The sequence below is a fragment of the Streptomyces sp. NPDC004266 genome (genome assembly GCF_042874095.1).
GTDB lineage: Bacteria > Actinomycetota > Actinomycetes > Streptomycetales > Streptomycetaceae > Streptomyces.
Genome location: NZ_JBIAMM010000010.1, coordinates 19150 through 133838 on the forward strand (window position 1 = coordinate 19150; position 114689 = coordinate 133838).

At 72.6% G+C, this 114689-nt stretch carries 97 protein-coding genes and 1 riboswitch (1 of these 98 running past the window's edge); of the genes, 60 read left to right on the forward strand and 37 right to left on the reverse strand.

Annotated elements, in window-relative coordinates; genetic code table 11:
* Window positions 1-3189, reverse strand: a 3189-nt coding sequence (gene scy, locus ACFYUZ_RS23430) for a polarized growth protein Scy (RefSeq protein ID WP_389312233.1), incomplete at its 3' end; no start/stop codon positions are given.
* A 214-nt stretch (window positions 3190-3403) separates the two neighbouring features.
* Window positions 3404-3856 (reverse strand): methylmalonyl-CoA epimerase, encoded by a 453-nt coding sequence (gene mce / locus ACFYUZ_RS23435; protein ID WP_389312235.1) that lies wholly within the window; start codon window positions 3854-3856, stop codon window positions 3404-3406.
* Window positions 3857-3993: 137 nt separating this feature from the next.
* Here mce and ACFYUZ_RS23440 point away from each other — a divergent pair, with 137 nt between their 5' ends.
* Together ACFYUZ_RS23440 and meaB are read left to right on the forward strand one after the other, a co-directional pair.
* Window positions 3994-5196 carry an acetyl-CoA C-acetyltransferase gene (locus ACFYUZ_RS23440; RefSeq protein WP_389312237.1) on the forward strand — a complete coding sequence of 401 codons (1203 nt, stop codon included), beginning with the start codon at window positions 3994-3996 and terminating at the stop codon, window positions 5194-5196.
* 27 nt (window positions 5197-5223) lie between these two features.
* The gene (meaB, locus tag ACFYUZ_RS23445; protein ID WP_389312239.1) at window positions 5224-6180 is read left to right on the forward strand and encodes a methylmalonyl Co-A mutase-associated GTPase MeaB; all 957 of its coding nucleotides are present in this window, start codon (window positions 5224-5226) and stop codon (window positions 6178-6180) included.
* Between the two features lie 75 nt (window positions 6181-6255).
* Here the strand turns inward: meaB and ACFYUZ_RS23450 are convergent, their stop codons facing one another.
* The 4 genes from ACFYUZ_RS23450 to ACFYUZ_RS23465 all read right to left on the reverse strand — a co-directional run bounded on the left by ACFYUZ_RS23450 (window position 6256) and on the right by ACFYUZ_RS23465 (window position 8933).
* A complete protein-coding gene (locus tag ACFYUZ_RS23450; protein WP_389312241.1) occupies window positions 6256-6732 on the reverse strand; it encodes a MarR family winged helix-turn-helix transcriptional regulator in 477 nt (158 codons plus the stop codon).
* A gap of 130 nt (window positions 6733-6862) precedes the next feature.
* On the reverse strand, window positions 6863-7648 hold the full coding sequence (locus ACFYUZ_RS23455) for an AIM24 family protein (protein WP_389312243.1): 786 nt from the start codon (window positions 7646-7648) through the stop codon (window positions 6863-6865).
* The gene (locus ACFYUZ_RS23460; protein WP_389312245.1) at window positions 7645-8295 is read right to left on the reverse strand and encodes an AIM24 family protein; all 651 of its coding nucleotides are present in this window, start codon (window positions 8293-8295) and stop codon (window positions 7645-7647) included. The genes ACFYUZ_RS23455 and ACFYUZ_RS23460 overlap by 4 nt, the downstream gene beginning before the upstream one ends.
* Window positions 8295-8933 (reverse strand): AIM24 family protein, encoded by a 639-nt coding sequence (locus tag ACFYUZ_RS23465; RefSeq protein ID WP_041662875.1) that lies wholly within the window; start codon window positions 8931-8933, stop codon window positions 8295-8297. Before ACFYUZ_RS23465 ends, ACFYUZ_RS23460 begins: the two co-directional genes overlap by 1 nt.
* A 107-nt stretch (window positions 8934-9040) precedes the next feature.
* Here ACFYUZ_RS23465 and ACFYUZ_RS23470 point away from each other — a divergent pair, with 107 nt between their 5' ends.
* From ACFYUZ_RS23470 to ACFYUZ_RS23490, 5 genes are all read left to right on the forward strand, one after another.
* Window positions 9041-9385, forward strand: a complete 345-nt coding sequence (locus ACFYUZ_RS23470) for a DUF3817 domain-containing protein (RefSeq protein WP_123455442.1) — start codon at window positions 9041-9043, stop codon at window positions 9383-9385.
* Window positions 9382-9678 carry an MTH1187 family thiamine-binding protein gene (locus ACFYUZ_RS23475; RefSeq protein WP_030693300.1) on the forward strand — a complete coding sequence of 99 codons (297 nt, stop codon included), beginning with the start codon at window positions 9382-9384 and terminating at the stop codon, window positions 9676-9678. Before ACFYUZ_RS23470 ends, ACFYUZ_RS23475 begins: the two co-directional genes overlap by 4 nt.
* A gap of 160 nt (window positions 9679-9838) precedes the next feature.
* Window positions 9839-10561, forward strand: a complete 723-nt coding sequence (locus ACFYUZ_RS23480; protein ID WP_389312247.1) for a hypothetical protein — start codon at window positions 9839-9841, stop codon at window positions 10559-10561.
* Complete coding sequence (locus ACFYUZ_RS23485; protein ID WP_389312249.1) at window positions 10558-11241, forward strand: DUF4166 domain-containing protein; 684 nt, start codon at window positions 10558-10560, stop codon at window positions 11239-11241. Before ACFYUZ_RS23480 ends, ACFYUZ_RS23485 begins: the two co-directional genes overlap by 4 nt.
* Window positions 11238-11915, forward strand: coding sequence for a TetR/AcrR family transcriptional regulator (locus ACFYUZ_RS23490; protein ID WP_389312251.1), 678 nt, complete (start codon window positions 11238-11240; stop codon window positions 11913-11915). The genes ACFYUZ_RS23485 and ACFYUZ_RS23490 overlap by 4 nt, the downstream gene beginning before the upstream one ends.
* On the opposite strand, the gene ACFYUZ_RS23495 is transcribed toward ACFYUZ_RS23490, so the two are convergent.
* Complete coding sequence (locus ACFYUZ_RS23495; protein ID WP_389312253.1) at window positions 11912-12907, reverse strand: DUF5937 family protein; 996 nt, start codon at window positions 12905-12907, stop codon at window positions 11912-11914. The two genes, ACFYUZ_RS23490 and ACFYUZ_RS23495, sit on opposite strands and share 4 nt — an antisense overlap.
* Window positions 12908-12989: 82 nt before the next feature.
* Between ACFYUZ_RS23495 and ACFYUZ_RS23500 the strand changes: the two genes are divergently transcribed.
* The 4 genes from ACFYUZ_RS23500 (at window position 12990) to ACFYUZ_RS23515 (ending at window position 17002) form a co-directional block, all read left to right on the forward strand.
* Window positions 12990-14324: an MFS transporter gene (locus ACFYUZ_RS23500; RefSeq protein ID WP_389312255.1), complete on the forward strand. Its 1335-nt coding sequence runs from the start codon at window positions 12990-12992 to the stop codon at window positions 14322-14324.
* A gap of 9 nt (window positions 14325-14333) precedes the next feature.
* On the forward strand, window positions 14334-14843 hold the full coding sequence (locus ACFYUZ_RS23505) for a MarR family winged helix-turn-helix transcriptional regulator (RefSeq protein WP_123455446.1): 510 nt from the start codon (window positions 14334-14336) through the stop codon (window positions 14841-14843).
* A gap of 54 nt (window positions 14844-14897) precedes the next feature.
* Complete coding sequence (locus ACFYUZ_RS23510) at window positions 14898-15230, forward strand: DUF3817 domain-containing protein (protein ID WP_030693306.1); 333 nt, start codon at window positions 14898-14900, stop codon at window positions 15228-15230.
* A gap of 71 nt (window positions 15231-15301) precedes the next feature.
* Entirely contained in the window at window positions 15302-17002 is a 1701-nt protein-coding gene (locus ACFYUZ_RS23515) for a methylmalonyl-CoA mutase (RefSeq protein WP_389312257.1), read from the forward strand.
* A gap of 22 nt (window positions 17003-17024) precedes the next feature.
* Here ACFYUZ_RS23515 and ACFYUZ_RS23520 read toward each other — a convergent pair whose 3' ends face one another.
* Window positions 17025-17657 carry a TetR/AcrR family transcriptional regulator gene (locus ACFYUZ_RS23520; RefSeq protein ID WP_389312259.1) on the reverse strand — a complete coding sequence of 211 codons (633 nt, stop codon included), beginning with the start codon at window positions 17655-17657 and terminating at the stop codon, window positions 17025-17027.
* 328 nt (window positions 17658-17985) lie between these two features.
* On the opposite strand from ACFYUZ_RS23520, the gene ACFYUZ_RS23525 reads away from it, so the two are divergent.
* The 4 genes from ACFYUZ_RS23525 (at window position 17986) to ACFYUZ_RS23540 (ending at window position 22212) form a co-directional block, all read left to right on the forward strand.
* Entirely contained in the window at window positions 17986-18951 is a 966-nt protein-coding gene (locus ACFYUZ_RS23525) for a tetratricopeptide repeat protein (RefSeq protein WP_389312261.1), read from the forward strand.
* A gap of 593 nt (window positions 18952-19544) precedes the next feature.
* Window positions 19545-20225: a DUF6230 family protein gene (locus tag ACFYUZ_RS23530; RefSeq protein ID WP_389312263.1), complete on the forward strand. Its 681-nt coding sequence runs from the start codon at window positions 19545-19547 to the stop codon at window positions 20223-20225.
* Window positions 20226-20342: 117 nt separating this feature from the next.
* The gene (locus ACFYUZ_RS23535) at window positions 20343-20912 is read left to right on the forward strand and encodes a DUF6114 domain-containing protein (RefSeq protein ID WP_389312265.1); all 570 of its coding nucleotides are present in this window, start codon (window positions 20343-20345) and stop codon (window positions 20910-20912) included.
* A complete protein-coding gene (locus ACFYUZ_RS23540; RefSeq protein ID WP_389312267.1) occupies window positions 20902-22212 on the forward strand; it encodes a hypothetical protein in 1311 nt (436 codons plus the stop codon). The genes ACFYUZ_RS23535 and ACFYUZ_RS23540 overlap by 11 nt, the downstream gene beginning before the upstream one ends.
* 78 nt (window positions 22213-22290) lie before the next feature.
* On the opposite strand, the gene pyk is transcribed toward ACFYUZ_RS23540, so the two are convergent.
* The 3 genes from pyk to pta all read right to left on the reverse strand — a co-directional run bounded on the left by pyk (window position 22291) and on the right by pta (window position 27105).
* Window positions 22291-23721 (reverse strand): pyruvate kinase, encoded by a 1431-nt coding sequence (gene pyk, locus ACFYUZ_RS23545; RefSeq protein WP_389312269.1) that lies wholly within the window; start codon window positions 23719-23721, stop codon window positions 22291-22293.
* An 82-nt stretch (window positions 23722-23803) separates the two neighbouring features.
* Window positions 23804-25027 (reverse strand): acetate kinase, encoded by a 1224-nt coding sequence (locus ACFYUZ_RS23550; RefSeq protein WP_389312271.1) that lies wholly within the window; start codon window positions 25025-25027, stop codon window positions 23804-23806.
* Window positions 25024-27105 carry a phosphate acetyltransferase gene (gene pta, locus ACFYUZ_RS23555; RefSeq protein ID WP_389312272.1) on the reverse strand — a complete coding sequence of 694 codons (2082 nt, stop codon included), beginning with the start codon at window positions 27103-27105 and terminating at the stop codon, window positions 25024-25026. The genes ACFYUZ_RS23550 and pta overlap by 4 nt, the downstream gene beginning before the upstream one ends.
* Before the next feature lie 304 nt (window positions 27106-27409).
* Between pta and ACFYUZ_RS23560 the strand changes: the two genes are divergently transcribed.
* Together ACFYUZ_RS23560 and ACFYUZ_RS23565 are read left to right on the forward strand one after the other, a co-directional pair.
* Entirely contained in the window at window positions 27410-28435 is a 1026-nt protein-coding gene (locus ACFYUZ_RS23560; RefSeq protein WP_389312274.1) for an ATP-dependent 6-phosphofructokinase, read from the forward strand.
* Between the two features lie 231 nt (window positions 28436-28666).
* Window positions 28667-29782 (forward strand): RICIN domain-containing protein, encoded by a 1116-nt coding sequence (locus ACFYUZ_RS23565; protein ID WP_389312276.1) that lies wholly within the window; start codon window positions 28667-28669, stop codon window positions 29780-29782.
* Between the two features lie 76 nt (window positions 29783-29858).
* On the opposite strand, the gene ACFYUZ_RS23570 is transcribed toward ACFYUZ_RS23565, so the two are convergent.
* From ACFYUZ_RS23570 to ACFYUZ_RS23585, 4 genes are all read right to left on the reverse strand, one after another.
* Window positions 29859-30599 (reverse strand): tyrosine-protein phosphatase, encoded by a 741-nt coding sequence (locus ACFYUZ_RS23570; protein WP_389312278.1) that lies wholly within the window; start codon window positions 30597-30599, stop codon window positions 29859-29861.
* Window positions 30600-30633: 34 nt separating this feature from the next.
* Window positions 30634-31242 carry a helix-turn-helix domain-containing protein gene (locus ACFYUZ_RS23575; RefSeq protein WP_389312642.1) on the reverse strand — a complete coding sequence of 203 codons (609 nt, stop codon included), beginning with the start codon at window positions 31240-31242 and terminating at the stop codon, window positions 30634-30636.
* Between the two features lie 164 nt (window positions 31243-31406).
* Window positions 31407-32102, reverse strand: coding sequence for a response regulator (locus ACFYUZ_RS23580; protein WP_389312280.1), 696 nt, complete (start codon window positions 32100-32102; stop codon window positions 31407-31409).
* Window positions 32099-34075 (reverse strand): ATP-binding protein, encoded by a 1977-nt coding sequence (locus ACFYUZ_RS23585; RefSeq protein ID WP_389312643.1) that lies wholly within the window; start codon window positions 34073-34075, stop codon window positions 32099-32101. The genes ACFYUZ_RS23580 and ACFYUZ_RS23585 overlap by 4 nt, the downstream gene beginning before the upstream one ends.
* A 174-nt stretch (window positions 34076-34249) precedes the next feature.
* Between ACFYUZ_RS23585 and ACFYUZ_RS23590 the strand changes: the two genes are divergently transcribed.
* A complete protein-coding gene (locus ACFYUZ_RS23590; protein WP_389312282.1) occupies window positions 34250-35602 on the forward strand; it encodes a cation:dicarboxylate symporter family transporter in 1353 nt (450 codons plus the stop codon).
* Window positions 35603-35970: 368 nt separating this feature from the next.
* Here ACFYUZ_RS23590 and ACFYUZ_RS23595 read toward each other — a convergent pair whose 3' ends face one another.
* The gene (locus ACFYUZ_RS23595) at window positions 35971-36852 is read right to left on the reverse strand and encodes an aldo/keto reductase (RefSeq protein WP_389312284.1); all 882 of its coding nucleotides are present in this window, start codon (window positions 36850-36852) and stop codon (window positions 35971-35973) included.
* Window positions 36852-37766, reverse strand: a complete 915-nt coding sequence (locus ACFYUZ_RS23600; protein WP_389312285.1) for an NAD-dependent epimerase/dehydratase family protein — start codon at window positions 37764-37766, stop codon at window positions 36852-36854. The genes ACFYUZ_RS23595 and ACFYUZ_RS23600 overlap by 1 nt, the downstream gene beginning before the upstream one ends.
* A gap of 84 nt (window positions 37767-37850) precedes the next feature.
* Here ACFYUZ_RS23600 and ACFYUZ_RS23605 point away from each other — a divergent pair, with 84 nt between their 5' ends.
* From ACFYUZ_RS23605 to ACFYUZ_RS23620, 4 genes are all read left to right on the forward strand, one after another.
* Complete coding sequence (locus ACFYUZ_RS23605) at window positions 37851-38375, forward strand: Lrp/AsnC family transcriptional regulator (RefSeq protein ID WP_389312287.1); 525 nt, start codon at window positions 37851-37853, stop codon at window positions 38373-38375.
* A 42-nt stretch (window positions 38376-38417) separates the two neighbouring features.
* Window positions 38418-38828, forward strand: coding sequence for a MerR family transcriptional regulator (locus tag ACFYUZ_RS23610; RefSeq protein ID WP_389312289.1), 411 nt, complete (start codon window positions 38418-38420; stop codon window positions 38826-38828).
* Between the two features lie 5 nt (window positions 38829-38833).
* Window positions 38834-39172 carry a thioredoxin family protein gene (locus ACFYUZ_RS23615; protein ID WP_389312291.1) on the forward strand — a complete coding sequence of 113 codons (339 nt, stop codon included), beginning with the start codon at window positions 38834-38836 and terminating at the stop codon, window positions 39170-39172.
* Between the two features lie 170 nt (window positions 39173-39342).
* Window positions 39343-41589: a HelD family protein gene (locus tag ACFYUZ_RS23620; protein ID WP_389312292.1), complete on the forward strand. Its 2247-nt coding sequence runs from the start codon at window positions 39343-39345 to the stop codon at window positions 41587-41589.
* On the opposite strand, the gene glgB is transcribed toward ACFYUZ_RS23620, so the two are convergent.
* The 5 genes from glgB to ACFYUZ_RS23645 all read right to left on the reverse strand — a co-directional run bounded on the left by glgB (window position 41576) and on the right by ACFYUZ_RS23645 (window position 50818).
* A complete protein-coding gene (gene glgB, locus ACFYUZ_RS23625) occupies window positions 41576-43828 on the reverse strand; it encodes a 1,4-alpha-glucan branching enzyme (RefSeq protein ID WP_389312645.1) in 2253 nt (750 codons plus the stop codon). The two genes, ACFYUZ_RS23620 and glgB, sit on opposite strands and share 14 nt — an antisense overlap.
* Window positions 43829-44286: 458 nt before the next feature.
* Window positions 44287-45633, reverse strand: coding sequence for a maltokinase (locus tag ACFYUZ_RS23630; RefSeq protein WP_389312294.1), 1347 nt, complete (start codon window positions 45631-45633; stop codon window positions 44287-44289).
* A gap of 233 nt (window positions 45634-45866) precedes the next feature.
* Window positions 45867-47564, reverse strand: a complete 1698-nt coding sequence (gene treS / locus ACFYUZ_RS23635) for a maltose alpha-D-glucosyltransferase (protein ID WP_389312295.1) — start codon at window positions 47562-47564, stop codon at window positions 45867-45869.
* Window positions 47561-49546 carry an alpha-1,4-glucan--maltose-1-phosphate maltosyltransferase gene (locus tag ACFYUZ_RS23640; protein ID WP_389312297.1) on the reverse strand — a complete coding sequence of 662 codons (1986 nt, stop codon included), beginning with the start codon at window positions 49544-49546 and terminating at the stop codon, window positions 47561-47563. The genes treS and ACFYUZ_RS23640 overlap by 4 nt, the downstream gene beginning before the upstream one ends.
* Window positions 49547-49876: 330 nt before the next feature.
* On the reverse strand, window positions 49877-50818 hold the full coding sequence (locus ACFYUZ_RS23645) for an SDR family oxidoreductase (RefSeq protein ID WP_389312298.1): 942 nt from the start codon (window positions 50816-50818) through the stop codon (window positions 49877-49879).
* A gap of 118 nt (window positions 50819-50936) precedes the next feature.
* On the opposite strand from ACFYUZ_RS23645, the gene ACFYUZ_RS23650 reads away from it, so the two are divergent.
* The 5 genes from ACFYUZ_RS23650 to glgP all read left to right on the forward strand — a co-directional run bounded on the left by ACFYUZ_RS23650 (window position 50937) and on the right by glgP (window position 57753).
* Complete coding sequence (locus tag ACFYUZ_RS23650) at window positions 50937-51935, forward strand: AraC family transcriptional regulator (RefSeq protein ID WP_389312300.1); 999 nt, start codon at window positions 50937-50939, stop codon at window positions 51933-51935.
* A gap of 172 nt (window positions 51936-52107) precedes the next feature.
* On the forward strand, window positions 52108-52539 hold the full coding sequence (locus ACFYUZ_RS23655) for a 4-hydroxyphenylacetate 3-hydroxylase N-terminal domain-containing protein (protein ID WP_389312302.1): 432 nt from the start codon (window positions 52108-52110) through the stop codon (window positions 52537-52539).
* 91 nt (window positions 52540-52630) lie between these two features.
* Complete coding sequence (locus ACFYUZ_RS23660) at window positions 52631-53737, forward strand: monodechloroaminopyrrolnitrin synthase PrnB family protein (protein WP_389312647.1); 1107 nt, start codon at window positions 52631-52633, stop codon at window positions 53735-53737.
* A gap of 21 nt (window positions 53738-53758) precedes the next feature.
* Window positions 53759-55090, forward strand: a complete 1332-nt coding sequence (locus ACFYUZ_RS23665; RefSeq protein WP_389312304.1) for an FAD-dependent monooxygenase — start codon at window positions 53759-53761, stop codon at window positions 55088-55090.
* Window positions 55091-55188: 98 nt separating this feature from the next.
* Window positions 55189-57753 carry an alpha-glucan family phosphorylase gene (glgP, locus tag ACFYUZ_RS23670; RefSeq protein ID WP_389312306.1) on the forward strand — a complete coding sequence of 855 codons (2565 nt, stop codon included), beginning with the start codon at window positions 55189-55191 and terminating at the stop codon, window positions 57751-57753.
* 9 nt (window positions 57754-57762) lie between these two features.
* Here the strand turns inward: glgP and ACFYUZ_RS23675 are convergent, their stop codons facing one another.
* The 4 genes from ACFYUZ_RS23675 to ACFYUZ_RS23690 form a co-directional block, all read right to left on the reverse strand.
* Window positions 57763-59268 (reverse strand): sensor histidine kinase, encoded by a 1506-nt coding sequence (locus tag ACFYUZ_RS23675; protein ID WP_389312308.1) that lies wholly within the window; start codon window positions 59266-59268, stop codon window positions 57763-57765.
* Complete coding sequence (locus ACFYUZ_RS23680; RefSeq protein ID WP_389312310.1) at window positions 59261-59917, reverse strand: response regulator; 657 nt, start codon at window positions 59915-59917, stop codon at window positions 59261-59263. Before ACFYUZ_RS23680 ends, ACFYUZ_RS23675 begins: the two co-directional genes overlap by 8 nt.
* Before the next feature lie 86 nt (window positions 59918-60003).
* Window positions 60004-62022 carry a M4 family metallopeptidase gene (locus ACFYUZ_RS23685; RefSeq protein ID WP_389312312.1) on the reverse strand — a complete coding sequence of 673 codons (2019 nt, stop codon included), beginning with the start codon at window positions 62020-62022 and terminating at the stop codon, window positions 60004-60006.
* A gap of 254 nt (window positions 62023-62276) precedes the next feature.
* Entirely contained in the window at window positions 62277-63182 is a 906-nt protein-coding gene (locus tag ACFYUZ_RS23690; protein ID WP_389312314.1) for a TetR/AcrR family transcriptional regulator C-terminal domain-containing protein, read from the reverse strand.
* Window positions 63183-63308: 126 nt separating this feature from the next.
* Between ACFYUZ_RS23690 and ACFYUZ_RS23695 the strand changes: the two genes are divergently transcribed.
* Entirely contained in the window at window positions 63309-64793 is a 1485-nt protein-coding gene (locus ACFYUZ_RS23695; RefSeq protein WP_389312316.1) for an MFS transporter, read from the forward strand.
* A 27-nt stretch (window positions 64794-64820) separates the two neighbouring features.
* Here ACFYUZ_RS23695 and ACFYUZ_RS23700 read toward each other — a convergent pair whose 3' ends face one another.
* The 3 genes from ACFYUZ_RS23700 to glgX all read right to left on the reverse strand — a co-directional run bounded on the left by ACFYUZ_RS23700 (window position 64821) and on the right by glgX (window position 70747).
* Entirely contained in the window at window positions 64821-66662 is a 1842-nt protein-coding gene (locus tag ACFYUZ_RS23700) for an ABC transporter ATP-binding protein (RefSeq protein ID WP_389312318.1), read from the reverse strand.
* Window positions 66659-68437, reverse strand: coding sequence for an ABC transporter ATP-binding protein (locus tag ACFYUZ_RS23705; protein WP_389312319.1), 1779 nt, complete (start codon window positions 68435-68437; stop codon window positions 66659-66661). Before ACFYUZ_RS23705 ends, ACFYUZ_RS23700 begins: the two co-directional genes overlap by 4 nt.
* 105 nt (window positions 68438-68542) lie before the next feature.
* Complete coding sequence (gene glgX / locus ACFYUZ_RS23710; RefSeq protein ID WP_389312320.1) at window positions 68543-70747, reverse strand: glycogen debranching protein GlgX; 2205 nt, start codon at window positions 70745-70747, stop codon at window positions 68543-68545.
* A 164-nt stretch (window positions 70748-70911) separates the two neighbouring features.
* Here glgX and ACFYUZ_RS23715 point away from each other — a divergent pair, with 164 nt between their 5' ends.
* The 6 genes from ACFYUZ_RS23715 to ACFYUZ_RS23740 all read left to right on the forward strand — a co-directional run bounded on the left by ACFYUZ_RS23715 (window position 70912) and on the right by ACFYUZ_RS23740 (window position 77361).
* Window positions 70912-72141, forward strand: coding sequence for an Ig-like domain-containing protein (locus tag ACFYUZ_RS23715; RefSeq protein ID WP_389312322.1), 1230 nt, complete (start codon window positions 70912-70914; stop codon window positions 72139-72141).
* A 162-nt stretch (window positions 72142-72303) separates the two neighbouring features.
* On the forward strand, window positions 72304-73569 hold the full coding sequence (locus ACFYUZ_RS23720) for an Ig-like domain-containing protein (protein WP_389312324.1): 1266 nt from the start codon (window positions 72304-72306) through the stop codon (window positions 73567-73569).
* Window positions 73570-73656: 87 nt separating this feature from the next.
* On the forward strand, window positions 73657-74424 hold the full coding sequence (locus ACFYUZ_RS23725) for an enoyl-CoA hydratase/isomerase family protein (RefSeq protein ID WP_389312326.1): 768 nt from the start codon (window positions 73657-73659) through the stop codon (window positions 74422-74424).
* A gap of 74 nt (window positions 74425-74498) precedes the next feature.
* Window positions 74499-75002: an ATP-binding protein gene (locus ACFYUZ_RS23730; protein WP_389312328.1), complete on the forward strand. Its 504-nt coding sequence runs from the start codon at window positions 74499-74501 to the stop codon at window positions 75000-75002.
* 383 nt (window positions 75003-75385) lie between these two features.
* On the forward strand, window positions 75386-76183 hold the full coding sequence (locus ACFYUZ_RS23735) for a polysaccharide deacetylase family protein (RefSeq protein WP_389312329.1): 798 nt from the start codon (window positions 75386-75388) through the stop codon (window positions 76181-76183).
* Window positions 76183-77361, forward strand: a complete 1179-nt coding sequence (locus tag ACFYUZ_RS23740; RefSeq protein WP_389312331.1) for a YncE family protein — start codon at window positions 76183-76185, stop codon at window positions 77359-77361. The genes ACFYUZ_RS23735 and ACFYUZ_RS23740 overlap by 1 nt, the downstream gene beginning before the upstream one ends.
* A gap of 4 nt (window positions 77362-77365) precedes the next feature.
* Here the strand turns inward: ACFYUZ_RS23740 and ACFYUZ_RS23745 are convergent, their stop codons facing one another.
* Window positions 77366-78004 (reverse strand): GNAT family N-acetyltransferase, encoded by a 639-nt coding sequence (locus ACFYUZ_RS23745; RefSeq protein ID WP_389312333.1) that lies wholly within the window; start codon window positions 78002-78004, stop codon window positions 77366-77368.
* 74 nt (window positions 78005-78078) lie between these two features.
* Between ACFYUZ_RS23745 and ACFYUZ_RS23750 the strand changes: the two genes are divergently transcribed.
* Entirely contained in the window at window positions 78079-78294 is a 216-nt protein-coding gene (locus ACFYUZ_RS23750; protein ID WP_389312334.1) for an EF-hand domain-containing protein, read from the forward strand.
* Between the two features lie 217 nt (window positions 78295-78511).
* Window positions 78512-78763 carry a hypothetical protein gene (locus ACFYUZ_RS23755; protein ID WP_389312336.1) on the forward strand — a complete coding sequence of 84 codons (252 nt, stop codon included), beginning with the start codon at window positions 78512-78514 and terminating at the stop codon, window positions 78761-78763.
* A 61-nt stretch (window positions 78764-78824) separates the two neighbouring features.
* On the opposite strand, the gene ACFYUZ_RS23760 is transcribed toward ACFYUZ_RS23755, so the two are convergent.
* The 4 genes from ACFYUZ_RS23760 to gcvT all read right to left on the reverse strand — a co-directional run bounded on the left by ACFYUZ_RS23760 (window position 78825) and on the right by gcvT (window position 83224).
* A complete protein-coding gene (locus ACFYUZ_RS23760; RefSeq protein ID WP_389312338.1) occupies window positions 78825-80195 on the reverse strand; it encodes an L-serine ammonia-lyase in 1371 nt (456 codons plus the stop codon).
* A 149-nt stretch (window positions 80196-80344) separates the two neighbouring features.
* Window positions 80345-81613: a serine hydroxymethyltransferase gene (gene glyA, locus ACFYUZ_RS23765; RefSeq protein ID WP_389312340.1), complete on the reverse strand. Its 1269-nt coding sequence runs from the start codon at window positions 81611-81613 to the stop codon at window positions 80345-80347.
* Between the two features lie 31 nt (window positions 81614-81644).
* Window positions 81645-82022, reverse strand: coding sequence for a glycine cleavage system protein GcvH (gene gcvH / locus ACFYUZ_RS23770; RefSeq protein WP_389312342.1), 378 nt, complete (start codon window positions 82020-82022; stop codon window positions 81645-81647).
* Between the two features lie 77 nt (window positions 82023-82099).
* Window positions 82100-83224, reverse strand: a complete 1125-nt coding sequence (gene gcvT / locus ACFYUZ_RS23775) for a glycine cleavage system aminomethyltransferase GcvT (RefSeq protein ID WP_389312344.1) — start codon at window positions 83222-83224, stop codon at window positions 82100-82102.
* 174 nt (window positions 83225-83398) lie between these two features.
* Window positions 83399-83498, reverse strand: a riboswitch (glycine riboswitch).
* A 160-nt stretch (window positions 83499-83658) separates the two neighbouring features.
* Between gcvT and ACFYUZ_RS23780 the strand changes: the two genes are divergently transcribed.
* From ACFYUZ_RS23780 to ACFYUZ_RS23830, 11 genes are all read left to right on the forward strand, one after another.
* Window positions 83659-84315, forward strand: a complete 657-nt coding sequence (locus ACFYUZ_RS23780) for an AAA family ATPase (RefSeq protein WP_389312346.1) — start codon at window positions 83659-83661, stop codon at window positions 84313-84315.
* A gap of 124 nt (window positions 84316-84439) precedes the next feature.
* Complete coding sequence (locus tag ACFYUZ_RS23785) at window positions 84440-85180, forward strand: enhanced serine sensitivity protein SseB (RefSeq protein ID WP_389312347.1); 741 nt, start codon at window positions 84440-84442, stop codon at window positions 85178-85180.
* 78 nt (window positions 85181-85258) lie between these two features.
* A complete protein-coding gene (locus ACFYUZ_RS23790) occupies window positions 85259-86053 on the forward strand; it encodes an enhanced serine sensitivity protein SseB C-terminal domain-containing protein (protein WP_389312349.1) in 795 nt (264 codons plus the stop codon).
* Between the two features lie 362 nt (window positions 86054-86415).
* The gene (locus tag ACFYUZ_RS23795) at window positions 86416-87444 is read left to right on the forward strand and encodes an ABC transporter permease (protein WP_389312350.1); all 1029 of its coding nucleotides are present in this window, start codon (window positions 86416-86418) and stop codon (window positions 87442-87444) included.
* Window positions 87445-87553: 109 nt separating this feature from the next.
* Window positions 87554-89317, forward strand: a complete 1764-nt coding sequence (locus ACFYUZ_RS23800; RefSeq protein ID WP_389312351.1) for an ABC transporter substrate-binding protein — start codon at window positions 87554-87556, stop codon at window positions 89315-89317.
* 114 nt (window positions 89318-89431) lie between these two features.
* Window positions 89432-90430, forward strand: coding sequence for an ABC transporter permease (locus ACFYUZ_RS23805; RefSeq protein ID WP_389312352.1), 999 nt, complete (start codon window positions 89432-89434; stop codon window positions 90428-90430).
* On the forward strand, window positions 90427-91533 hold the full coding sequence (locus tag ACFYUZ_RS23810) for an ABC transporter ATP-binding protein (protein ID WP_389312354.1): 1107 nt from the start codon (window positions 90427-90429) through the stop codon (window positions 91531-91533). The genes ACFYUZ_RS23805 and ACFYUZ_RS23810 overlap by 4 nt, the downstream gene beginning before the upstream one ends.
* Window positions 91534-91541: 8 nt before the next feature.
* Complete coding sequence (locus tag ACFYUZ_RS23815) at window positions 91542-92735, forward strand: ABC transporter ATP-binding protein (protein ID WP_389312649.1); 1194 nt, start codon at window positions 91542-91544, stop codon at window positions 92733-92735.
* A gap of 108 nt (window positions 92736-92843) precedes the next feature.
* Window positions 92844-93530, forward strand: coding sequence for a trimeric intracellular cation channel family protein (locus ACFYUZ_RS23820; protein WP_389312356.1), 687 nt, complete (start codon window positions 92844-92846; stop codon window positions 93528-93530).
* Between the two features lie 23 nt (window positions 93531-93553).
* Entirely contained in the window at window positions 93554-94405 is an 852-nt protein-coding gene (locus ACFYUZ_RS23825) for a thioesterase family protein (protein ID WP_389312358.1), read from the forward strand.
* Between the two features lie 547 nt (window positions 94406-94952).
* Window positions 94953-96116 (forward strand): cysteine desulfurase family protein, encoded by a 1164-nt coding sequence (locus ACFYUZ_RS23830; protein WP_389312360.1) that lies wholly within the window; start codon window positions 94953-94955, stop codon window positions 96114-96116.
* A gap of 67 nt (window positions 96117-96183) precedes the next feature.
* Here the strand turns inward: ACFYUZ_RS23830 and ACFYUZ_RS23835 are convergent, their stop codons facing one another.
* Entirely contained in the window at window positions 96184-96858 is a 675-nt protein-coding gene (locus ACFYUZ_RS23835) for an N-acetylmuramoyl-L-alanine amidase (protein ID WP_389312650.1), read from the reverse strand.
* 61 nt (window positions 96859-96919) lie between these two features.
* On the opposite strand from ACFYUZ_RS23835, the gene mnmA reads away from it, so the two are divergent.
* Entirely contained in the window at window positions 96920-98065 is a 1146-nt protein-coding gene (gene mnmA, locus ACFYUZ_RS23840) for a tRNA 2-thiouridine(34) synthase MnmA (RefSeq protein WP_389312362.1), read from the forward strand.
* On the opposite strand, the gene ACFYUZ_RS23845 is transcribed toward mnmA, so the two are convergent.
* Window positions 98062-98625, reverse strand: a complete 564-nt coding sequence (locus tag ACFYUZ_RS23845; RefSeq protein ID WP_389312364.1) for an alpha/beta fold hydrolase — start codon at window positions 98623-98625, stop codon at window positions 98062-98064. The genes mnmA and ACFYUZ_RS23845 overlap by 4 nt on opposite strands.
* Before the next feature lie 78 nt (window positions 98626-98703).
* Between ACFYUZ_RS23845 and ACFYUZ_RS23850 the strand changes: the two genes are divergently transcribed.
* The 12 genes from ACFYUZ_RS23850 (at window position 98704) to gatB (ending at window position 112231) form a co-directional block, all read left to right on the forward strand.
* A complete protein-coding gene (locus tag ACFYUZ_RS23850) occupies window positions 98704-99237 on the forward strand; it encodes a TIGR00730 family Rossman fold protein (RefSeq protein WP_389312366.1) in 534 nt (177 codons plus the stop codon).
* 184 nt (window positions 99238-99421) lie between these two features.
* Window positions 99422-99856 carry a hypothetical protein gene (locus tag ACFYUZ_RS23855; RefSeq protein WP_389312368.1) on the forward strand — a complete coding sequence of 145 codons (435 nt, stop codon included), beginning with the start codon at window positions 99422-99424 and terminating at the stop codon, window positions 99854-99856.
* Window positions 99853-101661: an alpha/beta hydrolase gene (locus tag ACFYUZ_RS23860; protein WP_389312370.1), complete on the forward strand. Its 1809-nt coding sequence runs from the start codon at window positions 99853-99855 to the stop codon at window positions 101659-101661. The genes ACFYUZ_RS23855 and ACFYUZ_RS23860 overlap by 4 nt, the downstream gene beginning before the upstream one ends.
* 101 nt (window positions 101662-101762) lie before the next feature.
* Window positions 101763-102233 (forward strand): hypothetical protein, encoded by a 471-nt coding sequence (locus tag ACFYUZ_RS23865; protein ID WP_389312372.1) that lies wholly within the window; start codon window positions 101763-101765, stop codon window positions 102231-102233.
* Between the two features lie 14 nt (window positions 102234-102247).
* Window positions 102248-102946: an SDR family oxidoreductase gene (locus ACFYUZ_RS23870; protein ID WP_389312374.1), complete on the forward strand. Its 699-nt coding sequence runs from the start codon at window positions 102248-102250 to the stop codon at window positions 102944-102946.
* 2 nt (window positions 102947-102948) lie between these two features.
* Window positions 102949-103947: a methionine synthase gene (locus ACFYUZ_RS23875; RefSeq protein ID WP_389312375.1), complete on the forward strand. Its 999-nt coding sequence runs from the start codon at window positions 102949-102951 to the stop codon at window positions 103945-103947.
* Between the two features lie 15 nt (window positions 103948-103962).
* A complete protein-coding gene (ligA, locus tag ACFYUZ_RS23880) occupies window positions 103963-106143 on the forward strand; it encodes an NAD-dependent DNA ligase LigA (protein WP_389312377.1) in 2181 nt (726 codons plus the stop codon).
* Window positions 106144-106451: 308 nt separating this feature from the next.
* The gene (locus ACFYUZ_RS23885) at window positions 106452-108566 is read left to right on the forward strand and encodes a putative bifunctional diguanylate cyclase/phosphodiesterase (RefSeq protein WP_389312379.1); all 2115 of its coding nucleotides are present in this window, start codon (window positions 106452-106454) and stop codon (window positions 108564-108566) included.
* Window positions 108567-108661: 95 nt separating this feature from the next.
* Window positions 108662-108958 carry an Asp-tRNA(Asn)/Glu-tRNA(Gln) amidotransferase subunit GatC gene (gatC, locus tag ACFYUZ_RS23890; protein WP_003966094.1) on the forward strand — a complete coding sequence of 99 codons (297 nt, stop codon included), beginning with the start codon at window positions 108662-108664 and terminating at the stop codon, window positions 108956-108958.
* Between the two features lie 6 nt (window positions 108959-108964).
* Window positions 108965-110464, forward strand: coding sequence for an Asp-tRNA(Asn)/Glu-tRNA(Gln) amidotransferase subunit GatA (gene gatA, locus ACFYUZ_RS23895; RefSeq protein ID WP_225799255.1), 1500 nt, complete (start codon window positions 108965-108967; stop codon window positions 110462-110464).
* A 5-nt stretch (window positions 110465-110469) separates the two neighbouring features.
* Window positions 110470-110703, forward strand: coding sequence for a hypothetical protein (locus ACFYUZ_RS23900; protein WP_086827418.1), 234 nt, complete (start codon window positions 110470-110472; stop codon window positions 110701-110703).
* Window positions 110704-110719: 16 nt separating this feature from the next.
* Window positions 110720-112231: an Asp-tRNA(Asn)/Glu-tRNA(Gln) amidotransferase subunit GatB gene (gatB, locus tag ACFYUZ_RS23905; RefSeq protein WP_389312381.1), complete on the forward strand. Its 1512-nt coding sequence runs from the start codon at window positions 110720-110722 to the stop codon at window positions 112229-112231.
* A 42-nt stretch (window positions 112232-112273) separates the two neighbouring features.
* Here the strand turns inward: gatB and ACFYUZ_RS23910 are convergent, their stop codons facing one another.
* A protein-coding gene (locus ACFYUZ_RS23910) for a tetratricopeptide repeat protein (RefSeq protein ID WP_389312383.1) crosses the window boundary here: on the reverse strand, window positions 112274-114689 show its 3' portion. The gene runs 395 nt beyond the window's last position; the window shows 2416 of its 2811 coding nt (coding positions 396-2811); the start codon falls outside the window, past its right edge; it ends in the stop codon at window positions 112274-112276.

Here is a 114689-nt window from a genome sequence, read left to right on the forward strand (position 1 = left end):
GTCGCGCTCGGTCGTCTCCCGCAGCTCGGCGGCCTCGGCCGCGATCCGCTCGGCCTCGGCGGTGGCCTCGCCGATGAGGGTGTCGGCCTGCTCGGCGGCGTCGGTGCGGCGCTTGTCGGCGGCCTTGCGGGCCTCGTCGAGGATCTGCTCGGCCTCGGCGCGGGCCTCCGCGCGCAGCGCCTCGGCCTGGGCCTCGCCGTCGGCCTTGACCTGTTCGGCCTCCGTGCGCAGCCGTTCGGCGTCGCGCTCGGTCGTCTCCCGCAGCTCGGCGGCCTCGGCCGCGATCCGCTCGGCCTCGGCGGTGGCCTCGCCGATGAGGGTGTCGGCCTGCTCGGCCGCGTCCGAACGCCGCTTGTCGGCGGCCTTCCGGGCCTCGTCCAGGACCTGCTCGGCCTCGGCGGCGATCCGCTCCGCCTCCGCGCGCGCCTCACCGACCGTCGTCTCGGCGCGCTCGGCGGCCTCCGAACGGATCCGGTTCGCGTCGTCCCGGGCGTCCGCGCGCGTCCGGGCCGCGTCCTGCTCGGCCGAGGCGAGCGAGTCCGTCGCCTCGGTCCGCACCCGCTGCGCGTACTCGGCGGTGTCCGCCCGCAGCTTCTCCGCCTCGGCGAGCGCGTCCGTGACCGTCCGCTCCGCCAGCGCCTTCGCGGCCTCCGACTCCTCCTGGGCACGCGCCCGCACGCGGGCGGCGTCCTCGGACGCCCGCTCCCGCTCCTCGTACGCGTCGGCGCGGACCCGGTCCGCCTCCTCCTGCGCCTCGGTGCGCGTCCGCTCCGCCGCGTGCTCGGCGGCGCTGCGCAGCCCGGCGATCTCCTCCTCGGCCTGCTCGCGCAGACCGGCCACCGAGTCCCGCACCTCCTGGGCGGCTCGCGAGGCGGCGGTGACCATCTCGGTCGCCCGCGCGTCCGCCTCCTCGACCAGGCGCTGCGCCTCGGCCTGCGCCTCCTCCACCCGCTTGCGGGCGGCGGCCAGGAGCTCCTCGGACTGCTCGCGGGCGTGCTCGCGCTCCCGGCCGGCCTCGGAACGGGCCGACTCCAGGGTCTCCTCGGCCTCCCGGCGGCGCCGGTTGGCCTCGTCCCGCGCGGCGGCCAGGGCCTCGGCGGCCTCGGCGGCCACCCTCTCGGCGGCGGCGGCGGCCTCGGCCCGCACCCGGTCGGCGGTCTCCTGGGCCTCCGAGCGCAGTCGCTCGGCCTCCTCGGAAGCCTCCGTGCGCAGCCGTACGGCGACGGACTCGGCCTCCGTACGGGTGGTGGACGCGTCCGACGCGGCCTCGGCGCGCAGCCGCTCGGCCTCCTGCTCGGCCTGCTCCCGGAGGGACCGGATCCGCTCGGCGGCCTCGGTGCGCAGTCGCTCCGTCTCCTCGGCGGCCTCGCGCCGGATCCGCTCGCCCTCGGCCCGCGCGTCGGTGAGCTCCTCACCGGCGGCGGCGACCTTCGCCTCGGCGTCGGCGTGCAGCCGGGCCAGCTCCTCGGCGGCCTCGGCGCGGCGGGCCTCGGCGGCCCGCTCGGCGTCCGCGCGCAGCCCGGCGGCGGCCTGCTCGGCCGCGTCCTTCACCGATTCGGCCTGCTCCTCGGCCTCGGCGCGCAGCCGCTCGGCCTCGGCGCGGGTGCGCTCCAGGGTCTCCTCGGCCTGGGCGCGGAGCGTCTGGGCGCGCTCCATCGCCTCCGACTTGACCCGCTCGCTCTCGGCGCCGGCCTTGGCGCGCAGCTCGTCGGCGTCCGTACGGGCCTTGGTGAGGAGCTCCTCGGCGGTCTTGGCCGCCTCCTCGATCTGCTGGAGGGCCTCGCGGCGGGCCTCGCCGCGGATCCGCTCGCCCTCGTCGACGGCCTCGGAGCGCAGCTGCTCGGCCTCGCCGCGCAGCCGGCGGGCCTCCTCCTGGAGCTCGACCGTCTTGGCGCGGTACTCCTTGGTGTCGTCCTTCGCCGAGCCGAGCAGTTCGTCGGCCTGCTCCCCGGCCTCGGCGCGCAGCCGGTCCGCCTCGGTCTCGGCCTCGCGGCGGACCCGCTCGGCCTCCTCGGCGGCCTTGCGGGTGGTCTCCCGGGCGTCCTCGGACGCCTTGGTGAGGATCTCCTCGGCGCTGCGGGCCGCCTTGGCGAGCGCGGCGGCGGAGTCCTCGGCGGCGGCCGTGAGGGCCTTCTCGGAGGCCTCCGTGACGAGCTTCTCCGCCTCGGCGGTGGCCTCGCGGAGCTTCTCCTCGGCCTCCGCCTTGAGCGCCTCGGCCTCCTTGGTGGCCTCGCCGACGAGCCGGGCGATCTCCGTCTTGGCGGTGCGGGTGCGCTGCTCGTTGACCGACTCGGCGGAGGCGAGCTGCCTGGCGGCGGCCTCCTTGGCCTCGGTGAGGGCCTTCTCGGCCTCGACGCGGGCGAGCCGCAGCTTCTCCTCGGCCTCCTGCATGCGCTGTTCGGCGGCGCGGGAGAGCTCGGTGGCCTGCCGGCGGGCCTGGTCGGTCTCGGCGGCGGTGGTCGAACGGAGCTGCTCGGCGTGGCTGGTGGCCTCCTGCGCCTGGCTGGAGGCGGCGCTCAGGAGCCGCTCGGCGTCCTTGCGGGCGCGCAGCAGAATCGCTTCGGCCTCGGCCCGGGCGGACTCCGCCTCGGCGCCGACGCGGCGGCTGGTCTCCTCGGCGAGGCGGGTGGCCTCGGCTCGGGCGGCGGCGAGCGACTGCTCGGCCTCCGCGCGGGACTCGTCGAGGAGGCGGCGGGCCTGGGACTCCGTGCGGGCGCGCAGCTGTTCGGCCCAGGCGACGTTCTCGTTGACGTGCGCCTCGACGGTCTGGCGGCGTTCGTTGAGCTCCTGGTCGAGCTGCTGGCGGCGCTGGACGGCCTCGTTGTGCAGCTCGGCCTGGAGCCGGGCCTGGTGCTCGGCGTGCTCCTGGAGGATCCGCTGGGTCTGGGCGCGGGCCTCGCGCAGCTCGCGCTCGGCGTCCTGACGGAGCTGTTCGGCCTGCGCCTGAGCGTTCCGCAGCAGCTGCTCGGCCTGGTAGCCGATGTCGGCGCTGTCGTACGCGGGCCGGGACGCGATGGTGCGGCGCGCCTCGTGGAGCTTGGCGCGCAAGACCTCGACCTGGTAGCCCAGGTCCTCGGCATGCTGGACGGCCTTCTCGCGTTCGGTCTTCAGCCGGTCCATCTCGGCTTCGAACCTGGCGAGATGGTCGTCTTCAGCTCGGTGGCTCTCCTGGCGTTCGTAGCCCCGCACTGCGCGGTCCCATCCTTCCCCGAGCTCTTCGAGCAGGGGATACCCCAACCCTGATCGGCAACTCCTACGAGCACGCCCTCACGGTCGAGGACGGACCCCCGGGGAATCGTGGCAGATCGGACGACCCCGACATCCCGACTTCGGTGCCGCACGGAGCGGCCCCGACCGGCCCCGGCCCGGAGTCGCCCACTCTACCGGGCCAGGAATCCGGTGGTCAGTGCTCCGCTGAGGAGTGGTCAGCGGACGGCTTCGCCGAGGTGACCAGTTCCGTGAGCACGCCGTGGCAGTCCTTGGGGTGGAGGAAGGTGATCCGGGAGCCCATGGAGCCGATCCGCGGCTCGTCGTAGAGGACCCGGACGCCCTTGGAGCGGATGTCCTCGGCGTCCCCGTCGACGTCGGCCGTGCCGAAGGCGATGTGGTGCACGCCCTCGCCGTTCTTGGCGAGCCACTTGCCCACCGCGGAGTCCTCCCGGGTGGGCTCCAGGAGCTGGAGGTAGGAGGCCCCGCCGTCGGAGGTCTCGTTGATCTTGAGCATGGCCTCGCGGACGCCCTGCTCCTCGTTGACCTCGGAGTGGAAGACCTCGAAACCGTACGTGGCACGGTAGAACTCGACGGTCTTGTCCAGGTCGAAGCAGGCGATCCCGATGTGGTCGATACGCGTCAGCATGGCTCCAGTGCACCCCCGACGGGGTGGTTACGCAACGTGCGCGCCGTCACACCGGCAGGCCGGTGACCGGGCGCCGCACCGCTCAGTACATTGGCGGTAAACCCTCGTTCACTCCTCATCCCAAGGGGCCGTGCCTCATGTCTGGAACGACCGGTACCACCTCAGTGATCGTCGCGGGCGCCCGCACGCCCATGGGTCGCCTGCTCGGCTCGCTCAAGTCCTTCTCGGGCGCCGACCTCGGCGGCTTCGCCATCAAGGCGGCCCTCGACCGGGCCGGCATCGGCGGCGACCAGGTGCAGTACGTGATCATGGGCCAGGTGCTCCAGGCGGGCGCCGGCCAGATCCCCGCCCGTCAGGCCGCCGTCAAGGCCGGCATCCCGATGAACGTCCCCGCGCTCACCATCAACAAGGTGTGTCTGTCGGGTCTCGACGCCATCGCGCTGGCGGACCAGCTCATCCGCGCGGGCGAGTTCGACGTCGTCGTGGCCGGCGGCCAGGAGTCGATGACGAACGCCCCGCACCTGCTGCCGAAGTCCCGCGAGGGCTTCAAGTACGGCGCGATCGAGATGCTCGACGCCATGGCGTACGACGGCCTCACCGACTCCTTCGAGGGCATCGCCATGGGCGAGTCCACGGAGAAGCACAACACCCGCCTGGGCATCCCGCGCGACGTCCAGGACGAGATCGCCGCGCTGTCGCACCAGCGCGCCGCCGCCGCCCAGAAGAACGGCATCTTCGAGGCCGAGATCACCCCGGTCGAGATCCCGCAGCGCAAGGGCGAGCCGGTCGTCTTCTCCCAGGACGAGGGCATCCGCGCCGAGACCACCGTCGAGTCCCTCGGCAAGCTGCGTCCGGCCTTCGCCAAGGACGGCACCATCACCGCCGGCACCTCCTCGCAGATCTCCGACGGCGCCGCCGCGGTGGTCGTGATGAGCAAGGCCAAGGCCGAGGAGCTGGGCCTGGAGTGGATCGCCGAGATCGGCGCCCACGGCAACGTGGCCGGCCCGGACAACTCGCTCCAGTCGCAGCCGTCCAACGCGATCCTGCACGCCCTCGAGAAGGAGGGCCTGACCGTCGAGGACCTCGACCTGATCGAGATCAACGAGGCCTTCGCCGCCGTCGCCCACCAGTCAATGAAGGACCTCGGCGTTACCCCCGAGAAGGTGAACGTCAACGGTGGCGCGATCGCCCTCGGCCACCCCATCGGCATGTCCGGCGCCCGCGTCGTGCTGCACCTCGCCCTGGAGCTCAAGCGGCGCGGCGGCGGCATCGGCGCGGCGGCCCTCTGCGGCGGCGGCGGCCAGGGCGACGCGCTGATCGTCCGCGTGTCCGGCAAGTAAGCGGCATCCGACCGAGGAGCAGCGCAGATGGTGGACGTCCCCGAACTCGTCGCCCGGGCACGGGAGGGCCGGCCGCGGGCCGTGGCCCGGCTGATCTCCCTGGTGGAGGGGGCGTCCCCGCAGCTGCGCGAGGTGATGGCGGCGCTCGCGCCGCTCACCGGCGGCGCGTACGTGGTGGGCCTGACCGGCTCGCCGGGCGTGGGCAAGTCCACGTCGACGTCCGCGCTGGTCTCCGCGTACCGCCGGGTCGGCAAGCGGGTCGGCGTGCTCGCCGTCGACCCGTCCTCGCCCTTCAGCGGGGGAGCGCTCCTCGGCGACCGGGTCCGGATGTCGGAGCACGCCTCCGACCCGGGCGTCTACATCCGCTCCATGGCGACCCGCGGCCACCTGGGCGGGCTCGCCTGGTCCGCCCCGCAGGCCATTCGCGTCCTGGACGCGGCCGGCTGCGAGGTGATCCTGGTGGAGACCGTGGGCGTCGGCCAGTCGGAGGTGGAGATCGCCTCCCAGGCCGACACCTCGGTGGTCCTGCTCGCGCCGGGCATGGGCGACGGGATCCAGGCCGCGAAGGCGGGCATCCTGGAGATCGGCGACGTGTACGTGGTGAACAAGGCCGACCGGGACGGCGCGGACGCCACCGCCCGCGAGCTCAACCACATGCTGGGGCTCGGCGAGGCGCGGGCGGCGGGCGACTGGCGGCCGCCGATCGTGAAGACGGTCGCGGCGCGCGGCGAGGGCGTCGACGAGGTCGTGGAGGCCCTGGAGAAGCACCGTGCCTGGATGGAGGAGGGCGGGGTCCTGGCGGAGCGCCGCCGGTCCCGTGCCGCCCGCGAGGTGGAGACCATCGCGGTCACGGCCCTGCGCGAGCGGATCGGCGACCTGCGCGGCGACCGGCGCCTGGACGCGCTGGCCGAGCGGATCGTGGCGGGCGGCCTGGACCCGTACGCCGCCGCCGACGAGCTGGTCGCGAGCCTGACCGGAAACTGAGCTCCGAGGCGTACGGAAAGGGCCTCTCCGGTCGTCCGGGGAGGCCCTTCCACATATGTCAGGTCATGTGCCGGGTCACGGCTTGCCGCGGCGGCCGCGGAGCTGCTCGGCGATCGGCTTCAGGGACTCGTGGAGGTCGCCGAGGGCCTCGGCGCTGAGCTGGTCGATGAAGTGCTTGCGCACCGACTCGACGTGGTGCGGGGCGACCTTGCGCATGGTCTCCATGCCGTCGTCGGTCAGGACGGCGTAGAGTCCACGGCGGTCGGACTCGCAGTTCTCGCGCCGTACGAGACCGGCGTTCTCCATGCGGGTGATCTGGTGGGAGAGCCGGCTCTTCGACTGGAGGGTGGCGGCGGCGAGGTCGCTCATGCGCAGCCGCCGTTCCGCCGACTCCGAGAGGTTCACCAGGATCTCGTAGTCGTTCATCGTCAGGCCGAAGGGCTGGAGGTCCCGCTCCAGCTGGTACGTCAGCATTCTCTGGACGTCCAGGAACGTGCGCCAGGCGCACTGCTCGCCGTCGGTGAGCCAGGGGGTGGCCGTCTCGGTCTCCATATATGGATTCTACCTAAGAAGTTGAATACTTGACGAAGTCTGGGAGTGTGACGCCGCGCACCACGCACCGGGCGCCCCTGGCCCGGCGCGGCGCAGACGTTCGAGGACGTCACACTCCGCAGACTACCGGCTACAGGCCGAAGCGACGCTGGAGGTCGCCGAGCTGGCCGGGAAGGCGCGGTACCGAACCCAGCGGCCCCTGGCCGGAACCGGGCGCCCCGTGCCCGCCCGGAACGCCCGCCTGCGCCGGCGGCGCGCCGGTCGCCCGCTCCGGCATCAGCAGCTCCGTCGACTGGAGCAGCACCGTGCCCGCGCCGACGAACTCGAACTGGTGCTCCTCGCCCGAGGTGCCGCCGATGCCCGTCAGCGCGCGGACGCCGCCCATCACGCCCGTCATGTAGCCGTGGTCGTAGTGGTGACAGGGCGAGGGGCAGTCCGCCCAGCCGACGAGCGCCTGCGGGTCCACCCGCATCGGCGGCTCCATGAAGACCACCGGGCCGTTCGACGCGGCCACGAACTTGCCCGTGCCGATCAGCGTCACGAAGCCCGGCACGATCGACTGCTTCAGCGCCAGCGTCGGCTGGTAGGCCAGCAGGTTCCCCGAGCGGATCGTCAGGTTGCCGTCGTCCAGGTCGTACGAGTTCACGTCGAAGGCCCGGTCCGCGAGCAGCATCTTCCCGCTGCCCTCCGCCACCACCCAGTCGCTCGCGTGCAGCGGCGAGTGGAAGGACGTCCGCACCAGCCGGTCGAGACGGCCGTGCCCGATGCCGTTGAACTCGATCCGCCCGTAGTAGGCGATCATCTTGCCCTTCTGCAGGAACCACTGGGAGCCCTTGAGCTCCACGCAGAAGGTGTACGGATTGACGTTGTCGTCCGACGGCAGGGAGTGCGGGTCGTGGATGACAGGGGTGCTCACAGCTTCTCCTCCGAGGCCTGGACGTACACCACGCCGTTGCCGCTCAGCTCCAGCTGGAACGCCTCGCCGGAGCCGCGCCCCACCATGTCGCGCCAGCCCAGCGCCGTGGAGAGCTTGTTCCGCACGTCGCCGCGGTGCGCCACGTACGCCTGCGGGTCGACGTGGACCGGGCGGGCCGGGGAGATCGGCAGCTCGATGACGCCGCCGTGCGCCATGACCGCCACCGAGCCGTGGCCCTTCAGGGTCGTGGTGAAGAGGCCCTGACCGGTCACCTGGCCGCGGACCATGCCCATGACCCCGCCCTGCGAGCCCATGAACATCGTGCCCTGCTCCAGGGTCCCGTCGAAGGCGAGGAGCCGGTCGGCCTCGACGTACAGGGTGTCGCCCGTCAGTGCGATCACCTGGATGTGGTGGCCGCCGTGCCCGAACATCACCGTGCCGCTGCCCTCGACGGTCATCAGCGGGGTCGCCTCGCCGGCCACCCGGCGGCCGATCATCGACATCAGGCCGCCCTGGCCGCCCGCCATGTTCGGCGTGAAAGTGACGTCGCCGCGGTAGGCGAGCATCGCGCCGCGCTGACTGAACATCCGCTGCCCGGGGACGACGGTCGCCTCGACCATCTTCGAGTTGATCTCGCGGAACGGCATCAGACGTCACCCCCGATCGTGTTCCGCTCGCTCGGCTGGACGTACACGAGCCCGTCGCCCTCGAAGCGGATCTGGAACGCCTCGCCGCCGCCCTCGCCCATCAGGGTGCGGAAGGTCACACCGGACTGGAAGTGCTGCTGGAGGTTGCCCTGGTGGGCGATGTACGCGCCGGGGTCCACCTGGAGCGGGTACTGCGGGGTCACCCGCAGCACCACCGCCGGGCCGTCCGACATGATCGCCGCCTGGCCCGTGCCCTCGACGGTCGTGGTGAAGAGGCCGTTGCCGGTGGCGCCGCCGCGCAGGCCCGTGAAGGTGGTGCCGGTGCGCAGCCCCGCGTCGGTGCAGAGCAGATTGCTCGCCTCCACCCACAGCTTGTCGCCGTGCAGGGAGACGAGGTTGATCTCGGACGCCCGGTCGGCGAACCAGCAGGTCCCCTGGCCGCGTACCTCCATCACCTCCATCTGCTCACCGGTGAGCCGGCGGGTCACCATGCCGCGCAGGCCCTCACCGCCACCGCTCATCTTCTTGAACGCCATCTGGCCGTCGTAGGCGACCATCGAGCCGTTCTTCGCCTTGACGGCGTCGCCGGTCATGGAGACGGCGAGCACTTTGCTGCCTTGGAGTCGGAACGTTGCCACCCCAGGAAGGTACTGGGCCCCCGGACAAAGGGACAGCAAAGTCGCCGTGCACAATGGACGGGCCCTTGTGCATCCGTTCACAAGACCGAACGAAGGTGACCCCCTCCGTGGACATCAAGACCGCTTCCTCCCTCCACCGGCTCCGGCTCGTCTCCGCGCCGGAGGCCGTCTCGTTCCTGCTCCTGCTGGTCTGCTCGGTGCTCAAGCGGACGACGGACTTCAACGCGGTGCCGGTCATGGGCGCGATCCACGGCATCCTGTTCGTCCTGTACGTCCTCTTCTGGCTGGACGCCTGGAACCGCACCAAGTGGAGCTTCAAGGTCGCCGCCCTCTACTTCGTCCTCTCGGTGCTGCCCCTGGGCGGCTTCTACGCCGAGCGGAAGCTGAAGCGCGAGGCCGAGGACGCGGTCATCGCCTCCCGCGCGCGTCGCGAAGGCGTGGTCAACGCATGATCGTCGCGTTCTCGGTCACCCCGCTGGGCGTGGGGGAAGAGGTCGGCGAGTACGTCGCCGACGCCGTCCGGGTCGTCCGGGAGTCCGGGCTGCCGAACCGCACCGACGCCATGTTCACCTCGATCGAGGGCGAGAGCTGGGACGAGGTCATGGACGTCGTCAAGCGGGCCGTCGCCGCCGTCGAGGCCCGCGCCCCGCGCGTCTCCGTGGTGATGAAGGTCGACATCCGTCCGGGCGTGACGGACGGCCTGACCGCCAAGGTGGAGACGGTGGAGCGCCACCTCGGCGCCTGACGTCCCCGCAGTCCCGGCACCTGTAGCCCCTGGCCCTTCCCGTAGGGCCGGGGGCTTCTTCGTGCCCTGCGGTTGAGCGAGTGCTCAAAATCGGCTACCTTCCCTCCCGAGGCAGTCTTGAGCAGTCGCTCAAAATGCCGGATGGGCTGGGGGAACAGCCATGGGTCTCTACATCGAGACACACGTGCGCGCCGATCTGGAGACGCTCTGGGAACGCACGCAGGAACCCGACCGCCACCAGCGGTGGGACCTGCGGTTCACGGAGATCTCCTACCTCCCGCGCGCCGAGGGCGAGCCCCAGCACTTCCGCTACGCGACCCGCGTCCTGCCCTTCCTGGCCGTCGCCGGCACCGGTGTCTCCGCGGGGGAGCGCCACCGGGCCGGCGGCGACCGGGTCTCCGCCCTCCGGTTCGCCTCGCCGCACCCGCTCTCGCTCCTCGCCGAGGGCAGCGGGTACTGGCGGTACGTGCCCACCCAGGACGGCATCCGCTTCCTGACCGGCTACGACTACCGGCCCCGCTGGGGCCTCGCCGGGAAGCTCGCCGACCGGTTTCTCTTCCGGCCCCTCATGGGCTGGGCCACCGCCTGGTCCTTCGACCGGCTGCGGCTCTGGTGCGAGGACGGGATCGCCCCGGAACGCTCACGGAACCGCTGGCTCCTCGAACTCGTCGCCCGGATCCTGCTCGTGGCCGTGCCGTGGGCGGCGGCCTCGCTGCCGCCGGGGCCGCTGTGGCTCGCCCCTGTGCCCCTCACCGTCCTCGGGCTCGCTCTCGCCGTCCTCGTCCCGCCCTCGTCGCGCACCCCCGCCGCCCGGCGCTGTCTGCGCACCCCGCCCGCCCGCCACCGGGAGCCCCGGCTCCTCGCCGCCCTGGAGCAGCCATGACCTCGATCTTCCGCACCGCCATGGGGGACGCCGAGTTCGAGCGGCTCCACCCCGAGCTCCAGCGGCGCTTCTCCGTCGGGCTCGCGAGCGGCGAGCTGTGCGTCGGCCGGGGCGTCATGGACCGCGTCTGGCACGGCCGGGCCTTCGTGAAGCCCTTCCTCGCGCTCGGCGGGCTGCGGAACATCCTGCTGCCCCGCACCGGCCGCGACGTCCCCTTCACCATCGAGAACGTGCCCTACGCCGACTCGTACGGACGGGAGACCGTCACCTTCGTCCGCACCTTCGCCCTGCCCGGCGGCCCCCGGCGCTTCGACGCCACCATGGTCCACAGCCCCGAGCGCGACTGCGTCCTCGACTACCTGGGCACCCACCAGCACCTCGCCAGCGACCTGCACCCCACCGCCCAGCCCGACGGCTCGCTCCTCATCACCTCCGGCGAACACCGCTTCCGCGAGGGCCCCGTGGACGTGCGCGTCCCGGAGGTCCTGGCCGGCCGGGCCGAGGTGCGCGAGTCCTTCGACGAGCGCACCGGCCGCTTCCGCATCGACGTCAGGGTCGTCAACCGCCGCTTCGGCCCCCTCTTCGGCTACCACGGGTCCTTCACCGCCGCCTACGCCGACGTACGCTCCACCGGGGTGCGCGCGGGGCTGCGCCCGGTGCGCGAGGAGGTACGGGTGTGAGCGGGCGGACCGCGGCGGGTGCGAAGGCGCAGGACGCCAGGAGTCGGGAGACCCGGGAGAAACTGCTCGACGGCGCCCTGCGCACCCTCGTCGAGCAGGGCATCGCCAAGGCCTCCGCACGGGCGATCGCGACCACCGCCGGGGTCAACCAGGCCCTGGTCTTCTACCACTTCGGCTCCGTCGACGAACTGCTCTCCGCCGCCTGCCGGCACGGCGCCGAGCAGCGGGTGGCCCGCCACCGGGAACGGCTCCGCTCCGTCGGCAGCCTCTCCGAACTGCTCGCCTTCGGACGCGAGATGCACACCGAGGAGCGGGACGCCGGCCATGTCGCCGTCCTCGGACAGCTGCTCGCCGGTGCCCAGACCCACCCCCGGCTCGCCCCCGCCACCGCCGCCGGACTCGACCTGTGGATCGCCGAGATCGAGCAGGTCCTCGTCCGCGTCCTCGCCGGGACCCCCCTCGCCGGGTTCACCGACCCCGCCGGACTCGCCCGCGCGGTCGCCGCCTCCTTCGTCGGGCTCGAACTCTACGAAGGGGTCGATCCGGCGGGCGCGGAGGCCGCGCTCACCGCGCTCGAACAGCTCGGCGCCCTGATGGCCGCGGTCGAGGAGCTCAACCCGGTGGCACGGAAGGCCGTCACGTACACCCTGCGCCGCCGCCTCGACAGGCCCTAGGGGCCCGGGTCCGGCTGCGACAGCGTGATGCCCAGCGGCGTCCGCTCGTACAGCACCTGGTGGCCGTACCGCCGCGAGGTCAGCAGCCCCGCGTCCCGCAGCACCGACAGGTGCGAGGAGACGGAGGAGGGCGCCCGGCCGAGGAGATGGGCGAGCGCCGTCGTCCCCATCGGCTCGGCCAAGGCGCACAGGACGTTCGCCCGCACCGGGCCGAGCAGCCGGGCCAGCGCCTCCGGCGTGCGTCCCGCGGCCTCCGTCCACAGTCCGCCGATCCCGCGCGCCGGATAGACCACCGTCGGCTGCCAGGGCGGGTCGAAGCCGCTCACCACGTCGGGCCAGGTGAACACCGACGGCATCAGGACGAGCCCCCGTCCCTCCAGCGGCCGGTCGTGCTCGCCGGGATAGTCCACCCGCAGCGTGGCCGTCTCCGCCGCCCAGTCGAAGGCCGGGTGCAGCTCGCCGAGGAGCCGTTCGAGCCCGCCCTCCGCGAGCCGCCGCGAGTGGTACGCCACGTCCGCCTCCAGGAGCGCGCGCAGCCGGGGCCAGTCGGGCGCGACCAGCGCCTCCCAGGCGGCCCGGAGCAGCTCGGCCAGCCGCTCCACCGCCCCGGCGGGGTCGGCGAGCATCCGGCGTCCCTCCGCCGTGTCCGCCGCCCCCGGCGTCTCGGCGAGCGCCCGCTCGAAGTCGTCGAGGGCGAGCGCCGGGTCGGTCTCCCGCACGGCCGCGATCTCCTCCTCGAAAGAGGCGGCGGGGCCGAGCGGCGGCGGATAGAGGAAGTCCGGGTTGTGCCCGCGCAACGGCATCAGCAGCTGGAGCGGCGCGAGGTCGACCCCGCGCGCGGCGTCCGCGATCCGCCGCAGCCACGGCAGGTGGTAGCCCTGCTTCCCGGGCCGCGCCAGGACCCGCACGGCGGAGTGCGTCTCCCAGAGCGGCGAGATCGCGAACCGGATCCGCAGCGGGTCGGCCTCGCCGAAACGCAGGTGGTACGGCACGGGCCCTCCGGAAGCCGTGGCGGAACATTCGCCTGGATCCGAAAGTCTAGGGCGCGGCCCCCGCGCCCGGCAGGCTGCGCCCATGCCCGAGAACGACACCCGGGCGCCCTTCCCGGCGCCCGCGCCCACCCCTGCCCCCGAGCCGCGCGTCCCCGCCGCCACCGCCACAGCCCTTGAGACCGGGGCCGGGACCCAGGCCGGACCCGCGTCCCCCGGCTACCGCGCCGTCTTCGCCGTGCGCGAGTTCCGGTTCGTGTTCGCGGCGCACCTGTCCTCGCTCCTCGGCGTCGTCGTCAGTGAGCTCGCGCTCACCGTGCTCGTGTACGACATGACGCGGTCGCCGCTGCTCTCCTCGCTCACCTTCGCGCTCGGCTTCCTGCCGTACCTCCTCGGCGGCACCCTCCTCGCCGGGCTCACCGACCGGATCCCGCCCCGTCGGCTCCTCGTCGTCTGCGACCTCGTCTGCGCCGGCTGCGTCGCGGTCATGGCCGCGCCCGCCACCCCCGTCGCCCTCCTGCTCGTGCTGCGCTGCGCCATCGCCGTCGTCTCGCCCGTCTTCAACGGCACCCGCATGGCGACCCTCGCCGACATCCTCGGCGAGGGCGACCTCTTCGTCCTCGGGCGCTCGCTGCTGCGGATCGTGTCCCAGAGCGCCCTGCTCACCGGCTTCGCCGCCGGCGGCGCGCTCCTCACCGTCGTCCCGCCCCGCGGCGCCCTCGTCGTCACCGCCGCCACCTTCCTCGCCTCCGCGCTCCTGCTGAGGCTCGGCACCGCCCGCCGGCCGGCCAGGGCGGGCGGCGAGGCGAGCGGGCTCTCCGGGACCTTCGCCGTGCTGCGGAACCGGCGCGTGCGCGCCCTCATGCTGATGTTCTGGGCGCCGCCGCTCTTCGCCGTCGTCCCCGAGGCCCTCGCCGCCCCCTACGCCGACCAGATCGGCGTCTCCACCGCCGCCCTCGGTCTCCTCATGTGCGCCCTGCCCGTCGGCACCATCACGGGCGAGCTCCTCGCCGGATCGTTCCTCTCCGCCGCCGCCCGCTCCCGGATCGTGCTGCCGCTCGCCGTCACCGGCGTCCTGCCGTACCTGCTGTACGCCCCCGAGCCGGGCGTCGCCCTCGCGGCCGTCGCCCTGTTCCTGGCCGGCGCCACCGGGGCGTACACCCTCGGTCTCGACGCCTGGTTCGTCGCCGCCGTCCCCGAGGAGCAGCGGGGGAGGGCCATGACCCTGATGACCGCGGGCATGATGACCGTGCAGGGCGTCGGCATGGCCGGGGCCGGGATCGCGGCCGAGTTCGTCCCCGTGCACGCGGTCGTCGCGGGCACCGGCGTCCTCGGCACGCTCTGCCTCCTCGCCGCCGCTGTCGAGCTGCGGGCGACCGAAGGGCGAGACGGGGCTGACCGCCATATGACCAGTCGGTAAGGTCGACGCGTGCCGAAGCCGCTCAGTCTCCCCTTCGACCCCATCGCCCGAGCCGACGAACTCTGGCAGAAGCGCTGGGGCCCGGTCCCCTCGATGGCCGCGATCACCTCGATCATGCGCGCCCACCAGATCCTCCTCGCGGAGGTCGACGCGGTCGTCAAGCCGTACGGCCTGACCTTCGCGCGGTACGAGGCCCTGGTCCTGCTCACCTTCTCCAAGGCGGGCGAGCTGCCGATGTCCAAGATCGGCGAGCGGCTGATGGTCCACCCGACCTCGGTGACGAACACGGTGGACCGGCTGGTGAAGTCGGGGCTCGTCGCCAAGCGGCCCAACCCCAACGACGGCCGCGGCACCCTCGCCTCCATCACGGAGAAGGGCCGCGAGGTGGTCGAGGCGGCGACCCGCGACCTGATGGAGATGGACTTCGGCCTGGGCGCGTACGACGCCGAGGAGTGCGCGGAGATCTTCGCGATGCTGCGCCCGCTGCGGGTCGCGGCGCACGACTTCGACGAGGGCTGAGCGGACCCCGACCCCCGCGAAGATCGCCCGGAACGTGCCGTTACGCTCGACGGCATGAAATCCAGCGTGCTGACCCGCTACCGCGTCATGGCCTACGTGACCGCCGTGATGCTCCTCATCCTGTGCGCGTGCATGGTCGCCAAGTACGGCTTCGGCGTCGGCGAGGACCTGACCTTCGCGGTCTCCCAGCTCCACGGTGTCCTCTACATCATCTACCTGGTCTTCGCCTTCGACCTGGGCTCCAAGGCCAAGTGGCCGTTCGGCAAGCTCCTCTGGGTCCTGGTGAGCGGCACCATCCCGACCGCCGCGTTCTTCGTCGAGCGCAAGGTCGTCGCCGAGACGCTTCCGCTGGTCAGCGGCGCGCAGGCGCAGCCGGTCAAGGCCTGACCCCCACCCCCGCACACCTGTGCGGGGGCGTGCCGTCGACAGTTACTAGGACGTCCTAGTAACTTCGAAGGATGGACGCTGACGCCATCGAGGAGGGCCGCCGCCGCTGGCAGGCCCGCTACGACGAGGCCCGCAAGCGGCAGGCGGACTTCAGCACGCTCTCCGGCGACGCCGTCGAGCCGGTCTACGGCCCCCGGCCCGGCGACACCTACGAGGGGTTCGAGCGCATCGGCTGGCCCGGCGAGTACCCCTTCACCCGAGGTCTGCACCCGACCGGCTACCGGGGCCGGACCTGGACCATCCGCCAGTTCGCCGGCTTCGGCAACGCCGAGCAGACCAACGAGCGGTACAAGATGATCCTGGCCGCGGGCGGCGGCGGCCTCTCCGTCGCCTTCGACATGCCGACCCTCATGGGCCGCGACTCCGACGACCCCCGCTCCCTCGGCGAGGTCGGCCACTGCGGTGTCGCCGTCGACTCCGCCGCCGACATGGAGGTCCTCTTCAAGGACATCCCGCTCGGGGACGTCACGACGTCCATGACGATCTCCGGGCCCGCCGTCCCGGTCTTCTGCATGTACCTGGTCGCCGCCGAGCGCCAGGGCGTCGACCCGGCCGTCCTCAACGGCACGCTGCAGACCGACATCTTCAAGGAGTACATCGCCCAGAAGGAGTGGCTCTTCGAGCCCGAGCCCCATCTGCGCCTCATCGGCGACCTGATGGAGCACTGCGCGGCGGACATCCCCGCGTACAAGCCGCTCTCGGTCTCCGGCTACCACATCCGCGAGGCCGGGGCGACGGCCGCGCAGGAGCTGGCGTACACCCTCGCCGACGGCTTCGGCTACGTCGAGCTCGGCCTCTCCCGCGGCCTCGACGTCGACGTCTTCGCCCCCGGCCTCTCCTTCTTCTTCGACGCGCACCTCGACTTCTTCGAGGAGATCGCCAAGTTCCGCGCCGCCCGCCGGATCTGGGCCCGCTGGATGAAGGAGGTCTACGGCGCCAGGACCGACAAGGCGCAGTGGCTCCGCTTCCACACCCAGACCGCCGGGGTCTCCCTCACCGCCCAGCAGCCGTACAACAACGTCGTACGGACCGCGGTCGAGGCGCTCTCCGCCGTCCTCGGCGGCACCAACTCCCTCCACACCAACGCCCTCGACGAGACCCTCGCGCTCCCCAGCGAGCAGGCCGCCGAGATCGCGCTGCGCACCCAGCAGGTGCTGATGGAGGAGACCGGCGTCGCCAACGTCGCCGACCCGCTGGGCGGTTCCTGGTACGTCGAGCAGCTCACCGACCGCATCGAGGCCGACGCCGAGAGGATCTTCGAGCAGATCAAGGAGCGCGGTCTGCGCGCCCACCCGGACGGCAGGCACCCGATCGGCCCGATCACCTCCGGCATCCTGCGCGGCATCGAGGACGGCTGGTTCACCGGTGAGATCGCCGACTCCGCCTTCCGGTACCAGCGGGCCCTGGAGAAGGGCGAGAAGCGGGTCGTCGGCGTCAACGTCCACCACGGCTCGGTCACCGGCGACCTGGAGATCCTGAGGGTCAGCCACGAGGTCGAGTGGGAGCAGGTCCGGGTCCTCGGCGAGCGCAAGGGGCGGCGGGACGACGCCCGGGTCCGCACCTCGCTCGACGCGATGCTCGCGGCGGCCCGGGACGGGTCGAACATGATCCCGCCGATGCTGGAGGCCGTCCGCGCCGAGGCCACGCTCGGCGAGATCTGCGACGCCCTGCGCGAGGAGTGGGGGGTCTACACGGAACCCCCGGGCTTCTGATGCCCCGCCGGCTCCCGCCCGTTCAGCCGGTGGCCGCCACCGCGCCCAGGCCGCCCACCAGGAGCGCGGAGAGGCGGGCCACCCAGGGGGCGTCCACCGGTTCGGCGCTGACCAGGGCGCGGTGCACGACCGCGCCCGCGATGACGTCGAAGATCAGGTCGTCGGTGGCGTCCGCGGTCATCGGGTCGCGGCCCGCCGGGAGTTCGCCGCGCTGCTGGGCCCGCTCGCGGCCCGCCAGGACCAGCCGCTTCTGGCGGTCGACGATGGAGGCGCGTATGCGCTCGCGGAGCGGCTCGTCCCGGGTCGACTCGGCCACCACGGCCATCAGGGCCGTCTTCGTCTCGGGCCGTTCGAGGAGGGCGGCGAACTGCAGCACCACGTGCTCGATGTCGGCCTGGAGGGAACCGAGGTCGGGCAGTTCGAGTTCGTCGAAGAGGACGGCGACGGCGTCCACGACGAGCTCGTTCTTGTTGGCCCAGCGGCGGTAGAGGGTCGTCTTCGCGACCCCGGCGCGGCCGGCCACGTCCCCCATCGTGAGCTTGGACCAGCCCAGCTCGACCAGGGCCGCGCGGGTCGCCTCCAGGATGGCCGTGTCGGCCTCGGTGGAGCGGGGGCGCCCGGTGCGGCTGCCGCGGGGGTTGGTGCGCTTACACATGGAAAGCGACCATACCCGCCGGTAGGTACACCGCCAGAGGTCGGTGATGTGAGGCAGTTCACCGCACGGATCCCGTCCCCGCCCTCCCGCCGGATCCCTCCCCGGAGTTACGCTACGACTCGTAGCGAAAGGCATTGAGCGGCCTGAGCGACAACCACAGTGCCGGATGGGGATCCGGTGCGACAGAGGGCGCCGGGTGGGGACCCGGGGCCACCGAAGACGAGGAACCGTGTCGTCCACGCGTCTCGCACACCGGCGGGAGACGTGCGGACGGCACGGTTCAGCCATGGCTTACCGGTTACGCGCGCGGAAGGGGGAGGATGTATCCATGCAGCCCCGAAACATGTCCATGAGCGGCGTCGTCGACCTCGCCGCGGTGAAGGCGGCCGGAGAGGCCAAGGCGAAGGCGGAGCAGGCGCGCGCCGAAGCCGCCCGACAGGGCGGTCCCGCCCCCGTGCCCCCGTCGGCCCTGGTGATCGACGTCGACGAGGCCGGCTTCGAGCGCGATGTGCTCCAGCGCTCGGCCGAGGTTCCGGTCGTCCTCGACTTCTGGGCCGAGTGGTGCGAGCCGTGCAAGCAGCTCGGCCCCCTCCTGGAGCGGCTGGCCGTCGAGTACAACGGCCGCTTCCTGCTCGCGAAGATCGACGTCGACGCCAACCAGATGCTGATGCAGCAGTTCGGCATCCAGGGAATTCCGGCCGTTTTCGCGGTGGTCGCCGGTCAGGCGCTGCCGCTGTTCCAGGGCGCGGTGCCCGAGGCGCAGATCCGGGAGACCCTCGACCAGCTGATCCAGATCGGCGAGGAGCGCTTCGGCCTCACCGGCATCGTCGTGGACGCGGACGCCGACACCCCGGCCCCCGTCGGCCGGCCGGCCGGCCCGTACGACGCGCTCCTCGAGGCGGCCATGTCCGCGCTCGACGCGGGCGACCTGGCGGGTGCCGTCCAGGCGTACAAGAACGTGCTCGCCGACGACCCGGCCCACCCGGAGGCCAAGCTCGGTCTGGCGCAGGCCGAACTGCTCACCCGGGTGCAGGATCTCGACCCGGGCGTCGTCCGCAAGAACGCGGCGGACAACCCGGCCGACGTCACCGCGCAGATCACCGCCGCCGACCTGGACCTGGTGGGCGGCCACGTGCAGGACGCCTTCGGCCGCCTCGTGGAGACCGTGCGCCGCACGGCGGGCGAGGACCGGAACGCGGCGCGCCTGCGCCTCCTGGAGCTGTTCGAGGTGATCGGCGCCGACGACCCGCGTGTGACGGCGGCGCGACAGGCTCTCGCGCGGGTGCTGTTCTAGCTCTCGGCGGGCGCCGGATCGTCTGACGATTTGGCAGCAGGGTGACAAAACGCGGCCGCGCTTTACCAAAACTTGGTAATCGCGGCCGCTGTTACTTGCAGTAAATCGAACCCGACGTTCTGTCCGTATTCATCCGATGATCTCCTGACATTCCCTGTCGCCCGAACGTACCCAGCGTGCCCGTTCGGTCCCGTGCCGCCATGACGTGGTTATCCACCCGTTACTAGCCAGTAACGAACCCCCTTGTGCGGGGGCCCGGAATGGACCACGATCGGCCACGCTCGGTCCGAACCGCACCACCCCGGCAACCAACCGGGTCCGCGGCGAGGGTCCCCACCGAGTGGACCGGTGTTCCGGCACCGGTCGTGGACAGGGGGGTTCCCGCTCTCACCGAACGGGGCCTGTCCAATCAGGTCGCGCTCGAAGGCGTGACCCATGGTTGTCGCTCGGGGGTGATCGCCGGTGATTCGGACGCGCATCGCGCCGCCTGATGCCTCGGCGCTCTCCTTCCCGAGGACGTAGCTCTTCTCCCATCCCAGGGTGGCCCCCCGGGGGTCCCTCCGGAGATGTACGTCCGAGAAGGAGGAATTCTCATGAAGTCCCAGGTTCGTGGCGGGACCAGATGGAAGCGGTTCGCCGTCGTCATGGTCCCGAGCGTGGCCGCGACGGCCGCGATCGGTGTCGGCCTGGCCCAGGGCGCGCTCGCCGCGTCCTTCAGCATCTCCGGCCAGGAATTCAAGGTTAAGGCCAACAGCCTCGTCGGTACGGACTTCGTCCAGTACGGCAGCGTGGACGCGGGCAAGGACCTCGAGGGCAAGGACTTCGCCGCCCCGGTGGCCGTGTCCGGCTTCTCCGAGGCCTGGATCACCAACATGTGCCAGTCGGTCGTCACGCCGAAGGTGCCGTTCATCGGTGACGTCACCCTCCGCCTGGAGGCCGGCACCGAGGCCGCCAAGACCGGCAAGGACGCGGACAAGGTCTACGCGAAGGGCATCTACCTCGATGTCTCCGAGCTCAAGGCCGACGCCGAGTTCAGCAACATCGACATCGGCGTCGCCGCGGGCAAGCTCAACGAGTTCGGCGGCAAGACGGACGCGGGCAAGCCGGGCATCCAGCCCAACACCAAGGCCAACCCGTACGGCTTCGGCCAGCGCGCCGAGCAGGCGACGCTGAACAACGTGCAGCAGAAGGCCTGGGCCACCACGGCCGGCACCTTCAAGCTCCCCGACCTGCACCTGTCGCTGCACCGCGGCACCGACGCCGAGTGCTACTAGGACCGGCCGGTCCGTAAGGACCGATCCGTTCCTGAGGGTGGGGCCGTCGCGTGCGGTCCCACCCGCCAGGTTCCTTCTTCATCTTTCTCAGCAACACCGCTTCCAGGGAGCTGTTCCATGAGCGCCGAGATCCCCGCCTCCCGCGAAGTCCCCAAAAAGGAGAACCCGTTCAAGGTCTGGAGGCAGACCCGGCCCTTCTGGGCGGGACTGCTCACCATGATCGGCGGCGTACCGATCGCCTACCTGCCGTACGGGGACATGCGGCTCGGCAACGTCACGCTCGCCATGCAGACGACCGCCGGAGCCGGTGCGCTGATCATCGGCGTCCTGCTGATCACGCTCGGACTGACGATGTGGTTCCAGCCCGTCGTCCGGGTCTTCGCGGGCATCGCGGCGATCGTCCTGGCACTCGTCTCCATCCCGGTGTCGAACTTCGGCGGCCTCGTCATCGGATTCCTGTTCGCCCTCATCGGAGGCGGCATGTCCGCCGCCTGGGCACCCGCGCCCCCGGTCGAGGAGACCGAGGACACGCAGCACGACGGTCACCCCGAGGCCTCCTACGAGGCCGGTGCGGAGCCCGAGACGCAGGTCGTGCCGGCGGCCGTGCTCCCGGAGCAGCGCGAGGCGGAGCACCTGGCGACCGAAACCACGACCGACGCCAACGGCGGGAGGAACAGTGCGGGGTGACGAGAATCAGTCGGCGCTCGCGAAAGGGGGCCCGCGGCACGCGGCCCCGCGCAAGTCGCTGCTGAACAGGATCCAGGGCCCCGCCGGGAAGGCGATGGCACTGGCCGCCATGCCGACCGCGGTGCTGGTGGGCATGGGCCTCACGCCCAAGCTCGCCCTCGCGGACGACAAGGACATCCCCTTCGCCCCCGGCCCCTGCGTGACCCGCTCGGACGAGCCGACGCCGGAGGCCTCGGAGACGCCGAAGTCGCAGGAGAGCGCCAAGCCCACCGCGACCGCGACGGCCACGCCGACGGACACCCCCTCGGCGACCGCCACGCCGTCCGCCACCGCGACGCCGTCCGGGACCCCGACGCCCACCGCGACGGCGACCGGACAGACGGCCGCACCGCAGACGCAGACCCAGGGGCAGGCTCAGGCGACGACCGCCCCCGCGCCCACGGCCACCCCCTCGCCGACGCAGTCCAGGAACCCGCTGGACCCGCTGGGCCTGGGCGACGCCCTCAAGGACCTCCTCGACGGCCCGGACGAGACGCCGACGGCCACGGCCACACCCACGACGGCGCCGACCACGGCCGCGCCCGAGCAGACCCCGGCCCCCGCCGGCAAGGCGCCGGCCACCGACGCGCCCTCCACGACCGCCACCACGGCCCCGAAGCCGAAGACGGCGACGGGCCCTGCCGCGGAGAGGACGAAGACGGCGATCGAGAAGGCCGCCGACCGGGCGGGCGTGAAGGTCGAGGAGCTCCCGGAGAGCGCCAAGGGTCTCGACGCCAAGAAGGACACGGACATACCCGACGGGGCCAAGCCCCGCTTCCCGTGCCCCGAGTACGACGCGCAGGCGCTCGCCGACGCCGACCTGGAGCCCGGCATCCCGCTGCTGCCGGACGAGCCCTGGCGCCTGGAGAGCACCCTCCTCACCCTGAACGGCCTCAAGTACCACGGCATCGTCGAGGTGAAGACCGGCAGCGGCAAGATCAAGAAGGTGCTGAAGTTCACCGCGTCCTCGGTGGACATCAAGGACCTGCACCAGCTGACGGACCACTCCGAGGGCCGCACCGCCCACGTCCGCTCCGACAAGGGCTCGACCTCGACCATCCGCAACGGCACGGTGACGATGTACACCGAGGAGCTGAAGGGCAACCTCTTCGGCCTCATCCCGATCACCTTCGGCCCCGAGTCCCCGCCCCCGCTGGACGTCCCCTTCGCCTTCTTCACCAACGTGAAGCTGCGCCAAGCGGGCCAGTTCGGCGGCACCCTCAAGGTCCCCGGGCTCCACAACACGATCGAGCCCAGCTGACCCCCGTACCACCGCGGAGCCGCACACGACGAAGCCCCCGTCCGCACCGGACGGGGGCTTCGTCACGCCTCACGCGGGTCAGGCGCGCTGCGCGCCGCCCAGGTGGTGGACGCGGACCATGTTGGTCGTGCCCGGGACGCCGGGGGGCGAGCCGGCGGTGATGACCATGGTGTCGCCCTCGCCGTAGCGCTGGAGCTTGAGGAGCTCGGCGTCCACGAGGTCGACCATGGCGTCCGTGTTGTCCACGAACGGGACGAGGAAGGACTCCACGCCCCAGCTCAGGGTGAGCTGGTTGCGGGTGCCCTCGTCCGTCGTGAAGGCGAGGATCGGCTGCTGCGTGCGGTAGCGCGAGAGGCGGCGGGCGGTGTCGCCGGACTGCGTGAAGGCGATCAGCGCCTCGCCGTCGAGGAAGTCCGCGATCTCGCAGGCCGCGCGGGCGACGGAACCGCCCTGGGTGCGCGGCTTCTTGCCGGGGACCAGGGGCTGGAGGCCCTTGGAGAGGAGCTCCTCCTCGGCCGCGGCGACGATCTTCGACATCGTCTTCACGGTCTCGATCGGGTACGCGCCGACCGAGGACTCGGCCGAGAGCATGACCGCGTCCGCGCCGTCCAGGATCGCGTTGGCGACGTCGCTCGCCTCGGCGCGGGTCGGCCGGGAGTTGGTGATCATCGACTCCATCATCTGGGTGGCGACGATGACCGGCTTGGCGTTGCGGCGGCACATCTCCACGAGGCGCTTCTGCACCATCGGGACCTTCTCCAGCGGGTACTCCACCGCGAGGTCGCCACGGGCCACCATGACGGCGTCGAAGGCGGCGACGACGTCCGCCATGTTCTCGACCGCCTGCGGCTTCTCCACCTTGGCGATGACGGGGACCCGGCGGCCCTCCTCGTCCATCACCTTGTGGACGTCCTTGACGTCGTTGGCGTCGCGGACGAAGGACAGGGCGACCATGTCGCAGCCCATCCGCAGCGCGAAGCGGAGGTCGTCGACGTCCTTCTCCGACAGCGCGGGCACGTTGACCGCCGCGCCCGGCAGGTTGATGCCCTTGTGGTCGGAGATGACGCCGCCCTCGACGACGATGGTCTTGACCCGGGGCCCGTCGACCTCGACGACCCGCAGCTCGACGTTGCCGTCGTTGATCAGGACCTGGTCGCCCTTGGAGACGTCGCCCGGCAGACCCTTGTACGTGGTGCCGCAGATCGACTTGTCGCCCGGGACGTCCTCGGTGGTGATGGTGAACTCGTCACCGCGCACCAGCTCGACCGGTCCCTCGGCGAAGGTCTCCAGACGGATCTTCGGGCCCTGGAGGTCGGCGAGGACGCCGACGGCGCGCCCGATGTCCGCGGAGACCTGCCGGAGGCGGTCGTACCGCTCCTGGTGCTCCGCCTGGGACCCGTGGCTGAAGTTGAATCGGGCCACGTTCATACCGGCCTCGATGAGAGCCTTCAGCTGCTCATACGAGTCGACGGCGGGGCCCAGCGTGCAGACGATTTTGGAACGGCGCATGAGGCGGATCCTATCGGTTTGTTTCACTGCGGAATATTCCGTCTGGCGGAAAGTACAAATGGGCGCGGGCCCGCTCAGGCGTTCACTCGTTCGAGCTCGCCCCTTCCAGAACGAGCGCGTGGCTCTGGCGCGCGATCTCCAGCTCCTCGTCCGTCGGCACCACCGCGACCGCCACCCGCGCGTACACCGGCGAGATGATCCGGGCCTCGTCGGACCGCACGGAGTTCAGGTCCGCGTCCACCGCGAGCCCGAGCTCCTCCAGGCCCGCGATCGCAGCCTCCCGCACCGGCGCCGCGTTCTCGCCGACCCCCGCCGTGAACACCACCGCGTCCACCCGGCCGAGCACCGCGTAGTACGCCCCGATGTACTTCTTCAGACGGTGGACGTAGATGTCGAAGGCGAGCGCCGCCCGCTCGTCGCCCTCCTCGATCCGCCGGCGGATCTCCCGCATGTCGTTGTCGCCGCAGAGCCCCACCAGGCCCGACTTCTTGTTCAGCAGGACGTCGATCTCGTCCGCCGACATCCCCGCCACCCGCTTCAGGTGGAAGGTCACCGCCGGATCGATGTCGCCCGAGCGGGTGCCCATGACCAGGCCCTCCAGCGGCGTCAGACCCATCGAGGTGTCCACGCACCGGCCGCCCCGCACCGCCGACGCCGAGGCGCCGTTCCCCAGGTGCAGCACGATCACGTTCACCTCCTCCGGCTCCTTGCCCAGCAGCCGCGCCGTCTCCCGCGAGACGTACGCGTGCGAGGTGCCGTGGAAGCCGTAGCGGCGGATCCGGTGCGCGTCGGCCGTCTCCACGTCGATCGCGTACCGCGCCGCCGACTCCGGCATCGTCGTGTGGAAGGCGGTGTCGAAGACCGCCACCTGCGGCAGGTCCGGGCGCATCGCCATCGCCGTGCGGATGCCCACCAGGTTCGCCGGATTGTGCAGCGGCGCCACCGGTACGAGCCGCTCGATCTCCGCCAGCACCTCGTCGTCGATCACCGTCGGCTCGGTGAACCGCAGCCCGCCGTGCACCACCCGGTGGCCGATCGCCGCCAGCTCGGGGGAGTCGAGGCCCAGACCGTCCGCCGCCAGCTCCTCGGCGACCGCCTTCAGCGCGGCCGCGTGGTCCGCGATCGGCCCGTTCCTCTCCCGCTTCCCGCCGTCCCGGAGCGGGGTGTGCACGATCCGCGAGGTCTCCTCGCCGATCCGCTCGACCAGGCCCTGCGCGAGCCGGCTGTCGTCCTTCATGTCGAGCAGCTGGTACTTCACCGACGAGGAGCCGGAGTTGAGGACGAGGACACGGGTGGGGGGCGTCATGCCGGGAGCTCCTGGGCCTGGGACTGGATCGCCGTGATGGCGACCGTGTTGACGATGTCGCTGACGAGCGCGCCGCGCGAGAGGTCGTTCACGGGCTTGCGCAGGCCCTGGAGCACCGGGCCGACCGCCACGGCGCCGGCCGAACGCTGCACGGCCTTGTAGGTGTTGTTGCCCGTGTTGAGGTCCGGGAAGATCAGCACGGTCGCCTGACCCGCCACCTCCGAACCCGGCAGCTTCGTCGCCGCCACGGAGGGCTCGACGGCCGCGTCGTACTGGATCGGGCCCTCGATCCGCAGCTCCGGACGCGCCTCGCGGACCAGCTTCGTCGCCTCCCGCACCTTGTCGACGTCCGCGCCGGAGCCCGAGGTGCCGGTGGAGTACGAGAGCATCGCGATCCGCGGCTCCACCCCGAAGCGGGCCGCGGTCGCCGCCGACTGGGCGGCGATGTCCGCGAGCTGCTCGGCGTTCGGGTCCGGGTTGACCGCGCAGTCGCCGTACACGAGGACCTTGTCGGCGAGGCACATGAAGAACACCGAGGAGACGATCGACGCGTCCGGCTTCGTCTTGATGATCTCGAACGCGGGCCGGATCGTCGCCGCCGTGGAGTGCACGGATCCCGACACCATGCCGTCGGCGAGACCCTCCTGCACCATCAGGGTGCCGAAGTAGTTCACGTCCGAGACCACGTCGTACGCCAGCTCGACGGTGACGCCCTTGTGGGCCCGCAGCGCCGCGTACTTCTCGGCGAACGTGTCGCGCAGCTGTGAGGTCTGCGGGTCGATCAGCTGCGTGTCGCCCAGGTTCACGCTCAGGTCGGCGGCCTTCTTGCGGATGACCTCGACGTCGCCGAGCAGCGTCAGGTCGCAGACGTCACGGCGGACCAGCACGTCCGCCGCGCGCAGCACCCGCTCCTCGGTGCCCTCCGGCAGCACCACCCGGCGGCGGTCGGCCCGGGCCTGTTCGAGCAGCTCGTGCTCGAACATCATCGGCGTCACCCGGCCGCTGCGCGCCACCGAGATCCGCTTGAGGAGGTCGGTGGTGTCCACGTGCCGCTCGAAGAGGCCGAGGGCCGTCTCCGCCTTCCTGGGGGTGGCCGCGCTCAGCTTGCCCTCGAGGGAGAAGAGCTCGGCCGCGGTGGGGAAGCTGGTGCCGGGCACGGAGATGACCGGCGTGCCGGGCGCGAGCCGGGCCGCCAGGGTCAGGATCTCCTCGGGGGGCCGCTCGTCCAGGGTCAGCAGCACACCGGCGATCGGCGGGGTGCCCGCCGAGTGCGCGGCGAGCGCGCCGACGACCAGGTCGGCCCGGTCCCCGGGGGTGACGACGAGACAGCCGGGGGTCAGCGCCCTGAGGAAGTTCGGCAGCATCGCGCCGCCGAAGACGAAGTCGAGCGCGTCCCGCGCGAGCCCCGCGTCGTCGCCGAGGACGACGGAGGCGTCCAGCGCGTGGGTGATCTGGGCGATCGTGGGCGCGGCGAGCGCCGGCTCGTCGGGCAGCACGTAGCAGGGCACCGGGAGCCGGGCCGCGAGCCGCTCGGCGATGGGCTCGCGGTCCTCGCCGGACACCCGGTTGACGACCATCGCGAGCACGTCGCAGCCGAGGCCGTCGTACGCCCGGAAGGCGTTGCGCGCCTCGGCCCGTACGGACTCGGCGCTCTGGCCCTTGCCGCCGACCACCGGTATGACGGAGGCGCCGAACTCGTTGGCGAGGCGCGCGTTGAGCGCCAGCTCGTCGGGGAGCTGGGTGGCGGCGAAGTCGGTGCCGAGGACGAGGACGACCTCGTAGTCGCGGGCGACGGCGTGGAAGCGGTCGACGAGCCGGGAGACCAGCTCGTCGGTGCCCCGCTCGGCCTGGAGCGCCGAGGCCTCGTGGTAGTCCAGGCCGTAGACCGTCGAGGGGTCCTGCGAGAGGCGGTAGCGGGCGCGCAGCAGGTCGAAGAGCCGGTCGGGACGGTGGTGCACCAGCGGGCGGAACACCCCCACCCGGTCCACCTGGCGGGTGAGGAGCTCCATGACTCCCAGCTCGACGACCTGGCGGCCGTCACCGCGGTCGATCCCGGTCACGTACACGCTGCGCGTCACGCCGTGGTCTCCTGTCCAGTCCTGCGGAAGGGCCGAGCGGTGCTCTCGCGGCACCGATCCGCGCCCCGTGCGTCAATCGGAAGTGCTCAGAAAGCCCCGATAGGGCGGCATCACCCCCTTGACAATACCCCCGCCGATGGTTAAATCGCCCCCCGGACGAAGGGCCCGGAAGCCCGGGACGAAAGGCCTCCGCGGGACCCTCGGCGGGGACGCGCGGACGGGCGACGAACGCGTCCGTCAGGCGGCGCGTGGGAGAATCGTGGTGGCTCACAACGGACCGCGACCGAGCAGGAGACCAAGCACGATGCGCATCGGAGTTCTCACCGCAGGCGGCGACTGCCCCGGCCTGAACGCAGTGATCCGGTCGGTCGTGCACCGGGCCGTCACCCACTACGGCGACGAGGTCATCGGCTTCGAGGACGGCTACGCGGGCCTCCTCGACGGCCGCTACCGCCCCCTCGACCTCAACGCCGTCAGCGGCATCCTCGCCCGCGGCGGCACCATCCTCGGCTCCTCCCGCCTGGAGCGCGACCGCTTCCGCGCGGCCTGCGACAACGCCAAGGAGCTCATCGAGAAGAGCGGCTTCGACGCGCTCGTCCCGATCGGCGGCGAGGGCACCCTCACCGCGGCCCGGATGCTCCACGAGGCCGGCGTGCCGGTCGTCGGCGTCCCCAAGACCATCGACAACGACATCTCCTCCACCGACCGCACCTTCGGCTTCGACACCGCCGTCGGCGTCGCCACCGAGGCCATGGACCGCCTCAAGACCACCGCCGAGTCCCACCAGCGCGTGATGGTCGTCGAGGTGATGGGCCGCCACGCCGGCTGGATCGCCCTGGAGTCCGGCATGGCCGGCGGCGCCCACGGCATCTGCCTCCCCGAGCGGCCCTTCGACCCCGCCGACCTGGTCAAGATGGTCGAGGAGCGCTTCTCCCGCGGCAAGAAGTTCGCCGTCATCTGCGTCGCCGAGGGCGCGCACCCCGCAGCGGGCACGATGGACTACGACAAGGGCGAGATCGACCAGTTCGGCCACGAACGCTTCCAGGGCATCGGCACGGCCCTCGCCTACGAACTGGAGCGCCGCCTCGGCAAGGAGGCCCGCCCCGTCATCCTCGGCCACGTCCAGCGCGGCGGCACGCCGACCGCGTACGACCGCGTGCTCGCCACCCGCTTCGGCTGGCACGCGGTGGAGGCCGTGCACCGCGGCGACTTCGGCCGTATGACGGCCCTGCGCGGCACGAACGTCGAGATGGTGCCGCTGGCCGAGGCCGTGACCCAGCTCAAGAGGGTCCCCGAGGACCGCATGCGCGAGGCCGAGTCGGTCTTCTGACCGGGTCGGGCCGCCCCGGGGCGCGGGACGGCCCGGACAGGCCCTCCGGGACCCTGGACGACGCGAGCGGTCCCGACCGTCCCCCCGTGGACGGTCGGGACCGTCCCGCCGTGCCCGGCACTCCCCCCGGAAATGCCGGATTCCACTCTTGAGCCCCGGCGCGGGATCAACAAGGCTTGGGGCTGTCCCGGACATGTCCCGACCGTGTCCGGCGGAAGGGGGAACGCGCGGATGACGCCGGGGGAGCACGCTCCCGACCCACGGGAGGTACGGAGCCCCGCCGAGTTCCTCGCGTGCCTCCAGGCCCTCAAGGACTGGTCGGGCCTCACCTACCGCGAGCTGTCGGCACGCGCGGAGACGCACGGCGACGTCCTGCCCCGCTCCACGGTGGCGAACATGCTGGCCCGCCCCACGCTGCCCCGCGAGGAACTGCTCGCCACCTTCGTCCGCGCCTGCGGGGTCGAGGAGGCCGAGGCGGAGCACTGGCGGACGGTACGGAGGGAGCTGGCGGCGCGGGGGGTGTACGGGGCGGATCCCGAGGGGGCCCCCACCCGGCCCGAGGCCGCCGGCGATCCCGGGCCCGGTGCCGACGACGGCCCCGGCGGCCCTGACGTTCCCGATGGCCCCGGTGGCGAGGGCGGTCCCGGTGGCGGCGGCGCTCCCGGCGACGGTGCTCCCGACGGTGGCGGTCCCGGGGGCGGCGGTGCGATCGGTTCCCGGTCCGAGGCCGGGGACCCGCCCGGCCCCTGGGCCCCGCCCGGCCCCGGCTCCCGGATACGCCGGGCCCTCGTCGCGGCCGTCGCGCTCGCCGGCCTCGTGCTGGCCGGGGTCAGCGTCGTCGCCTTCCTGCGGGACGGGCACGCCGGGCATCCGCCCCGTACCCCCACCGCCCCCGCCGCCGGGGACGTCCGGATCCGGGTGGCCGGCACCGACTTCTGCCTCGGCGAGCGGCGCGGCACCCGCACCGGCCAGATCCACCAGCTGCCGTGCGCCGCCGCCGGCCTCCCGCGCTACTCGCTGGCGGAGGCGGGCGACGGCCGGTGGAGGATCGTTTCGGACCACCCCGACTTCGGCCCCGGCTGCTCCGGCCTCCCCTCGGGCGGCCGGACACCCGGCGCCGCGTACGAGGACTCCGAGTGCGGCGACCCGACCCGGGTCGAGTCCTTCGCCCTGGAGGCGTACGGCACCCCCGTCGAGGGCTACCGGATCGTCCCGGTGGGCTCCGCCACCCCCGGCAGCTGCGTCACCGTCGTCGGCGACCGCTCGGCCGCCTGGGCGCGGCTCGCCCAGGCGCCCTGCGCGCCGGACGCGGCCGGGCAGCTCTTCGACTTCGACCGGTGGGACTGAGCGGGCGCCCCGGACGAGGCGCGCACGAAGGGCCTGCCGCCGGGACCGCGCCCGGGGCACGGCCCGCGGCGGGGCCTCAGGCAGCCTCGACCAGGCGGGCCCTGAGCGCCGTCACCACGGCCGGGTCGAGCCCGACGTGGCCGGTGGCGTACTCGTACACCGAGCCGTACCGCTCGCGCAGGTCCGCGAGGAACAGCCGGATGACGTCTGCGGGTGCCCGGCCGTAGCCCGGCCAGCGGGGCTCCCGGCCCGGGTGTGCGGCCCGCCAGTCGGCGATCAGCCGCTCCGTGGCCAGTTCGGTGAGGGCGAAGTCCGCGAGGATCTCCTCGTCCGGGACCTCCAGGAGGCCGAGGACGACGGCCGCGAGCAGACCCGTGCGGTCCTTCCCGGAGGCGCAGTGGAAGACGAGGGGTCCCTCGGCGGCGGCGATCAGCTCCAGGGCCGTACGGAGCTCCTCCGCCCCGTCCTCGGCGACCTCGGCGAAGCGGTCGGCGAGGTAGCGCCAGGGGTCGAGGGCCGGGTCGATCGCCTCCTGGTCGTAGGGGCGGTGCTCGACGGAGAGGTTGTGCCAGGAGACCTCCTCGGTCTCCGGCAGGCGGCCCTTGCCGGCGATCTCCCACGGATAGCGCAGGTCGATCACCGTGCCGACGCCCAGCGCGCGGAAGCGCTCCAGGTCGGCCGGGCCGGCGTCCGCGAGCTTGCCGAGGGAGTCGGAGCGGTAGAGGGTCCCCCACCGCACGGTCCCGCCGTCGGCGGTCCGATAGCCGCCCAGGTCACGGAAGTTGTGGAGTCGGTCGAAGGGTACGTGTCGTCTCACGGCCGCCAATGTACGGTCCCCGGCCCCGGACGATCTACGGACCGACCGCCGCCCAGAAGTGGTCGGTGATCCCGTCCAGGTAGGCGCGCCCCTCGTCGCCGGTCGTCCCCGGGGCGCCCCAGCTGCTGATCGCCGTCATCCGGGCGTGGTAGTCCGAGTGGAGCTGCTGGAGCGCGGACTCCACGATCCGCTTCGGCAGCGGCACCAGCTTCACGGTGGGCTTCACGTACGCCTGCCAGCGGGTGGTCGCCGCGTCGCGCAGCAGCTCGGCGAGGGCTTGGTCGCCGCCGGTCGCGGTGATCAGGGCGCGCGGGCCGAGGCCGAGGGCCTCGGCGAGCGCGACCGTCTGGCGTTCGGTGCCGCGCCAGCGGCCCTCGTCCTCCATCCGCTGGTACGCGTGGGTCGCCACGCCCACCCGCCGGGCGAGCTCCTCGGTGGACAGACCGAGCGCGACCCGGTGCTCGCGCAGGGTGGAGGCGGCGGCGATGAGGTCCGCGGGGGAGCACCACAGGACGCCCGCGAGGGCGGTGAGCTCCTGCTCGTTCGGGACCGCCCGGCCGCGCTCCCAGGCGACGACGGTCTCGGGGTCGACGAAGAGGCCGTACTGGGCCCGCAGGCCGTAGGCGACGTGATCGGGGGCCATGCCGAGGCCCTCGCGGAGGCGGCGCGCGGCCAGGGCGTCGAAAGGCGGGGAGGGTTGGTGCACCCGGCCACGGTAGGTGCGGAGGGTGACGGCTGGCTACGGTGTGTTCTTCCAACATGCGGCGTCGTAGGAACGTGGGAACCGGGCGGTAACAGCGGGTCCGCTCAGTGGCCGCGCGCCGGGCCGCCGAGCCAGCGGTACTGGAGCTCGGGGCGGCCGATCTGCCCGTACTGCGGGGCGCGCACGGCCCGGCCCTCCGTGACCAGGTGTTCGAGGTAGCGGCGGGCGGTGATCCGGGAGATCCCGACGGCCGCGCCCGCCTCGGCGGCGGTGAGCCCCGCCGGGGCGGACCGGAGGGTGCGCGTGACGGCTTCGAGCGTCGGGGCGCTGAGGCCCTTGGGGAGCGCGGCGGGGTGCGGGGCCCGGAGCGCGGCGAGCGCCCGGTCCACCTCGTCCTGGCCGGAGGCTTCCCCGGCGGCCGCCCGGAACTCGGCGTACCGGGCGAGCCGGTCCCGCAGCGTGGCGAAGGCGAACGGCTTCAGGACGTACTGGACGACGCCGAGGGACACGCCCTCGCGGACGACGGCCAGGTCACGGGCGGAGGTCACGGCGATGACGTCCGCGGAGTGCCCGGCGGCCCGCAGGGCCCGCAGCAGCTGGAGGCCGTGGCCGTCGGGCAGGTAGAGGTCGAGCAGGATCAGGTCGACCGGCGTCCGGTCGAGGATCCGCACGGCCTCGGCCCGCGAGTGCGCGACCCCGACGACGGTGAAGCCCTCGACCCGCCCGGCGTAGAGCGCGTGGGCGTCGGCGGCGACGGGGTCGTCCTCGACGACGAGCACACGGAGGGGGTGCGCGCTCACGGGGCCACCTCCGCGTCGACCGCGTCGGTCGCTCCGGAAGCCCGTGAGCTTCCGCCCGGCCCGGACCCCCGCGCCCTTCCGCCCGGCCCGGAGGCCCCGGAACCCCGGGCCGGGTCGGAGCCCCCGGAGGACTCGGCGCCGCCGACGCCGTGGGCGCCGCCGGGGCGCACGGACCGGCCCGGGACGTCGGGCCCGCCCGGGCGGGCGAGGCCACGGGGGTCGCCGGCCGTGCCCGGCGCGGCCGGGGCGGTGTCGGCCCCGGGGACGCCGGGTCCGTCCGTGCCTTCGGCCCGGCCCCGGGGCCGGGCCCCGCCCGGGGCCTCGGAGGGTCCGGAAACGGTCACGCGCGCCCCACCGGCCTCCCCTTCCCCCGCCCCGGCTTCCTGCCGCAGGGGCAGGCGGACGGTGAAACGGGCGCCGCCCTCCTCCGCCTCCGTGAGGTGCAGGGTGCCCGAGGCGCGGGAGACCGCCTGGCCCACCAGGGCCAGGCCGAGGCCGCGGCCGGGGCCACGGGTGGACCAGCCGCGTCCGAGGACCGCCTCCCGGTCGGCGGGGCGGACGCCCGGACCGTTGTCGGCGACCCGGAGCAGCAGCTCGCCGTCGCCCGCGCGGGCCGCGACCGTGACCGTCACGCGCGCGTGCGGGGTCCCGCCGACCGCCTCCACCGCGTTGTCGATGAGGTTGCCCAGGATCGTCACCAGGTCCCGGGAGGGCAGGGCGGCCGGGACCCGGCCGTCGTCGATGCGGCTGTCCTCGGTGAGGACCAGCTCCACGCCCCGCTCGTTGGCCTGCGCGGCCTTGCCGAGCAGCAGCGCCGCGAGGACCGGTTCGCCGACGGCGTCGACGACGCGGTCGGTGAGCGCCTGGGCGAGCTCCAGCTCCGCCGTCGCGAACTCCACCGCCTCCGCCACCCGGCCCAGTTCGATGAGCGACACGACCGCGTGCAGCCGGTTCGCCGCCTCGTGGGCCTGGGAGCGGAGCGCCTCCGTGAAGCCCCGCTCGGAGTCCAGCTCGCCGGAGAGCGCCTGGAGTTCGGTGCGGTCCCGGAGCGTGACGACGGTGCCGCGCCGCTCACCGCCCACCACCGGGCGGGTGTTGACCACCAGCACCCGGTCGGCCGTCAGGTGCGTCTCGTCGACGCGCGGCTCCGAGGAGAGCAGCGCGCCGGTCAGGGACGCGGGCAGGCCGAGCTCCGCGGCCGGCCGCCCCACCACGCCCTCGTCCAGGTTCAGGAGCTCCCGCGCGCCGTCGTTGATGAGGGCGATCCGCCGCCCTCCGTCGAGCATCACGAGCCCCTCCCGCACGGCGTGCAGCGCGGCCTCGTGGTAGTCGTGCATGCGGCTCAGCTCCGTGGCGTTCATGCCGTGCGTATGGCGGCGCAGGCGCGCGTTCACGACGTACGTCCCCGCTCCGCCGAGCGCGAGCGCCGCGCCCGCCATGCCGAGCAGGGCGGTCACCTGCCCCCGTACCTGCTCGCTGATCTTGTCGATCGTGATGCCCGCGCTGACCAGGGCGACGACCCGGCCGTGGGGGTCGAGGACGGGCGCCACCGTCCGTACGGAGGGGCCGAGGACGCCCAGGTGCGTCTCGGAGTAGAGCCGGCCCCGCCGCGCCTGCTCGATGTGCCCGAGATACGTGCGGCCTATCTGCTCCGGCTCGGGATGCGTCCAGCGGGTGCCGTCCGGGGACATGATCACCACGAAGGCGACGCCCGCGTGGCGGCGCAGCGACTCCGCGTACGGCTGGAGGGCGGCCGTCGGGTCGGCGGAGCGGGCGGCGGCGACCACGGACGGGGAGTCGGCGACGGCGGCCGCGGTCGCCGTGGACTGGCGCCGCGCGGTCTCCTCGGCCTGCGCGAGGTCCGTGACGTACGCGAAGACCGCGCACCCCGCCACGACGACGGCCACGAGCACGACCTGCATCGCGAAGAGCTGGCCGGCGAGGCTGCGGGGGCGGGGGAGGGGAAGACGCATGCGGCGCATGCGGGTAAGTGTGCACGTGGGAGCGTGTGCGGCGGCACCGCGTTCCCGAATCGTGCTCTTCCCCTCGTGAACGAAACGCACGCAACCGTGACCCCGGTCACAGGCTGATGGATAGTCGCGGAGGTCCACCGGGACGTGGACACCCATCAGCACGAGGAGGACCCCGTGGCCGCACGCCGGGACCGCACCCACTATCTGTATCTCGCCGTCATCGGCGCCGTACTGCTCGGCATCACGGTCGGGTTCCTGGCGCCGGGCGTCGCCGTCGAGCTCAAGCCGCTGGGCACCGGCTTCGTCAACCTGATCAAGATGATGATCTCGCCGATCATCTTCTGCACGATCGTGCTCGGCGTCGGCTCGGTCCGGAAGGCCGCGAAGGTCGGCGCCGTCGGCGGCCTCGCCCTCGGCTACTTCCTCGTGATGTCGACCGTCGCACTCGCGATCGGCCTGCTCGTCGGCAACCTCCTGGAACCCGGCTCGGGGCTCCACCTCACCAAGGAGCTCGCCGAGGCCGGCGCCAAGCAGGCCGAGGGCGCGCACGAGTCGACCCCGGACTTCCTGCTCGGGATCATCCCGACCACCCTCGTCTCCGCCTTCACCGAGGGCGAGGTCCTGCAGACCCTCCTCGTCGCCCTCCTCACCGGCTTCGCGCTCCAGGCCATGGGCGCCGCCGGGGAGCCCGTCCTGCGCGGCATCGGGCACATCCAGCGGCTCGTCTTCCGCGTCCTCGGCATGATCATGTGGGCCGCGCCGGTCGGCGCGTTCGGCGCGATCGCGGCGGTCGTCGGCGCGACGGGGGCGGCGGCCCTGAAGTCGTTGGCCGTCATCATGATCGGCTTCTACCTGACCTGCGGGCTCTTCGTCTTCGTCGTCCTCGGCGCGCTGCTCCGCCTGGTCGCGGGCATCAACATCTGGTCCCTGCTGAAGTACCTGGGCCGCGAGTTCCTGCTGATCCTCTCCACCTCCTCCTCGGAGTCCGCGCTGCCGCGGCTCATCGCGAAGATGGAGCACCTGGGCGTCAGCAAGCCGGTCGTCGGCATCACCGTGCCGACCGGCTACTCCTTCAACCTCGACGGCACCGCGATCTACCTGACGATGGCCTCGCTCTTCACCGCCGAGGCGATGGGCGACCCGCTGTCGATCGGCGAGCAGATCTCGCTCCTCGTCTTCATGATCATCGCCTCGAAGGGGGCGGCGGGCGTCACCGGCGCGGGGCTCGCCACGCTCGCGGGCGGCCTCCAGTCGCACCGGCCCGAACTGGTCGACGGCGTCGGCCTCATCGTCGGCATCGACCGCTTCATGAGCGAGGCGCGCGCCCTCACCAACTTCGCGGGCAACGCGGTCGCGACGGTGCTCGTCGGCACGTGGACGAAGGAGATCGACAAGGCGCGGGTGGCGGAGGTGCTCGCCGGGCGGGTGCCGTTCGACGAGACCACGCTCGTCGACGACCACGGGGGGACGGCGGTGCCGGACCAGCGCACGGACGAGGGCGAGGAAAGGGCCCGCGCGGGCGTCTGACCCCCGGGGGCCCGCCCCCCCCACCGGGGCGGTGCCGCCGCCGCGCACGCCCGCGCCTGACGTGGCGGTGCCGCCCCGCCACCTCCGTGTGGGCGATCGTCCCGCTGGGCGGGACGGGTGGGCACACGGGACGGCGCCCTTGAGCGGCGCCTCCGCGTTCCGCGCCCGGACCCGCACCACTTTGCGCGGCGCGCATCCGGTGCGGGTCAGGGCGCGGGATCCTCTGGCGCCGGCAGGGGCGCCGTCCCGTTGTGCCCACCCGTTCCGCCCCGGCGGAACGCATGCCCACAACGGGGGCGCATGGGTGGGCACCGCCCCGGCGGACGGGTGCCCACAACGGCGTGGGTGCCGCGCCGGCGGGCGGGTCGTCAGGGCGTGTTCAGGGCCGTGAGGTCCTCGTCCGAGAGGTGCAGGGCCGTCGCCCCCGCCGAGTCCCGTGCCGTCTCCGCGCGGCTCGCGCCCGGGATGGGGAGGACCGTTTCCGAGCGGGTCAGGAGCCAGGCGAGGGCCACCCGCTGGGGGCTGACGCCGTGCGCCCGGGCCACGCGGTGGAAGGCGCCGAACTCCGGGTCCTCCTCCAGGGCGGACGCCCCGTCCAGGGAGCTGCGCGAGATCCCGCCCAGGGGGCTCCACGGCAGGAAGGCGAGGCCGAGTTCGGCGCAGAGCCGCAGCTCCGCCTCGCTGTCCCGCACCGCGGGCGAGTAGCGGTTCTGGACGGAGACCAGCCGGTCGCCCAGGATCTCGCGGGCCAGGAGGATCTGCCCGGAGTCCACGTTCGAGACGCCCGCGAGCCGTACCGTACCCGCGTCCAGCAACTCCCTCACCGCCCCGAGGGATTCGGCGTACGGGACGGCCGGATCCGGCTTGTGCAGCTGGTAGAGGCCGATCGCGTCGCCGCCGAGCCGCCGCGCGGAGCCCTCCGCCGCCCGCCGCAGGTGTTCGGGCCGGCCGTTCACGGTCCAGCCGCCGTCGGCCGTGCGCCCCCGGCCGCCCTTGGTCGCGACGAGCACGTCGTCCGTGCCGCCGCCGTACGAGGCGAGGGCCCGGCGCACGAGGAGTTCGCCCTCGCCCGGCGTGCCGCCCGGCGGGTGGTAGGAGTCGGCGGTGTCGAGGAGGGTCACCCCCGCGTCCAGCGCGGCGTGCACGGTGGCGACGGCCCGTGCCCCGTCCGGGCGGCCCTCGATGGAGAGCGGCATCGTGCCGAGCCCGACGGCTCCGACGCGTACGTCCCCCAGCATCCGGTGTCGCATCAGAGCATCGCCCCGCTCGCCCCGCTCGCGCCGATCGTCTCGGAGACGGCCTTCGCCAGCCACTCGCCGGAGTCGGTGAAGGAGTAACCGAGGGAGCTCGCGCGGGAGTTGGACATGCCGTACGAGCGGGCGAAGGAGAACGGCGAGACCTCGCCGACCTCGACCTCCCGGAAGACGGTCCGGCCGCCCACCAGCTTCTCGATCTCCGCGCAGAGGTCGGCGGTGGTGAGCGGGGAGGCGGAGTGGGCGTTCACCGGTCCGGTGAAGGCCGCCCCGGCCGCCCAGGCGAGGAACGCGGCGATCTCCTCCACGTACACGTAGGTGGCCGGGTGGTTGACCACCGGCACGGCGATGGGCTCGCCCGCCCGGATGCGCCGCGCGTAGTGGTCGAGCCGGCCGGTGAAGTCGTCCGCGCCGCCCAGGACGTGCGCCACCCGCACCGAGGCCCAGGCGAACGGCGTCCCCGCCGCGAAGACCGCCTCGGCCTGCCGCTTCCCCTCCCCGTAGTGCGCTTCGAGGAACTCGGGGTCCTCCCAGGGCAGGTCCGTGTCGACGGCCACCGAGGCCAGGTCGAGGGCGGACTCGGCGACCGGCTCGGCCGAGTCCTCGTACTCGTAGACCTCGACCGTCGACGTCATCACGTAGCGCCGGGTGCGCGTCGCGAACACGCGCCGGGCGATCTCGGCCTGGCGCGGCGTGTAGCAGACCTGGTCCACGACGACGTCGAAGGAACGGCCCGCGAGAACGGATGCGAGCGCGTTCTCGTCGTCGCGGTCGGCGACCAGCTGCTCGATTCCCTCCGGGGCCGGGGAAGAACCCCGGTTGAGCACCGTGATCCGGTGTCCGGATTCCCGCAGAAGCGCGATGAGCCGCTTTCCGAAATAGCGGTTCCCGCCGATGACCAGAACGTCCATGGATCCCGATTCCCCCCACATCCCGACTCCCTTGCTTTCAGGGTCAAGTGTTACGTTGTGCGCTCGTCGATCGAAGGGGGAAACATGGGAGTGCGGGCCGTCCTGCCGAAGGAACCACGGCATTCGCGTGCCGCCGCCGACGAAACCTCGGCGGCCGCTTTCGACCCCATCGACCGGCAGATCCTGGACCTCCTGCAGACCGACGGCCGGATCAAGCTCAGCGAGCTCGGCCGCCGCGTCCGGCTCAGCCCCGCGGCCGTCACCGAGCGGGTCCGCCGCCTGGAGGCGAGCGGGGCGGTCACCGGTTACGGCGCGCACGTCTCGCCGGCCGTGCTCGGGTACGGCATCCAGGCCTTCATCAGGGTGAACCCGCACGGCGGCTACACCCTGAAGCACCCCCGCACCCTGGAGCTGACCGCGCGCCCGGAGGTCCTGGAGGTCCACCACGTGGTCGGCGAGGACTGCTGGATCCTGAAGGTCGCCGTCACCGACACCGTCCATCTGGAAGAGGTCCTGGAGCAGACCTCGGCCCTCGGCCGGACCACGACCTCGATCGTGCTGTCCTCCCCGGTGGTCCGGAAGCCGCTCCTGCCGCAGGCCTCCCGCTGACCCCTTGCCCTGACGTCGGCGTCAAGGCCTACCGTCGGGGACATGCGCATCGGAGAGCTGGCCGAGCGGGCCGGGACGACCACGCGGACTCTGCGGTACTACGAGTCCCGCGGTCTGCTGACCGCGCGGCGCACGGAGCAGGGCCACCGCACGTACGACGAGGACGACCTGCGGCTGCTCCAGCAGATCAGGACCCTGCAGGACTTCGGGTTCGAGCTGGAGGAGACGCGGCCGTTCGTCGACTGTCTGCGCGCGGGGCACCCGGCGGGGGACTCGTGCCCCGCGTCGATCGCCGTCTACCGGCGGAAGGTCGCCGAGCTGGACGGGCTGATCGAACAGCTCCGAGCGGTACGCGCCCAGGTGGGCGCCCAGCTGCTGCGGGCCGAGGCGGAACTGCCGCACGGCCCGGAGCCCCGGTGCGAACTCGGAGCGGTGACGGAGACGGAGGGCTGACGGAGATGGCGACGTACGCGAAGGGCGTGGCGGAGGTCACGGACGAGGACTTCGGCACGGAGGTGCTGGGCGCCGGGCCGCCGGTGCTGGTGAAGTTCACGGCGGAGTGGTGCGGTCCCTGCCGGCAGATGAAGCCGGTGCTCGGCGCGATCGCCGCCGAGGAGGCGGAGCGGCTGCGGATCGTCGAGGTCGACGTGGACCGCAGTCCGGAGACCGCGCTGAGGTACGGGATCCTCGGGACCCCGACCTTCGTGGTGTTCCGCGAGGGCGAGCCCGTGAAGTCGATCGTCGGCGCCCGCCCGAAGCGGCGCCTCCTGGCGGAACTGGAGGACGCGCTGGCCTGAGGCGGGCCGGCGCCGGGGCACACCGAGGCATACAGAAATACCCCGACTAGAATTGACAGTCGGGGTATTGCCTCGCGTATATTGATGGATTCCGTGTCCGATGCGCCGTTCAGGCATGCGGGGATCACGGAGAAGTTCAATAAACGCACTGTATCGCGCCGGGAGTCGAATTGTCAACCGAGGAATTTCGGAATGAACAGAGATTCATCACCGATCTCTACGCACGACTCGACGACCTGAGGGACCAGGCCGAGGCCGCCGTCGAGCAGGCGCTGCGCACCCCCGGGGTCGGCAGCAGCCAGGGGCGGCTCGAACGGGACGTGATGGTCGCCGAGCAGTCCGGGCTGCTCGCCGCGCTCAACGCCGGGGAGAGCGGCCTCTGCTTCGGCCGGCTGGTCTTCAAGGACGGCCGCGACCACCACATCGGCCGGCTCGGCATCCGCGAGGACGACCCGAACCGCACCCCGCTCGTCGTCGACTGGCGCGCAGAGATCGCCCGCCCCTTCTACCTCGCCACCGGGTACGAGCCGATGGGGCTCTCCCGCCGCCGGCACATCACCACCAGGGGCCGCGAGGTCGTCTCCCTCCACGACGAGGTCCTCGACCTCGCCGACGCCACCCGCACCGGCCACGAGAGCCGGGACGCCGACGAGGTGCTGCTCGCCGCCCTCGACGCCGCCCGCACCGGCCGCATGCACGACATCGTGCAGACCATCCAGGCCGAGCAGGACGCCATCATCCGCTCCCCGCACCGCGGGGTCCTCGTCGTCGAGGGCGGCCCCGGCACCGGCAAGACCGCCGTCGCCCTGCACCGCGCCGCGTACCTCCTCTACGCGCACCGCGAGCAGCTCGCCAAGCGGGCCGTCCTCATCGTCGGCCCCAACCCCGCCTTCCTCGGCTACATCGGCAACGTCCTGCCCTCCCTCGGCGAGACCGGCGTCCTCCTCGCCACCCCCGCCGAGCTCTTCCCCGGCGTCCGCGCCACCGGCACCGACACCCCGCGCGCCGCCGCCGTCAAGGGCGCCGCCGCCATGGCCGACGCCCTCGCCGCGGCCGTACGGGACCGCCAGCAGGTCCCCGAGCGCGGCGAACCGCTGATCGTCCCGCACGAGGACGGCGACCTGGTCATCGACTGGGACATGGCCCTCGAAGCCCGCCACAAGGCCCGCGAGACCTTCCTCCCGCACAACCTCGCCCGCCCCTACTTCGTCTTCCGCATCCTCGACGCCCTCGCCGAGCAGCTCGCCGACCGCATCGGAGCCGACCCCTACGGCGGTCCCAACTTCCTCGGCCCCGACGACATCGCCCTGCTCGCCAAGGGCGTCGCCGCCAACCCCGAGGTCCACGCGGCGATCGACACCCTCTGGCCCGCCCTCACCCCGCAGGAGTTCCTCGCCGACTACCTGGAGGACCCCACGCACCTCCCCGAGGAGGACGTCGAGGCCGTCCGGCGCACCGGCGGCACCTGGACCCCCGCCGACGTCCCGCTCCTCGACGAGGCCGCCGAGCTCCTCGGCGAGGACGACTCCGCCCTCCGCGCCGCGGAGGAGGCCGAGCGGCAGAAGCAGATCCAGTACGCGCAGGGCGTCCTCGACGTCTCCTTCGCCTCCCGCACCTACGAGTTCGAGGACAAGGAGGAGATCGACAAGGACGCCTCCGAGGTCCTCTCCGCCCACGACATCATCGACGCCGAACGCTTCGCCGAGCGCCACGAGGAGGCCGACCACCGCACCGCCGCCGAGCGGGCCGCCGCCGACCGCACCTGGGCCTTCGGCCACATCATCGTCGACGAGGCCCAGGAGCTCTCCGCCATGGCCTGGCGGCTCCTCATGCGCCGCAGCCCCAGCCGCTCCATGACCCTCGTCGGCGACCCCGCCCAGACCGGCGACCCGGCCGGCGTCGGCGCCTGGCGTTCCATCCTCGGCCCGTACGTCGAGGACCGCTGGGACCACGTCCGCCTCGGCGTCAACTACCGCACCCCCGCCGAGATCATGGCCGTCGCCGCCGAGACGCGCCGGGCCGCCGACCCCGGCTTCGAACCGCCCCGCTCGGTGCGCTCCACCGGCGTGGAACCCTGGGACCGGACCGTCGACGACCCGGTGAAGGAGGCCGCCGACGCGGTCGCCGCCGAACTCCGCGAGGAGGGCCGGATCGCCGTGATCGCCCCGACGGAGTTCCACCCGGGCCTGATCGCGGCGCTCCCCGACGCCTCGTACGGCCCGAAGCCCGACCTCACCCGCCCGGTCGTCCTCCTCGACCCCCGTCAGGCGAAGGGCCTCGAATTCGACACGGTCCTCGTCGTCGACCCCGACGGGATCCGGGAGGGCGCCACGCACGGCGTCAACGACCTGTACGTGGCGCTCACCCGGGCCACTCAGCGGATGGGCGTGATCAGGCCGTCCGTCACGCGGGCCTGAGCCAGACCGTCGCCAGCGGCGGCAGCGTCATCCGCACGCTCGACGAACGGCCGTGCCACGGCACCGACTCGGTCTTCACCGGGTCGGTGCCCACCACGTCCGAGCCGCCGTACCGCGCCGCGTCCGTGTTCAGCACCTCCGCCCAGGCCGCGAACGTGTCCGGGACCCCGATCCGGTAGTCGTGCCGCACCACCGGCGAGAAGTTGCACACCGCGAGCAGCGGCGAACCGAAGCCGTCGTACCGCAGGAACGCGAAGACGTTGTCGTCGGCCGCGTCCCCCACCACCCACTGGAAGCCCTCCGGAACGGTGTCCCGCTCCCACAGCGAGGGCGTCGCCGCGTACACCGTGTTCAGGTCCCGGACGAGGTCCCGCACCCCCCGGTGGTCCGCCTCCGCCCCGTACGCCGGATCCAGCAGCCACCAGTCCGGCCCGTGGTCCACCGACCACTCGCCGCCCTGCGCGAACTCCTGCCCCATGTACAGCAGCTGCTTGCCCGGGTGCGCCCACATGAAGCCCAGGTAGGCGCGGTGGTTGGCGCGCTGCTGCCACCAGTCGCCCGGCATCTTCGACACCAGGGACCGCTTGCCGTGCACCACCTCGTCGTGCGAGATCGGCAGGATGTAGTTCTCGCTGTACGCGTACACCATCGAGAACGTCATCTCGTGGTGGTGGTACTTGCGGTGCACCGGCTCCTTCTGCATGTACTCCAGCGAGTCGTGCATCCAGCCCATGTTCCACTTCATGCCGAAGCCCAGACCGCCGAAGCCGCCCGGCCCCACCTGGTCCGTCGCCCGCGTCACCCCGTCCCAGGCCGTCGACTCCTCGGCGAAGGTGATCACGCCGGGGCAGCGGCGGTAGACGGTGGCGTTCATCTCCTGGAGGAAGCGGACCGCGTCCAGGTTCTCCCGGCCGCCGAACTCGTTCGGCACCCAGTCGCCGTGCTCCCGCGAGTAGTCGAGGTAGAGCATCGACGCCACCGCGTCCACCCGCAGGCCGTCGATGTGGAACTCCTGGCACCAGTACACGGCGTTCGCCACCAGGAAGTTCCGCACCTCCTTGCGGCCGTAGTCGAACTCCAGGGTGCCCCAGTCGGGGTGGTGCGAGCGGCGCGGGTCCTCGTGCTCGTACAGCGGGCGCCCGTCGAACTCGGCAAGGGCCCAGTCGTCCTTCGGGAAGTGCGCGGGCACCCAGTCCATCAGCACGCCGATCCCGGCCCGGTGCAGCGCGTCGACGAGGAACTTGAAGTCGTCGGGGGTGCCCATGCGGGCCGTCGGCGCGTAGAAGCCGGTGACCTGGTAGCCCCAGGACCCGCCGAAGGGGTGCTCGGTGACCGGCATCAGCTCCACGTGCGTGAAGCCGAGGTCCCGGACGTAGGCGGGAAGCTGCTCGGCCAGCTGGCGGTAGGTGAGCCCCGGCCGCCACGACGCCAGGTGCACCTCGTAGACGGAGATCGGCGCCTCGTGCGGCGGACGCGCCCCGCGCCGCTCCATCCACTCCGCGTCCTCCCACGTGTGGTGCGAGGCGGTGACGATCGACGCGGTGTTCGGCGGGCACTCCGTACGGCGGGCCATCGGGTCCGCGCGGAGGGTGTGCGAACCGTCGGGCCGCGCGATGTCGTACTTGTAGACGGCGCCCTCGCCGATCCCCGGCACGAACAGCTCCCACACGCCCGTCGAACCGAGCGAGCGCATCGGCAGCGCCGTGCCGTCCCAGTGCGTGAAGTCACCCGTCACCCGCACCCCGCGCGCGTTCGGCGCCCACACCGCGAAGCGGGTGCCCGCGACGCCCTCGTGGGTCATCGGGTGGGAGCCGAGCACCGTCCACAGCTCCTCGTGCCGGCCCTCGCCGATCAGATGCAGGTCCAGCTCGCCGAGGGAGGGGAGGAAGCGGTACGGGTCGTGGAGCGGCAGCTCGTCCCCGTCGTAGCGGACCCGCAGCTCGTAGGCGGGCACCTTGCGCAGCAGCGGGACGAACACCGAGAAGAGCCCGTCGCCGTCGTCGTCCATCGTGAGGCGCTTGCCCTTGGTGAGGACGGCGACCTCCTTCGCCCACGGGCGCAGCACCCTGATGACGACCCCGCCCTTGACCGGGTGCGCGCCGAGCAGGCCGTGCGGATCGTGATGCTCCCCGGCGAGCAGCCGGGCCCGGTCGCCGGGGTCGAGCGCCGGCGCCTTCCGTACGGAGCGGGACGTCTTGCCTGCGGAGCGGGCGGTCACGGGGGTGCCTCCTGGGGGCAGGGGAAGGGGGTACGGGTACGGAACGGTGCGGTGGTGACGGGGGACACTCGGCCGAACGGGGGGCGGGTTCTGCTTTCGCAGGCGGGGCCTGGTGCGACGCCCACGACGACTGCTCCGAACGAGTCGCGCCGCCCGTTGTGGGCAGGCGTTCCGCAAGGGGCGGAACGGGTGGGCACAACGGAACGGCGCCCTTGCCGGCGCCAGAGGCTCAAGCGCCTGAACCCGCACGGCAGGTACGGCGCACCCGGGGTGCGGGTCCAGGCGCGGAACGCGGGGGCGCCGCGAAAGGGCGCCGTCCCGTGTGCCCGCCCTCCCCCAAGCTCTCGGCTTCGTTCGAGCAGGGGGGACCCCCTCGCCCAGCGGGACGATCGCCCACACGGCGGGTGGCGGGGCGGGCGCCGCCCCGGTGGGCGCGCGCCCGCGTGGTGGCGGGCGGGGGTGGCGGGCACGGGGCGGGCTCACGAGGTCGCGAGGCGTTCGATCGCGGACATGGGGACCGGGAGCCAGTCCGGCCGGTGACGGGCCTCGTACACGACCTCGTACACCGCCTTGTCCGTCTCGTAGGCGCGCAGGAGCGCCGGATCCGCCCGGGGGTCCACGCCCGCCGCCTCCGCGTAGCCCGTGCAGTACGCCGCCCGGCACCGCGCCGCCCAGTCCGGTTTCCAGGGCCGGTGCGTGCGGGCCGCGTAGTCGAAGGAGCGGAGCATTCCGGCGACGTCGCGGACGGTGGGCTGGGGGCTGCGCCGTTCGTCCAGCGGCTTCGCCGGCTCGCCCTCGAAGTCGATGACCGCCCAGGCCCCGTCGGAGCCGCGCAGGGTCTGGCCGAGGTGCAGGTCGCCGTGGATGCGCTGGACGACCCCGGTGCCGGAGGCCCCGCCGGCCGCCGCGAACACGGCCCGCAGGCCCGGCACGTGCGGCAGCAGCGCCGGTACCGCCTGGGCCGCCGCGTGCAGCCGGCGGTCCATCGCGGCGGCCAGCTGCTCGGCCTCCGGGCGGGCGAGGCGCCGGGTGGGGAGCGCCTCGGCGAGGGCCAGGTGGACCTCGGCCGTCGCGCGGCCGAGGGCCCGCGCCTCGGTGGTGAAGTCCCGTCCGTCGGCGAGCGCGTCGAGGGCGAGCCGCCAGCCGTCCCGGGAGTCCCGCAGGTAGGGCTGGAGGACGCCGAGGGTGGAGGCTCCCGACTCGAACCAGGCGACGGGTGCCGGGACCCGGGCGCAGCCGGCTCCGGCGAGGGCGAGCGGCAGTTCCAGGTCCGGATTGGCCCCGGGACTGACGCGCCGGAAGATCTTCAGGATGAACGAATCGCCGTAGACCAGCGACGAGTTGGACTGTTCCGTGTCCAGCATGCGCGGGGCCAGTGCGGGTGGCAGTGCCGTGGTGGCGTGGAAGCGGAGGGGGCCCGTGCGGCCCGGGGTGCGGAGCCGTTCGTAGAGGAGGCCGCCGAGCCGCGGGTCGCGCAGCCCTTCGTACACGGCCCGTCCGGCGAGCGGTCCCTGCCGGATCCGCCCGATCAGGGCGGGGGCGAGGCGGGGCGGCAGCTGGGACCGTACGCCCAGGAGCACTTGGTAGCAGTCGGCGGGCGTCCCGGCCGGGCGGCCCGGCTGTTCGACCCGTACGAGGAGGTGGAGGAGTCCGGGTCCGGTCCCGTCCAGGGGCAGCAGCTCGGTGGCCGCGTCCAGCGTGAATCCGGTGACCCGGCGGCCCTTGCCCGCGAACCAGCGCTGCCGTGGCAGCCATTCGTGGAGCAGGGGGGCGAGGGACGGAAGGAGGGCGTCCGGGGCCCGGGTGGTGGATGCGGTCTCCGGCATGGCATCGCGTCCTTTCCCCGGGGCGCGCAAGTGGCTTTCGTATGCGTTCAAATGCGCAGAGTGTCCCGGATGGCGGCTGTGACTGTCCGGATGTGCGGGACGTGTCGGAAAGGGAAGATCCGTACGGGTCCGGTGAGTAAACCCGTATGGACCTGAATCGTGTGTCGTTCACAGTGCCCAGGGTGGAGCGGGGGAAACCGCCCCACCCGGGTCGAGCGGGAACTGGCTGCCGCTCAGGCCTTCTTGAGACGGAACCAGTAGAAGCCGTGCCCCGCAAGGGTCAGGAGGTACGGCAGCTGTCCGATGGCCGGGAACTTCACCCCGCCGATCAGCTCCACGGGGTGCGTGCCGGCGAAGCGCCGCAGGTCCAGCTCGGTGGGCTGCGCGAAGCGCGAGAAGTTGTTCACGCACAGCACCAGGTCGTCGCCGTCTTCTCGCAGGAAGGCGAGCACGGCCGGGTTGGACGCCGGGAGTTCCGTGTACGTCCCCGTCCCGAAGGCACGGTTCTGCTTGCGGATCTCGATCATCCGCTTCGTCCAGTGGAGGAGCGAGGACGGCGAGGCCATGCCGGCCTCGACGTTGGTCACCTGGTAGCCGTGGACCGGGTCCATGATGGCCGGAAGGTAGAGCCGCCCCGGGTCGCAGGAGGAGAATCCCGCGTTCCGGTCGGGGGTCCACTGCATCGGGGTCCGCACCCCGTCCCGGTCGCCGAGCCAGATGTTGTCGCCCATGCCGATCTCGTCGCCGTAGTAGAGCACCGGCGAGCCGGGCAGCGAGAAGAGCAGCGCGGTGAAGAGCTCCATCTGGTTGCGGTCGTTGTCGAGGAGCGGGGCGAGCCGCCGCCGGATGCCGATGTTGGCCCGCATGCGCGGGTCCTTGGCGTACTCGGCGTACATGTAGTCGCGCTCTTCGTCCGTGACCATCTCGAGGGTGAGCTCGTCGTGGTTGCGCAGGAAGATGCCCCACTGACAGCCGGAGGGGATCTCCGGGGTCTTCGCCAGGATCTCGGAGACCGGGTAGCGGGACTCGCGCCGCACGGCCATGAAGATCCTCGGCATGACCGGGAAGTGGAAGGCCATGTGGCACTCGTCGCCGCCGGAGCGGAAGTCGCCGAAGTAGTCGACGACGTCCTCCGGCCACTGGTTGGCCTCGGCGAGCAGCACCGTGTCTGGGTAGTGGTCGTCGATCTCCTTGCGGACCCGCTTGAGGAAGGCGTGGGTGGCCGGGAGGTTCTCGCAGTTGGTGCCCTCCTGCTGGTACAGGTACGGCACCGCGTCGAGCCGGAAGCCGTCGATCCCCAGGTCCAGCCAGAACTTCAGCGCGGAGAGGATCTCCTCCTGCACCGCCGGGTTCTCGTAGTTGAGGTCCGGCTGGTGCGAGAAGAAGCGGTGCCAGTAGTACTGCTTGCGGACCGGGTCGAAGGTCCAGTTGGAGGACTCGGTGTCGACGAAGATGATCCGGGCGTCGGCGTACTGCTTGTCGTCGTCCGCCCAGACGTAGTAGTCGCCGTACGGGCCGTCCGGGTCGCGCCGCGACTCCTGGAACCACGGGTGCTGGTCGCTGGTGTGGTTCATGACGAAGTCGATGACCACGCGCATGCCGCGCTGGTGGGCCGCGTCGACGAACTCCACGAAGTCGGCGAGGTCGCCGAACTCGGGGAGCACCGACGTGTAGTCGGCGACGTCGTAGCCCCCGTCCCGCAGCGGGGACTTGAAGAACGGCGGCAGCCAGAGGCAGTCCACGCCCAGCCACTGGAGGTAGTCCAGTTTGGACGTGATGCCCTTCAGGTCGCCGATGCCGTCGCCGTTGCTGTCCTGGAAGGAGCGGACGAGGACCTCGTAGAACACCGCCCGCTTGAACCAGTCGGGATCGCGGTCCTTGGCGGGGGTGTCCTCGAAGGTGTCGGGGACGGGCTCGTTGACAGTCGTCATGAGGTGGGTGACCCTCCGGTCTGCGGGGACGGTCGCAGGACGAGGACGTGCGCGGGTGCGACACCCGGTTCCAGGCGCACGTAGCTGGTCCTGCCCCAGTGATAGGTCTCGCCGGTGAGCTCGTCGCGCACCGGCACGGTCTCGTGCCAGTCGAGGCCGAGTTCCGGCATGTTCAACGAGACGGAAGCCTCCTGGGTGTGGTGCGGGTCGAGGTTGACGACCACCAGAACGATGTTCGAACCCGAGCGCTTCGAGTACGCGATCACCTGCGGGTTGTCGACGTCGTGGAAGGTCAGGTTCCGCAGCCGGCGGAGCGCCGGGTGACGGCGCCTGATCCGGTTCAGGGCGGTGATGAGCGGGGTGATCGTCGCCCCGCTCCGTTCCGCCGACTCCCAGTCCCGCGGCCTCAGTTGGTACTTCTCCGAGTCGAGGTACTCCTCGCTCCCCTCCCGCAGCGGGGTGTTCTCGCACAGCTCGTACCCGGCGTACATGCCCCAGGAGGGCGAGAGCGTCGCCGCGAGCACCGCCCGCACCTCGAACGCGGGCCGGCCGCCCTCCTGGAGGTAGGCGTGCAGGATGTCGGGGGTGTTCACGAAGAGGTTCGGCCGCATCTGCGCGGCCGTCTCCCCGGACAGCTCCGTGAGGTACTCCGTCAGCTCCTCCTTGGTGTTGCGCCAGGTGAAGTACGTGTACGACTGCTGGAAACCGATCGCGCCGAGCGTCCGCATCATCGCCGGGCGGGTGAACGCCTCCGCCAGGAAGATCACGTCCGGGTCCGCCCGGTTGATCTCGCCGATCACCCGCTCCCAGAACACCACCGGCTTGGTGTGCGGGTTGTCCACGCGGAAGATCCGGATGCCGTGGTCCATCCAGAACCGCAGCACCCGCACCGTCTCCGCGACGATCCCGTCCATGTCCTGGTCGAACGCGATCGGGTAGATGTCCTGGTACTTCTTCGGCGGGTTCTCCGCGTACGCGATCGAACCGTCCGGCCGGTGGTGGAACCACTCGGGGTGCTTCTCCACCCACGGGTGGTCCGGGGAGCACTGGAGCGCGAAGTCCAGGGCGATCTCCAGCCGCAGCTCCCGGGCCCGCGCCACGAAGGCGTCGAAGTCCTCGAAGGTCCCCAGGTCCGGGTGGAGCGCGTCGTGCCCGCCCTCCGGCGAGCCGATCGCCCACGGCACGCCGACGTCGTGCGGCGCCGCCGACAGGGAGTTGTTCGGTCCCTTGCGGTGGGTCTCGCCGATCGGGTGCACCGGCGGCAGGTACACCACGTCGAAGCCCATCGCCGCGACCGCCGGGAGCCGCTCGGCCGCCGTGCGGAAGTTCCCCGGGACCGTCCGCCCCTTGACCTTCCGCACGCCCTCCGAGCGCGGGAAGAACTCGTACCAGGAGCCGAACAGGGCCCGCTCCCGCTCCACCTGGAGCGGCAACGCGGGGGAGGCGGAGAGCAGTTCGCGCAGCGGGTGGCGGTCCAGGGCGTCGACCACCCGCGGGGCGAGCGCCGCCGCCAGCCGCACGGCCGCCGGGCGGGACGCGTCGCGCAGCACGTCCGCCGCCGCGAGCACGGCCTCCCGGCCGCCGCCCTTCTTCGGGACGCCCTTCGCGGCCCGCTCGTGCAGCTCGGCCCCCTCGGCGAGGACCAGTTCGGAGTCGATCCCGGCCGGGATCTTGATCCTCGCCGTGTGGCGCCAGGTGGCCACCGGATCGCTCCAGGCCTCCACGGTGTACGTCCACAGGCCCTCGACGTCCGGGGTGACCTCGGCACCCCACCGGTCGGTGCCCGGGGCCAGTTCACGCATCGGGGTCCAGGGGCCGGGCCGGCCCGACGGGCCGCGCAGCACGACATTGGCGGCGACCGCGTCGTGGCCCTCGCGGAAGACGGTCGCCGTCACCTCGAAGGTCTCTCCGGCCACCGCCTTCGCGGGGCGCCGGCCGCAGTCGACCAGTGGGCGGACGTCCAGTACGGGAATGCGTCCCATGAGCGGATTCACAGCATCACCTGACGGGTTACGGGGGTGCGGGTGGTGGTGCGCTCTTTCTAGCTCCGTCGGCGGCCGGCGGGTTGCGGGCATGACGGCTCCTGTCCGCGTTCACTCGAATGGCGGGTCCACAGGGATGAAGCTGGGATGAACGGGAGGCTCGGGGGAGACGGGTCGGGAGGGCGGTACCGCAGGAGCCTTCCCACGGTTCTCGGGTGGGCAATCCGGCGCTTTGTTAACTACTAGGGCGTAGGGACGCGGGCAAGGACGGGACCCGGACAAGAAAAGGGCCCCGCCTTTGTGGGCGGGGCCCGTTCCGCCGTTCCGGAATCAGTGGCGCGGCGACGCGTCCGGCTCCTCCGCGTCCGACGACCACACCTGCCAGGGCTGCCGGGCCACCCACTCCTCCACCGGGGCCGGCTCCACGCCGAGGACCTCCGACGACACCCCGTCGTCGTCCGCCATCAGCAGCGGATCCGCGCCGCTCGCCATGTGGTGGTAGATCCCCGCGACCCCCGCCGCCGTCGCCGGTCCGAGCAGCCGGGCCAGGCCCCGCTCGAACACGGCCGGATCCAGCTCCTCGTACCGCACGGTCCGGCCGAGCCCCCGCCCGAAGGCCGCCGCCAGCTCCCGGCCCGTCAGGGCGCGGTCCCCGCCGACGTCGAAGGTCCGGCCCTCCAGGTCCTCCCGGGCGAGCGCCGCCAGCGCCGCCTCCGCCAGGTCCCGGTGCGACAGCCACGCCGTCCGCGCGGACTCCGGCAGCGGATAGGCGAGGACGCCCTCGTCGACCAGGGCGGGCCCGTTCCACGGGGAGAACAGGTTGTCCAGGTACACCGGGGGCCGGAGCACCACCAGCGGCACGCCGCTGTCCCGCAGCACCCGCTCCGCGAGCCGCCGGGTCTCGAAGGCGGCGACGTCCGTCGGACCCGGCGGAAGCCGGGTGTTGGCGTTGAACACCAGGCGTTCCGTGCCCGCCGCGAGCGCGGCCTCCGCGACGTTCCGCGCGTACGCCTCCACCCGCTCCCCGTCGTACACCAGCGGCATCGTGACGAACGCGTGCGTGGCCCCCGCGAAGAGCCGCCGCACATCGCCCGGCACCCCAAGATCGCCGGTGAGGAGGGAGGCACCGGGGAGCGGCGGCCGGTCCGGCTCCGGACGCCGGGTCAGGCCCCGCACCCGGTGGTGGCGCTCGGCGAGGAGGCGGGCCACCGCGCCGCCCTGGAAGCCGGTCGCGCCCACGACCGCCACCCGCATCGGAATCTCACTGGACATGTGTGTCTGAGGCCCTTCGATAGGCTGTCACCGCTGCCGTGCCGGCGTCCCTCCAGGCTCGTCGCGACGGCTTCGTCCGTTCAATTAACAAACCGGGGCGGAAGTTGAAGGATCGTCCATGGAAACCGTGGGAACCGACCGTCACGACCACTGCGACCCCCTCGATCCTCCCCGCGAGGGCGAGCACGAGGACCTGCTGAGCGAGCTCCTCAAACCCCTCCGTCTCACCGGCGTCTTCGACAGCCGCTGGCACGTCCGCGCCCCCTGGTCCATCGAGGGGGACGCCGAACACGGCTGCGCCGTCCTCCACTACGTCGTCGAGGGCGACTGCTGGGTCACCGCCGACGACGAGACCCCCGTCGAACTCCACGCCGGCGACCTCGTGGTCTTCCCCACCGGCGCCCCACACCGCCTCTCCGACCGGCCCGACCGCCAGGGCGTCCCGCTCAGGGCCGTCCTGCCCGAGCGGCGGCCCGGCACCTCCGGCGAGATCGTCATCGGCGGCGACGGCCCCGAGGGCCGCCTCCTGTGCGCCGGGCTCCACTACGACGCCGGCGTCGCCGACGGCCTCTACACCTCCCTGCCCTGGGCCCTCGTCCTCGACCGCCACCAGGTCGACCGCGAACCGCTGCTCCGCGACACCCTCCGGCTGCTCGCCGCCCCCGACCGGCCCGTCGGCCCCGGCGACCGGCTCATCACGCTGCGCGCCTTCGAGATGGCGCTCGTCCTCGCGCTCCGACCGCTGCTCCGCGAGCTCGCCGGCAACCCGGCCTCGCTGCCGCTGCTCCGCCACCCCGGGATCAGCAGGGCCGTCGTCATGATGGCGACCCGGTTCGCCGAGCCGTGGACCATCGACTCCCTCGCCCGCGAGGTCGGCATGTCCCGCTCCGCGTTCACCGCCGCCTTCCGCGAGCTCGTCGGAGAGTCCCCCGCCCGGTACCTCTCCGCCCGCCGCATGCAGGAGGCCGGCCGGCTCCTCACCGAGACCTCCCTCCCGCAGTCCGCCGTGCCCGAGCGGGTCGGCTACCGGAGCGCCGTCGGCTTCCACCTCGCCTTCCGCAAATGGTTCGGGATGACCCCCGGCGAGTACCGGTCGGGAGAGGCCAGGGCCGCCTGATCCGCCCCGGTCGGGACCGGCCGGCACCTCCCGGGCCGCCCGACCTGACATCTTCGGGACCCCCTGGACGGTTCTTAAGGACCCCTGGACGGACGTTCATTGTCCGGCCGGGGCCGCCCGGAGAGGCTCGGGACCGGCACAGGCGCGACCCCCGAGGAGAGGCGAGACACCGGTGACGAGGTCCGGGCAGGAGCATCCGGAGGGACCGCGCGACGGGCGCGAGGTCCGGCTCGACGTCGAGCGGGTCGAGGACGTCACGGCCCGCCCCGCCTTCCGTGCCGCCGCGGCCTCCTCCGCCGGCCTCTTCGACCTCGCCGACGCCCCCGTGCACCGCCCCGCCCTCTTCCGGGGCGGGGTGCGCCGGGCCGGGGCCGTCCCCCGCTCGTACGAGGACCTCGTCGCCCGCCGCCGCGCCTTCCGCGCGACCGCCGAGGCGAGCCGGGGCTTCCTCGGCCGCACCCCCGACTGCACGGCCGCCGGATTCGCCGCCTCGCCCGCCGCCTTCACCGGGGAGACCTTCGACGACACCGAGCACGCCGTCACCTTCTCCGTACGGCTCCACGCCCCCGGGGTCGCGGAGGACCGGGTGCCCGACCCGTACTGACCCCGCCCCACGACGCGATGCCCACCCCACGACCACCCGGCCGGTGAGCCGTGCCCCCCGGCGCACCGAGCCCCGAAGAATAGAGGCCCCCTTGCTCGGCGACCCGCGTCACACGACCGAGGACATACGCGCCGCCGATCCGCTGGGCGCCGACGCCCTGCTCGCCGCGGTGCCCGCGATGAACGCGCGGGCCGACGCCGCCGCCCTGACCGTCGCCCTGCGCGCCCTGGTCCCCGACCCCGACCGGGCCGCGCAGTGGAGCGTCGGCGGCGCGCTCGCCGCCATGCGGGACCTCGGCATCCTGCTCGGCTCCCTGAAACGGCACGGCGTGCAGCCGCTGCACGCGGTCCCCGAGGCCCTGCCCGTCCTGGAACTCCTGGGCCGCCGCACCGACATGGTGCCCCGCGACACCGTCCACCACTACACGACCTGGAACCCCCGGGGCCCCCGCCGCCGCACCTACACCGGCCACCCCACCGAGGCCCTCCTCCAGGACGCCGTGCGGACGGTGTTCCCCGGACTCGTCGCGGCCCTCGACGACTGCGCCCGGCTCGCCCGCCTCGAACCGTACGACCCCGGTTTCGCCACCGCCCTCCACCGGATCGCCGGGCACGTGCGGGCGATGGTCGACTCCATCGACCTCACGGTCGCGCAGGTCCCGGCCGAGTACTTCGCGCTCACCCTCCGCCCCTACTTCGAGGAGGTCGAGATCGCGGGCCGCGACTACCTGGGGCCGGCCGCCGCCCAGGTCCCGCTCTGGCTGGTCGACCTGACGCTGTGGCAGTGCGACCGCTCCGACCCCGCCTACGACGCCTTCCTCGCCGAGTCCCTGCCCTACGCCCTGCCGTCCTGGCGCGCCTTCCACGCCCGGCACCGCGGCGGGATCTCCGCCGTCGGCAAGCTGTCGGCGGCCGTCAGCTGGGAGGGCGCCGACCGGCTGCCGCCCGCGCTCACCGCCTCGGCCGAGGCGCTCGGCCGCGTCCTGCGGATCCTGAAGACCTTCCGGGCCCGCCACCTCGGCATCGCCCGCAAGGCGTACAGCGACGACGTCCGCCTGTACGAGGAGGGCAGCGGCGGCGCCCCGGTCGCGCTGCTGCGCTCGATCCTGGACCTGACCAGGGAGAACGAGACCCTGGTGCGCCGCATGACCGGGCGCCGCCGCCCCGCCGCCGCGCCCGTCGCCCCCACGGCCGCCTGACCGCGCGAAGGAGCAGTCGTCATGTCCCCCCACATCGACACCCACCCCGGCCACACCCCCCACGTCGTCATCGCCGGCGGCGGCATCGCCGGTCTCACCGCCGCCCTCGCGCTGCACGCCGCCGGATTCGAGCGCGTCACCGTCGTCGAGGCCGCCGCGGCCCTCCGCCCCGTCGGCGCCGGGCTCGACCTGATGCCGAACGCCGTCCGCGAACTCGACGCGCTCGGCCTCCTCGACGCCCTGGAGGCCGGCGCCCTGCGCACCCGCGAGCTGCGCTACTACCACCGCTCGGGCGGCCTGATATCCCGGGAACCGCGCGGCCTCGACGCCGGCTACCGCTGGCCCCAGCTGTCCGTCCACCGCGGCCACCTCCAGCAGGTCCTGGCCGGCGCCGTCCGTGCCCGGCTCGGCAGCGCGGCCCTGGTCACGGGCGTCAAGGTGACCGGCGTCGAACCGCTCCCGGGCGGGCGGCCCCGGCTGCGCCTGGAGCACCGCGACGGACCCGTCCGGGGCCGGGCCTCCCTCGAACCGGACGTCCTCGTCGGCGCCGACGGCATCCGCTCCGCCGTCCGCGCGGCCCTCAACCCGGCCGAGGGCGGCCCCCCGTGGAACGGGATGCTCGTGTGGCGGGGCGTGTCCCGGATGCCCGCGCGGGCCGTGGGCTCCTTCATGCTCATCGCGGGCGACGACCGGCAGAAGGCCGTCGTCTACCCCATGGGCCGGCCCACCGGGCCCGGCCGCGAGGTCCTCGTGAACTGGGCGCTCGCCCGCCCCGCCGACACCCCGGCCGCCGCCGGCGAGGAGCGGCTGCGGGGCGACTGGAACCGCGCCGTCCCCGTCGAGGCCTTCCTCCCGCACTACGAGGGCTGGGAGTTCGACGGCGTCAGCGTCCCCGCCGTCCTGCGCGCCGCCGACACCGCGCACGAGTGCCCGATGGTCGACCGCGCCCCCCTCGACCGGTGGACCCACGGCCGCACCACCCTCATCGGCGACGCCGCCCACGCCGTGTACCCCGCCGGCTCCAACGGCGCGACCCAGTCGATCGTCGACGCCCGCGCCCTCGCCCACGCCCTCGCCCGGCACCCCGACGACCCCGCCGAGGGCCTCGCCGCGTACGAGCGCGAGCGCCGCCCCGCCGTGACCGCCCTCCAGCACGCCAACCGGAGGCTCGGCCCCGAGGCCGTCATCGACCTCGTCCACGCCCGCGCCCCGCACGGCTTCACCGACATCCACCAGGTCGTCCCCGCCGAGGAACTCGCCGCCATCGCCGGCCGGTACGCCGCCACCGGCGCCTTCGACCCGGCCACCGTCAACCGGGGCTCCCCCTACGGGACCGCCGTCCCCGCCTCCTGACGCCCCGTGGCCCGCCGGGCGAACAGGCCCTACCGTCTTGGTGGCACACAGCGTGGTGCGCCCGCTCCGCTCCGTACTCGCCTGCGAAGGTGGACAACGTGAAGGCAATCCGTCGATTCACCGTGCGTCCCGTCCTCCCCGACACCCTTCGACCCCTCGCCGACCTCGCGCACAACCTGCGCTGGTCCTGGCACGAGCCCACCCGCGCCCTCTTCGAATCCCTCGAATCCCCCTCCGCGGCGCCCCCGACCGGCGTCGACCCCGTCCGGATCCTCGGCGCCCTCGAAGCGCCCCGGCTCGCCGCGCTCGCCGCCGACCAGGACTTCCTGGCCCGGCTCCGCGCCGCCGCGGAGGACCTCGACCACTATCTGCACGCCCCCCGCTGGTACCAGGGACGGCCCGGCGACGCCCCGGCCGCCGTCGCCTACTTCTCGCCCGAGTTCGGCGTCGCCGCCGCCCTGCCCCAGTACTCCGGCGGCCTCGGCATCCTCGCCGGCGACCACCTCAAGTCCGCGAGCGACCTCGGCGTCCCGCTGATCGGCGTCGGACTGCTCTACCGGCACGGCTACTTCCGGCAGTCCCTCGGCCGGGACGGCTGGCAGCAGGAGCAGTACCCCGTCCTCGACCCCGGCGAACTGCCGGTCACCCTGCTCCGTGAGGCCGACGGCACCCCCGCCCGGATCACCCTCGCCCTGCCCGGCGGCCGCAGCCTCCACGCCCACCTGTGGATCGCCCGGGTCGGCCGGGTCCCGCTCCTCATGCTCGACTCCGACGTCGAGGAGAACGCCCCCGGCGAACGGTCCGTCACCGACCGGCTGTACGGCGGCGGCAGCGAGCACCGGCTCCTCCAGGAGATGCTCCTCGGCATCGGCGGCGTCCGCGCCGTCCGCACCTACACCCGCCTCACCGGCCACCCCGCCCCCGAGGTCTTCCACACCAACGAGGGCCACGCCGGCTTCCTCGGCCTCGAACGCGTCCGTGAACTCCAGGGCGAGGGACTCGACTTCGACAGCGCCCTGGAGACCGTCCGGGCCGGGACCGTCTTCACCACCCACACTCCCGTCCCGGCCGGCATCGACCGCTTCGACCGCGCCCTCGTCGCCCGCCACCTCGGTGACGACGGCGCCCTCCCCGGCGTCGACCTCGGCCGGATCCTGGCCCTCGGCGACGAGACCCCGCTCGGCGGCCAACCCGACCTCTTCAACATGGCCGCCATGGGCCTGCGCCTCGCCCAGCGCGCCAACGGCGTCTCCACCCTCCACGGCGCCGTCAGCCGCTCCATGTTCGCCGGCCTCTGGCCGGGCTTCGACGCCGACGAGGTGCCGATCACCTCGGTCACCAACGGCGTCCACGCCCCCACCTGGGTCGCCCCCGAAGTGGCCCGGCTCGACCCGGACGCGAGCGACCACGAGCTGTGGGAGCTGCGCCGCACCCTCCGCGAGCGGCTCGTGGCCGACGTACGGGAACGGCTGCGGGCCTCCTGGCGGCAGCGCGGCGCCGCCGCCGCCGAACTCGGCTGGACCGAGTCCGTCCTGGACCCCGACGTCCTCACCATCGGCTTCGCCCGCCGCGTCCCCTCGTACAAGCGGCTCACCCTGATGCTGCGGGACAAGGACCGGCTGCGGGCCCTCCTCCTCCACCCCGAGCGGCCCGTGCAGCTCGTCGTCGCCGGCAAGGCCCACCCCGCCGACGACGGCGGGAAGCGGCTCGTGCAGGAGCTCGTCCGGTTCGCCGACGACCCCCGCGTCCGGCACAGGATCGTCTTCCTGCCCGACTACGGCATGGAGATGGCCCGCGGCCTCTACCCCGGCTGCGACGTCTGGCTCAACAACCCGCTGCGCCCCCTGGAGGCCTGCGGCACCAGCGGCATGAAGGCCGCCCTCAACGGCTGCCTCAACCTCTCCGTCCTCGACGGCTGGTGGGACGAGTGGTTCCGGCCCGAGTTCGGCTGGGCCATCCCCACCGCCGACGGCGCGGCCGCCGCCGACGAGGACCGCCGCGACGACCTGGAGGCCGCCGCCCTCTACGAGCTGATCGAGCGCCGGGTCGCCCCCCGCTTCTACGACCGGGGCCCCGACGGGGTGCCGGCCGCCTGGACGGCCATGGTCCGGCGCACCCTCGCCGACCTCGGCCCGAAGGTCCTCGCCGACCGGATGGTCCGCGAGTACGTCGAGGAGCTGTACGTGCCCGCCGCCGGCGCCCACCGGGCCCTCACCCCGGCCCGGGCGCGGGACCTCGCCGCCTGGAAGGCCCGGGTCCGGGAGGCCTGGCCCAAGGTGGCCGTCGACCACGTCGAGGTCGGCGACGGGCTCGCGGACGACCTCGCCGACGCGGAGCTGGGCGCCACGCCCGTCGTCCGGGTCAGGGTGGCGCTCGGCGCGCTCGGCCCCGACGACGTCGAGGTCCAGGCCGTCACCGGCCGCGTCGACGCCGACGACACCCTCGCCGCCACCCGGACCGTCACCCTCAAGCCGGCGGGCGGCCCCGACCTGGAGGGACGGCTGCCCTACGCGGGCACCCTGGAGCTCGACCGGACGGGCTCCTTCGGCTGCACGGTCCGCGTCCTGCCCGCCCATCCGCTGCTCGCCCGGCCGGCCGAACTCGGCCTCGCGGCGCTGCCGTCGGAGACGACGGGGGAGGGGGCGGGGGTGCTCCTGAGGTAGCCGGAGCCCCTACGGGACCTTCGCCTTGTCGGCGAGGTGCCCGTCGACGAAGCAGAGCCGGTACACCGGGATCGCGGCCAGCAGCGTGGACCGGTAGTACCGGCACTCGTCCATGCCGGGCGGCTCCGCCGGGGCGCGCTGCGGCCGGCCGTCCAGCGGGCGGTCGGGCAGCCCGTCGGAGAGCTCGGCGATCTCCGCGAGCGACTGCCCGACCCGCATCCGGGCGTAGTCCTCCGGCTCCAGGTACGACCGGGCCTGCGTCCACAGGGCGACGCCCACCATCAGCAGGCCGAGACCGGCGAGGAGCGCGAGCGGGATCCAGATCGCCCGCGCGAGGCCCTTGCGGACCTCGCGGCGCGCCCGGTCCAGCTCCCGCGCGGACCGCGGCGCGGCCGGCAGCGGCGCCGGGGCGCTCCGGGGCAGGACGGCCTCCAGGACGAAACCGCCGTCCCCGGTGACCCGGTGCGCCAGCGACCCGCCCGCGAGCCGCACCCGCTCGTCGAGCCCCACGAGCCCGGTCCCGCCGGAGGGCAGCGTCACCCCCGCCGATCCGGGTCCGCTCACCACCCGGGCCCGCACGCTCGTCCCCTCCTCCGCGACCGTGACCGAGACCGCCGCGCCCGGCGCGTGCTTCGCCGCGTTCGTCAGGCCCTCCTGGACCACCCGGTGCAGGGCGAGGCCCGACATCCCCGGCAGCGTCGGCACCGGGGTCGTGGCGAGCGTGACGGCCAGCCCCGACGCCCGGGCGCGGGCCGTCAGCTCCTCGACCGTCTCCCCGGGCGGGGTCGTCGGCGCCCCGGCGTCGTCCTCGCGCAGGACGCCGATGATGTCCCGCAGCCGGGCCGTCGCGTCCGCCGCCGCGCGCCGCAGCTCGCCTGCCGCGTGCTGCTGGGCGGGGCCGAGCGCCGGATCGACCTCCAGGGCGCCCGCGCGGACCGCGATCAGGGCCAGGTCGTGGCCGAGGGAGTCGTGCATGTCGCCCGCGATCCGGGAGCGCTCCCGCAGCCGCTCCCGGTCGGCGACGGCGGCCTGCTCCCGCTCCATCCGGTCGGCCAGCTCCCAGCCGCTGCGCACCAGCCGGTCGTACTGGCGCATGTAGCGGCCGATCAGCCAGGGCGCCACGATCGCGAGGGCCAGCGAGAGCAGCAGCGTGAACCACTGGCCGAGGGAGGCGTGCGCGACGACCGTCAGGACGAGCCCCGCCGCCGCGATCGCGCCGAACAGCCACAGCGCCGCCCGGGTCTGCTCCTGCCGCCGCCCCGCCAGATAGCCGAAGGCGACGAGCGCCAGGCTGTACGAGGGGGTGAACAGCTCCGGGCTGACGGGCAGGCTCGCCGCGACCACGACAGCGATCGGCACCGGCGGCCACCGCCGGCTGACCGCGACGCAGCCGCCGAGGGCCGCCACGCCGACGGCGACCTGGGTCCAGCTCCCGCCGTCGTTCGGGTCCGACCTCAGCAGGACGGGCACGCAGAGGAGCAGCCACAGCCCCAGGTCGAAGAGGCGCTCACGCATCGGGGACCAGGCCCGCCTCGTACGCCAGGACCGCGAGCTGGACCCGGTTGCGCAGGCCGAGCCTGCCGAGGACGGCGCTCACGTGCGCTTTCACGGTGCCCTCGACGACGTGCATGCGGTCGGCGATCTCCTGGTTGGAGAGCCCGGCGCCGAGGAGGGCGACGACCTCCCGCTCCCGGCCCGTGAGGGGCTCCAGCCGGGTCCGGGCCTCGGCCGTGCGGGTGAGCCGCTCGCCGCCGAGGGTGTCGAGGACCCGGCGGGCGACCGTGGGGGAGAGGGCGGCGCCGCCCCCGGACACGGCCCGGACCCCGGCGATCAGTTCGCGCGGGTCCCCGGACTTGAGGAGGAAGCCGCTGACGCCGCTGCCGAGCGCCCGCGCGATGTAGGCGTCCTCGGAGAAGGTGGTGAGCATGACGACGGCCGCGCCCGGCACCGCCCTGCGCAGTTCCTCGGCCGCGCCGAGCCCGTCGAGCCGGGGCATCCGGATGTCGAGCAGGACGACGTCGGGCCGGTGCTCGCGGGCGAGCTCGACGGCCTCGTGTCCGTCGCCGGCCTCGGCGACCACCTCGATCCCGGGGTCGGTGGCGAGGATGGCCCGCACCCCGGCCCGGATCATCGTCTCGTCGTCGGCGAGCAGCACCCTGATCATGCGGCCCAGGGTATGCACGGCACGCGGACGCGCGGGCGCCCGGAGGGAAAGGATCCCTCCGGGCGCCCGTTCCCGTGTGGTGCGGCTTACGGGAAGGTCAGCTTGAAGCTGTTGATGTAGCCGGTGTCGATCGACGCCTTGTCCTGGACGCGGAGCTTCCAGACGCCGTTGGCGACCTCGGTGGAGGCGTTCACGGTGTAGGTCTGGTTGATGTTGTCGGCGCTGCCGCCGGCCCGGTTGTGCAGGTTGTAGACCGAGCCGTCGGGGGCGATGAGGTCGACGACCAGGTCACCGATGTAGGTGTGGACGATGTCCACGCCGACCTTGAGGGTCGAGGGCGCGTTGCCCGCGACGCCGCTGACGGTGACGGAGGAGGTCACCGCGACGCCGTTGTCCGGGATGGAGACGTCGGCGTCGTTGGTGAACACCGTGCCGCCGCCGGGGCCGCCGGGGCGGGAGCCGACGTTGATGGCGGCCCAGGCGTTCTCGACGGCCGTGACCTCGGCGCTGCCGGCGCCGTACAGCTCGGTCGCCGCCGCGACGGTGCCCGTGCGGGCGCCGGCGTAGTTGGTGTTCGAGCTGAACTTGGTGGTGAGCGCCTTGAACCAGATCAGGCGGGCCTTGTCGATGCCGATGCCGGTGACCGGCAGGCCGTCGGAGGTCGGCGAGTCGTAGTTCACCCCGTTGACGGTCTTGGCGCCGCTGCCCTCGGAGAGCAGGTAGAAGAAGTGGTTCGCCGGGCCCGAGGAGTAGTGGACGTCGATGGAGCCGATGCCCGAGTACCACGCGTCCTTGGACGCGCCGTCCTTGCTCGGCTTGTCCATGTAACGGAGCGGCGTGCCGTTGCCGTTGATGTCGATCTTCTCGCCGACGAGGTAGTCGCCCTTGTCGTTGGCGTTGTTGGCGTAGAACTCGACGGCCGCCGCGAAGATGTCCGAGGTGGCCTCGTTGAGGCCGCCGGACTCGCCGCTGTAGACCAGGCCGGCGGTGTTGGAGGTGACGCCGTGCGTCATCTCGTGCGCGGCCACGTCGATGGAGGTGAGCGGCTTGCTGTTGCCCGAGCCGTCGCCGTACGTCATGCAGAAGCAGGAGTCGGACCAGAACGCGTTCACGTAGGCGTTGCCGTAGTGGACGCGGGAGTACGCGCCGACGCCATCACCGCGGATGCCGGAGCGGCCGTGCACGTTCTTGTAGTAGTCCCACGTGAGGGCGGCGCCGTAGTGCGCGTCCGCGCCCGCGGTCTCCTTGTTGGAGGGGAGGCCGTTGCCCCACGTGTCCGTGGTGTTGGTGAACAGCGTCCCGGTGCCCGACGTGCCGCCGTTGAGGTTGTACGTCTTGTGGTTGCCGCGGGCGGTGTCGGTCAGCGTGTACGAGGGCGCGGTGCCGAGGGTCACCTGGCCGCTGTACTGCGTGTTGCCGATGCCGGTCTCGATGGCCTGCCACTCGTAGAGCTTCGCGCCGGTCTTGGCGTCCGTCACGACGTGCAGCTCGTTCGGGGTGCCGTCGTGCTGGAGGCCGCCGACGACGGTCTCGTACGCGAGGACGGGCGCGCCCTGGGCCATCCACACGACCTTGCGCGGGGCGCGGTCGGCGGTGGCCTTCTTGGAGCCCTCCGCGGCGGCGCGGCCGATGGCCTGCTTCTCGGCGGCGGCCGGGGCGACGTCGGCGGCGAGGTCGACGTTCTTGAGCTGGGCGCGGCTGGACTTGATGACCCCGGTCGTGGCGCCGGCCTTGGTCTCGGCGACGATCAGGTCACCGCCGAGGACGGGCAGTCCGGCGTAGGTGCGCTCGTAGCGCGTGTGGGTCGTGCCGTCGCGGTCCTGGACGACGTCGCGGACGACCAGCTTCTCCTGGGCGCCGAGGCCGAGGGCCTTGGCCGTGGCGGCCTTGTCGGCGTCCGCCGCCTTGATGAGCGCGGCGCGCTGGGCGGGGGAGAGGTCGGCCGGCAGCTTGCCGGGGTTGACCTTGCCGGCGGACTGCGCCGCGGGGCCCGCGGCGAAGGTGTCGGCCGAGGCGGTGCCGGACTGGACGCCGAGGGTGAGCATGGCGGCGGCGGCGATCAGGGCGCCGGTCGCGGTGGCACGGCGGCTGGGCGTGGATCTCACGCAGACTCCTTAAGCGAGGGGGGTACCGGCGGACTTGGGTGGGCCCGTCCGGGCGGAGCAAGGAGAGCTGTGGAGCGGGTACTTGTGACGCGGAACCCGGCGGATCGGGGCCCAGGGGGTCCGAACCCGTTCGGGTGACGCGGTGAACGGTGGTGCGAAGAACCGGGGAGAGAGTTGCAGGAATGACGGGGACCTGTCAGGACCGCGACGAGAAGTTGGCCGGAAATCGTCCGCTGTCCGAATGTCCGTGTTCGTTAACCGGACGTTTCGTCGATCATGGCCGCGACGCCGTCCAACGTTCTGCGGAGGCCGAATTCGAAGAGGCTTCCCAGGGTGAGCTCGAAGCCCCCGTCATGGGTGACGGCGTCGAGGAGGGGGTACGCGCCACCCGACTGCATCGCGTCGAACCGTGGCTCATTCTGTTCCATCCACTCGCCGTCCGACAGGCCCGTGTCGAGCCGCGCCTGCTCCTCCAGGTCGTCCGCCATGGCCAGGCCCTGGACGAACGCGAACAGCGTCAGATGCACGTGCAGCTTCTCCGACGACGTCAACGGCGTCTCCCGCAGCGCCGCGAGCACCCACTCCGTGTACGCCATCGCGTTCGGCGAGGCCACCGGCCGCGTGAAGGAGGCCATCGCCTGCGCCATCCACCGGTGCCGCGCGTACACCTCGCGCAGCCAGCGCGCCGCATGCTCCAGCCCCGGCCGCCAGCGCGCCGGCACCGGCCCCAGCGGCACCTCCCCGCACGCCTCGTCCGTCATCAGCCGCACCAGCTCGCCCTTGCCCGGCACGTGCCGGTAGAGCGCCATCGCCGAGCTCTCCAGCACGGTCGCGAGCCGGCGCATCGTCAGGGCGTTCAGGCCCTCGGCGTCGGCGAGTTCGAGCGCCGTGCGGACGATCCGGCTCCGGGTGAGGGCCGGAGCCGTGCTCTGCCGCGCCTGCCTCCGGTCCACCACCACCGTGCCGACGCCCGGCTCGACGCGGACCAGACCCTCCTGGCGCAGCGCCCCCAGTGCCTTCGTCGCCGTCGCCATCGCCACGCCCCACTCGCGCGTGATCGCCCGCGTCGACGGCACCCGGTCACCCGGCGCCAACTCCCCGCTGTGGACCCGCCGTCGGATCTCGGCGGCGATGGCCAGGTAGGGCGGCTGAGTCGTCATGGCCGGGCAGTGTACTAGTGCACCGTGTCGGTGTACGCGGCGGTGAACCGGGAACTCCCGGGGCGCGGTGCGGGTGCACTAGGGCGAGTGTGGCCCCCGTACGCGGGGAGTTGCTTCGCTGCCCGCATGTCACTCACCGCACCTCCTCGGACCGCTCCGGCCGCACGCGCCGGCCGGCGTGAATGGACCGCCCTCGGCGTCCTCATGCTCCCCCTCCTCCTCGTCTCCATGGACGTCTCCGTCCTCTACTTCGCGATCCCCTCCATCGCCGCCGACCTCCGGCCCGGCGCGACCCAGCAGCTGTGGATCCTCGACGTGTACGGCTTCGTGCTCGCCGGGCTCCTCGTCACCATGGGCGCCCTCGGCGACCGCGTCGGACGCCTCAAGCTCCTCCTCTTCGGCGCCGCCCTCTTCGGCGCCGCGTCCGTCGCCGCCGCCTACGCCCACGGCGCCGGCGCCCTCATCGGAGCCCGCGCGCTCCTCGGCGTCGCCGGGGCCTGCCTCATGCCGTCCACGCTCGCCCTGATCCGCACCCTCTTCCGGGACCCCGCCCAGCGCGCCAAGGCCGTCACCCTGTGGACCACCGTCATGGCCGGCGGCATCTCCCTCGGACCCGTCGTCAGCGGCGCGCTCCTCGAACACTTCTGGTGGGGGTCCGTGTTCCTGATCAACCTGCCCGCCATGGCGCTGCTGCTGGTGCTCGCGCCGGTGCTCCTCGCGGAGTCCAGAGGGGAGACCGGGGGCGGGCGGTTCGACGTCCTCAGCGCCCTGCTCTCCCTCGGCGCCCTGCTGCCCGTGATCCACGGGATCAAGGAGCTCGCCAAGGGCGGGTGGGACCCCGTGCCCGCGGCGGGGATCGTCGTCGGGGTCCTTCTCGGGGGCGTCTTCGTGCGCCGGCAGGCACGGCTCGATCATCCGGTGGTCGACCTGCGGCTCTTCCGCACCCCGGCGTACGGCGGCTCCCTGCTCGCCAATCTGCTCGCCATGGCCGCGACCGTCGGCTTCGCCGTCTTCCTCACGCAGTACCTCCAGTCCGTTCTCGGACAGAGCCCCTTCGAAGCCGCCCTGTGGAGCCTCGTCCCCGCCGCCGGCGTCATGGTCGCCGCACCCCTCGCCGCGGCACTCGCCCGGCGGGTGGACCGGGCGCACGTCATGGGAGGCGGGTTCCTCGTCTCCGCCGGGGGCTTCGGATGGCTGGTCACCGTCGACCGCGCCACGCCCTTCTGGGTGGTCCTCGCCGGCAGCGCCGTCTACGCCGCCGGACTCGTCTCCGCGATGACCCTCGCCAACGAACTCGCCCTCGGTGCCGCGCCGCCCGAGCGCGCGGGGGCCGCCGCCGCGGTGCTCGAATCCGGGTCGGAGCTGGGCGGGGCGCTCGGGATGGCCGTCCTCGGGTCCGTCGGCGCGGCCGTCTACACGGCGGCGATGCCCCCGTCCGCGCCGGCCGCCGCCCGGGAGACGCTCGGGGGCGCGCTGGAGGCCGCGCCGTCCGTCGTCGACGCCGCTCGGAGCGCCTTCGTGGAGGCGATGTCCGGTGCGGCCCTGGGGGCCGCCGTGCTGATGCTCCTGGCCGCCGCGCTGTCGTGGGCGCTGTTGCGGCGGCGGGCCTGAGCGGCGCCCACCGCGGGCGGCCGGCCCTCAGCCCGCCAGGCTCTCCCGCCACGCCTGGTGCAGGCCCGCGTAGTGCCCCTCGCCCTTCACCAGGGTCGACGGGGGACCGTCCTCGACGATCCGGCCCGACTCCATCACCAGGACGCGGTCCGCCACCTCGACCGTCGACAGGCGGTGGGCGATGACCACCGCCGTACGGCCCGCCAGGACCGTGTCCATCGCCCGCTGCACCGCCCGCTCGCCCGGCACGTCCAGGGAACTGGTCGCCTCGTCCAGGATCAGGACCGCCGGATCCGCCAGGAGGGCGCGGGCGAAGGCCACCAGTTGGCGCTGGCCGGCGGAGATCCGGCCACCGCGCTTGCGGACGTCCGTGTCGTAGCCGTCCGGGAGGCCCGTGATGAAATCGTGCGCCCCGATGGCCTTCGCCGCCTGCTCGATCTCGTCGCGGGTCGCGTCCGGACGGCCGATCGCGATGTTCTCCGCGACCGTGCCGGAGAAGAGGAACGCCTCCTGGGTGACCATCACGATCCCGCGGCGCAGGTCGGGGGTCGTGAGGTCGCGGAGGTCCACGCCGTCGAGCCTGACGTGGCCCTCCGTCGGGTCGTAGAAGCGGGCCAGCAGTTTCGCCAGCGTCGACTTGCCCGCGCCCGTCGCGCCGACCACCGCGACCGTCTGGCCCGCCGGGATCGTCAGGTCGAAGCGGGGGAGGACCTCGCCGCCCGTCCGGTAGGCGAACCTCACGCCCTCGAACGTGATGTCCCTGCCGGGCGCCCCGGAGCGGTGGGGGAGCTCCCGCGGCTCGGTCGTCTCCGGGACTCCCGGTTCCTGGGCCAGGAGGCCGGCGATCTTGCCGAGGGACGCCGCCGCCGACTCGTACGAGTTGAGGAACATGCCCAGGCGGTCGATCGGGTCGTACAGCCGGCGCATGTAGAGGACCGCCGCGGCCAGGACGCCCAGTTCGAGCGTTCCGTCCGCCACCCGGTACGCGCCCCAGAGACACATTCCGGCCACCGCCGTGTTCGCCACCAGGCGCGAGCCGACCACGTAGCGGGCCATTTCGAGGAGGGCGTCGCCGTTGCTCCGCTCGTGGCGGTGGTTGAGCGCCGCGAACTCGGTGTCGTTGGCCCGTTCGCGACGGAACGCCCTGACCGGCCGGATGCCGTTCATCGTCTCCGCGAACTTCACGATCACGCCCGCGATGGCCGTGGAACGCTCCGCGTACACCTCGCCCGCCCGTCGCCGGTAGACCCGGACGAGGAGGAGGAGGGGGAGGAAGGAGGCGACCGCCACCGCCCCGATGCCCCAGTCCAGCCAGAGGAGGACGAGGGAGATCGAGACGAAGGAGAGGATCACGCCGATCAGTTCCTGCAGGCCCTCCGAGAGCAGTTCGCGGAGGGACTCGACGTCCGTGGTCGAGCGGGAGATCAGCCGGCCCGAGGTGTACCGCTCGTGGAAGTCGACGCTCAGCACCTGCGCGTGCCGGAAGATCCGGCCGCGCAGGTCGAGCAGCGCGTCCTGGTTGACGCGGGCGGCTCCGCGGACGAAGGCGTACTGGAGGACGCCCGACAGGGCGGCGCACAGGAGGTAGCCGACGGCCACGGCGACGACGGGGCCGTGGTCCCCCGCCCGGAAGGCCGGGACGCCGCGGTCGATGGCGTACGCGACGAGCAGCGGGCCCGCCTGCAGCGCCGCCTCCCTGACCAGGAGGATCAGGGCCGCCACCACCACCCGCGCGCGATGGGGGGCCAGGAGGGAGCGGAGCAGGGCTCCGGTCGCCCCCGGGGGCGCGGGCAGGTCGTCGCGGTCGAAGGGGTCGGACGGTTCGGCCGGGGCCTGCGCCGTCTTCTCCTGCAGCGTGGTGTCCGTCATCGGTCCTCGTCCCCCTCGCCGGACATCAGCCAGGCGTACTCGGCGCTGCTGCGCAGCAGTTCCTGATGGGTGCCCACGGCCGCGATCCGGCCGCGCGAGAGCAGCGCGACCCGGTCGGCGAGCATCACCGTCGACGGGCGGTGCGCCACGACCAGGGCCGTCGTCTCCTTGAGGACCTCCCGCAGGGCCGCCTCGACCCGGGCCTCCGTGTGGACGTCGAGCGCCGACAGCGGGTCGTCCAGGACCAGGAAGCGGGGCTTGCCGACCACCGCGCGGGCCAGGGCGAGCCGCTGCCGCTGGCCGCCGGAGAGGCTGAGGCCCTGCTCGCCGACCTGGGTCGAGGTCCCCTCGGGCAGCCGGTCGACGAAGCCGTCCGCCTGGGCGACGCCCAGGGCGCGGCGCAGCTCCGGGTCGCCGGCTCCCTCCGCGCCCATCAGGACGTTCTCGCCGACGCTCGCGGAGAACAGCGTCGGCTCCTCGAACGCCACGGAGACGAGGGAGCGGAGTTTCTCCCGTTCCATGAGGGCGATGTCCTCGCCGTCGAGGAGGATGCGGCCGGCCGTCGCCTCGTGCAGACGCGGCACGAGGGCCGTGAGGGTCGTCTTGCCGGAGCCGGTGCCGCCGACCAGGGCCAGGGTCTCGCCGGGGCGGATGTGGAGGTCGATGCCGTCCAGGACGGGTGGCGTCCCCTCGGGGGCGTCCGGGTAGCGGAAGGCGACGCCCTCGAAGCGGACCCCGTCCGGGACGCCGCCGTCGCCGGTGGGGTCGGCCGTGTCCGGTTCCTCCTCGGCGTCCATCACCTCGAAGTAGCGTTCCGTCGCGGTCGCCGCCTCCTGGCTCATCGCGAGGAGGAAGCCGATCGACTCCACCGGCCAGCGCAGCGCCAGGGCCGTCGACAGGAACGCGACCAGGGTGCCCGCCGACAGCTCCCCGTCGGCGACCTGGACCGTGCCGAGCACGAGCGCGGCCCCGATGGCCAGCTCCGGTACGGCGGTGATGACGGCCCAGATCATGGCGAGCAGCCGAGCCTTGGTCAGTTCCGTGCCGCGGAGGTGCCCGGAGAGCTCGCGGAACGCCCTCGCCTGGCTGCGGTGGCGGCCGAAGCCCTTCACGATCCGGATGCCGAGGACGCTCTCCTCGACGACCGTCGTCAGGTCGCCGACCTGGTCCTGGGCCTTGCGGGCCACCACCCCGTACCGGCGCTCGAAGAGGTTGGAGACGAGCACGAGCGGGAGCACGGGCGTGAGGAGCACGAGGCCGAGGGTCCAGTCCTGGGCCAGCAGGAGGACGTAACCGGCGAGGATCGTCACGCCGTTGACCAGGAGGAACGTCAGCGGGAAGGCCAGGAACATCCGGACCAGCATCAGGTCCGTCGTGCCGCGCGAGAGCAGCTGTCCGGAGGCCCACCGGTCGTGGAAGGCGATCGGGAGCCGCTGGAGCCTGCCGTACAGGTCGGCCCGCATCCTGGCCTCCACGGCGGACAGCGGGCGCGCCACCAGCCAGCGGCGGAAGCCGAACAGGACGGCCTCGGCGATCCCGAGGAGCAGCAGGTACAGCGCGCCGAGCCAGACGCCCCCGGGGTCCCGGTCCGCGACGGGCCCGTCGACCAGCCACTTCAGGACGATCGGGATGACGAGCGACAGACAGGAGGCGACGATCGCGATGATCGCGGCCGTGCCCAGCCGGCCCCGCACGGGCCGCACGTACGGCCAGAGACGGAGCAGGACACGGACCGTCGAGCGGTCGGGGCGCGGGGGGATCGGTTTCTCGGGCATCAGGTCCGACCATACGGTTCACCACTGACACGCCTCACCCGATTTTCCGGTCCGGGCCTCGTCCTCACCACGTACGACACGGACACCGACACCGTCCCGCTGGGGTCACTCGCGGACCCGTAGCAGCACCACCGACCTGGCCCCCACCGTGAGCGTCTCGCCGCCCGGGTGGTGGGTGCCCGGGGGCGTCGACTGGTCGTCCCGGCCCGTGTCGACGAGCAGCTCGTACGACTCCGCCCACGGCGGGCCCGGCAGCCGGAAGTCCAGGGGGCGGTGGCCGGCGTGGAGGACGGCGAGGAAGCTGTCGTCGGTGATCTGCTCGCCCCGCGCGTCCCGCCCCGGGATGTCGCGGCCCGAAAGGTAGAGGCCGAGCGTGGCCGTCGGCGCGTACCAGTCCCGTTCCGTCATCTCGGTGCCCTCGGCGGTGAACCAGGCCAGGTCCCGCAGCCCGTCCGCGCCCTGCGGCCGGCCGGAGAAGAAGGCCCGGCGGCGGAGGACCGGGTGGCGGTGGCGCAGGGCCAGGAGCCGGCGGGTGAGGGCGAGGAGGTCTTCCCGGCCCGGGTCCTCCGGGAGCGACCAGTCCAGCCAGCCCAGCTCGTTGTCCTGGCAGTAGGCGTTGTTGTTGCCGCCCTGGGTGCGGCCCATCTCGTCGCCGGCGACGAGCATCGGGACGCCGGTGGAGAGGAGGAGGGTGGTGAGGAGGTTGCGCTGCTGGCGGAGGCGGAGGGTGTTGATCGCCGGGTCGTCGGTCTCGCCCTCCGTCCCGCAGTTCCAGGAGCGGTTGTCGTGGGTGCCGTCCCGGTTGCCCTCGCCGTTCGCCTCGTTGTGCTTGCGTTCGTACGTGACGAGGTCCCGCAGGGTGAAGCCGTCGTGGGCGGTGACGAAGTTGACGGAGGCGTACGGGCGGCGCCCGCCCCAGGCGTACAGGTCGCTGGAGCCGGACAGCCGGTAGCCGAGGTCCCGCACGTCGGGCAGCGCCCCGCGCCAGAAGTCCCGGACGGCGTCGCGGTAGCGGTCGTTCCATTCCGTCCAGAGGGGCGGGAAGGCCCCCACCTGGTAGCCGCCGTTGCCCACGTCCCACGGTTCGGCGATGAGTTTGACCCGGCGCAGGACCGGGTCCTGGGCGATGACGGCCAGGAAGGGGGAGAGCATGTCGACGTCGTGCATCGAGCGGGCGAGGGCCGCCGCGAGGTCGAAGCGGAAGCCGTCGACGCCCATCTCGGTCACCCAGTAGCGCAGGGAGTCGGTGATGAGGCGGAGGACCTGCGGCTGCACGACGTGCAGGGTGTTTCCGCAGCCCGTGTAGTCGGCGTACCGGCGGGCGTCGGACTGGAGCCGGTAGTAGCCGCGGTTGTCGATGCCCTTCAGGGAGAGGGTGGGGCCGAGCTCGCCGGCCTCCGCCGTGTGGTTGTAGACGACGTCGAGGACGACCTCGATCCCGGCCGCGTGCAGGGCCCGCACCATCCGTTTGAACTCGCCGACCTGCTGCCCGGTCGTCCCGGAGGAGGAGTAGCCGGCGTGCGGGGCGAAGTAGCCGATCGAGTTGTAGCCCCAGTAGTTGCGCAGCCCGCGCCGCAGGAGGTGGTCCTCGTGGGCGAACTGGTGGACCGGGAGGAGTTCGACCGCCGTCACCCCGAGGCGTACGAGGTGGTCGATCGCGGCGGGGTGCGCGAGGCCCGCGTACGTGCCCCGCAGGTGCTCCGGGATGTCGGGGTGCAGTTTCGTGAAGCCCTTGACGTGCAGCTCGTAGATGACCGAGTCCTGCCAGGGCGTCTTGGGCCTGCGGTCGTCGGACCAGTCGTCGTCGTCATGGACGACGACCCCCTTGGGGACGTACGGGGCGGAGTCCCGCTCGTCGCGGACGGTGTCGGCCACGTGCTGCTGCGGCCAGTCCCGGACGTGCCCGTACGCCTCCGGGGGCAGCGCCGCGAAGTCGCCGTCGACGGCCCGGGCGTACGGGTCGAGGAGCAGTTTCGCCGGGTTCCAGCGGGCGCCCGTCCACGGGTCCCAGCGGCCGTGCACCCGGTAGCCGTACCGCTGTCCCGGTCCGACGCCCGGCACGAAGCCGTGCCAGATCTCGTGCGTCAGTTCGGTCAGCCGGAGCCGTCTCTCCGTGCCGTCGGCGTCGAAGAGGCACAGCTCCACGGCCTCCGCCCCGCCCGCCCACAGGGCGAAGTTGGTGCCCGTCACCCCGCCGGGGCCGACCCGGCAGCGGGCCCCCAAGGGGGTCGGTGCCCCCGGCCACACCGGCGGCACGGCCCGCTCCAGGGCATGCTCGGACACCGCCTCCTGCTCGGCTGCACTCGCCACCGTCCCGGCCTCCCGCGGCTCGTCGGGCCCGCACCCGGGGGAGCGGCGACGTCCCGGCCGTCGTTCCCCCGCGTGGTTCTCCCCCTGTTCTGCCCGCACGGCCGTGCTCCCAACATGCCCCGCACGCACGTTTCCCCTGGAGGGTGGCCGTCGTTGGGCCGAGCGTGACACTTGTATGGGAGCGGGCGAGGCGGGCCCTCGTGGTGACGGGACTGGTGGCGGGGCTTGCGACGGGCCTCGCGGGCTGCACCGGGGCGGACGGCGAGGGGGGCGTCGGCGTCAGCCTGCCGGGCAAGGCGCGGGCCCCGGGCGACGTCATCCGGGTGAGTCCGGAGGACGGCAGCCGGGCGGTGCCGGCCGGCGGGCCCGTCGAGGTGAGGGTGGACAGCGGACGGCTGGAGCGGGTGACGGTCGTGCAGGTCGAGGACGGCCTGCGGACCGAGGTCCCCGGGGAGGTCTCGGCGGACGGGCTGCGCTGGCGGCCCCGGCCGGGCACCCGGCTCGCGCTGGCCGCCAAGTACAGCGTGGACGCGGTCGCGCTCGACGGGCACGGGCGCCGCTCGGCCCGGCACACCACCTTCACCACCGTCGTCCCCGGCTCCCGGTTCATCGGGTACTTCAAGCCGGAGAACCGTTCCACGGTCGGCACCGGCATGATCGTCTCCTTCGGCTTCAACCGGCCGATCGAGAACCGGGCCGAGGTCGAGCGGGCCATCCGCGTCACCTCGGAGCCGCCGGTGGAGGTCGTCGGCCACTGGTTCGGCAAGGAGCGGCTCGACTTCCGGCCCGCCGCGTACTGGCGGCCCGGCACGAAGGTGACCGTCGAGCTCGCGCTGCGGGACGTCGAGGGGGCGCCCGGGGTGTACGGCATCCAGCGCAAGAAGGTCGGCTTCACCGTCGGCCGCTCCCAGGTCTCCCTGGTCGACGCCGCCGCGCACACGATGGAGGTCCGCAGGGACGGCGAGCTCCTCGCCACGGTGCCGATCACCGCGGGCGCGCCGAAGACGACCACGTACAACGGGAAGATGGTCGCGACCGAGCTGTACGACGTGACCCGCATGAACGGGGCCACGGTCGGCTTCGGCGGCGAGTACGACATCAAGGACGTGCCGCACGCGATCCGTCTGACCGATTCGGGGACCTTCCTGCACGGCAACTACTGGGCCGATGCCTCCACCTTCGGCTCGGCGAACGTCAGTCACGGCTGTGTGGGCCTCCGGGACGAGAAGGGCGGCAGCACGGACTCGCCCGCGGGCTGGTTCTTCGACCGGACGCTGATCGGCGACGTGGTGGAGGTGGTCAACTCGCAGGACAAGGAGGTCGCCCCCGACAACGGTCTCGGCGGCTGGAACCTGGACTGGGACCGGTGGAGGGCGGGCTCCGCGCTGCGGTGAGCCCGGGCGGTCTCCCGTATCACGCCGACTGGTGCCGAACGGTGACAATCACGAGGAACTTTCGTGTCCTGCGGTGTGATTATCTAGCGCTGTGTGCGCGAGTGGATGCGCACGGGGGTGGGGCCGCGGCGTTGCCGGGCCGTGCGAGGGGAGAAGACCACAGTGAACGGGCAGCCGATATCGGGGGCATCGGTAGGGGCGGCGGGGCGGCGCGGCCGGCGCGGGGGCGTCAGGCTGCAGGCCCTGGCGGCGGGGGCGATGCTCCTGGTCCTGACCGCGTGCGGCGGCGGCGAGACCGCCACCGGCGGCGGTGCGGGGGGACAGGGCCCGGCGGCCCAGGGCGGCGGCAAGCAGGAGAACGCGGCCTCCCAGGCGGTCGTGACGATCCTTCCGAAGGACGGCGCCGACTCGGTCGCCACCAGCGGAGCCCTCAAGATCACCGCGGCGCAGGGCAAGCTGACCACGGTCGAGGTCGCCGACTCCAAGGGCGACAAGGTCCAGGGCGAGATCGCCGCGGACGGCGCCAGCTGGTCGCCGACCGCGCACCTGGCCGCGGCCACCCAGTACAAGGTCCACGCGATCGCGAAGGACTCCGAGGGCCGTGAGTCGGCGAAGGACACCACCTTCACCACGCTGGTCCCGAAGAACACCTTCATCGGCCAGTACACGCCCGAGGACGGTTCGACCGTCGGCGTGGGCATGCCGGTCTCCATCAACTTCAGCCGGGGCATCACCGACCCCGAGGCCGTCGAGAAGGCCATCAAGGTGACGGCCGTCCCGGCCGTGCAGATCGAGGGCCACTGGTTCGGCAACGACCGCCTCGACTTCCGCCCGAAGGACTACTGGGCCGCCGGCACCAAGGTGACGGTCGAGCTGAACCTGGACGGCGTCGAGGGCCGTCCCGGCGTCTACGGCAAGCAGAAGAAGTCGATCTCCTTCACCATCGGCCGCCGTCAGGTCTCCACCGTCGACGCGAGCGCCAAGACGATGAAGGTCGAGCGGGACGGCGCGATCATCAAGACGCTGCCGATCACCGCGGGCGCGCCGTCCACGACCACGTACAACGGTCAGATGGTCATCAGCGAGAAGTACAAGGTGACCCGCATGAACGGGGCCACGGTCGGCTTCGGCGGCGAGTACGACATCAAGGACGTGCCGCACGCGATGCGCCTGTCCAACTCGGGCACCTTCGTCCACGGCAACTACTGGGCGCCGTCCTCCACCTTCGGCTCCAGCAACGTCAGCCACGGCTGCGTCGGCCTGGAGGACGCGCGGGGCGCGGGCGACAGCTCGACGCCGGCCGCCTGGTTCTACGACCGCTCGATCATCGGCGACGTCGTGATCGTGAAGAACTCCAAGGACAAGCAGATCACCCCGGAGAACGGCCTCAACGGCTGGAACATGAACTGGTCGGACTGGATCGCCTAGATCTCCCGCGGATCTCCCGTGAGCGGGCCCGGCGCTGTGAGCAACAGCACCGGGCCCCTTCTCGTTAACGGCCACTAACCTTTCCCCATGACTGTGAACCTCGAAGTCGCCGACGGCGTCGGCACGATCCGCCTCGACCGCCCCCCGATGAACGCCCTGGACATCGCCACCCAGGACCGGCTGCGCGAGCTGGCCCAGGAGGCGACCGACCGCGACGACGTGCGGGCCGTGGTGCTCTACGGCGGCGAGAAGGTGTTTGCGGCCGGCGCGGACATCAAGGAGATGCAGGTCATGGACCACGTGGCCATGGTCAAGCGCTCGCGCGCCCTTCAGGACTCCTTCACCGCGGTCGCCCGCATCCCGAAGCCGGTCGTCGCCGCGATCACCGGCTACGCGCTCGGCGGCGGCTGCGAGCTCGCGCTCTGCGCCGACTACCGGATCGCCGCCGACAACGCCAAGCTGGGCCAGCCGGAGATCCTCCTCGGCCTGATCCCCGGCGCGGGCGGCACCCAGCGCCTGTCCCGGCTCGTCGGCCCCTCCAAGGCCAAGGACCTCATCTTCACCGGCCGGATGGTGAAGGCCGACGAGGCCCTGACCCTCGGCCTGGTCGACCGGGTCGTCCCGGCCGCCGAGGTGTACGAGCAGGCGCACGCCTGGGCCGCCAGGCTGGCACAGGGCCCGTCCGTCGCCCTGCGGGCCGCGAAGGAGGCGATCGACCAGGGCCTGGAGGCCGACATCGACACCGGTCTCGCCATCGAGCGCACCTGGTTCTCCGCCCTGTTCGCGACCGAGGACCGCGAGACCGGGATGCGCAGCTTCGTCGAGGAGGGCCCGGGCAAGGCGAAGTTCGCCTGACGTTCCTTCACGGGTGGGGGCCGATTCCACCGGAACGGCCCCCGCGGACGGCTCCGGGCGGCCATGATGGGGGCATGGCGGGCCTGGAGGGTAGGGAACAACCGGGGCAGCGCGTGAGCGCCGCCGCACCGCGGTGGTCACCGGCCGCGGACGACGAACAGGCCGCCGAAGCAGTGGAGTTGTACGGCAACCCGGCCGAGGAGGACGTCCGGCTGCCGTCCCGTCCCGAGTCCGCGTGGGTGGCCCGCAGGCTCACCCAGCACGTCCTGCTGCGGCAGTGGGCGCTCGGCCCGCAGCTCGCCGAGCACGCGGTGCTGCTCGTCTCGGAGCTCGTCGGGAACGCCGTCCGGCACACCGGCGCCCGCGTCTTCGCGCTGCGGTTACAGCGGCGCCGCGGCTGGATCCGGATCGAGGTGCGCGACCCCTCGCGGGGGCTGCCCTGTCTGATGCCGGTGCACGAGCTCGACATCAGCGGCCGCGGGATCTTCCTCGTCGACAAGCTGGCCGACCGCTGGGGCGTGGACCTGGCGCCGCGCGGCAAGACGACCTGGTTCGAGATGCGGGTCTCGGACCGCTGACGCGCCCCGGACGCACGGAAGCCCCCGTGCGCCGTGGTGAGGCGTGTGGGGGCTTTCGTGTGGTGGGCCGTGGACGGGGGGGGGTGTATCCACGGCCGCTATGTCGACCTGGCCCGGGTCAATGGGGGTCGTGTCTCCGACTATGGCAGACGGGGGGCCTTGTCGCCAAAAGTCCCTAGTGGGTCAAGCTGGGGCAAAAGCGGACAGTTCAATTATGAATCGTTGGTGACGTGTAGCACTCACCTTGTAAACAGTGAATGGCTATGCGGTTCGCCGGGTGTTTCCTGGGCTCGTCCGCATGCTGGACGTCCGGCATGGAGGAGCAAACGTCCTGAATTGGCGTAATCGGCCCCCATCGGGCGTCATCCCTCTTGAATGGTCGCGTGAAGCCGACCGACCGCCGAGGAGCCCTCCGCGCGGGCGCGGCCGCCGCCCTCGCGGGAGCCCTCTCCACCGCCTGCGGCACGGAACCCCGCCCCGCCCCCGCCGCCGGGCACCGCCCCGCCACCGGGCGTCCCCCCGCCGGGCACCGCCCCGTCGCCGCGCCCGTCGCCGCCCCGGCCGCCCGCCGCTTCCCCGGACAGCCGGACGAGATCGCCCACGGCCCCCGCGACCGGCCCCGGGTCGCCCTCACCTTCCACGGCCAGGGCGACCCCGCCCTCGCCCGGCGCCTCCTCGCCCAGGCGGAGGAGGCCGGCGCCCGCGTCACCGTCCTCGCCGTCGGCAGCTGGCTCGACCAGCACCCCGACATGGCCCGCCGCGTCCTCGACGGCGGCCACGACCTCGGCAACCACACCCAGCACCACATCGACGTCAACGCCATGACCGAGGCCCGCGCCCTCGCCGAGATCGAGGCCTGCGCCGCCCGGCTGCGCCGGCTCACCGGCTCCGCCGGCACCTGGTTCCGCCCCTCCCGCACCCGGAACGCCGCCCCCGCCGTCCTGCGCGCCGCCCGCCGCGCCGGATACCCGCACGTCCTCTCGTACGACGTCGACTCCCTCGACTTCACCTCGCCCGGCGCCGCGGCCGTCGTCCGCAACGTCACCGGGCCGGTCCGCGCCGGATCCGTCGTCAGCCTGCACTTCGGCTACCCGGACACCGCCGCCGCGCTGCCCCTCCTCCTCGCCGATCTCGACCGCCGCGGCCTGAGCGCGGTCACCACCACGGAGCTGCTGAGCTGATGGCAAACCTCAAGAAGAGATCCAGGACCCTCCTCGCCGCCGCCCTCCTCGTCGCCCTCGCGGGCTGCGGCACCGGGAACCACTCCGAGGGCGCCGCCCCCGTGAAGAAGGCCGCCCCCGCCGTACCCGAGAAGGCCACCGTCCCCGCCGGACTCCCCGGCATGCCGCCCCTGCTCGACCCGCACGACGTCTACGCCGCCGACCGGCCGAACCGGCTCTCCCCGGTGGTGAAGGACTTCCCCTCCCGGGTCTACGTCCCCAACACCAACTCCAACACCGTCTCCGTCATCGACCCCACGACCTACCAGGTCGTCGAGACCATCCCGGTCGGCCTCCAGCCCCAGCACGTCGTCCCCTCCTGGGACATGAAGACCCTCTGGGTCAACAACGACCGGGGCCACACCCTCACCCCCATCGACCCGGCCACCGGCGTCGCCGGCAAGCCCGTCGAGGTCCACGACCCGTACAACCTCTACTTCACGCCCAACGGCAAGTACGCCGTCGTCATGGCCTCGCTCGACCGCGAACTCGTCTTCCGCGACCCGCACACCATGGAACGGAAGAAGTCCGTCCCCGTCACCTGCTACGGCGTCAACCACGCCGACTTCTCCGCCGACGGGCGGTACTTCATCGTCTCCTGCGAGTTCTCCGGCGAACTCCTCAAGGTCGACACCGAGAAGATGGAGGTGGTCGGCCAGCAGAAGCTGCCCCTCCAGGGCGCCATGCCGCAGGACGTGAAGATCTCCCCGGACGGCAAGACCTTCTACGTCGCCGACATGATGGCCCACGGCATGTGGGTCCTGGACGGCGAGAAGTTCACCACCCCCACCCTGCTCCCCACCGGCAAGGGCTGCCACGGCCTCTACATCAGCCGCGACTCGCGCGAGATGTACGTCTCCAACCGCGGCGAGGGCACCGTCTCCGTCTTCGACTTCCGGCAGGACAAGCTCACCAAGAAGTGGAAGCTCCCGAACGGCGGCTCCCCCGACATGGGCGGCGTCTCCGCCGACGGAAAGGTCCTGTGGCTCTCCGGACGCTACGACTCCGAGGTGTACGCGATCGACACCACCACCGGCGAGCAGCTCGCCCGCATCCCCGTCGGCAGCGGCCCCCACGGCCTCGCCGTCTACCCCCAGCCGGGCCGCTACTCCCTCGGTCACACCGGCATCTTCCGGTAGTCGCTCAGCCGGCGACCAGGAGCGCCTCCGAGGCCACCGGGCGGTAGCCCGCCGCCTGGAAGACGCGGACGCTGCGGGCGTTGCCCGGGGCCTGCTGGGCCCACACCACCTCGCCCGGCGTGAGGTGGCGGGCAGCCGTCGCCAGGGCCCGCCCCAGGCCCCGGTGGCGCACCTCCTCGTCCACCTCGATCGCCGCCTCCCAGCGGCCCGCGACGCCCCGGCCCAGGACCAGCACCCCGCCGTCGGCCGCCCACACCCGGACGTCGTCGCGGAACTTCAGCGCCCGCGCCACCCGGGGATGCCCCGGGTCGTCGATCTCGCGGAGCTCCAGCGGGGGAGGACCCGGCAGGGCGTCCGCCACCGTGAGCAGGTCGATGGTGTTCATGTGCCGGCCGGTGCGGGCCATCAGGGCGAGCAGGAAGCCCGGGTTCATGCTCGCCGCGAGCGGGTCGCTCGACGTGGCCGCCAGCGCGGCCCGCACCCACTCCGGGTCGGCGTCCGTGAAGACCACCGAATGGGCGGTGAAGGCCAGCACCCCCGCGTCCCGGGGGCCCGGCTGCGGCACCACCGTCGTCGAACCGTCCGGGGGCGGGAACGCCCCGCGTGCCGCCGCCGCCAGGACCCGGGCCACCTCGTCGCTCATGCCCCCATCATCCGACAGCGCGCGGCCAGCTAATCTGACCCCCGTCAGACAAGCACCAAGAAGGGGCGGACGCAGTGGCGGACATCGACTCGGCACGTACGGCATTCAACAAGTTCGACGTGGACGGCGACGGCTTCATCACCGCCGCGGAGTACAAGCACGTCATGGCGCAGCTGGGCGACTTCCATGTCACCGAGTCGGTCGCCGAGGCGCTGATCAAGCAGCGCGACGACAACGGGGACGGCGTGCTGTCCTGGGACGAGTTCTGGGGCCACCTGAACAAGGCCTGAGCCTGACCCCGCCCGTCGCGGGCAGGCGTTCCGCCCTGCGGGACGCCTGTCCGCGCGGGGGCGCCCCAGACCCGGCGCATTGGCCTAGACCTATTGTGCGGCCCTTTCCGTGACGGTACGTTCGTCCCCGGCTGCGCAGCCGGACGTACCGCAACGCACCACATCGCATCGTCACGCACTCCGCCGGGACGCCCCGGCGTTTCCAGGAGGACATGCCATGTTGCCCACGGCCCGCCGCACAGCAGCCGCACTCGCCACCGCCGTCACCGCCGGGGCGCTCGCGCTCGGCACCGCCGGAGCCGCCCAGGCCGCCCCCGGCCCCGGCTGGTACCCGCGCAGCCACCACGCCTCGTACGCCGACTGCCAGGCCGCGGGGCGGGCCGGCTACCAGATCTGGGGCCCGATCTTCTTCTGCGAGCCCCTCGGCTCCTCCCGCCCGGACGTGATCGTCCTCTGGGTCAGGGCCTGACGGGGAACGGCCGCCCCGGGGGCTCCCCGGGGCGGCCGTTCCGCCGTTCCGCGTGAACGATTCAGCACTCGATGATGTTCACCGCGAGACCGCCGCGCGCGGTCTCCTTGTACTTGACGCTCATGTCCGCGCCCGTCTCCTTCATGGTCTTGATGACCTTGTCGAGGGAGACCAGGTGGCTGCCGTCGCCGCGCATCGACATCTTCGCCGCCGTGACGGCCTTGACCGCCGCCATGCCGTTCCGCTCGATGCAGGGGATCTGGACCAGGCCGCCGACCGGGTCGCAGGTCAGGCCCAGGTTGTGCTCCATGCCGATCTCGGCCGCGTTCTCCACCTGCTCCGGGGAGCCGCCGAGGACCTCGGCGAGCGCGCCGGCCGCCATCGAGCAGGCCGAGCCGACCTCGCCCTGGCAGCCGACCTCGGCGCCGGAGATCGAGGCGTTCTCCTTGAAGAGCATGCCGACCGCGCCGGCCGCGAGGAGGAAGCGGACGATGCCGTCCTCGTCGGCGCCGGGAACGAAGTTCATGTAGTAGTGCAGCACCGCCGGGATGATGCCGGCCGCGCCGTTCGTCGGGGCGGTGACCACCCGCCCGCCCGCCGCGTTCTCCTCGTTCACGGCCATCGCGTAGAGGGTGATCCACTCCATCGCGTGCGCCGTCGGGTCGCCCTCGGAGCGCAGCTTGCGGGCGGAGGTCGCGGCGCGGCGGCGGACCTTCAGCCCGCCGGGCAGGATGCCCTCGCGGGACATGCCGCGCGAGACGCAGGCCTGCATGACCCGCCAGATCTCCAGGAGACCGGCGCGGATCTCCTCCTCGGTGCGCCAGGCCTTCTCGTTCTCCAGCATCAGGGAGGAGATCGACAGGCCGGTCTCCTTGGTGAGGCGGAGCAGCTCGTCGCCGGTGCGGAAGGGGTACTTCAGGACGGTGTCGTCCGGGATGATCGGATTCTCGCCGGCCACCGCGTCCTCGTCGACGACGAAGCCGCCGCCGACCGAGTAGTAGGTCTTCTCCAGGACGAGCCCGCCCTCGGCGTCGTACGCGAAGACCGTCATGCCGTTGGCGTGGTAGGGGAGCGCCTTGCGGCGGTGCAGGATCAGGTCGTCGTCGAACGAGAACGGGATCTCGTGCGCGCCGAGCAGGTTGATCCGGCCGCTCGCCTTGATCCGCTCGAACTCGTCGTCGGCGCTCTCCACGTCGACCGTGCGCGGCGAGTTGCCCTCCAGGCCGAGGAGGACCGCCTTCGGGGTGCCGTGGCCGTGGCCGGTCGCGCCGAGCGAGCCGTACAGCTCCGCGCGTATCGAGGCCGTGTGGGCGAGCAGGCCCTCGTTCTTCAGCCGGCGGGCGAACATCCGGGCAGCCCTCATGGGGCCCACCGTGTGGGAGCTCGACGGGCCGATGCCGATCGAGAACAGGTCGAAGACCGAGATGGCCACGGGAGGACTCCTTGTGGGGGCTAGACGCCGTTGTCTGCCGGGGTGGAGCAGAAAGGCTGAGCACGGGGCGGGGCACCGCGCCCACTGTCCAGTGTGCGCGGTGCCCCGGAGCTTTCGTACGAATGAAACCGGAACTAAAGCGTACGAAATTACTTCAGGCCGGGGTACAGCGGGTGCTTGTCCGCGAGGGCGGTCACCCGGGCCTTGAGGGCGGCGGCCTTGTCGGCGTCGAAGCCCGGCTTCAGGGTCTCGGCGATGACGTCGGCGACCTCGGCGAAGTCCTCGGCCTGGAAGCCGCGGGTCGCCAGCGCCGGCGTGCCGATGCGCAGACCCGAGGTGACCATCGGCGGGCGCGGGTCGTTCGGAACGGCGTTCCGGTTGACCGTGATGCCGACCTCGTGGAGGCGGTCCTCGGCCTGCTGGCCGTCGAGCTCGGAGTCGCGCAGGTCCACCAGGACCAGGTGCACGTCCGTGCCGCCGGACAGGACGGAGACGCCGTGGGCGGCGACGTCGTCCTGGACCAGGCGCTCGGCCAGCGCGCGGGCGCCGTCCAGGGTGCGCTGCTGGCGCTCCTTGAACTCCTCCGAGGCCGCGACCTTGAAGGAGACGGCCTTGGCCGCGATCACGTGCTCCAGCGGGCCGCCCTGGAAGCCGGGGAAGACCGAGGAGTTCAGCTTCTTCGCGAACTCCTTCTTCGCCAGGATGATGCCGCCGCGCGGGCCGCCGAGCGTCTTGTGCGTGGTGGAGGTCACCACGTCCGCGTACTCGACCGGGTTCGGGTGCAGGCCCGCGGCCACGAGGCCCGCGAAGTGGGCCATGTCGACCCACAGGTAGGCCTCGACCTCGTCGGCGATCCGGCGGAACTCGGCGAAGTCCAGCTGGCGCGGGTACGCCGACCAGCCGGCGATGATCACCTTGGGGCGGTGCTCCTTGGCGAGGCGCTCGACCTCGGCCATGTCGACCAGACCGGCCTCGTCCACGTGGTACGCGACCACGTTGAACTGCTTGCCGGAGAAGTTCAGGCGCATGCCGTGGGTGAGGTGGCCGCCGTGCGCCAGGTCCAGACCCAGGATCGTGTCGCCGGGCTGGGCGATCGCGAAGAGGGCGGCCTGGTTCGCGGAGGCGCCGGAGTGCGGCTGGACGTTGGCGTACTCGGCGCCGAACAGGTCCTTGATCCGGTCGATCGCGATCTGCTCGGCCACGTCGACGTGCTCGCAGCCGCCGTAGTAGCGGCGGCCCGGGTAGCCCTCGGCGTACTTGTTGGTGAGGACGGAGCCCTGGGCCTCCATGACCGCGACCGGAGCGAAGTTCTCCGAGGCGATCATCTCGAGGGTGGACTGCTGACGGCGGAGCTCGGCGTCGACGGCGGCGGCGACGTCGGGGTCCAGCTCGTGGAGGGGAGTGTTCAGAAGCGACATGAATCGATCCCTAGGGGTCTCGGGCCCGGTCTCAGTTCCCGGCGAACGCGGTGTACTCGTCGGCGGAGAGCAGCTCGTCCGGCTCACCCGTGACGCGCACCTTGAACAGCCAGCCACCCTCGAACGGAGCCGTGTTCACCAGGGACGGGTCGTCCACCACGTCCTGGTTGGCCTCGACGACCTCGCCCGTGACGGGGGAGTAGAGGTCGCTGACCGACTTCGTCGACTCCAGCTCGCCGCAGGTCTCGCCCGCGGTGACGGTGTCGCCGACGGCGGGGAGCTGGGCGTAGACGACGTCACCGAGCGCGTTGGCCGCGAACTCCGTGATGCCGACCGTCGCGACGCCGTCCTCGGCGGCCGACAGCCACTCGTGCTCCTTGGTGTAGCGCAGCTGCTGGGGGTTGCTCATGACCTGATTCTCCTGGATCGGGGGAGTGCTGATGAACGTGGGTCTTACGGGGTGAGACGAGGAACGAGACGAACGCGTCACTTCTGGCGCTTGTAGAAGGGCAGCGCCACGACCTCGTACGGCTCGTGGGTGCCGCGGATGTCCACACCTACACCCTGGGTGCCGGGCTCGGCGTGCGCCGCGTCCACGTACGCCATCGCGATCGGCTTTCCGAGGGTCGGGGACGGGGCGCCGGAGGTGACCTCGCCGACGACCTCGCCGTCCTTGACGACCTGGAAGCCCGCGCGCGGGACGCGGCGGCCCTCGGCGATCAGACCGACCAGCTTGCGCGGCGGGGCGGACTCGGCGCGCTCGGCGGCCTTCTCCAGCGCCTCGCGGCCGACGAAACGGCCCTCGTTGGTCGTCTTCTCGAACTTCACGACCCGGCCCAGGCCCGCGTCGAAGGGGGTGAGGGCGGTGGTCAGCTCGTGGCCGTACAGCGGCATGCCCGCCTCCAGGCGGAGCGTGTCGCGGCAGGACAGGCCGCAGGGGATCAGGCCGACGCCCTCGCCCGCCTCGGTCAGCGCCTTCCAGACGCCCTCGGCGTGGTCGGGCTTCAGGAACAGCTCGAAGCCGTCCTCGCCGGTGTAGCCGGTGCGGGCGATCAGGGCGGGCACGCCCGCGACGGTGCCGGGCAGGCCGGCGTAGTACTTCAGGCCGTCCAGGTCGGCGTCGGTGAGCGACTTCAGGATGCCGGGGGACTCCGGGCCCTGGACCGCGATCAGGGCGTACGCGTCACGGTCGTCGCGGACCTCGGCGTCGAAGCCCTCCGAGCGGGCGACGAGCGCGTCCAGCACGACCTGGGCGTTGGAGGCGTTCGCGACGACCATGTACTCCGTCTCGCCGAGGCGGTAGACGATCAGGTCGTCGAGGATGCCGCCGTCCTCCTGGCAGATCATCGTGTAGCGGGCGCGGCCGTTGCCCACGGTGGAGATGTTGCCGACCAGCGCGAAGTCCAGCAGCTCCACGGCCTGCGGGCCGGTGACGGTGATCTCGCCCATGTGGGAGAGGTCGAAGAGGCCGGCCTTGGTGCGGACGGCGTTGTGCTCGTCGCGCTCGCTGCCGTACCGCAGCGGCATGTCCCAGCCGGCGAAGTCGGTCATGGTCGCGCCCAGCGAACGATGCAGGGCATCGAGGGCGGTCAGACGGGGGGCAGTGCTCATGGGGTGGCTCCCGGGTCCCAAGGGCGTGATCGGTGACGAAAACACATGACGGGCGAGGACGTCCTCCCCATCTGTCATGGAACCTGAGAGGTTCACCGAGAGCATCTCGTCACCGAGAGATCGGCTTGCACCTTGGGTGGGGACACGGCGAGGCGTCCCGCTTTTCAGATCTGCCTCATCCACGCGGTACGGGGCCTGAGAGATTCAAGGGAGGGTCTTGCTCCTTCGGCGCCCGGACGCGCTCGGCGGTCCGGAACTCTCCCGCGCGGATTCGAGCGGCCGGTATGCGGTTGTGCGGCGACTGTGCGCGCCTGGCGCGCACATCATCGCACGCGGTGTCGGCGGGGCAAATCGCTTGCGCCCCATTACCATTTCTTTACACTTCATGGGCAAGGGTCTCCTCAGGTCTCCTGAGACCCGACAGGGGGAGAACGATGAGGATCCAGCACACCGGCGCGTACGCGGCGAGCACCGGCATACCGTCCCAGCGGGCCCGCGCCCGGAGCCGCGGACGCCTCCTGCGGGACCTGCGCGAGCGCGGGGGCCGCGGCCCCCGCTCCCTCGCCTTCGCCGCCGGCGACCTCGTCGTCGTCTCCGGGCTGCCCGGCAGCGGCAAGTCCACCCTGATGAAGCGCGCCGCCCGGGGCGGCGCCATCGACTCCCAGGACGTCCGCGAGCGCTGGGAGGCCCGCATGCCCCGCCTCCTGCCCTACGCCGTCTACCGCCCCCTGGTCCGGATCGCGCACTACGCCGCGCTGCGCCGCGTCCTGCGTTCCGGCGCGAGCGTGATCGTCCACGACTGCGGCACCCAGTCCTGGGTGCGGGCCTGGCTCGCCCGCGAGGCGAGACGGCGCGGCCGCGCCCTGCACCTGCTCCTCCTCGACGTCACCCCGGACACCGCCAGGGCCGGCCAGCACGCCCGGGGCCGCGGCGTCTCCGCGTACGCCTTCGGGCGCCACCGGCGGGCCGTCGGCCGGCTCCTGCGGGCCGCCGAGTCGGGCACCCTCCCGCACGGCTGCGCCTCGGTGACCCTCCTCGACCGGGCCGCCGCGGACTCCCTGCGCAGCATCGGCTTCCGGCAGGCCGCCTAGGGCCTGTCCCGGCCGTCCCGGGACGCCCCTACCCTTCCCTTCTGGCCACGGCGGCGCCGGGGCGGCGTTAGGGTGCTGCCGGGCGGCCGGTGCGGAAGGCCGCGCGAGAAGGGGAAACGCGACCGTGGACGTGACGTGGCCGGGCAACGAGCTCGAAGAGGTCCTTGCCGCCTCACTGGGCAATCCCGAGGCGGGAGCCCGCCTCGTCGAGGTGCTGGGCCGCAGTCCGGTGTGGGTGCCCCTGCCCAACGGCGGAGGCCCCGACAGCCAGGGCCTCGACCTCGCCACCATGGAGCTCGACGGCGCGGCCTACGTGCCCGTCTTCAGCTCCGAGCAGCAGTTCCGCGCCTGCGTCGGCGACCACGTGTCCTTCACCGTCGCCCCCGCCCGTGACTTCGCCCGCGGCCTGCCCCCGCAGCTCGGCATCGCGGTGAACCCCGGCGGCACCGTCGGCGTCCCGCTGCCCCCGCCCGCCGTCGCCGAGCTCTGCCGCGTCGGCCGCACCCCGCTCGACGGGCCCGCCACCGGCGGCCGCGTCCGGCTCTTCGAGCCCGACTGGCAGGACGACCCGGTCGACTTCCTCGCCGCCGCCTCCGCCGAGTTCGAGGCCACCGGCGTCGTCGCCACCGCCCGCCGCGCCCTCGCCAGCGTCGAGGGCACCGAACCCGCCCTCTTCGTCGGCGTCCAGCTGGGCGGCTGGGACGGCGTCGACCGGAACGCCCCCCTGGACGCCCTCGGCCGCGCCCTCGGCCGGGTCGAGGTCGCCTGGCCGGTCAACCTCATCCTGCTCGACATGGCGCAGGACCCGGTCGGCGACTGGATGCTGGAGCGGGTGCGCCCCTTCTACCAGCGTGGCGGCGCCTGAGCGGCCCCCTGTTTAAGCTGAACTGACTCGATCGCTGGACAGACGTACGTGGTGGACGGAAGAGGGGCGGGACCCAGGGTGAGCGCGTCAGGCACCGCTGCGACCGGAGGACGGGTCGAGCACATGCTGCGCCAGGTGGCACCCGGACGCTACGACGCGTACGAGCAGCTGCTGCACGCCCTCGCCGACGGCGAGCTGTGGATGCTGCTCTGGCAGGGCGCCCCCGGCTCGCCCGACGCCCAGTACGGGAACATGGAGGTCGACGGCTACGGCTACGCGCCGTGCGTCACCTCCGCCCAGGAGCTCGCCGCCTCCGGCTGGAACCGCGCCCACGAGCTCGTCACCGGTCGGGACATCGCCCGCGCCCTCTACCCGGACCGCTGGGGCGTCTGGCTCAATCCGCACGCCCCCGGCGGCGGCGTCGGCATCCCCTGGGCCGACCTGCGCCGGATCGCCACCGGTCTCGACCGGATGCCCGCCGGGCCGCTGCGGGTCACCGAGCCCGCCCTGGAGATGCCGCAGTTCTACGCCCTGCTCACGCAGAACGCCCACCGCACCCCGGCCGTCCGGGCGCTGCGCCGCGGCTGGGTGCAGCCGGCGCTCGGCTCCCCGTACCTCGTCATCGGTCTCGACCTGTACGACACGTCATCGGCGGCCGTCGACGAGGTCCGCTCGATGATGCGCCAGTCGATCGGCACCGTCCCCGACGGACTGCCCGTCTCGACGGTCGCGCTCTCCGACGCGTACGACCCGGTGGCCCTGTGGCTGCGGGCGAACGCGCGCCCCTTCTACGACCGCGAGGCGCACGCCGGGCGCGGCTCCGCCGCCGTGCCGGGGTACGGGTACCCCCCGCCGACGCCGTCCGGATACTGAGACGTCCCTCGTGTCCCACTTGTCGGCAAAGGCCTCCGGAGTCCGCTCCGGAGGCCTTCGTTCACCCCAATTCGACAGCTCGCGCCACCAGTTGCGCGACATGTCCGATTGCGGGCAAGAGGGACCCGGTTGGTCCGCTCACGTGATCGGGACGTCCGGATAACGGAAGTCGCAGCACCGCATCACGTTTGAGCAAACATTCCCCGTCAGGGCTGGCGGGTGATCGCGAGCACATTGAAGACTCCCCGGAACACAGGGCGTTCGGTTCCTTTCGAGCCGGTGTCCAGCAGGTTGTTCCACCGAGCCGCTACCCGCGGCGGGCAAGGGCCGGCTACCGGCGGCCGAGAGGGGTCCTCACCACGATGACGGCACCACTGCACGAGAAGAGTGCGGGCGAGGCGACCGCCACCGTCGACGGCGCGCCCGACGCTCCCGGCACTCCGGACAACCCCGGCGCCACGGGCAAGGCGATCGAGGGGCGTTCCCCCTGGAAGATCGCCTGGACCCGCCTCAAGCGCGACAAGCTGGCCCTCGCGGGTGCCTTCGTCGTCGTCTTCCTGATCCTCGTCGCGATCTTCGCGCCGGTCATCGTGGGCCTCCTGGGCCACCCGCCGGACGAGTTCCACGAGGACCAGATCGACCCGCTGTTCGGCACGCCGATCGGCTCCTGGGGCGGTGTCAGCGGCGACTTCCTCTTCGGCGTCGAGCCCGTCAACGGCCGCGACGTCTTCAGCCGGATCGTCTACGGTGCCCGGATCTCGCTGCTCGTCGCCTTCCTGGCGGCGGTCTTCGCGGTCTTCCTCGGCACGATCCTCGGCGTCATCGCGGGCTACTTCGGCGGCTGGATCGACGCCGCCCTCAGCCGGGTCATGGACGTCATGCTCGCCTTCCCGCAGCTGCTGTTCACGATCGCCCTGGTCTCGGTGCTGCCCAACCAGTTCCTCGGCCTGGACGGATCGGGCGTGCGCATCGCCGCCCTCATCCTGGTGATCGGCTTCTTCGGCTGGCCGTACGTCGGCCGCATCGTCCGCGGCCAGACCCTCTCGCTGCGCAACCGCGAGTACGTCGAGGCCGCCCAGAGCCTGGGCGCCGGCCGCTTCTACATCCTGCGCCGCGAGCTGCTGCCCAACCTGATCGCCCCGATCATGGTCTACGCGACCCTCATGATCCCCACCAACATCCTCACCGAAGCGGCGCTCAGCTTCCTCGGCGCGGGTGTGAAGCCTCCCACCGCTTCCTGGGGCCAGATGCTGTCGACGGCCATCACCACCTACGAGTCGGACCCGCTGTTCATGGTGATCCCCGGCCTCGCGATCTTCATCACCGTTCTGGCGTTCAACCTCTTCGGCGACGGCGTGCGTGACGCGCTCGACCCGAAGGGCTCCCGCTGACCGTTCGCCGACGACACGCAAGACCCGCCCCTGCCGCTGGCGACAGGAGGCCCACCCCAATCGGCGGACCGCCGTAACGGCCGCCACTATCCCGGAGGTTGCTGGACCCATGCTGAAGAGCTCTCAGCGCAGAATCGCCGCGGGCGCGCTGCTTGCGGCGGCCACGATGGTCGTCACCACCGCCTGTGGCGGCGGCAACGGCGACGGTGGCGGCAAGGGCAGCGCGGGCGCGGCCGGCTTCAACGCCGCCGTCAACAAGGTCGCCAACGCGTCCGACAAGAAGGGCGGCGAGCTGAAGTTCATCGGCTCGCAGGAGGCCGACTCGTGGGACCCGCAGCGCGGCTACTACGGCTTCGTGTGGGACTTCGCCCGCTACTACACCCGCCAGCTCGTCACCTTCAAGGCCGAGCCGGGCGCCGCCTCCACCGAGCTGGTCCCCGACCTCGCCACCGACGCCGGCAAGGTCTCGGCCGACGGCCTCACCTACACCTTCACCCTGAAGGACGGGGTCACCTGGGAGGACGGCAAGCCGATCACCTCCAAGGACATCAAGTACGGCATCGAGCGCATCTGGGCCCAGGACGTCATCTCCGGCGGCCCGATCTACCTCCAGCAGGTCCTCGACCCCAAGGGCGAGTACAAGGGTCCGTACAAGGACACCTCCGCGGACAAGCTCGGCCTGAAGGCGATCGAGACCCCGGACGACAAGACCATCATCTTCAAGCTGCCGGTCGCCAACGGCGACTTCCTGCAGATGCTGGCCATGCCGGCCGCCTCCCCGGTCCGCCAGGACAAGGACACCAAGGCCAAGTACGGCCTGAAGCCCTTCTCCTCCGGCCCGTACAAGTGGCAGTCGTACACGCCGAACAAGTCGATCAAGCTCGTCCGCAACGACAAGTGGGACGCGAAGACCGACACCGTCCGCAAGGCGCTCCCGGACAGCATCAGCGTCACGTTCACCACGAACGCCGACGACATGGACAACCGTCTGGTCGAGGGCGAGTACGACCTCGACATCAACGCGACCGGTGTCGGCGCCGCCGCCCGCCAGAAGGTGCTCCAGCAGCACAAGGGCAACGTCGACAACCCGCAGACGGGCTTCATCCGCTACGCGGTCTTCCCGCAGACGGTGATCTCCAACGTCGAGTGCCGCAAGGCGATCATCTACGCCGCCGACTCGAAGTCCCTCCAGACCGCCCGTGGTGGCCCGCAGGCCGGTGGCGACATCGCCACCAACATGCTCCCGCCGGCGATCAAGGGTGCCGACCCGAAGGCCGACCCGTACGGCAAGCTCTCCGGCGCCCCGGACCTGGCCAAGGCCAAGGAGGCGCTGAAGAAGTGCGGTAAGCCGAACGGCTTCAAGACCACGATCGCGGTCCGCAACAACAAGAAGATCGAGATCGCGACCGCCGAGTCCCTCCAGCAGTCGCTGAAGGCCGTCGGCATCGACGCCCAGATCGACCAGTTCGACGGCGCCCAGACCTCCGGCATCATCGGTTCGCCGAAGGTGGTCAAGGAGAAGGGCTACGGCATCATCATCATGGGCTGGGGCGCCGACTTCCCGACCGGTCAGGGCTTCCTCCAGCCGCTGGTCGACGGCCGCTTCATCCTGCAGAGCGGCAACAACAACTTCTCCGAGCTGAACGACAAGGCCATCAACGGCCTGTTCGACCAGGCGCTGAAGGAGACCGACCCGGCCAAGGCCGGCGAGCTCTACAAGCAGATCAACACGAAGGTGTCGGAGGCCGCGGTCTACCTGCCCTTCACCCACGAGAAGAACATCATCTGGCGCAGCTCCCGGCTGACCAACGTCTACACGGCGGACGCCTACAACGGCCGCTACGACTACGCGTCGCTCGGCGTCGTCAAGTAATCCGACCCGCTTCACCGGCGCACCACCCGCCGCCAGGTCCGAAGGGCAGGTGATGGCCGACGGCGGCGGCCGGGGAACCCGATCGGGATCCCCGGCCGCCGCCCGGCCGACCGCATGCTTGCATACATAGTCCGGCGACTCTTCTCAGTCGTCGTGATGCTGCTCGTCGTCACGCTCGTGACGCTCAGCATCTTCTTCCTCATCCCCAAGATGACCGGCAGTGATCCTGCCGCGATGTTCGTCGGCAAGCAGGCGGATCCGGCTTCCATCGAGGCCATCCGGCAGAAGCTGGGCCTGGGCGATCCGATCCTGGTGCAGTTCTGGCACTTCGTGTCCGGCATCTTCGTCGGCCGGGACTACACCGGCGGCGGCGACACCATCCACTGCGCCGCGCCCTGCTTCGGCTACTCGTTCCGCACCGAGCAGGACGTCTGGACCATGCTGGTCGACGCCTTCCCGGTCACCCTTTCCATGGTCCTCGGCGCCGCCGTGCTGTGGCTGGTGCTCGGCGTCTCCACGGGTGTGGTCTCCGCGCTCAAGCGAGGCACGATCGTGGACCGCGCGGCGATGATCACCGCGCTGGCCGGCGTCTCGCTCCCCATCTTCTTCACCGCCATGCTCTCCATGCTCGTCTTCCGCACGCAGCTGGGCTGGCTCAAGTCCTCGTACACCCCGATCACCGAGTCCTTCGGCGGCTGGTTCGGCGGTCTGCTCCTTCCCTGGGTCACGCTCGCCTTCCTGTACGCGGCGATGTACGCGCGGCTCACCCGCGCCACCATGCTGGAGGTCCTCGGCGAGGACTACATCCGCACCGCGCGGGCCAAGGGCCTGCCGGAGTCGGTCGTGCTCGGCAAGCACGCCATGCGCTCCACCATGACCCCCATCCTGACCATCTTCGGCATGGACCTCGGCGCCCTCGTCGGCGGCGCGATCCTGACCGAGACCGCGTTCAGCCTGCCGGGCCTCGGCCAGGCGGCCTTCCGGGCCGTCAGCGAGCGGGACCTGCCGCTGATCCTGGCGGTCACGCTCATCACGGCTGCCGCCGTGGTCATCGCCAACCTCGTGGTGGACCTTCTGTACGCGGTGATCGACCCCCGAGTGAGGCTCGCATGACGGACAAGCTGACGAAGACGGGCGCGGCCGTGGGCGAGCCCGTCGACACCGGGAAGTCCGCCCCCTCCGAGGCCTTCCTCGACGTACGCGACCTGAAGATCCACTTCCCGACCGACGACGGTCTGGTCAAGTCGGTCGACGGCCTCAGCTTCCAGCTGGAGAAGGGCAAGACCCTCGGCATCGTGGGCGAGTCCGGCTCCGGCAAGTCGGTGACCTCGCTCGGCATCATGGGCCTGCACACCGTCGGTCAGTACGGCCGGCAGAAGGCCCGCATCTCCGGCGAGATCTGGCTGAACGGGCGCGAACTCCTCTCCGGAGACCCGGAAGAGGTCCGCAGGATGCGCGGACGCGAGATGGCGATGATCTTCCAAGACCCGCTGTCCGCGATGCACCCGTACTACACGGTCGGCCACCAGATCGTGGAGGCGTACCGCGTCCACAACAACGTGGACAAGAAGACGGCGAAGAAGCGGGCCGTCGAACTCCTCGACCGGGTCGGCATCCCCGAGCCCGCCAAGCGGTTCGACAACTACCCGCACGAGTTCTCCGGCGGCATGCGGCAGCGCGCGATGATCGCCATGGCGCTCGTCAACAACCCCGAGCTCCTCATCGCCGACGAGCCCACCACGGCCCTCGACGTGACCGTGCAGGCGCAGATCCTCGACCTGATGCGGGACCTGCAGAAGGAGTTCGGCTCCGCGGTCGTCATCATCACCCACGACCTCGGCGTCGTCGCCGAGCTCGCCGACGACATCCTCGTCATGTACGGCGGGCGGTGCGTCGAGCGCGGACCGGCCGAGTCCGTCTTCTACGAGCCGCAGCACCCCTACACCTGGGGCCTGCTCGGCTCGATGCCCCGCATCGACCGCGAGCAGACCGACCGGCTCATCCCGGTCAAGGGCAATCCGCCCAGCCTCATCAACGTCCCCAGCGGCTGTGCCTTCAACCCGCGCTGCCCGTACGCGGACGTCCCCAAGGGCGGCGTCACGCGCACCCAGCGCCCGGAGCTGGCCCTCGTCGGAGAGCGCCACTACTCCGCCTGCCACATGCCGCAGGAGGAGCGCACCCGCATCTGGACCGAAGAGATTGCGCCGAAGCTGTGAGCGAGACTATGGAACCCCTCCTCAAGGTCACCGGCCTGCAGAAGCACTTCCCCATCCGGAAGGGCCTGCTCCAGCGCCAGACCGGGGCGGTCAAGGCGGTCGACGGGCTGGACTTCGAGGTCTACCCCGGTGAGACCCTCGGCGTCGTCGGCGAGTCCGGCTGCGGCAAGTCCACGATGGGCCGGCTGATCACGCGTCTGCTCGAACCCACCGGCGGGAAGATCGAGTTCCAGGGCACGGACATCTCGCACCTCGGCGTGTCGGGCATGCGCCCGCTGCGCCGGGACGTCCAGATGATCTTCCAGGACCCGTACGGCTCGCTGAACCCGCGCCACACGGTCGGCTCGATCGTCTCGGCCCCCTTCAAGCTCCAGGGCGTCGAGCCCGAGGGCGGCGTGAAGAAGGAGGTCCAGCGCCTCCTCGGCCTGGTCGGCCTGAACCCGGAGCACTACAACCGCTACCCGCACGAGTTCTCCGGCGGTCAGCGCCAGCGCATCGGCATCGCCCGCGCGCTGGCCCTGAAGCCGAAGCTGGTGGTCGCGGACGAGCCCGTGTCGGCCCTGGACGTCTCCATCCAGGCACAGGTGGTCAACCTCCTGGACGACCTCCAGGAGGAGCTGGGCCTCACCTACGTGTTCATCGCGCACGACCTCTCGGTCGTCCGGCACGTCTCGGACCGCATCGCGGTGATGTACCTCGGCAAGATCGTCGAGCTCGCGGACCGCAAGTCCCTGTACGAGAACCCGATGCACCCGTACACCCGGGCCCTGATGTCCGCGGTCCCGATCCCGGACCCGCGCCGCCGGGGCGTCAAGAGCGAGCGCATCCTGCTCAAGGGCGACGTCCCGTCCCCGATCGCCCCGCCGGCGGGCTGCCGCTTCCACACGCGCTGCTGGAAGGCGACGGAGCTCTGCAAGACCCAGGAGCCGCCGCTCCTGGAGCTCCGCCCGGGCCAGCGCGTGGCCTGCCACCACCCGGAGAACGCGGAGGGCGTGACGATCCCGGAGGCCCGCGCGTCGGTGGAGGTCACGATCACGAAGGCCCCGGAGACGGCGAAGGTTCCGAAGCCAACGGAGACCGAGGAGTCGACGGAGACCGTGGAGTCGACGGAGACCGTGGAGCCGGCGAAGGCCGCCGAGTCGACGGAGACCGCCGAGCCGGAGACCGAGGCCGCCGCCGAGGAGAACACCTCCGGCGAGTGACCGGCCACGGGTGACCGGACACGAAGGCCCCTGCCGCCACACGGCGGCAGGGGCCTTCGTCATGGGCCTCCGTTCCGTCCCCACCAGGACAACCGGGACAATGGGCCCGTGCTCCACGTCCATGATCTGTTCACCCCCTCCGTCCAACACGCCCTCGACCTCGTCGGCATCTTCGTCTTCGCCATCTCCGGCGCCCTCCTCGCCGTCCGCAAGAACTTCGACGTCTTCGGCATCGCCGTCCTCGCCGAGGTCACCGCCCTCGGGGGCGGTCTCTTCCGCGACCTGGTCATCGGCGCGGTGCCTCCCGCCGCCTTCACCGACCTCGGCTACTTCCTGATGCCGCTGGTCGCCACGGTCCTCGTCTTCTTCCTGCACCCGGAGGTCGAGCGCACCCAGGCCGCCGTCAACGTGTTCGACGCGGCGGGCCTGGGGCTGTTCTGCGTGACGGGGACGACGAAGGCGTACGACTACGGCCTCGGTCTGACCTCCTCCGCCGCGCTGGGGCTCGCGACCGCCGTCGGCGGCGGTGTGCTGCGGGACGTGCTGGCGAACGAGGTGCCGTCGCTGCTGCGCTGGGACCGGGACCTGTACGCCGTCCCGGCGATCGTGGGAGCGACGATGGTCGTGCTCTGCATCCGTTTCGACGTGCTCAACGGGTTCACGAGCGGTGCCGCCGTGATCACCGCCTTCGCGCTGCGCCTCTTCGCGATGCGCTACCACTGGCGCGCGCCCCGCGCCTGGAACCGCCGCTCCTCCGCGCGCGAGGAGGACGTTCAAAAAGCTACCGCTCAGTAGCTAGCTGCGGTACCGTCGGAAACATGAGCACGAGCACCGAGCCGACCGCCGTCGGGACGTACGAGTTCGACCGCGACACGGCCGTCACCCTCAGGGAACCCGGCGTCTACGACGCCGACCTCTCCGCCGGCTGGACGATCATCCACGCCGTCAACGGCGGCTACCTCCTCGCCCTGCTCGGCCGCGCCCTCGGAGACCACCTGCCGCACCCGGACCCGTTCACGATCTCGGCGCACTACCTGACGCCGTCCGTGCCGGGCCCGGCGGTGATCCGGACGGAGACCGTCCGCACGGGCCGGACCCTCTCCACGGGCACGGCGTCCCTCTTCCAGTACGCGGAGGACGGCACCGAGGTGGAGCGCATCCGCGTCCTCGCCTCGTACGGAGACCTCGACGCGCTCCCGGACGACGTCCGCACCACGGCGACGCCCCCGGCGATGGCCCCGATCGAGAACTGCTTCAGCGCCGCCGACAACCCGGCCCCGAGGATCCCCGGCTCCTCCGCGATCGCCGACCGCCTCGACCTCCGCCTCGACCCGGCGTGCGTGGGCTGGGCGGTCGGCGCGCCGTCGGGCAAGGGCGAGATGCGCGCCTGGTTCGGCCTGGCCGACGGCCGGGAGCCCGACGCCCTGTCCCTGCTCCTCGCGGTCGACGCGCTGCCGCCGACCTCCTTCGAGCTGGGCCTCAAGGGCTGGACGCCGACCGTGGAGCTCACCACCCACGTCCGCTGCCGCCCGGCCCCCGGGCCGCTGCGGATCTCGATCACCACCCGGAACCTCGCCGGCGGCTTCCTGGAGGAGGACGCCGAGGTCTGGGACAGCGCGGACCGCCTGGTGGCCCAGTCCCGCCAACTGGCCCGCGCACCCCGCGACTGAACCCGGGCCCGGGCCGCCGCCCGCCGGGGGCGCGCCCGGCCCACCCTGCGCCCGCGGGACCGGCGCCCCGGCCACCGCCGTGTGGGCGCGCCCGCTGGGGTGGTGCCCCGGCCCACCGCCGTGTGGGCAATCGTCCCGCTGGGCGGGACGGGTGGGCACACGGGACGGCGCCCTTTCGCGGCGCCTCCGCGTTCCGCGCCTGGACCCGCACCACGAGCGGGGGTGCACATGGGGTGCGGGTCAGGGCGCGGGAGCCTGGGCGCGGCCAGGGGTGCCGTTCCGTTGTGCCCACCCTCCCCCAAGCTCTCGGCTTCGCTCGAGCAGGGGGACCCCCCTCGCCCCAGCGGAACGATTGCCCACAACGGGGAGGGCACCGCCCCGGAGGGCGCAGCCCGCAACGGACGGTGGGGGCGCGGAACGGCTGCCCGCAGCGAGGGGCGAGGGCGCAGCCGGCCGCAGGCTCCACGGCTGAGAACCGCCCCCAGGCCCCGGCGCAAACGGGCCACGCGCCAGGAGCCGACGCACGGGCTCGTAGAATCGACCCACCATGGCTTACCTCGACCACGCCGCGACCACGCCCATGCTCCCCGAGGCGATCGAGGCGATGACCGCCCACCTCGCCGTCACGGGCAACGCCTCCTCCCTGCACGCCGCCGGACGGCGCGCCCGGCGGACCGTCGAGGAAGGGCGCGAGACGCTCGCCGCCGCGCTCGGCGCGCGGCCGAGCGAGGTCGTCCTCACCTCCGGCGGCACGGAGGCGGACAACCTCGCCGTGAAGGGCCTGTACTGGGCCCGGCGCGACGCCGACCCCCGCCGCACCCGCGTCCTGGCCAGTCCGGTCGAGCACCACGCCGTCCTGGACGCCGTCGACTGGCTGGCCGCCCACGAGGGCGCCGCCGTCGAGTACCTCCCGGTCGACGCCCACGGCCGCGTCCACCCCGACGCCCTGCGCGAGGCGATCGCCCGCGACCCCGAGTCCGTCGCGCTGGCCACCGTCATGTGGGCCAACAACGAGATCGGCACGATCATGCCGGTCCGCGAACTCGCGGACGTCGCCGCCGAGTTCGACGTCCCCCTGCACGCGGACGCCGTCCAGGCCGTGGGCCAGGTCCCGGTCGACTTCGCGGCCTCCGGCCTCGCCGCGATGACGGTCTCCGGCCACAAGATCGGCGGCCCGTACGGCATCGGCGCCCTGCTCCTGGGCCGCGAGCACACCCCCGTGCCCGTCCTGCACGGCGGCGGCCAGGAGCGGCACGTCCGCTCGGGCACCCTGGACGTGCCCGCCGTCGCGGCCTTCGCCGTCGCCGCCCGGCTCGCCGCCGAGCGGCAGGAGGAGTTCGCCCGCGAGGTCGGCGCCCTGCGCGACGAACTCGTCGCCGCCGTCCGTACGGTCGTGCCCGACGCGATCCTCGGCGGCGACCCCGTCGACCGGCTCCCCGCCAACGCCCACTTCACCTTCCCCGGCTGCGAGGGCGACTCCCTGCTCCTGCTGCTCGACGCGGCCGGCATCGCCTGCTCCACCGGCTCCGCGTGCACCGCCGGCATCGCCCAGCCCAGCCACGTCCTGCTCGCCACCGGAACGGACCCGGACCTGGCCCGGGGCACCCTGCGCTTCTCGCTCGGCCACACCTCCACGAAGGAGGACGTGACGGCGGTCGCGGAGGCGATCGGCCCGGCGGTGGAGCGCGCGAGGACCGCCGGCCTCAGCTGAGCCGAGCGAGCCGAGCGCTCCCCGGCCCCGGCTGACCCGCCCGAGCCGGCCCCCGCGCTCCCCGGCCTCAGCCGAGCCCCGTCCGCTCCCTCCGTACGAGCGCCAGATACCGGTCCCAGTCCCAGTGCGGACCGGGATCGGTGTGGTCGGTGCCCTCGACCTCGACGTGCCCGATGATGTGCTCCCGGTCCACGGGCATCCCGTACCGGGCGCATATGTCGGCCGTGAGCCGGGCCGAGCCCCGGTACATCGCCGGCGTGAAGTCCTGCGGCCGGTCGACGAAGCCCTCGTGCTCGATGCCGATGCTCCGCTCGTTCATGTCGCGGTTCCCGGCGTGGAAGGCCACGTCGAGCTCGCGGATCATCTGCGCCACATGCCCGTCCTTGCGGACCACGTAGTGCGCGGCGGCCCCGTGCCCCGGGTCCTTGAAGACCTTCAGGGCGCTCGCGTAACTGCCCTGGACGACATGGATCACGACCCGGTCGATCGTGTAGTCGTCGGGCCGGTCGGCCCGACGCCAGTTCGCCCGCGCCGCCGGCGTCCACTCGGAGCCCTTGTGGTCCAGCTCCCCCTCGACCCGCTTCTTCTCCATCCCCGGCAGGCGCCACCACAGGCGCCCCAGTTCGTCCCCGGCCAGCGCGACCGTGCCCACCGCCGCGACCGCGCCGCCGATCAGCACGGCCCGTCGGCCCACCCGCCGTCCGCCCGCCCCGGTCCCCGTGCCCTTCGACTCGCTCCCCATGCCACGGAGAACGCTCATCACCGCGACCGCGGTTCCCGGCGCCCCGTACCCTGGTAGGGCTATGACTCAGACTCCGCCCCAGCGCCCCCACGCCCGCCCCCTCCGGGTACTTGCCGCCATGTCCGGCGGAGTGGACTCCGCCGTCGCCGCCGCCCGCGCGGCCGAAGCCGGTCACGACGTCACCGGCGTGCACCTGGCCCTCTCCGCGAACCCGCAGTCCTTCCGTACCGGAGCACGCGGCTGCTGCACGATCGAGGACTCGCGCGACGCGCGTCGGGCGGCCGACGTCATCGGCATCCCCTTCTACGTGTGGGACCTCGCCGAGCGGTTCCGCGAGGACGTCGTCGACGACTTCGTCGCGGAGTACGAGGCGGGCCGCACCCCCAACCCGTGCCTGCGCTGCAACGAGAAGATCAAGTTCGCGGCGCTGCTCGACAAGGCGCTCGCCCTCGGCTTCGACGCGGTCTGCACCGGGCACTACGCCACCGTCGTCCTGAACGAGGACGGCACCCGCGAGCTGCACCGGGCCTCCGACATGGCGAAGGACCAGTCCTACGTCCTCGGCGTGCTCGACGAGAAGCAGCTCGCGCACGCGATGTTCCCCCTCGGCGACACCCTCACCACCAAGGACGAGATCCGGGCGGAGGCCGAGCGGCGCGGGCTAGCGGTCGCGAAGAAGCCCGACAGCCACGACATCTGCTTCATCGCCGACGGCGACACCCAGGGCTTCCTCGCCGCCCGCCTGGGCAAGGCGGAGGGCGACATCGTCGACGAGTCCGGCACGAAGGTCGGCAGCCACGAGGGCGCGTACGGCTTCACCATCGGCCAGCGCAAGGGCCTGCGGATCGGCCACCCGGCCGCGGACGGCAAGCCCCGCTACGTCCTCGACATCTCGCCCGTGAACAACACCGTCACCGTCGGCCCCGCCGAGGCCCTCGACGTCACCGCCCTCACCGCGATCAAGCCCCGCTGGTGCGGCACCGCCCCCGAGGGCCCCGGCCGCTACACCGCCCAGCTCCGCGCCCACGGCGGCGAGACGCCGGTGAGCGCGGCGCTGGAGGACGGCGAGCTGAAGGTCGTCTTCGACGAGCCGGTCCGCGGCGTCGCCCCCGGCCAGGCGATCGTCCTGTACGACGGCACGCGCGTGGTCGGCTCGGCGACGATCGCGACGACGACCCGCCGCACGGCCGCTCCCGCCACCGCCTAGACCGGCTCGTCGAGGAACTCCTCCAGGACCGGGGCCAGGACGTGCGGGGCCGGCTCGTGCGTCTGGCCCGTCAGGGTGCGGTGCCGGGCCCGGGGGAGCGCCGCCGTCAGGGCGCGGGCCGCGTGCCGGGTCGCCGCAGGGCTCGCGCCCCCGTCGACGACGAGCACGCGCGCGTGGACCGCCTGGAGGAGTCCGTCCGCGAGCGGCCCCGGCTCGTACACCGACACCGCGCCCACCGGGAGCCCGGCCGCCGCCCCCGCGAGCGCGAGGACGCCGCCCGTCTCCGTGCCGTGCACGGCCGCCCCCGGCCCCGCCGCCGCCAGGACGGCCGCCAGGTCCTCGATCTCCCGCTCCACCGCGCCGGCGCCGCGCCGCTCGTACGTCACGACGGAGAAGCGCCGGGCGAGCAGCCCGGCGAGCACCCGCCCGCCGCCGCCGTCCGCGCCGCCGACCAACACGAGGGGACGGCCGTCCCCGTACCGCTCGTACGCGATCTCCGTGCCGTCCCGCGACACGACCCGGCCCCGGACCCCGCTCAGCATGGTGCTCACCTCGTCCATGGCAGGGCAGACCGGTGCCGTCACCGGAACTCATCGCCGCCCGCCGGACTTCTTCCACGACCGCCTACGGTGGAGCCCATGAACATCTGCGTCTTCCTCTCGGCCGCCGACCTCGACGAGCGGTACACGGCCCCGGCCCGCGACTTCGCCGCGCTCCTCGGCAAGTCCGGCCACACCCTCGTCTGGGGCGGCTCCGACACCGGCCTGATGAAGGTCGTCGCGGACGGCGTCCAGGAGGCGGGCGGCCGGCTCGTCGGCGTCTCCGTCGACTTCCTCGCCCACAAGGCCCGCCCGAACGCCGACCAGATGGTCGTCGCCGGGGACCTGGCCGAGCGCAAGGCCCTGCTCCTCGCCAAGTCCGACGCGATCGTGGTCATGGTCGGCGGCACGGGCACCCTCGACGAGGCCACCGAGATCCTGGAACTGAAGAAGCACGGCAAGCACTCCAAGCCGGTCGTCGTCCTCAACACGGCGGGCTTCTACGACGGCCTGAAGGCCCAGTTCCGCCGCATGGAGGACGAGGGCTTCCTCCCCCTCCCGCTCACCGACCTCGCCTTCTTCGCGGACGACGGCCCGACGGCCCTCGCGTACCTGGAGTCGAGCCTGAAGTGAGCGAGGCGCCCTACCGATTGCCTGAGCGAAGTACGCACGAGTGCTCTTGCGATCCGTGCGGGCGCTCTGCTACGTGATGGCGCGATCCTTGTGTCCGAATCTCCTTCGCGATTGCGCACGCGACCGCCTCCCGTACTAGCGTCAGGGAGCGCAGGGACGGACCGCGGATCAGATGGGGGAACCGGTGTCGTTATCGGAGCGCTGGCAGGAGCTGTTCGGCCCGGCCGACGGCGGAGCAGCCGTCATGAGCCTCGCCTCGACGGCCCCGGAAGCGGGGACCGGCGGAGGAGCGAACGGCCGGCTCAAGTACAGCGGAGGCCCCTGGACCAGCGCCTCCGGCACCGCGGGTGACCTCCGCACCAGCACCGAGACGAGCCGGTCGGCCCTCGGCCCCGGCCACGAGGGCGTCGAGGCCGGAGCCGTCGGCCTCACCTCCGTGGCGGCGCTCAAGAGCGTACGGACGTCCTGGGAGGAACGCCTCCGGGCGTTACGGGACGAATGTGAGCAGCTCAAGGGGACACTGCTCACGGTCGCCAAGGAGATGGGCGAGACCGAGACCGCGATCGAGACGTCCTTCAAGGGCGTCGACGGCGGCGCCGAGGCCGGTGGGCGGCGATGACCGGAACCCTCACCTGGCAGCTGTTACGCGACCTCAGGACCTCCGAACTGACGGAGGCGGGAGACACCTGGCACGAGGTGTCGAGCCGCTCGGACTCCGATCGCGTGCGGGTCGACCGGGCGATGTCCGCGAAGCTCCGCGAGACCCAGGAGAGCGAGTCGGCGGAGGCCGCCCTCGGCCGGCTCCAGCGTCTCAGCCGCAACTTCCAGTACCTGCACAGCGAGTGCGGCCTCGTCCGTACGACGCTCAACGGTCTCGCCGCCGACCTCGCCGAACCGCAGAACCAACTGAAGCAGGCCCTCGCGGACGCCGCCGCCCTGAACTTCACCGTTCACGAGGACGGGTCCGTCAGCTACCCGGCCGCCCAGCTCGAGGACCTCACCGGCGCGACGAAGGAGGCGCCGGGCAGCAGCGTCCGGGGCAGCTCCCGCCTCCCCCTGGAGCCGCCCGGTTTCGGCGTCGGCCCGCAGTCGCCGCTCTACCCGGGCTACCAGGGCTTCACGCCGCTCAACCCGAACGCGGCCAAGGCCCAGGACATCGCCGACCGTGTCGCCCGCGCCGTACGGTCGGCGGCTGAGATCGACGCCCGGTACGCCAGGACCCTGAGCGGCCTCAAGGCGGAGAGGGGGCTCGACGTCACCGAGGCCACCCTGAAGGACGTCGCCCGGGACACCGCCGACGTCCGCGGCAGGACCGGCATGTACCTCGGCGAGGACGTTCCCGAGGACAAGAGCCCCGCCGAGCGGAAGAAGTGGTGGGACGGCCTCACCGAGGAGCAGCGCCGGGAGTACCTGGAGGTCGCACCCGACCTGGTGGGTGGCCTGGACGGCATCCCGGCCGTCGCCCGTGACGAGGCGAACCGCACCTACCTGCCGGTCCTCATCGACGAGCTGGGGCACCGGGGCGGCGACGACGCGCAGACCAAGCTGAACGCCCTCCGCATGATCCAGGACAAGCTGAACAAGCCGAGCGACCCGCCGATGTTCCTGCTCGGCATCGGCGACGAGGGCAACGGGCGGGCGATCGTCGCGTACGGCAACCCGGACATGTCGAAGAACATCTCGGCGTACGTGCCGGGCCTGGGGACCAAGCTCGACGACGAGTTCGTCAAGGACACGATGAAGCGGGCCCAGGACACCGCCGTCGGAGCCCGGGACGTGGACCCGTCCAGCGCGGCGATCGTCTGGCTCGGCTACGACGCCCCGCAGAACGTGGACGTCATGACAAAAGGAGACGCCGAGCGGGGTGCCCCGGCGTACAGCCAGTTCATGGCGGGCCTTTCGGCGACGAACGAGAACGGGGACCCCCATGTGACGGCGATCGGGCACTCCTACGGCTCCCTCACAGTCGGCACCGCTGCCAAGCAGTCCGGCGGAATCCCGGGTGTCGACGACGTCATCCTCCTCGGCAGCCCCGGTGTGGACGCACAGAAGGCCGAGGAGCTCGGTGTCGGCAGGGACCACGTCTTCGTCGGCGCCGCGGACAACGACCCCGTGACCCACCTGCCGACCAAGGACGAGGCGGCGCTGGGCTGGGCACTGGGCGGTCCGTTGGGCGTCCTGCCCGCCCGCGACCTCTTCGACATCGGCAACGACGACGTGTACTTCGGCAAGGATCCGGCGAGCGAGGCCTTCGGTGCCCGCCGCTTCAAGGTCGACGACGGACCGAGGATGATCATGGATGGTGGTGGCTTCGATGCCCACTCCCAGTACTTCACGCCGGAACTGGATCCGGAGTCCGCGGACAACATCGCCAGAGTGGTCGCCGGACAGTCCGCCAGGATCACCACGGAGGAATACCGATGAAGCGACGGCGACGCGTGGCCAGGATCGCCGCTCCTGTACTTCTGGCGGGCGCGGTTCTCACGGGGTGCGGGGAGCAAGGTGACGGAGGGGCGAAGTCGGGCATGAACATGCAGGAAGCCGCGGACCGCGCGGACGCGATGCTGGACGCGACGCTGAACGCCGTCGTACCGGAGGTCCAGTGGGCTCACCACACCTGGACGAGCGGCAGCTGCACAGTGACGCGGCGCCGGAAGGTGACGACGATCCTCTCCGGGCAACGGCGTGGAGCCTTTCTCGGCGTGATCGAACGGTTCTGGAAGAAGAGCGGCTATGAGATCACCGGCGTGAACCAGGACCGGGAGATGCCGGCCGTCTTCGCCAAGACGTCCGACGGATTCCAGCTCGCCCTGAGCATCGGGTACAAGGGGCAGGCTGTGTTCAAGATCGACACGCCCTGCGTCGAGGAGGCCGACGTCGCCGAGCCCACCTCCCAGCCCAACGGCCCCGCCTACCCCCTCGGCCAGATCCCCACCCCCAACGTCCACTCCGACTTCTGGTCCGCCACGACTCCCGCCCCCACCCCCTCCGCCTGACCGCAGGTGGGAGCATGGCTCCCATGGCTACACATGTGATCACCGGAGCGGGTTCCGGCATCGGCGCGGCCGTCGCGCGGCGGCTTCACGCGCGTGGGGACGAGCTCGTGCTCCACGCGCGCGACGCGGGGCGGGCCAAGGAGCTCGCCGCGCAGTTCCCCGGGGCCCGGACGCTCGTCGGGGACCTGGCCGACCCGGACCGGCTGTCCTGGGCCTTCTCGCACCAGAGCCTGCCCGACCGGGTGGACGGCCTGCTGCACGTCGCGGGCGTCGTCGACCTCGGGCCGGTCGGGGAGCTCACCCCGAAGACCTGGCACCACCAGCTGAACGTCAACCTGGTCGCCCCGGCCGAGCTGACCCGCCACTTCCTGCCGCAGCTGCGGGTCTCCCAGGGGCACGTCGTCTTCGTCAACTCGGGCGCCGGGCTCAACGCGCACGCCGAGTGGGGCGCGTACGCCGCGTCCAAGCACGGCCTCAAGGCCCTCGCGGACTCCCTGCGCCACGAGGAGCACGCCAACGGGGTGCGGGTGACCTCGGTCTACCCCGGCCGGACCGCCAGCCCCATGCAGGCGAAGGTCCACCAGCAGGAGGGCAAGGAGTACGACCCGTCCCGCTGGATCGACCCCGAGTCCGTCGCGACGGCGATCATCACCGCGATCGACCTGCCGCGCGACGCGGAGATCAACGACCTCACCGTGCGCCCGGGGCGGTAGGCATGGACGAGACGAAGCTCTGGGGGCCGGCCACCGGTGTCGGCTCCCTGCCCGGCGGCGACGCGCGCGAGGCCGCCAAGACCGCCACCGGTTCCTTCGAGGACTTCCCGTTCCTTCCGGAGCTGCCCGCGCGCGGCCCCGGCGCCGACATGATCGGCCGGACGATCGGGATGCTCGTCGACCTGTACGCGCACGTGGAGCCGAGCGGCTGGCGGATCAGCGACCGGCCGGGCCGCGACACCAAGCGGGCCCGTTCCTGGCTCGGCGAGGACCTGGACGCCCTGGAGGAGTTCACCCAGGGGTACGAGGGTCCGCTCAAGGTCCAGGCCGTGGGCCCGTGGACGCTCGCCGCGGCCCTGGAGCTGCGCGGCGGCGAGGCCGCCCTCGGGGACGCCGGCGCCTGTCGTGACCTGGCCTCGTCGCTCGCCGAGGGGCTGCGCGAGCACCTCGCGGAGGTCGCCAAGCGCGTCCCGGGGGCGCGGATCGTGCTCCAGCTCGACGAGCCCTCGCTCATCGCCGTGCTGCGCGGGCAGGTCCGTACCGCCAGCGGCTACCGCACCCACCGGGCCGTCGACCGGCAGGTCGTGGAGAGCGCCCTGCGGGACGTGACGGCCGTCCACGACGGTCCGGTGGTCGTCCACTCCTGCGCGCCCGACGTGCCGTTCGCGCTGCTGCGCCGGGCCGGGGCGGCGGGCATCTCGTTCGATTTCTCGCTCCTCACCGAACGTGACGAGGAGGCGATCGGCGAGGCCGTGGAGGGCGGGACGAAGCTCTTCGCCGGTGTGGTGCCGTCCACCGACACGGCATTGTCGGACCCGGGCGGTAGCGTCATGGGTGTCAGGACGCTGTGGCGCAGGCTGGGGCTGAATCCGGGGACTCTCGCGGAGTCCGTCGTGGTCACGCCCTCGTGCGGTCTCGCGGGCGCGTCGCCCGCCTATGCCCGGGCGGCGCTCGCCCACTGCGCCAGAGCGGCACGGTCGCTCGCGGACAACCCTGAGTAACGGAAGGACGAAACGGTGGCAGTCGAACAGGGGGCCCTGCCCGCCGAGGCACGGGAGAAGCATGCCGAGCTGGCCGAGCAGGTCGAGGAGCACCGCTTCCGGTACTACGTGAAGGACCAGCCGGTCATCAGCGACGGCGAGTTCGACCGGCTGCTGCGCGCGCTGGAGGCGCTGGAGGAGGAGTACCCGGCGCTGCGGACGCCGGACTCGCCGACGCAGAAGGTCGCCGGGCAGTACGAGACCGAGTTCACCGCCGTCCAGCACCGGGAGCGGATGCTCTCCCTGGACAACGCCTTCGACGACGAGGAGCTGGCCACCTGGGCGGAGCGGGTCGCGCGGGACGTCGGCACCCCCGACTTCCACTACCTGTGCGAGCTGAAGGTCGACGGCCTGGCGGTCAACCTCACCTACGAGCACGGACGGTTGACCCGCGCCGCCACCCGCGGCGACGGCCGCACCGGCGAGGACATCACGCCCAACGTCCGGACGATCGCCGACATCCCGGAGCGCCTCCGGGGCGACCGCGTCCCGGACCTGGTGGAGATCCGCGGCGAGGTCTACTTCCCGATGGAGGCCTTCGAGGGGCTCAACGCCCGTCTGGTGGAGGCCGGTGACAAGCCCTTCGCCAACCCGCGCAACGCGGCCGCCGGTTCGCTCCGGCAGAAGGACCCCAAGGTCACCGCCTCCCGCCCGCTCCACATGGTGGTGCACGGCATCGGCGCCCGCGAGGGCTTCGAGATCTCCCGGCTCTCGGAGGCGTACGAGCTGCTCCGCGAGTGGGGCCTGCCCACGGCCCGGCACAACAAGGTGGTCGACTCGCTCGCCGACGTGCGGGAGTTCATCGCGTACTTCGGGGAGAACCGCCACTCCGTCGAGCACGAGATCGACGGGGTCGTCGTCAAGCTCGACGAGATCCCGCTCCAGGGCCGCCTGGGCTCCACCGCGCGCGCCCCGCGCTGGGCGATCGCCTGGAAGTACGCGCCGGAGGAGGTCAACACCAAGCTGGTCGACATCAAGGTCGGCGTCGGCCGCACCGGACGCGTCACCCCGTACGCCCAGGTCGAGCCGGTGACCGTGGCCGGCTCCGAGGTCGAGTTCGCCACCCTCCACAACCAGGAGGTCGTGAAGGCCAAGGGCGTGCTGATCGGCGACACGGTCGTGCTGCGCAAGGCCGGCGACGTCATCCCCGAGATCCTCGGGCCGGTCGCCGACCTGCGGGACGGCACCGAGCGGGAGTTCGTGATGCCCGCCGAGTGCCCGGAGTGCGGGACGGCGCTGAAGCCGATGAAGGAGGGCGACATCGACCTCCGCTGCCCGAACGCCCGGACGTGCCCGGCCCAGCTGCGCGAGCGGGTCTTCTTCCTGGCCGGGCGGCAGTGCCTGGACATCGAGAGCTTCGGCATGGTGGCCGCGGCGGCGCTGACCCGCCCGCTGGAGCCGGTCGAGCCGCCGCTCGTGGACGAGGGCGACCTCTTCGACCTGACCATCGAGCAGCTGCTGCCGATCAGGGCGTACGTCCTCGACCCGAGCAGCGGGCTGCCGAAGCGGGACCCGAAGACCGGCGAGGAGAAGATCGTCACGGTCTTCGCCAACCAGAAGGGCGAGCCGAAGAAGAACGCGCTCGCGATGCTGGAGAACATCGCGGCGGCGAAGACCCGCCCGCTCGCCCGCTTCATCAACGGGCTCTCCATCCGGCACGTGGGGCCGGTCGCGGCCGAGGCGCTGGCCCGCGAGTTCCGCTCCCTGGAGCGGATCGAGCAGGCGAGCGAGGAGGAGCTGGCGGCCGTCGACGGCGTCGGCGGGATCATCGCGGCCGCCGTGAAGCAGTGGTTCTCGGAGGAGTGGCACCGCGAGATCGTGCGCAAGTGGCGCGCCGCCGGGGTCACCCTGGAGGACGAGGGGGCCGGGGAGGACGAGGGGCCGCGTCCGCTGGAGGGTCTGACGGTCGTGGTCACCGGCACCCTGGAGAAGTTCACCAGGGATGGCGCAAAAGAGTCGCTCCAGCGGCTCGGAGCGAAGGTGACCGGTTCCGTTTCGAAGAAGACCGGCTTCGTGGTCGTCGGTGAAAACCCTGGTTCGAAGTACGACAAGGCGATGCAGCTGAAGGTTCCGGTTCTGGACGAGGAAGGCTTCTCCGTCCTGCTCGAACAGGGGCCCGAGGCGGCTCGGGAGGTCGCGGTGCCCGTCGCCGAGTGACCTCCCGGAGGCCGCGGAGGCTCACCCGTTCGGCGCATACCAGATCGTTAGGGGTGGCCTGGTCGCATTCGGGCAAGAGAGGGAGAGCGCTGCCCGTCGAAGCCCTCGGCGGCCTAGTGTGGTGACCGTGCGTCCAGTCCTGCACGCCCGCGCGAGGGCTCTGTCGGGCATGGCGTCAGGACATCGGCCCCGTGGTGCCAGGAGCGGCCGCCCGACAGCGGCCGGACGACGGACGGGGCCGGACGACGGACGGCCGCCTCACCGCGGCCCATCGCACACCGACGGCACCGCCTGTGAGAGGGACGGGAATGGAACCGACCGAGAGCGCCGCCCCGGTCCCACGGCCGCACGGCCGTGTGGTCCCGCTGGGCTTCCCCTCCCGGCTGCCCGCAGCCGTGGTGGGCATCGCCGCCGTCGTGCTCGTCGCCGGGCTCCAGCGAGCCCTGAGCGGCGGCCAAGGCCTCTTCCCCGGCGGAGTCGCCGGATGGTCCCTCGCCGTCCTCACCGGCCTCATCGTCGGCCACCTGGTCGCCCTCGGCCGGGACCGCTGGTGGGGCGGCACCGGCTCCGGGGCCGCCCTCACCCTCGCCGTCCTCCTGCTCTACGGCTGGGTGCCCGCCGGACTCGTCTCGCTGACCGTCGTCACCCTGGTCGGCGCCGCCCGCCGCCACCGCTGGCGCCAGGGCCTGCTCCACGGCGCCGCCGACGTCCTCGGCGTCGGCGCCGCCGCCCTCGTCCTCGCCCTCTTCGGGGACGTACCGACCGTCGAGCGGCCCTGGCAGCCCCTCGACTGGACGATCGCGGACCTCCCGGAAGCCGTCCTCGCCGCCGGCGCCTACCTCGTGGTGACCCGCCTCCTCCTGTGGTACACGCTCGCCCCCCAGGCCGGCGGGCTGCCCACCATCGCCCGCTCCGCCCTCCTCCGGCAGGGCCTCGTCGCCGTCGCCCTGCTCGGCATCGCCCCCCTCATCTGCGTCGTCGCCGCCACCCGGCCGGTCCTCCTGCCGCTCTTCGCCGTCCCCCTCATCGCCCTCGACTCCACCCTCTGGATCGCCCGCGCCCGCGCCGAGGAGCAGCTCCGCGACCCCCTCACCGGGCTCCCCAACCGCCAGTGGCTCCTGGAGCGGGCCTGGACCGCCCTGGAGGAGGCCGAGGGCGAAGGGGTCCGCGCCGCCCTCGTCCTGATCGACCTCGACCGCTTCCGCTCGGTCAACGACACCCTCGGCCACCTCGCCGGCGACCGGCTGCTCCTCCAGATCGCCGAACGGCTCCGCCTCGCCCTGCCCCGCGGCGCCGAGGCCGCCCGCCTCGGCGGCGACGAGTTCGCCGTCCTGCTGCCCACCGCCGACTCCACCACCAGCGCCCAGCGCGTCGCCCGCCACCTCGTCGCCGAGCTCTCCTCCCCGCTCGACCTCGACGGGCTCACCCTCGTCCTGGAGGCCAGCGCGGGCGTCGCCGTCTTCCCCGACCACGCCCTCGACGCCGAGGGACTGCTGCGCCGCGCCGACGTCGCCATGTACCAGGCCAAGCGCGACCGCACCGGCGTCGAGGTCTACGAGTCCAAGCGCGACTCCAACACCCCCGACCGGCTCGGCCTCCTCGGCGACCTCCGCCGCGCCCTCGACGCCGGCGAGGTCGAACTCCACTACCAGCCCAAGGTCCGCTTCGACGGCCAGGTCGCCGGCCTGGAGGCGCTCGTCCGCTGGGTCCACCCCGAGCGCGGAAAGGTCCCGCCGGACGAGTTCATCGCCATCGCCGAGTCCTCCGGCCTGATGCCGCACCTCACCGAGTACGTCCTGGAGACCGCGCTCGCCCAGGTCGCCCAATGGCGCGCCCAGGGCCTCAACGTCCCGGTCGCCGTCAACGTCTCGCCGCGCGACGTCCACACCCCCGGCTTCGCCGGCGCCGTCGCCGCCCGCCTCGCCCGCCACGGCGTCCCGGCCGGCGCCCTCCAGCTGGAGATAACGGAGCACGTGCTCCTGGAGGACCCCCAGCGGGCCGCCGACACGCTGAACGGCCTCACGGGCCACGGCGTGAAGATGTCCCTGGACGACTTCGGCACCGGCTACTCCTCCCTCGTCCACCTCAGACGGCTGCCCGTCAGCGAACTGAAGATCGACCGCTCCTTCGTGGCCCGGCTCGCCGTCGACACCGAGGACGCCGAGATCGTCCGCTGCACCGTCGACCTCGCCCACTCGCTCGGCCTCCTCGTCGTCGCCGAGGGCGTCGAGGACGACGAGACCTGGGAGCGCCTGCGCGACCTGGGCTGCGACGCCGTCCAGGGCTGGCTGGTCGCCGCCGCCATGCCGCCCGGAGAGGCCACCGCCTGGCTCCTGGCCCGCGGCGAGCACGGCTGGCGCCGCCCCGCCGACATCGCCGCCCAGGTCGACCTGGACCACCCGTCGGGCCAGGTCGTGCAGTGAGCCCGCCCCCTCCGGGGGCAAACCGTTTCACGGGCAGCGGCACCGGCCCCATAGGATTGGGCCAACACCATCAAACTCACCCCGTGAGGATCCGCATGCCTGGCATCACGCGCGAGGAGGTCGCCCACCTCGCACGGCTGGCGCGTCTGGAGCTGAAGGGCGAAGAACTCGATCACTTCGCCGGTCAGCTCGACGACATCATCGGCGCGGTCGCCCGCGTCTCCGAGGTCGCCGACCAAGACGTACCGCCGACCTCCCACCCGCTGCCGCTGACCAATGTCATGCGCGCGGACGAGGTCCGTCCGTCGCTCACCCCCGCGCAGGCGCTCTCCGGCGCCCCGGCCCAGGAGCAGCAGCGTTTCAAGGTGCCGCAGATCCTGGGGGAGGACTAAGAAGTCATGACGGACAACACCATCATCAAGCTCACCGCGGCCGAGATCGCCGGGAAGATCGCCGCCGGCGAGCTGACCGCCGTCGAGGTCACCGAGGCCCACCTCGCCCGCATCGAGGCCGTCGACGAGAAGGTCCACGCCTTCCTGCACGTCGACCGCGAGGGCGCCCTCGCCCAGGCCCGTGCCGTCGACGAGAAGCGAGCCCGGGGCGAGAAGCTCGGCCCGCTGGCCGGTGTGCCGCTCGCGCTCAAGGACATCTTCACCACCGTCGGCATGCCGACCACCGTGGGCTCGAAGATCCTGGAGGGCTGGATCCCGCCGTACGACGCGACCCTGGTCAAGAACCTGAAGGCCGCCGACGTCGTCATCCTCGGCAAGACCAACATGGACGAGTTCGCGATGGGCTCCTCCACCGAGAACAGCGCCTACGGTCCGACCGGCAACCCCTGGGACCTGACCCGGATCCCCGGCGGCTCCGGCGGCGGCTCCTCGGCCGCCCTCGCCGCGTACGAGGCCCCGCTCGCCATCGGCACGGACACCGGCGGCTCCATCCGCCAGCCCGCCGCCGTCACCGGCACCGTCGGCGTCAAGCCGACCTACGGCGGCGTCTCCCGCTACGGCATGGTGGCCTTCTCGTCCTCCCTGGACCAGGGCGGCCCCTGTGCCCGCACGGTCCTGGACGCGGCCCTCCTGCACGAGGCGATCGCCGGGCACGACCCGCTCGACTCGACCTCCATCGACGCCCCGGTCCCGCCGGTCGTCGAGGCCGCGCGCAACGGCTCGGTGGCCGGCATGCGCGTCGGCGTCGTCAAGCAGTTCCGCGGCGAGGGCTACCAGGCCGGCGTCGTGCAGCGCTTCGACGAGTCCGTCGAGCTGCTCAAGTCGCTGGGCGCCGAGATCGTCGAGCTGGACTGCCCGACCTTCGACCTCGCCCTTTCGGCGTACTACCTGATCGCGCCGTCCGAGTGCTCCTCGAACCTGGCGCGCTTCGACGCCATGCGCTACGGCCTGCGGGTCGGCGACGACGGCACGCGGTCCGCCGAGGACGTCACCGCCCTCACCCGTGAGGCCGGCTTCGGCGACGAGGTCAAGCGCCGCATCATCCTCGGTACGTACGCGCTGAGCTCCGGCTACTACGACGCGTACTACGGCTCGGCGCAGAAGGTCCGCACCCTCATCACCCGCGAGTTCGAGAAGGCCTTCGAGGAGGTGGACGTCATCGTCTCCCCGACGACCCCCACCACCGCCTTCGCGATCGGCGAGCGCGCCGACGACCCGATGGCGATGTACCTCGCGGACCTGTGCACCATCCCGACCAACCTGGCCGGCAACGCCGCCATGTCGCTGCCCTGCGGCCTCGCTCCCGAGGACGGTCTGCCGGTCGGCCTGCAGATCATCGCCCCCGCCATGAAGGACGACCGGCTCTACAAGGTCGGAGCCGCCGTCGAGGCCGCCTTCGTGGAAAAGTGGGGTCACCCGCTGCTCGAGGAGGCTCCGTCGCTGTGAGTGCCATGGCAAAGAAGGCCAAGAACTTCAAGAAGTCCAAGACCGGCCTCTACGTCTCGCTGGCGACGACCGCGTTCGGCGCGGTCAGCGTCGCGAAGCAGGCCAAGCTGGCCCGCAATGACCACGACATGCTGCGGCTGATCGACTCCGCCGTGTCCGCCGCCGCCATCGTTACCGGCCTGGCGATCCTCTACCGGGAGCTGAAGCGCCTGGGCGACGACGACGTCCTGCTGGGCTGAGAGGGAAAGTCTCACCGTGACCGTCACTGAACTGCTGTCGTACGAAGCGGCGCTCGCCGAGTACGACCCCGTCATGGGCCTGGAGGTCCATGTCGAGCTCGGCACCAAGACGAAGATGTTCTGCGGCTGCTCGACCGAGCTGGGCGCGGAGCCCAACTCGCAGACCTGCCCGACCTGCCTCGGCCTGCCCGGCTCCCTGCCGGTGGTCAACGCGATCGGCGTCGAGTCCGCGATCAAGATCGGTCTCGCGCTGAACTGCGAGATCGCCGAGTGGTGCCGCTTCGCCCGGAAGAACTACTTCTATCCGGACATGCCGAAGAACTTCCAGACCTCCCAGTACGACGAGCCGATCGCCTTCAACGGCTACCTGGACGTCCAGCTGGAGGACGGCGAGGTCTTCCGCGTGGAGATCGAGCGCGCCCACATGGAGGAGGACACCGGCAAGTCCACCCACATCGGTGGCGCGACCGGCCGCATCCACGGCGCCTCCCACTCGCTGCTCGACTACAACCGGGCCGGCATCCCGCTCATCGAGATCGTCACCAAGCCGATCGAGGGCGCGGGCGACCGGGCCCCCGAGGTCGCCAAGGCGTACGTCGCCGAGCTGCGCGAGCTGATCCGCGCCCTGGGCGTCTCCGAGGCGCGCATGGACAAGGGCCAGATGCGCTGCGACGTCAACCTGTCGCTGCGCCGCAACGGCACCAAGGCCTTCGGCACCCGCTCGGAGACGAAGAACGTCAACTCGCTCCGTTCGGTGGAGCGCGCGGCGCGCTTTGAGATCCAGCGGCACGCGGCCGTCCTCGCCTCCGGCGGGACGATCGTGCAGGAGACCCGCCACTTCCACGAGGACGACGGCACCACCACCTCCGGCCGCATCAAGGACAACGCCGAGGACTACCGGTACTTCCCGGAGCCCGACCTCGTCCCCGTCGCCCCGGCCCGTGAGTGGGTCGAGGAGCTGCGCGCCGGGCTGCCCGAGCTGCCGCGCGTGCGCCGCAACCGGCTCCGCGAGGAGTGGGGCGTCTCCGAGGTGGAGATGCAGGCCATCCTCAACGCCGGCGCGGTCGACGCGATCGTCGCCACGACCGAGGCGGGCGCGGACGCGGCCTCGGCCCGCAAGTGGTGGATGGGCGAGCTCGCCCGCAACGCCAACGAGAAGGGCGTCTCCCTGGAGGAGCTGCCCATCACCCCGTCCGACGTGGCCCGGGTCTCCGCCCTGGTCGCGGCCGGCGACCTCAACGACAAGCTGGCCCGTCAGGTCATCGAGGGCGTCCTCGCGGGCGAGGGCACCCCGGACGAGGTCGTCGAGAAGCGCGGTCTGAAGGTCGTCTCCGACGACGGCGCGCTCGGCACGGCCGTCGACGAGGCCATCGCGGGCAACGCGGCCATCGCCGACAAGATCCGCGGCGGCAAGGTCGCCGCGGTCGGCGCCCTGGTCGGCGCGGTCATGAAGGCCACCCGCGGCCAGGCCGACGCGGCGAAGGTCAAGGACCTGATCCTGGAGAAGCTGGGCGTCAGCGAGGGCTGATCCCGTTCTTCCCGTACGGGTACGAGGGCGGCGCCCCGGGTTTCACGACCCGGGGCGCCGCCCTTCGCCGTACGGTCGGCGGCCCGGCATCCGCAGGCAGCCGTCCCTGGTCTGCCGCAGGAGCCCGAGGAGCTTCTCGTACGCGGGCGGGTTCGCGGCGGCGGATCGTTCCGCCAGGGCGATCGCCTCGGTGACCGACACGAGCGCCTCCTCCCGCCGCCCGTCGAGCGCGAGGAAGCGACCGAGGTTGTTGAGGACCCGGGCCAGCTCGAAGGTGTACGCGGCGGGGTTCCCGGCGTGCGCCGCGCGGTACAGCTCCACGGCCCGCCGGGTCGCGGCGAGCCCCTCGGCGCGCCGGCCGGCCGGCGCCAGGCACATGCCCAGGTTCGAGAGCGCCTGGGCCAGATCCGCCCGGTGCGGGTCCGGGTGCTCGGCGTACAGGCGCTCGCGGAGGGAGACGGCCTCCTCGGCGGCGGTCAGGGCCTCGGCCGGGCGGCCCGCGTCGAACAGGAAGGAGGCCAGGCTCGAGAGGGCCTGCGCGAGTCCATGGGCGTGGGCGGTCAGGTTGCGCGAGGCGAGGCGGCGGCGGATCGCGACGGCCTCGGCCGTCGCGTCCACGGCCTCGGACACCCGGCCGGCCTCCCAGAGGTCGACGCCCAGACCGGCCAGGGCGAGGGCGAGGTCCGGTTCGTGGGCGGCGGCGTTGGCCCGGCCGAGGGTCCGCAGGACGGTCACCGCCTGCCAGGACAGTTCCAGGGCCTCGGCCCGCCGGCCCTGGGCGGCCAGGTGATGGGCGTGGTTGACGAGGGATTTGGCGAGGTCGGGCCGGTGGGCGGACGGGTCCCGTTCGGCCAGTCGCAGCCGGATCCGCATCGCCTCGGCGTCGGCGTCGGACGCCTCGGCCCAACGGCCGAGGGAGGAGAGGCAGTTGCCGAGGACGTGGAGGGCTTTGGCCAGGTTTTCCTCGCCTGTGGGGTCGGTGGCGAGGATCCGCCGCCAGCTCGCGACCGACCGCTCGCCCACGGCCAGGGCCTCCTGGTGCCGGCCGAGCTCGGACAGCCAGGTGGCCAGGTTGATGAGGAGCCCCGCGTGCATCCCTTCCCATCGGGCCGCCGGCCCGGTCTCCGCGAGCCGCCCGAACAGGGCGGCGGCCTCCTCGGTCACCGCCACCGCTTCTTCGGGCTGCCCGGCCGGACCCAGGCAGTACCCGAGCTGGGCCAGAGCGGTGCCGATGGCGGGCACGTCCTCGGGGAGTTCCTCCTGTGCCGCGAGGCGCAGCCGCGCGGCCTCCAGGGCCTCGTCGACCCGGCCGGCGTTCGAGAGCCGGTCGCTGAGCCGGCGGTAGCCCGCCACGCGCGCGGCGGGACCGTCGTGGAGGGCGAGCAGTTCGGTCACGATCCGGTGCGTGACGGCGGCGATGCCCGCGTCGAGGTCCACATGGCGGCGGACGGGAAAGCGTTCCTCGACGGCGGAGAGCAGCCGGACCGGTATGTCGTCGAGCGCGGCGAGCGTGCTCAGGGCGGCGCCGCCGGCGGCGAGCGCGAGACCGGGGTCGGCCGTGAGGAGCGGGTAGAGGTGCCGGGGCCCGAGGTGCGGCCAGCGCTGGGCGGCGGCGGCCAGGAAGGTGACCGCGCGCTCGGCGTGCGGCCCGAGCAGACGGGCGGTGACCTCCGGGGCCCACTCCATGGCGGGGTAGTCGGCGTCGTGCCCGGGGAGCGTGAGGGCGAGGAAGTCCTCGGCGAGCCGGTCGGGGTAGAGCGGTTCCAGGACCGTGCCGCGCTGCGGCTCGGCGGCCGGGTAGCAGAAGGCGTGGTCGTCGAGGACGCGACCGGGGGAGGGGGCGGTCCCGAGCCCGGGGGAGGGCCCGCCGTCACGGTCGCCCCCGAGCCCCGCCACCACGGCCGACCCCCTGGACCGGTCGACCGACCCCGTGAGCGCGGCGGCGAACACGGCCCGGTTCATGGCCCCCGGCGGGGTGGCGTAGGGTCCGTCGCCCCGGGCGAAGAGCGTGCCCCAGTGCAGGTGTTCCCGGTCGAGGAGGTAGACGGTCAGACCGGCGAGGTCGGCGGGCGGACGGCGCCCGTGCGCCTGCGCGTCGACGGAGACGAGCGCGGCCATGTGGAGGGCGAGGGTCAGCCCGTACGGGGGAGGGGGCCCGGGCGCGGCCGGGACTCCGTACCGTACGGCGAAGGCGTCGCGGGCGGCCCGGTACATCCCGGCACCGTCGGGGAGGTCCTCCAGGGGCATGCTGCTCGTACCGGCCTGGAGGTTGGCGAGCGAGGCGCGGACGGCGGGCCACGCGTCGGCGGTCCGGGCGAGCAGCAGCACGCGCGCGCGTACCCCGGGCCGGTGGAGCAGGGCGTTGCCGAAGAGCCAGGTGAGGTGGGTGAGCGGCCAGCGGTCCGCGTAGTCGACGACCAGGAGGACGCCGTCGCGCCCTTCGGTCGTCAAGTCCTGG

Coding starts and splice junctions, on each gene's coding strand:
- mce (WP_389312235.1), bottom strand. CDS start 3,856: ATGCTGACGCGTATCGACCACATCGGGATCGCCTGCTTCGACCTGGAC.
- ACFYUZ_RS23440 (WP_389312237.1), top strand. CDS start 3,994: ATGTCTGGAACGACCGGTACCACCTCAGTGATCGTCGCGGGCGCCCGC.
- meaB (WP_389312239.1), top strand. CDS start 5,224: ATGGTGGACGTCCCCGAACTCGTCGCCCGGGCACGGGAGGGCCGGCCG.
- ACFYUZ_RS23450 (WP_389312241.1), bottom strand. CDS start 6,732: ATGGAGACCGAGACGGCCACCCCCTGGCTCACCGACGGCGAGCAGTGC.
- ACFYUZ_RS23460 (WP_389312245.1), bottom strand. CDS start 8,295: ATGCCGTTCCGCGAGATCAACTCGAAGATGGTCGAGGCGACCGTCGTC.
- ACFYUZ_RS23475 (WP_030693300.1), top strand. CDS start 9,382: ATGATCGTCGCGTTCTCGGTCACCCCGCTGGGCGTGGGGGAAGAGGTC.
- ACFYUZ_RS23480 (WP_389312247.1), top strand. CDS start 9,839: ATGGGTCTCTACATCGAGACACACGTGCGCGCCGATCTGGAGACGCTC.
- ACFYUZ_RS23485 (WP_389312249.1), top strand. CDS start 10,558: ATGACCTCGATCTTCCGCACCGCCATGGGGGACGCCGAGTTCGAGCGG.
- ACFYUZ_RS23500 (WP_389312255.1), top strand. CDS start 12,990: ATGCCCGAGAACGACACCCGGGCGCCCTTCCCGGCGCCCGCGCCCACC.
- ACFYUZ_RS23510 (WP_030693306.1), top strand. CDS start 14,898: ATGAAATCCAGCGTGCTGACCCGCTACCGCGTCATGGCCTACGTGACC.
- ACFYUZ_RS23515 (WP_389312257.1), top strand. CDS start 15,302: ATGGACGCTGACGCCATCGAGGAGGGCCGCCGCCGCTGGCAGGCCCGC.
- ACFYUZ_RS23520 (WP_389312259.1), bottom strand. CDS start 17,657: ATGTGTAAGCGCACCAACCCCCGCGGCAGCCGCACCGGGCGCCCCCGC.
- ACFYUZ_RS23525 (WP_389312261.1), top strand. CDS start 17,986: ATGCAGCCCCGAAACATGTCCATGAGCGGCGTCGTCGACCTCGCCGCG.
- ACFYUZ_RS23530 (WP_389312263.1), top strand. CDS start 19,545: ATGAAGTCCCAGGTTCGTGGCGGGACCAGATGGAAGCGGTTCGCCGTC.
- ACFYUZ_RS23535 (WP_389312265.1), top strand. CDS start 20,343: ATGAGCGCCGAGATCCCCGCCTCCCGCGAAGTCCCCAAAAAGGAGAAC.
- pyk (WP_389312269.1), bottom strand. CDS start 23,721: ATGCGCCGTTCCAAAATCGTCTGCACGCTGGGCCCCGCCGTCGACTCG.
- ACFYUZ_RS23550 (WP_389312271.1), bottom strand. CDS start 25,027: ATGACGCCCCCCACCCGTGTCCTCGTCCTCAACTCCGGCTCCTCGTCG.
- ACFYUZ_RS23560 (WP_389312274.1), top strand. CDS start 27,410: ATGCGCATCGGAGTTCTCACCGCAGGCGGCGACTGCCCCGGCCTGAAC.
- ACFYUZ_RS23565 (WP_389312276.1), top strand. CDS start 28,667: ATGACGCCGGGGGAGCACGCTCCCGACCCACGGGAGGTACGGAGCCCC.
- ACFYUZ_RS23575 (WP_389312642.1), bottom strand. CDS start 31,242: ATGGCCCCCGATCACGTCGCCTACGGCCTGCGGGCCCAGTACGGCCTC.
- ACFYUZ_RS23585 (WP_389312643.1), bottom strand. CDS start 34,075: ATGCGTCTTCCCCTCCCCCGCCCCCGCAGCCTCGCCGGCCAGCTCTTC.
- ACFYUZ_RS23595 (WP_389312284.1), bottom strand. CDS start 36,852: ATGCGACACCGGATGCTGGGGGACGTACGCGTCGGAGCCGTCGGGCTC.
- ACFYUZ_RS23600 (WP_389312285.1), bottom strand. CDS start 37,766: ATGGACGTTCTGGTCATCGGCGGGAACCGCTATTTCGGAAAGCGGCTC.
- ACFYUZ_RS23605 (WP_389312287.1), top strand. CDS start 37,851: ATGGGAGTGCGGGCCGTCCTGCCGAAGGAACCACGGCATTCGCGTGCC.
- ACFYUZ_RS23610 (WP_389312289.1), top strand. CDS start 38,418: ATGCGCATCGGAGAGCTGGCCGAGCGGGCCGGGACGACCACGCGGACT.
- ACFYUZ_RS23615 (WP_389312291.1), top strand. CDS start 38,834: ATGGCGACGTACGCGAAGGGCGTGGCGGAGGTCACGGACGAGGACTTC.
- ACFYUZ_RS23630 (WP_389312294.1), bottom strand. CDS start 45,633: ATGCCGGAGACCGCATCCACCACCCGGGCCCCGGACGCCCTCCTTCCG.
- treS (WP_389312295.1), bottom strand. CDS start 47,564: ATGACGACTGTCAACGAGCCCGTCCCCGACACCTTCGAGGACACCCCC.
- ACFYUZ_RS23640 (WP_389312297.1), bottom strand. CDS start 49,546: ATGGGACGCATTCCCGTACTGGACGTCCGCCCACTGGTCGACTGCGGC.
- ACFYUZ_RS23645 (WP_389312298.1), bottom strand. CDS start 50,818: ATGTCCAGTGAGATTCCGATGCGGGTGGCGGTCGTGGGCGCGACCGGC.
- ACFYUZ_RS23650 (WP_389312300.1), top strand. CDS start 50,937: ATGGAAACCGTGGGAACCGACCGTCACGACCACTGCGACCCCCTCGAT.
- ACFYUZ_RS23665 (WP_389312304.1), top strand. CDS start 53,759: ATGTCCCCCCACATCGACACCCACCCCGGCCACACCCCCCACGTCGTC.
- ACFYUZ_RS23675 (WP_389312308.1), bottom strand. CDS start 59,268: ATGCGTGAGCGCCTCTTCGACCTGGGGCTGTGGCTGCTCCTCTGCGTG.
- ACFYUZ_RS23680 (WP_389312310.1), bottom strand. CDS start 59,917: ATGATCAGGGTGCTGCTCGCCGACGACGAGACGATGATCCGGGCCGGG.
- ACFYUZ_RS23690 (WP_389312314.1), bottom strand. CDS start 63,182: ATGACGACTCAGCCGCCCTACCTGGCCATCGCCGCCGAGATCCGACGG.
- ACFYUZ_RS23695 (WP_389312316.1), top strand. CDS start 63,309: ATGTCACTCACCGCACCTCCTCGGACCGCTCCGGCCGCACGCGCCGGC.
- ACFYUZ_RS23700 (WP_389312318.1), bottom strand. CDS start 66,662: ATGACGGACACCACGCTGCAGGAGAAGACGGCGCAGGCCCCGGCCGAA.
- ACFYUZ_RS23705 (WP_389312319.1), bottom strand. CDS start 68,437: ATGCCCGAGAAACCGATCCCCCCGCGCCCCGACCGCTCGACGGTCCGT.
- ACFYUZ_RS23725 (WP_389312326.1), top strand. CDS start 73,657: ATGACTGTGAACCTCGAAGTCGCCGACGGCGTCGGCACGATCCGCCTC.
- ACFYUZ_RS23730 (WP_389312328.1), top strand. CDS start 74,499: ATGGCGGGCCTGGAGGGTAGGGAACAACCGGGGCAGCGCGTGAGCGCC.
- ACFYUZ_RS23740 (WP_389312331.1), top strand. CDS start 76,183: ATGGCAAACCTCAAGAAGAGATCCAGGACCCTCCTCGCCGCCGCCCTC.
- ACFYUZ_RS23745 (WP_389312333.1), bottom strand. CDS start 78,004: ATGAGCGACGAGGTGGCCCGGGTCCTGGCGGCGGCGGCACGCGGGGCG.
- ACFYUZ_RS23755 (WP_389312336.1), top strand. CDS start 78,512: ATGTTGCCCACGGCCCGCCGCACAGCAGCCGCACTCGCCACCGCCGTC.
- glyA (WP_389312340.1), bottom strand. CDS start 81,613: ATGTCGCTTCTGAACACTCCCCTCCACGAGCTGGACCCCGACGTCGCC.
- gcvH (WP_389312342.1), bottom strand. CDS start 82,022: ATGAGCAACCCCCAGCAGCTGCGCTACACCAAGGAGCACGAGTGGCTG.
- gcvT (WP_389312344.1), bottom strand. CDS start 83,224: ATGAGCACTGCCCCCCGTCTGACCGCCCTCGATGCCCTGCATCGTTCG.
- ACFYUZ_RS23780 (WP_389312346.1), top strand. CDS start 83,659: ATGAGGATCCAGCACACCGGCGCGTACGCGGCGAGCACCGGCATACCG.
- ACFYUZ_RS23795 (WP_389312350.1), top strand. CDS start 86,416: ATGACGGCACCACTGCACGAGAAGAGTGCGGGCGAGGCGACCGCCACC.
- ACFYUZ_RS23800 (WP_389312351.1), top strand. CDS start 87,554: ATGCTGAAGAGCTCTCAGCGCAGAATCGCCGCGGGCGCGCTGCTTGCG.
- ACFYUZ_RS23805 (WP_389312352.1), top strand. CDS start 89,432: ATGCTTGCATACATAGTCCGGCGACTCTTCTCAGTCGTCGTGATGCTG.
- ACFYUZ_RS23810 (WP_389312354.1), top strand. CDS start 90,427: ATGACGGACAAGCTGACGAAGACGGGCGCGGCCGTGGGCGAGCCCGTC.
- ACFYUZ_RS23815 (WP_389312649.1), top strand. CDS start 91,542: ATGGAACCCCTCCTCAAGGTCACCGGCCTGCAGAAGCACTTCCCCATC.
- ACFYUZ_RS23825 (WP_389312358.1), top strand. CDS start 93,554: ATGAGCACGAGCACCGAGCCGACCGCCGTCGGGACGTACGAGTTCGAC.
- ACFYUZ_RS23830 (WP_389312360.1), top strand. CDS start 94,953: ATGGCTTACCTCGACCACGCCGCGACCACGCCCATGCTCCCCGAGGCG.
- ACFYUZ_RS23835 (WP_389312650.1), bottom strand. CDS start 96,858: ATGGGGAGCGAGTCGAAGGGCACGGGGACCGGGGCGGGCGGACGGCGG.
- mnmA (WP_389312362.1), top strand. CDS start 96,920: ATGACTCAGACTCCGCCCCAGCGCCCCCACGCCCGCCCCCTCCGGGTA.
- ACFYUZ_RS23845 (WP_389312364.1), bottom strand. CDS start 98,625: ATGGACGAGGTGAGCACCATGCTGAGCGGGGTCCGGGGCCGGGTCGTG.
- ACFYUZ_RS23850 (WP_389312366.1), top strand. CDS start 98,704: ATGAACATCTGCGTCTTCCTCTCGGCCGCCGACCTCGACGAGCGGTAC.
- ACFYUZ_RS23860 (WP_389312370.1), top strand. CDS start 99,853: ATGACCGGAACCCTCACCTGGCAGCTGTTACGCGACCTCAGGACCTCC.
- ACFYUZ_RS23865 (WP_389312372.1), top strand. CDS start 101,763: ATGAACATGCAGGAAGCCGCGGACCGCGCGGACGCGATGCTGGACGCG.
- ACFYUZ_RS23870 (WP_389312374.1), top strand. CDS start 102,248: ATGGCTCCCATGGCTACACATGTGATCACCGGAGCGGGTTCCGGCATC.
- ACFYUZ_RS23875 (WP_389312375.1), top strand. CDS start 102,949: ATGGACGAGACGAAGCTCTGGGGGCCGGCCACCGGTGTCGGCTCCCTG.
- ACFYUZ_RS23885 (WP_389312379.1), top strand. CDS start 106,452: ATGGAACCGACCGAGAGCGCCGCCCCGGTCCCACGGCCGCACGGCCGT.
- gatC (WP_003966094.1), top strand. CDS start 108,662: ATGCCTGGCATCACGCGCGAGGAGGTCGCCCACCTCGCACGGCTGGCG.
- gatA (WP_225799255.1), top strand. CDS start 108,965: ATGACGGACAACACCATCATCAAGCTCACCGCGGCCGAGATCGCCGGG.
- ACFYUZ_RS23900 (WP_086827418.1), top strand. CDS start 110,470: ATGGCAAAGAAGGCCAAGAACTTCAAGAAGTCCAAGACCGGCCTCTAC.